This is a genomic window from Spirosoma fluviale (assembly GCF_900230225.1).
Lineage (GTDB): Bacteria > Bacteroidota > Bacteroidia > Cytophagales > Spirosomataceae > Spirosoma > Spirosoma fluviale.
The window spans coordinates 173014-288356 of sequence record NZ_OCNH01000004.1 but is presented as its reverse complement, the minus strand read 5'-3'; the positions used below and the strand labels follow the sequence as shown (position 1 = coordinate 288356).

Below are 115343 nucleotides of genomic sequence, written 5' to 3'. Positions count from 1 at the left end.
CTGACGGGCTGGCGAACCTGGTGGACCAGTACGGCTGAAGAGTATAAGAATGAGCAATTGTACAAGCCCGCTGCCATCAATGCTACTGTTCGTGTAGCCGATGCCCAGCGTCTGCTAGCCATTCAGTTCGATACGACCGGCTCCGGCAAAGATCGTCGGCAACGGCGGATGATGAGCTACTTATTGCCTGATCATGGCAAACTGATGCACGCGTTCATGGTGCGTATGCCCGGTCTGGATGCGTTTGCACACCTGCATCCCAACCGGCGCGATTCGTTGAATTTTGATGTTACGTTACCTAACTTACCAAGCGGTAAGTACCTGCTTTACTCCGATGTCGTTTACCGAAATGGGTTTGCCGAAACGTTGACCGATACCGTCGATGTACCCTCGCTTAAAATCTCGGCGGAGTCGGCTGCTGCTGCCAAATCTACTGATCCTGACGATAGCTGGCTCGTAGCCGAACCGATGGGTGTTAAAGCGGGGGCCGTCAACGTACCGCATTTGGATAACGACATGGTGGTTTGCGGAAAGCCGGGTGCCAGCATGAAGCTGGAGGATGGCTCTGCCATGCTCTGGATGGACAAGCCGGGCGCGGTACTGGAGGCCGGGAAGTTATATACATTAAAGTTTGCCGTTGCCGATGCGCAGGGGAAAGCAACACCGCTGGAACCGTACCTGGGTATGGGCGGACATGCGGCTGTTTTGCGGTCGGATGGCTCGGTTTACATTCACCTTCACCCGGTGGGTACGTATTCCATGGCGGCAGAAGGATCGTTGACCAACCGTATCGCCGACACCGCCCGGACGTTCCGGTATCCAGATCCCGTTCGTTTCCGCGACAGCATCGATGCCTATGTTAACAAGCTCAAGACATTGCCGGAAGCTGAAAAAAATAAAGCCCTTTCGGCATCTATGTCGGGCATGAGTCATGCCATGAAGACCAACAATATGGTTGAGTTTCCGTATGCCTTCCCCAGAGCCGGTCATTACCGCATCTGGGTACAGGTAAAACGTAATGGTCGGGTTTTAACGGGTGTATTCGATACGGAGGTTAAAGAATCCTTACTCTAGAATGTGGCCTTAACTCGCTCAGAATCAGTTTTTGGGCGAGTTGAGGTAAAATTTTATGAGATTTTTTTGTGCGGAGGACTTGACAAGCGTCAAAAAACGCCTACCTTTGCATCCACAATTCGCCGATTGGCAGGCGAAATTGATAATGCGAAAGTAGCTCAGCTGGTAGAGCGCGACCTTGCCAAGGTCGAGGTCGCGGGTTCGAACCCCGTCTTTCGCTCCACAAAAAGGCACCGAAACCGGTGCTTTTTTTGTAAAGGCCGCTTCACTTTGGTGAAGCATGGAATGCCGGGATGGTGGAATTGGTAGACACGCCGGACTTAAAATCCTGTGGGCGTTAGCCCGTGCGGGTTCGACTCCCGCTCCTGGTACAAAACAAAAAAGCCGCTGATCATCAGCGGCTTTTTGTTTTGTACTGCCCAGTTTCTATAAAATAGATGCGTTATCCAGTCCGCCAGTGTCTGCTCCACCTACAAATTCTCCCCGTATTCGCACCTCGGTCAATTTGCTTAAAACCCGCTCGATGTCTGCTTTAGTCGCTTTTTTGTGATTGATCTCCCACCCACTAAACTCATCCAGTGGGATAGTGTAGCTCGTCCAGGTGGTGCCGGGGTTGTAGGACGTATTAAACGTGAGCTTGTCTTTCCCATCCGTCAGGATAACATCATCAGTATCGTATTGATTGGCAACACTCGATTGCATAAGATCAAACCGCAATACCTTTCCGTATCCCTTTTGTACCTTTTGGGTAAAGCCTGGTGATGCAACGAAATACCAGGCTGCTTCGAGTCGATCAATGGCAAAGATGTATCCATTTGGATTGCCTCCGCGAGGGCTATAATTAGGTATTGTACTCTCTGCAACTTCCGAGACATGCCACCCCTGATCATTGACATCAAAATTGTCGACGTCGGACAGAATCAGGCTCTGTTCGCTCAATTGAGCACAATTGACCAGTAAGATTGACAGGATACCAATTGAGACAGCAAGGGTATAAACTGTAGGCCTACCTGTCCTCGATGACATGGTGTAAGTATTGGTTTTGATATAGTCAAATATAGTAACCTTTGGGTTTTAAAAATTCCTTTTTTATTGGTTAGGGTAGGGGCTAGGATAACGTGAACAATGGCCATGTAGCGATGGTAGCCCATCATGTCAAATGTTTAGGGCTGACTAGCCGGCAATTAAATAGAAAAACCAGACTCAACCCGGTCTGGTTTTTATTCTTCTCTGATGGATAGGTTTACTAAGGCTGGTTAGACCATGCGCTGAAAACGTTACCCGGTCAGCCACCAAGAATTGATGCCTGAACCGGGAAGGTAGTTGCGGTTAAAACCCATATCGGGCTCCGAGTTGAAACTGGTAGGGATTGCCGCTTAAACCAGATACACCAGCGTTGGTATTAACGACATATTTGTAGTTGTTCGTGGCAGGGTCGAAGCCCGCTCTGGACAACAGCGTAGTCGCACCCAGTGCGTGGTTAACACCCCATGCTTTGTTGATCAGGTTGGCGGTATTGAACAGGTCGCCCGACAGTTCGAGATATTGGTTTTTGAACGTTTTGACTTTATAGGTCAGACGCAGATCAACCGTTCCGTAAAAAGGGTTCACCCCGCCATTCCGTTCGGCAACTTTTCCGAAGCTACTCCGGATGTAGTCTTTCGCACTTTTTTCGACGTTGGGGTTGTTCAGAATGGCATTGATACCATCTCGCAGATACTGCGGTGTTTCGGGGTTATTGGGGTCGAAAACAAAAGCCAGATCATTTGTTTCCACGAAATCACCGTTGATGTTGCCATTCACAATCATCGAATAGCGGGTACCGCTTAAGCCCGAAAAGCGGAAGCCCAGGTTAAATCCGTAGAAGGTCGGTGTATTTCCATAAACCACAATCTTATTCTGGAAGTGGTTATCGGAGTAGTTTATCCGATTCAGTAGGCGGGGATCGCCAGCCGTGTACTGTACCAGTGTTGCGGTATTGGCTACGTTTCCGTTATAGGACGTATTGTCCTTTGTCTGATTCCAGGTGTACGAAAGGGCGATTTCCCCATCCCTGACATACCGGTAGTTGGCGTCCAAAACAACGGCCGCCTGATTTACCTTACCCAGGCTTTCCAGTTCGAGTACACGGCCCACTTCGGTCGTTTTGCGACCTAGTGTCCAGTTCTGTGAGCCATTGGACGTTAAAATAGACGAAGCAGGAACGTAAACGGGTCGGCTGGCCTCCTGCGATAAGGTGAAATAAGGCTGATCGACCATGTTCTTGTCGATATACGTGTAGTTGTTGCGGGCAAATGACATATAGCCCGCAATACTCATTCTGAAGTTGGGGCTGAAGAAGTGGCTGTACGACCCGTTGATTTTATAAACAGTAGGGACTTTAGCGTCCTTACCATTCATGTTGATGGTGTACAGTTTCGGCACGTCAGGGTTATTCACCAGATCCTGGCCCGGCGCAGTAGCCGGGTTGGCGCGATAGGCAGGGAAGTTTGGCTTGGGCACCAGATTGCCGGTAACATCGATGCTGGCGATGTGGCTACCGTCAAAGAGCATGTTGTTGATCATCGAATACGGGTTCAGGGCCGAGCCCAGAATACCACCCCCTAACCGAACAATATCTTTACCGTCCTGACGAACATCCCAGGTAAGCTGTACCCGAGGCTGTATCTGAAGCGTGGCCAGCTTATTATCGGTGCGTAAGCCCAGCGTGTTGAATACCGTCTGGTTAAAATTGGGTTTGGTCAGGTAATCGGTATAGTCGATCCGGATACCCCCCGTCACGTTCAGGCCCGGTGCCACCGTCGTTTGCGCCTGAGCGTAGACGGTAGGAATAAGCACGTTGAATTTAACGTTTGGCGTATCGCTCAGATACACATCCCGCGTGAACCGATACGGAGCCAGGTTATTGAACGCGTCCAGACCGGTATACCAGAAACGGCCATTGGTTTCACTTCCGTAAATGGAATTCTGGTTGCTGAACGTCAAACCAGCGCCAAAGGTGAAATTGAATTTGTTGGTGTTTACGTACAGGTTATCAACCAGCTGAACCAGGTTATTATTGAAATAGTCTCCGCCGTACCGCTGGCCGCCCAACTGGATACTCGTAAACAGCGTCTTGGTCGAATCCGTTGGGTTTACAGAGGCCACATTGGCTACGGTTGCCCGCGGGATGTTGGCTTCCGGCAATTGCGGATTGGCGTACATTTTATTGTACTCCCAAAAGTGCTGAAGTTTAAGCTCATTGGTCACCTTCGGACTAATGGTTGTACGCAGCGAAGCCAGCAAGCTGTTGTTAGAACTCTTACGGGTGCTGTACACCTCATACATATTGATGGCTGTATTGTCGCCGTCCGACTGGTTATCCAGATCATAGATGTAGTTATCCCGGATCGTCAGGAGGTTCTTAGCGTTGATTTGCCAGTCGATACGGGCAAAAAGGGCCTGGGTATTTTTGAAACGGGTGAACTGACCGAACTGAGGAGCATTACCCACACCATACTTGCTGCGCGCGATACTCAGAAACTTATCTTCGGTGGCCTGGGTCACGTTGTAACGCAGGGCATCGGCGGTCGATTGAATGGGGGCGATCAGCAGCGGTTGGGTGCTGGCCTGACGGTCCCAGGCGACAAAAAAGTGCAGTTTGTCTTTAATGATGGGGCCACCCAGCGAAAAGCCGTACTGAGACGTGTTGAAGGGAAGGTTTCTTTTCTGCTGATTTAAGCCATAGGGGCTCGATAGCCAGTTGGTTCGTAGGAACGTGAAGGCGCTGCCACTCAGCTTGTTGGTTCCCGATTTTGTTACGGTACTGATGGTACCCCCACCAGCGTTTCCGTAGGTAACATCATACTGGTTGGTTACCACCTGAAACTCCCGGACGGCCTCCATCGTAATCGAATAAGCTCCGCTGGGTTGTCCACCGGCAATGGTACTGCGTGCGGCCATCCCATCGATGGTAAAATTGGTGGCCGAGCCCAACTGTCCGCCCAGGCTATTGCCGGTGCTCAGTGGCGACAGGTCGGCCAGGGTCGAGAAGTTTCGTCCGTTTACCGGCAGCCGGTTGATGTCTTTGGCCGTAATTGCTGTTGCCGTGCCAATATTTTCGATCTTGTTGGTCAGCGATGTTGAGGAAATCACGACCGTTTCCAACTGCTGCGAATTCTCGACCATTTTGAAGGACACCTGCAACAGATCTCCCTGATTGAGCGCAAAGCCGGTTTGTGACTGCGTCGCCATCCCGACAAACTGAACCGTTATGGAATAAGGTGCTCCGAGGGGTAATTCCTTCAACCGAAATTCACCCTTCTCATTGGATACCGTGTTGGCTTTAAAGCCGGTAGATTCATTTTTGATCTGGACGGTAGCCATCTCCAGCGGTTTGCCATCCTGATCGATTATTCTCCCGGAAATGCCCGCCAGATTGGTTTGAGCATTTGAAAGATGGGTAGTAAGAAGAAGAGTAAGTATAAAAAAAAGCCTTGAAAAGTTAACCATTGTTTGGGGATTTGAATGCCTGCAAATATCCCCAGCCAATGTTGCGCAGTTATGACGTGTACATTATCATACGTTGAACAAATGGGTGTCTAATGACTCACCGCCGTCACTTACCAATAATTTAACAACCTTTGCCGGTACGCCCGCTACAACGGTATTCGCGGGTACATCCCGACTCACCACGGCACCGGCGGCCACGATGGCGTTCTCACCTACGGTAACGCCGGGCAAAATGGTAGCCCCCGCGCCAAGCCAGGCATTTCGTTTGATCACAATGGGTCGGGGAATCAGCGTTGTTCGGTCGGTCGGGTCCAGCGGGTGGTTTTCGGAGGTTAGGTTGACGCGTGGCCCAATCTGAACGTCATCCTCAATAGTAATGCCCCCAATGTCCAGAAAGGAGCAGGCATGGTTGATGAAAATATTTTTGCCGAGCCGAATGAACCGGCCAAAGTTGGTGTGAAACGGCGGGAAAATCGTTGTCGACCCGTCGATCTCCGTACCGATGATGGCACTTAACTGACTGCGTACCTGATCAACGTCCGTGGCCGTGGCGTTCATCTGGACACATAATCGGATAGTGCGGGAAACGACTTCACCAAATTCCCTGTATTCAGGATCATCCTTGCGCAGGAGTTCGCCAGCCTGTAGCCGCTGGAAAATATCATAAGTGTCTTCGTCTCTATTCATTTGATCTGTTTAATCTTGACGGAACTAGCCCACATTCATACGATAAAACTGTTTAAACTTGTCACAAACCCGGATAATGAGCGATGTAACAAGTTTAAACAGTTTCTGAAAGGCATGTCTACTTTATACTGCACGCAGCAACTTATCCGGCGTAATAGGTAAGTCACGGACGCGCTGGCCGGTGGCGTTGAAAACGGCATTGGCAACAGCTGCGGCAAACCCGATCAGGGCAATTTCGCCCATGCCTTTGGCTCCCATCGGATTGATGATTGGGTCGGGCTTGTCGATCATGATCGTTTCAATAGCGGGTACATCGGCGTAAACCGCCACGTGGTAATCGCCCAGGTTGTTGTTGACAAAGCGGCCGAAGCGGTGGTCGATGACTGCTTCTTCGGTCAGGGCCATGCCAATACCGCCCGCTACTCCGCCAATCATCTGACTGGCTGCCGTTTTGGGACTCACGATACGGCCTGAATCCGCCACACTCACCGCCTTCGAAACACGCACGACGCCCGTCAGCGGATTGACTCGAACCTGCACGAAATGCACCGAAAATGAATACATCGAATACTTCGCGTGTTCGGGTCCGCCTTTCGAGTCCTTCGTTTTGTCAATAACCGTTAGCTTGTTCGCCTGCATCAGGTCGCTGACGGCTACCTTTTTACCCGGCTCTCTTTCGACGGAAAGTGTACCGTCGGCCATCGTTAGTTCATTGGCCTGCCGACCAGCCAATGGGCCACCTGCTTTCAGGGCCAGTTCGATCAGCTCGTTTTTTACACTCGTGCAGGCATCGAACACTGCCGAGCCCACAGCGGAGACAATGGCCGAGCCACCCTGCGTGGGTGCTTTGGGCAATGACGTATCGCCGTACTCGACCTTAATGCGGTTCATGGGGACACCCAGTACGTTGTGCGCAATCATGGTCAGAGCCGTGCCGGTACCCGGCCCAATATCGGTCACGGCGCTTTGAATGGTTAGTGACCCATCGGCTTTTAACAGGGCGCGGGCGCTGGCTTCCCACCGGAACGCATTGAACGTGCCGGTACTCATGCCATAGCCAACGAGCCAATCGCCCTCGCGGGTACTGCCCGGCTGGAGTTTGCGGTTGTTCCAGCCAATGGCCTCGGCTCCGCGCTGATACGCTTCTTTCAGGTATTTGCTTGAATAGGGCCGGTTACGTTCCGGATCGGTTTCGGTGTAATTGCGCAGCCGGAATTCGATGGGGTCGAGGTTCAGTTTGTGGGCCATCTCGTCCATCGCCGATTCCAGTGCAAACGCACCCGTGGCTTCGCCGGGGCCACGCATCCAGATGGGCACGCTCCGATCGAGTCGCACGATGCGGTAGCGGGTGCTTACGTTGGGGCAGGCATACAGAAACTTGGTCATGTTGACGGTTGCTTCGGTAAAGTCTTCGTAGCTGGCCGTTTCGGCGGTAGCCGCGTGCGCAATCCCGATCAGTTTGCCGGTCTGATCGGCACCCATGTTGATCGTTTGTACCGTATACGGCCGATGCCCAACCAGGGTAAACATCTGACTCCGGTTTACCACCAACTTCAGGGGCCTCCCAATTTTTCGGGCAATCGCGACGACCGCCGTTTCCTGCGGCCAGGTTCGTAGTCCCATGCCAAAACCGCCCCCCATGAACTCCGTATGTACGTGAATGTTCTTCGGGTCGATTTTAAACGCTTCGGCCATCGCCTGCTGGGTGGCATTTACGCCCTGTGTTTTGGCATAGATCATCAAGGTACTTGCCCCCGTCCAATGCGCCAGAATGCCGTGCAGTTCCATGGGATTATGGACTTCTATCGGAACCGTGTAATTCGCTTCCAGCGTCACCGGGGCGGTTTTATAGCCATCGGCTTGTCCACGCGAATAGTTGCCGCCATCTTCGCCCCTGGGCGCAACCCCGTCCGATACGTGTTTCCGTAGATCGGTGCGGGCCGTTTGTTTGGTGTAAGTCGCTTTGACGAGTGAGGCCGCGTAAGTAGCCCGTTCGAAACTGTCGGCTACGACGATGGCGATGGGCTGTCCGTCGAAGTGGATTTTAGGACTGCTCAGTATCCGGTATTGCTCGCCTTTGGGGCGGGGCGGTGGTCCGTCGGCTTCACCGCCAACGGGGGCGTCCCAACCGGGAATAGGTGGCATGTTCTGATGCGTAAAGACGCCCAACACACCGGGGGCGCCCTGCGCTTTTTTGGTATCCAGACCGGCGATAGTTCCTTTGGCAATTTCGCTGCCAACGATGACGCAATACGCCGTATTGGGTAGTTCGAAATCAGCGAAGTACTGTGCCCCGCCGGTCACTTTCATTCGCCCGTCGATCCGGTCGATCGGTGGATTTTTTGTGTTAGTCGTCATGATCAGGCGGTTTTAGTGGCGGTTTTCAGCGCGTTAACAATCGTGTTAGGGGCCAGTGTCAGTTTGAAATCATTCTCGCCGTAGCCCTTTGCGCCCTGCATCGCCAGCGCGGCAGCCTGTTTGAAGTTGGCTTCCGTAGCCGGTTTCCCTTTTAGAAATTCCTCAGCCGCCGTCAGTCGCCACGGTTTGTGAGCCACCCCGCCCATCGCCAGCCGAACGTCCTGAATTGTGTTCCGTTTTATATCCAGTCCAACACCTACCGATACCAGCGCGAAGGCGTACGAGGCCCGATCCCGCACTTTCAGGTAGTGCGAATTATCGGCGAACCGGTTCGTCGGCAAATCGACCCACATGATCAGTTCGCCGGGTTGCAGGGTATTGTCTTTTTGGGGCAAATCGCCGGGAAGCCGGTGGAAGTCAATGAACGGAATAGTCCGATCACCCTTTGGCCCCGACACGTTCACCGTCGCGTCCAGTGCTACGAGTGCAATACACATGTCGCTCGGGTGAACGGCAATGCATTTTCCCGAGGCACCGAAAATAGCATGCATCCGGTTATGGCCGCCAATGGCTCCGCAACCGGACGGCCCGTTAGCCTGTCCTTTGTCGACACCCGCCTGCACCGGGCTGCGCTTGTTGCAGGGCATCGATGTATCGTAGAAATACGGGCATCGGGTGCGCTGCATCATGTTGCCACCCACCGTGGCCATGTTTCGAAGCTGTGCCGAAGCACCCGCGTTCAGCGCCTGCGACAACAGCGGAAAATGTTTCTTCACCAATTCGTTATCGGCCACGGTTGAGTTTTTGGCCGTGGCTCCGATTCGTAAGCCGGTGGCCGTTTTTTCAATCGTGGCCAGTGGTAGCTTGTTGATGTCGACCAGCCGTTCGGGAATGATGACCTCACGCTTCATCAGGTCGATGAGGTTCGTGCCACCTGCCAGAAAATAAGTGCCCCTTTCTTTGGTGATCGCCGAAATGGCAGCTTTGGGGGTCGTAACCCGCGTAAATTGAAACGGATTCATACTCTTGCCCCTCCTTTTTTTACGTCCATGATGGCATCGACAATGTTTGCATAGGCTCCGCACCGGCAGATGTTGCCGCTCATGTACTCGCGAACCTCGTCGGGACTATTGGCATGTCCTTCGCGGATGCAGGCCACCGCCGACATGATCTGGCCGGGGGTGCAGTACCCGCACTGAAAACCATCATGCTTGATGAAGGCTTCCTGCATGGGGTGTAATTGGGCGGTTGCCGGATCACCGTTGGTGAGTCCTTCGATGGTCGTTACGGTAGCGCCTTCGGTGGTCATGGCCAGCGTCAGGCAGGCGTTAACGCGTGTGCCGTCGACATGAACCGTGCAGGCTCCGCATTGGCCGTGATCACAGCCTTTTTTGGTGCCGGTCAGGTGAAGTTGTTCGCGCAGAAGGTCGAGCAGGGTGACCCGTGGTTCGATGGATAACTGCCGCATCGTCCCGTTGATATTGACCTGAAGCGGCATTTGCTCAAACGCCGTGGCCACTTTCTCATGCAGACCCTGGTCAACCGCTGCCTTTGCGACCGGTGGTGTCAGCGCCAGCGCAGCCAGCGCCGAAGACCGCTTTAAAAAAGTGCGTCGGGATGAATCAGATGACCCTAATTCATCCCCAAGCTGTTCGTGTTGGTCCATAAAGCAAGTTTTAGTAACGTTGATAAATGAGTAGGGGTAGTGAAATCACGCCACCTCAAAGGTGACTGTTGCGTTTCCGAAACCCACGGCAGCAGCAAGCCCCGCCGGGTTATCGATTCGTCCCATCTTTGTATAACCGTAAGATGTAGAAAAGGATTTATAGAAAAGTACCAGCGTGTTCGATCCATACAGCATCAAATCGCCCGCTTGGATCGTTCCGGGGTTCGATGCGTTGGGTTGTTGAGAAGAGTGGCGTTGAACGTTTAGGAGCCAACCCTGATCTTTATCGTACCACCAATCGGTTTATCGCTCATTGCATTATCAGTTGGTTGTGTGTCAGTAGCCTTAGGGAAAGGGTTTTCGTCCGGCTTACAGGCCATGATGCCAATGACAAACAGGATGAGCGGAAGCGAGGTGCAAGCAGCCATCTTTTTTTCAATGAGGGGCATTGTATTCCTCTTCGGTAACGGCCTGAAGCCAGTTGACAGCTCCTCCTTTGCTCACGTTCGGATTGATGGCGATGTGCGTGAACTGCCCGGTTGGACCAGCGCCGTGCCAGTGTTCCACCCCAGACGCAATGGTAACCGATTCGCCTTCCCGAAAAATCTGAATAGACTGGCCTTTTTCCTGATAATAGCCCGTACCCTTTGTCGCCAGCAGTATCTGGCCGTTGGGATGCGTGTGCCAAACCGTTCTCGCTTTTGGTTCAAACGTGACCTGACTGACAACACAGTCGGTTTGGGCGTTGGGACCGGCTAAAGTCGTTATCCATACGGTACCGGTGAAGTAAGATTCGGGCCCCTGGGTTGGAGCCTGCGGGCTGGTTGGTTTCGCGGATTGTGCCATGACTGGATTAACTGGATTCGTAAGATATAATAGTAACGTACCTAAAAGGCAGGTGACGAATCGCCCCAACGGTCTGCTTTGTGTTTTCATACGTTTGAGTTTTAGAACAAAGCTATCTAAGTCGCCTGGGTGATCTTATAGCGAAATCAGTGCACTTTTTATGAAAATCGCATTTTTTCGACAGAATACGAGTTACTGGTTTTTGGCGTACCAAAGGATTTATACCAGTATTAAAGCCTGTAAGTCCGACAAATAGAGACGCTTGCCTGACACGTGTTTATCGAGAAATAAACCCCTTGCCGTTATGAAAACACGACCGAACCGGAAGCCCGGTGACCCACAGCCCATCACGATGGTATACGATATGCCATCGTTGCTCCCCCCCGGCACCACGCCCGTAAGCAGGCTTTACTACGAAGATTGGAACATTAAGGTTGTTGATCGTGAGAAGAGTGGTTGCGATAACTACCTGTCTCCGAACCGGCGAGATTTCTACAAGATCATGCTCATGACCAGCGGCACGGGGCTGAAAACAATGGGTAAACATCAATACTTCATTGACGAGCGGACCATTCTGTTTCTGCACCCTAACGAAATCGTGTGCTGGCGCAATGCGAGCCCTACGGTGGGCGGGGGGATTTTCTGCATGTTCAAAAAGCGGTACCTGGATCAGCACCCTTCGCTGAAACTGATCATCGATCGGTATCGGTTTTTCACGGAGAAGAAAATACTGCGACTTTCTGAGCAATCGACCCGGATGATTCATGATCTGTTAACCCAGATGAAGGCTGAAGCGGCCACGGGCGATCCACTAGCTGAAGAAGCCATGCAGGCCTATGTGCAGCTTATTATGGTTGAAAGCCTTAAGGGTACAGATTATGCCCCAACCGGCGAAATAACCAGCGACTATAACCATGTCTATGCGTTTTTCGAACTGCTCGAAAAAGAAACGAACCTGGCTAATCTGGACAATCCAATTCGAATGCGCTCCGCCAAAGATTACGCAGAAAAACTGAATCTGAATCCGAGTTACCTGAACGGTCTGGTGAAAAAACATACCGGCCAGCCCATCAGCACGCTAATCAAAAATCGCCTGTTAGAGGAAAGTAAAGCACTACTGGTTCAAACCGACTGGACATTGCAGGCAATCAGTCAAATCATCGGCTTTGCGGATCAGCCTAACTTCAGTCAGTTCTTCAAGAAATACGTGGGCGTTACGCCCAATGAGTTCCGGCGATCCCCTATATCACCCGATTATGAGGGCGTAGCGCAGTCCAACGAGCCCGAATCAATTGTGGTCTGAAGCGTTGATTCGGGATGATTTCTTGAACGCTTTAAGTTAAAAAGTCGAAAATTGTCGGAGCTAAGCAGCCGATTACTACAGACGGTGAAATAGTCTGCATTATGGCGAATAACCTTGGTCGGTCGGTCTGCCGTCTAACAAAAAAACGCCAGTTCCTGGCGTTTTTTGAACTGCTATTAGAGTTGTACAATGCTAAAGGTAAGGGGAGACCGAAGCCGTTATCGATTCGATTAACTCTTCGTCCATGTACTCGTAGTCGTCAGGAATGTCAAGTACTATTATCTGCTTATTCTTGATTATATCTCTGAATCGGTCATTGATACGCTCTTTATGACGTTTCTCCATCACAAACAGTATATCAGCCCAATCAATAAGTCTGGCTGTTAGTTTGACTCGGGCAGATGGTTCTGTCCCCGCTGACTTTACCTGGTGAATAGGATGACGTTTATAAATGGTTTCGGCAGTTGGACTTCGCCATTGATTTCTGCTACAAACGAAAAGCAAGTTCATCCTTGAGGTAATTGGAATAGATTGTTTTTGTCATACTGAGGCACGAAGCATTTCAATGGCGAGTATCGTGATGTCAGTTTCTCAAAACCTATTGTTGTATTTTCAATAGGTTTTAAGAAACCTGGCTTGTTAGGTCTGACCGGGCTGGCGTTCCAGAACCCGACTCCACGAATCAACACACTCGATTAATCAAAACTTCGCCTTTCCCGAATCCAGAAACGCGACGAAATGAGAAATGTCGCGGTCGTAGTTTTTGGGCGATACCAGCAGTTTACCCTCGCTGTTGACCAGGCAATAGTGCGGTTGGGCGTTGTTGTTGAATTTCGTGATTTGCAGATCGGCGTTTTGTGCACCAATCGTCTTCTTCACCTTCTGATCGTAGGTCGAGGTGTACCAGTCGGCTTTGGGCAGTTCGGTCTTGTCATCCACGTACAGGGCCAGAATCACAAAGTCGTTCTGTAAGCGTGACATCACCGCCGGGTCCGACCAGACCCGGGATTCCATCTCGCGGCAGTTGACGCAGCCGTGCCCGGTGAAGTCGATGAATATGGGTTTATTGACCTTCCTGGAATAAGCCAGTGCCTGTTTGTAATCGAAGAAGCCTTCTAATCCGTGGGGCAGGTGAAACAGATTAGCGTATTTGGGTGTCTCGGTCAGGGCATTGGCCGGATTGGCCGCCAGTTGCCGATTGGTCAGATTGAAGTCCTGAGAGGTTTCGGGAGGCAGGTAACCGGACAGAGCTTTCAACGGAGCACCCCAAAGACCGGGAATCATGTATACCACAAACGAGAGCGTGATAATAGCCATTAGCAGTTTCTGAACGCTGATGTACTTGGTCTCACTGTCGTGGGGTAACCGGAGTTTACCGAGGAAATAAAAGCCGATCAGCGCAAAAATGACAATCCAGAGCGACAGGAACACCTCACGGTCGAGCAGGCCCCAGTGATACACCTGATCGGCAATGCTCAGGAACTTCAGCGCCAGTGCCAGCTCCAGAAAGCCAAGCACCACTTTCACCGAGTTGAGCCATCCACCCGAACGCGGCAGGTTTTTCAGCCATTGCGGGAAAGCCGCAAACAAGGTGAACGGAATGGCAAAAGCCGAGGAAAAAGCAGCCATGCCGAGAATAGGCTTAATGACTTCGCCACCCGCCGAAGCGACCAGCAAACTACCGACAATGGGACCGGTGCAGGAAAATGATACCAGCACCAGCGTAAATGCCATGAAGAAAATACCCGCAATACCACCCTGCTCCGATTTGGCATCGGCCTTGTTGATGAGCGAGTTGGGTAAAACGATCTCGAACAAACCGAGGAAGGATAGGCCGAAAATGAAGAAGATGGCAAAAAACAGAATGTTCGGTAACCAGTGTGTACTAACAAAATTGGCAAAAGCCGGGCCGTTGAACCGCGAAACGACCGTGCCGATCAGCACATAGATACCAATGATAAACGCGCCGTACAGCAACGCTTTCCACTGACCGCCCTGCTGGTTCGTAAAGAAACTAACCGTGGCCGGTATGATCGGAAACACGCAGGGTGTAAGCAGCGCCACTAAACCCGACAGGAAAGCCGCCAGCATAAAGCTCCACATCGACCCGCCCGCTGCGGTGGCCGACTCCTCCGTAATTACATCGGGAGCGTTTGTCGTTACGGCATTAGCGGAAGCCGATAACTCCGTTGCCAGTGTGTCTTTTGAAACCGGTGATGGGGTAGTGGCGGCAACGGCTGTTTCGGATACCGGGGCCGTAACCGTTGATGCTGCCGCCGGAGCTGATGCCGTTGTGGTAGACGATGGTGCTGTAGCAGCCGATGATGCGTTGATGGTTACGTAAAAGTCTGCTTCTGCCGGAGGCAGGCAGGTGCCGTCTTTCGACGAGCAGGACATGTATTCGGCTGTGCCAGAGAATGTGGCCGTTGGCTTGAGCAGTTTAACTTTCTGGATGAAAACGGCTTTATTTTCAAACTGGCGCACTTTAGCGCTCCAAACTTCTTCGTAAACTTCCTGAACACCCACGGGGGTTACCTTGCCAACGAGGGTATAGGCATCGGACGCCGGAAACTTGAACGTGGTGGGTAGTGGACCAATATTGGGATCGAGATCATTGGAGTAAACATGCCAGTTTTCGGCAATACTGACTTGAATCCGGATACTAACAACATCGCCAACCTGAGCAGGCTGCTTGTCGACTTTGGCTGACCAACTGGTTGGGTCTTTACGTATTTGCGCTAGTGCCGTTAGGCTAACGAGCAGCCACACAACAAGCGTACTAAATGATTTCATACCGCTTTGGGTAAGTGATGGTTTTGGTGAGTGAACAGCAATTGAACGAAAATATTTCCATTTCGCGTCTAACTACACAAGAAAACCCCGATGGTGACCGGGGTTTTCGGGGAAAAGCAGAAAAATTTATACTCAATAGCTGAATATCACCGGATTTAGTTCGTCCTGCGGCTGGCTGCCAACGGGCACATTGTCGAGCCATTTGGCGTGATCGGCCACCTGGAATTTGTTACGCGGCTGCATAATGACCTGATCTTTATCCATGTAAATCATGGTCATCACTTTTCTCGGCTGCTCAGAAACGTTCGGTCCCGCCCGGTGGAAGGTCCAGCCCGCGTGGTAACTCACCTCGCCGAGGTCGAACGGGGTATCGTGAACGTTGAAGTTCTGGCGGGCGAGTTCATCGGCTAAAATTTTCTCGCTGGCATCGCTAATCTCTACATCGCGGCCAATTTCAACGGTCTGGCTGCCTTCGGCAAAGGCCAGTGGCCCCATTTCCATGGGTGTTGCCTGCAACGGAATCCAGACAGTAACGGTGTTGGGCGATGCCAGCGGCCAGTAAAACTGGTCGGCATGCCAGGGCGTTATGCCGCCCGATGGTTCTTTGTAAAGTGCCTGGTCGTGGTAAATCCGAACGCCCCGAACGCCCATCAGATCGGTAGCAATCCGGGCCAGACGCTTCGAGAAAACAAATTCCTGTGCCTGCTCATCTTCGCGCCACAGATTCATAATCTGAAGGAAGGCCCGCTCGTAGGTCGTGCGTTCTTCCATGGGCTTGATGAGGGTGTTGAGCTTAAAGACCAGATCGGTTATAATGGTGCCATAATAATCGAGTACAGCCGGGCTCAGCACATCTTTCAGCTTCACGTAGCCTTTCTCCCGATAGAACGCAATGGCGTCCTGACTAACAGAATAAGGAGACTCCAGTTCCTTCAGTAATGTCTCTTTGTCAATTATCGCTTCCATATATCGTGGTTTAAGAAATTTAATAGAACAAAAGTAGCTAACCTGACCCTGCCATCAGGACAGTGTTTTTGCGAATTAATGTTTAATTTTGACAATGTTTGCCGTAGTTGATTTTACCTAGGGTTAAAATAGCACGTTTTATGAAAGCCCTTTTTGAAAAGTTAATGTTTAGCGAGCAAAGTTCATTGCTTGTGCGGCACTTTCAAATACCTTATTTCGATGCGCCCTGGCATTACCACCCGGAGTATGAACTGACATATATTGTCAAAAGCCACGGTCGTCGATTTGTGGGCGACCACGTCGAGTCGTTTCAGGCGGGTGATCTGGTGTTGCTCGGACCCGACCTGCCGCACTTCTGGCGGAATGATGATGACTATTACCAGCCTGATTCGGAGCAAAAAGCGGTATCCATCGTTGTGCAGTTTCCGGCTACCTTTCCCGAGCGTGGGCTGTCAACGGTACCCGAAGCGGAACCGGTGCGAAAACTGCTCGAACGGTCTCGGTATGGCCTGTGCTTTAGTCAGGATATGAGCCAATCCGTCAATGTACTGCTGGAACAGTTGACGGAGCAGACGGGGTTGGTCCAGCTATTGAGTTTGCTGACGATACTAAATAAACTCGCCACCGATCAGGAGGCTTACCTGCTGGCCAGTGATGGCTACCAACTGGCTCCTGGTGTGGCCGAAACCGAACGAATGAAGCGGGTGCTGGAGTTTATGCTGCTTCATTTTCGGGAAGAGATTCGCATTGAAACCATTGCATCGATTGCCGGTATGGCCCCGGCGGCTTTCTGCCGGTACTTTAAAAATCGTACCCGAAAGACGTTTGTCGAGTATCTGAATGAGCTGCGCATTGGTCACGCCCGTAAGCTACTCACAACGACTGACCTGAGTGTTAGTCAGGTCAGTCTCGATTGTGGCTATAACAACAGTTCTCATTTTCACCGACAGTTTAAGCTCTACACCAGCATGACGCCTTTTCAATATCAGGCGCTGGCAAAAGGAAAAGGATAATTTACTCGTTGGATTTCCCGCAAATTCTACCATTTTCTACCGTACCTTTGTCCGATAATAAGTTGGTTGTTTGCCGGTTCGCCGGGTCAACCGTCCGGAATCAAAAGAACCGAATACAAAAACGCTCGTAGCATGACGACCGCCACCACCACCCGCGATACGCAGGTATTTGACCTAATTGCTAAAGAACAACACCGGCAGGAGTCGGGAATTGAATTAATAGCTTCCGAAAACTTCGTGTCGCCCGCCGTTATGGAAGCGGCCGGGAGTGTACTGACCAATAAATACGCGGAAGGCCTGCCTGGCAAACGCTATTACGGCGGTTGCGAAGTGGTCGATCAGGTTGAGCAAATTGCCATTGACCGCGCTAAAGAACTCTTTGGTGCTACCTGGGTTAACGTGCAGCCGCACTCGGGTGCCAATGCCAACACGGCCGTATTCCTGGCCTGCCTGCACCCCGGCGATACCATTCTGGGTTTCGACCTCTCGCACGGCGGTCACTTAACGCACGGGTCGTCGGTCAATATATCGGGTAAATATTTCCGCCCGACGTTCTACGGGGTAGAAAGAGAGACCGGCGTTATCAACTACGATGTGGTGGAAGAAACCGCCAAACGCGAGCGTCCTAAATTGCTGATCTGTGGTGCTTCGGCTTACAGCCGTGATTGGGATTACGCCCGTCTGCGCGCCATTGCCGACGAAATTGGTGCGCTGTTGCTGGCCGATGTATCGCACCCGGCCGGTCTGATCGCGAAAGGCTTGCTGAACGATCCGCTGGCCCACGCGCATATCGTCACCACCACGACGCACAAAACACTGCGCGGCACACGAGGTGGTATCATCATGATGCGGAATGACTTTGAGAACCCATTCGGTATTAAAACGATGAAAGGTGAAACCCGCCTGATGTCATCGCTGCTGGATTCGGGCGTATTCCCGGGTACGCAGGGCGGACCGCTGGAACATATTATTGCCGCAAAAGCCGTTGCCTTTGGCGAAGCGCTGAGCGACGATTTTTATGATTATGCCGTTCAGGTGAAAGCCAACGCCCAGGCAATGGCTAATGCGTTCCGGAGCCGGGGTTATGAAATCATTTCGGGTGGTACAGATAACCACCTGATGCTGATCGACCTGCGTTCGAAAGGGCTGACGGGAAAACTGGCGGAGAACACGCTCATCAAAGCGGATATCACCATCAACAAAAACATGGTTCCATTCGACGATAAGTCGCCGATGGTCACCTCGGGGATGCGCGTTGGTACGGCGGCCATGACCACGCGCGGTTTGAAAGAATCGGACATGGAGCAGATTGTCGTATATATCGACAAGGTGTTGATGAACCACGACGACGCAGCAACCCTGTTAACCGTTAAAGAAGAAATCAACGAGTGGATGAAAGCATTTCCGCTCTATGCTTAGTTTAAGGAGTTAGGAGCGAGGAGTAATTCGCGCTAAACTCCTCACTCCTCGCTCCTCGCTCCTAACTACTAAAATACACATGCCTCTCGATCAACTGACTGACGAAGAAATCGATTCCGAAGGTAAGGAAATGTCCTTCCTGGATCACCTGGAAGAATTACGCTGGCACATTATCCGGGCGGTCGGTTCCATTTTTGTGTTTGCCATTATTGCCTTCGTATTTATTGACGATATTTTCAGAGTTGTCATTTTGGGACCTAAAAACCCGGACTTCTGGACGTATCGGATGATGTGTAAACTGGCCGACACAACGGGTTATGCCGACTTGTGCGTGACGAAACTCAACTTTGAGTTGCAGTCGCTGGGCGTATCCGATCAGTTTACAATGGCCATGACCTCATCGGCTATTATTGGTCTTTGTTTTGCCTTTCCCTATGCTTTCTGGGAGGTGTGGCGGTTTATCAAACCCGGTCTTCGTAATGTTGAAAAACAGGCTGCCCGGGGTGCGGTATTTTTCGTTTCCCTGCTGTTTACGATGGGGCTGCTGTTTGGCTATTTCATCGTGTCGCCCCTGGCGATCAACTTCCTGGCGAACTTCCAGATCACCCCGGAGATCAAGAACCAGTTCGATATCACGTCGTACATCGGTATACTGGTAACTCTCTCACTGGGTTGCGCCCTGATCTTCCAGATGCCGATGATCGCCTACGTGTTATCGAAAGTGGGCGTTCTAACACCGAAGTACATGCGCGAGTACCGCAAACATGCCTGGATCGTGATTCTGGTCGTGGCGGGTATCATCACCCCATCGCCGGATATCTACAGCCAGGTGTTGGTAGCGCTACCGTTAACTTTGTTATACGAAGTCAGTATCATCGTATCGGGGCGTATCGAAAAAGCCCGATTGAAAGCGCAGATGGAACTGGATAAATCATAATATTTATCAACGACAAGAGGCCCTTTCGCACCGGAAGGGCCTTTTTGTTTTTAGTCGGTTATCGTATATTTACGAATAAGCGAACGGATTTATGGAAGCTTTAGAAAAAATACAGCTAAGTGAGGAGCGAATAAAATCGCTTGAGTCCGGCAAATTGATCGCTATCCCAGCGACCTGGGAGGAGTTTGAAGACTTCCTGGTCGAGACCGACTATCGTGTCGAATACCATAACGGAAAGATTATTATAATGGGGCTAGCCACACTGATTCATGAGATTTTAGTTACTCGACTGGCTTATTTTCTTACAGGCTATTATCTGGGTAAGCTATTTTATGTAGCAGGTAGCAATGCCGGTATTCGTAAGGATGGACGAAAAGGACATTACAATGGAGATATTCTGGTCATTAAAGGAAAGCCAGACTATCAGGGGAAATCCAAGTCGATAATTACTAATCCTTATCTGATTGTCGAAGTGCTTTCCCCGTCAACGCTCGATCATGATTTGGGTGCTAAACGTCGAAAATATGAGCAGATGGATACGGTACAGGAGATTGTATTCGTTGATCCCGTTGATAAAGAAGTGATAGTTTGCCGACGTACAGAGCAGGCTAACGTCTGGACCGAAACCCTGTACAATGTGCCCACTGAACCAGTAAACATAGACGGATTGAAAGTACCCTTAGCGGAAATTTTTGCTGATCTGCCAGCCTAATACCTAGTAAACGAATGACACAGTACGATTTCAAAAAATACCATTATCGCTCCATCAATGCGGCTACCGATGCCGAACGGGCGGAAATCAATCAGGAACTGAAGGATTTATATAACTCGTTACCTGAAGAAGAAAAAGATGAATTCAATCGCCAGTTGCAGGCGTTCCTGGCTAAAGAAATGGGCCGACTAAAGTCCAACTACGAGTCGGTCAAAGGTAATCTGGGCGATAATTAGTTTGTTGTGGAATGGTAGACTGGTGAAATGGTTTCTCGGCCAACTGTCACCACTCCATCAATCAACTACTTCGCCAATAACTAAATCATCCCCCTCGACTTCAATTCCAGGTATTTATTCACCGTGTTGGCGGTCAGGTTTTGCGGGGCCGTCAGGATGGTTTGAATGCCATATTGGCCCAGTTCCTTCACAATCTGTTTCTTCTCGAAGGTGAATTTTTCGCCAATCGTCTTCAGGTAAATCTGCTCGGTGTCGGCTGCGGGCTGGTCGAGGAGGGTGCGGAGTTCGGTGTTTTCGAAGAAGATGACCAATAATAAATGATCCTTGGCTAACCGGCGCAGGTAGGGCAACTGCCGATGCATGGCACTTATTGTTTCAAAATTTGTGAACAGCAACAACAGGCTACGCTGGCGGATATTGGCCCGGACGCTGGCGTACAGGCTCTCATAATCCGTTTCCAGAAAGCGGGTTTTCTGCCGATACAGCAATTCCAGAATTCGAAGCATGTGGCCCGTCCGACGGTCGGCGGGGAGGAGCTGGCCGACGTGGTTGGAGAAAGTCAGGATACCCGCCCGATCCTGTTTCATTAACGCAATATTGCTCAGCACCAGACTGGCGTTGATGGCGTAATCGAGCAGCGTCAGCCCTTCGAACGGCGACTGCATCACGCGGCCTTTGTCGATCAGGCAGTAAACCGGTTGCGAGCGTTCGTCCTGGTAGGCGTTGATCATCAAGGCCGTCCCCTGCGAATCGCTTCGTCGGGAGGTCGCTTTCCAGTTGATCGTCCGAACATCGTCGCCGGTGGCATAGGGGCGAACCTGCTCAAATTCCATGCTGTGGCCAATCCGCCGGATTCGTTTTACGCCAACCTCGTTCAGCCGGTTGGTAGCCGCCAGCAGTTCGTATTGCCGCATTTGCAGGTAAGACGGGTACACTGCCACCAGCTTTCCCTGCTCAAACTGATACCGTCGTTTCAACAACCCCAACGGCGATAGCGCAAAAACGTTGACAGCCCCGAAACTGTATTCGCCCCGGCGTGTTGGACGCAATTCGTAGCGAATAGCCCGTGTTTCGCGAGGCTTTAGATGGGCGTGAAACAGCACGTCGCGCCGTTGAAACTGGAACGGAATTTCGTCGATAATCTCCAGATGCACCGGAAACGTGTACTGGTTTTCCAGATAGATTGTAATGGGGTTCTCGTCGCCGTTCGACAGCCGGTCGGGTACTTCCCGGCGGGCGAAAATGGGCGTGCGAGCCGTGGGTCGGAACAGCAGCCACGCATCAATGCCAATCAGAATCACAAACACCACAAACGCAACCTGCACCAGCGGAAACAGAATGGGGAAGGCATATGCGGCTACAAAGAGCAGTATATACGCTATAAGAGCGAACCACAGGCGCGTGGCAACAAAGAGGGAGCGGAATAACTTCATTCAGTTTGGTGGTATTTGGGCCGTTTCAGAATTGACGTTTACTGTTGAATCTGTTCAAACTTTTATAAAATATGTTGAACGAATGATGGCTTCGAGGCTGTAGTGCCGACCGTCCCGGTCGGGCGAGAAGCAATTAGATACACGCCCGACCGGGACGGTCGGCACTACAGCCTCGAAGCCACCATTTTTGATAAAAAGATTTAAACAGGTTCATTTTGTACGTTTAAGTTCATTAAGGACTTCGTCAATTTCTTCTTCATAAACAGGATTAGCGTCATCTTCCTGATAATCGCCGGTGCGTTCGGCGCGTAGGGCTTTGTAAAAGAAAGACGCATCCTGAAAGGCCGTTCGGGCTTCGGTGAGCCGATTGAGTTGTTGAAGAGCGCGACCTTTTTGGTAAGCAACCAGCGCACTTTTGGAGTAGTTTTTAGCCGCTTTCTCCAGGTCGACAAGTGCTTTTTCAGCCTGATTAATGGCGATATAGCTGACAGCCCTGCTCACAAAATGCCGATAGTTGACCCATTCCTCGCCATGTTTTGTCGCCAGCGAGTCGATGCCGACGCTGAAGTGATAAAGTGCTTTCGGGTGATCGCCGAGGCTGCGATACGTTAGCCCCAGCAGGTAACTGACCGGATTGTTGCCGATCATATCGTCGAAGCTGGCCGTCAGGGCATCATAAGCTTGCAGGTGGTGCAGGGCGCGGGGATAATCGTGAAGTCGGGAGAGATAGTTCTCGCCAATAAACCCATGTTCTTTCGGGAAACGGCTGGCCATTTTCTCCATCCATGCCGTTGCTTCCTCAAAGTTCTGCTGCGCAAGGTAAGTGAACACCCGACCGCGATAGGTTTGGGCTGAGTTTTCGGACGCGTCGAGTTTGTCCATTACTACGCCCCGCCGTCCGGATATGAAAAAAGGAATGCCCATCGGTTGTCGATTGTTTGCCAGCATAACCGAGGACCACCTTACCTGATAATCCCCACCCTGAGCGAATACCGTGGTCGATAAGAGACAGAAAAACACCAGTTGTTTCATGGCAGTATATCGGTTATCTGTCCGTCCTTGAGCCGGAGCGTGAGTGAAACCGCCGTGTCGTACGTTTGTTCAGCAGAGGCTTTCCCGGGGTGTAGAAATGAATTGACCGCTAGGTGGTTCCGGCATAGGGTAAGTAGCTGAGTGGTTAGTTGGCTATCGAACACTTTTGGACAGTAATCTTCTCCAACCCCCTTCACCTCGAATAAGCCGCTTTGTCCGGCGCAGTTCACCACAAACTTTATTGTTAAAAGCCCGGACTGCTCCTTTTGGCTGACTGGCTGATAATAGGTGGTGAGTAGCTGATTGAGCTCATATTGCCGGGCTGTCTGGCTCAACCGGGTGGTTTGCCATAGGGGTTGAAAACAAGCTGAACACGTCTGGAAACCTATAGCTTGACTGGTTTCGTTGGGCGACAAGTTGCGTACCAGCCGGAACGTTTCCATCGCAACCGCACAGCCGTTCCAGCCAATGGCCTGCATTTGGTTTGGCCTGACATTCGTAATTTGCCACAACGGTTTATAGCCGCCCTCCCGATTATATTGGTTACCGGAAACAACTAGAAAGACGGACTTGCCAAACGTTGCCAACCGCCAAAAATGCGCTGTACGCTGTCTGGTTATGGGATTTTCCAGACTAACCTGCCCATTGGCATACAGATAAACAGTCAGGTTGTCCGATTGCCAGATACGACCGTTCAACTGCCTATAGGTACTGGCAGAATCAAGGGCAACGTCAGAGAACCGGCGGAAAACCATTGGAAACGTCGTGCCGATTCGCAGTAAATTGTCTTGTACGTTCACCAGCCGGGGGGCGAAGTGAATGGTGTCCAGCCGCACCCGATCGCCCTCAATTGCCCAGGTCGATTTCTTTGCATTCGCCGAGCCATCCACCATGCCCAGTTGATACGAACTATCAGCCGATAACCGAATATAGGTCGGGAGTGGGCAGTTAAAATTTGTGTCCAGTTCCGTATGAACGCCAATCCAGGTGCCGGTGAGCTGTTCCCGCGTTTGGCCTTTTGTGAGTGAAGAATGAAGAATGAATAGTGAAAAATAGAGACACCATCGACCCGCTCTCAACCAACGGGCTGACTGGAAAGGGTGGACGGTATGTGGCCTGTTTTTCATGGTTTCTGCCTTGGACTGCGCCTACCCCTGGACTGCGTCTGCCCCCGGATTGCATCCGGGGTTATCAATAGTCAACCCTTTCAGGGTTGGTTTGTAGTAGGAGTGAATGACATGAAGGGTACTTATCGTGGATAGTCATCGGGGAACTTCAATTTTCTGGACGAGTTGGGTGATGACCTCATCGGCGGTACCGCCTTCCATCTCGCGCTCGGGGGTGAGCAATACGCGGTGGCGTAATACGGAGGGGGCCAGTTCCTGAACGTCTTCGGGCGTAATGAAATCGCGGCCCCGGAGCGTAGCCAGAGCTTTCGCGCTGTTGAGCAACGCAACCGACGCACGGGGAGACGCACCCAGATAAAGCGACTTGTTCGTTCGGGTCGACTGCACGATCTGTGCAATGTAATCAAACAACTTATCTTCTATGTGTACCTGATGGACCTGCCCGCGTAGGCTAGCCAGTTGCTCGGCAGTCAACACCGGCTGAACGGCGTCGAGGGCGTCGTTCAGGTTTCGCCGACCGGCGCTCTGCCGCTGGTGATGCCCCCGCAAAATGTCGGTTTCTTCATTCCCGACCGGGTAGCCCACGACGATCTTGAACAGAAACCGGTCGAGTTGTGCTTCGGGCAGCCGGTAGGTGCCTTCCTGTTCAATAGGGTTTTGCGTCGCCAGCACCATAAAGGGCTCATCGAGCGGGTAAGTTGTGCCATCATTCGTCACCTGCCGCTCTTCCATCACCTCAAATAATGCCGCCTGTGTTTTGGCCGGTGCCCGATTGATCTCATCGATCAGCACCAGGTTGGAGAAGATAGGCCCTTGCCGGAATGTAAAATCACCCGTTTTCGGGACAAAGACCGAGTTGCCCAACACATCCGACGGCATTAGGTCGGGCGTGAACTGAATGCGGCTAAAGCCCACCGACATGGTTTTCGCCAGCAATTTTGCCATCAGGGTTTTGGCTACGCCGGGCACGCCTTCAATAAGCACGTGGCCATCGGCGAGCAGGGCGGTTAGCAACAGGTCGATGGTTTGGTGTTGCCCAATAATAACCTTACCGACTTCGGCACGGATGGCGTCGACGGAGGCCGTCAGGGAAGTAAGATCGATACGCGTTTGAAAGGAGTCCATAGGGTGTCAGAACCGGGATTTTTGTGATTTTTTTGACTGACTATGAATTCTGTGAGCAGCTTTCCTGGAAAGCAAAAATCATGGCCAGTCAAAGAAATCACATAAATCCCGGTTCAGAGAGTTTGTTTAAAATTTTCCATTACCTGATTTAACGTAAGCAAATCAAATTCCGAAAGCGTAATGCTCCGTTGGGCGTCTCGCAGGATTCGCACCAGCTCGGACGTTTCATCCAGCGAAGCACCACTTTTCCGGGCCAGCGCTTCCGTGAAGTCTTTATCTAAAACCGTTGTATTTAGTCCATACCGTTCGCGAATATCGGCCAGAAAGTACTGAATTTTCTTGCGAGCCAGGTTTTCATGGTCACCCTGCTGGAAATACATCTGACCGATGGTCTTCACGAAATCCAGCGATGTGTTCTGGGGCGGCTCAACAACCGGAATGATTCGCTGGGTCCGTTTGCCGACGAAAATCGCGTAGAAAATCAGGCCAAATACTACCAGATAATACGCCCAGTTAAGGGCTGGCTGCGACCGGATGTACCGGAAGATAGACTGCTGATCTTCATCGAATCGTCCCTGCTTCTGAAATTCATCCCAGTAAGTTGGCTGAGCGGGTAGATACGATAACGCTTTAAACGCATAATCGGACGTTTTCTGTCCCAGGACGTAATAATTGCTAAAAGCCAACGGTAAGTTATGAATGAAAAACTGCCCTTTCCCGAACTGAATCCTGATGAAAACCGGCTCCTTACGGGCATTTCGGCCCAGTACCGTTACCTGTTGTGGGTTCTTGATTGCGAGAAAGTTGCGTCCGTCATCGTACGCAAAATTATAGCCGACGGACTTTCGTAAGGCTGGATTGACAAAGTTCTGGCGCAGGGTCGAATCCGCTTTAGTCGGATCTTTCACTTCGGCTTTAAACCCCAGTACTTTGCCCAGCGAATCGGGCAGGTCATAGGCCGAAATAAAGACGCTGTTACCCCGCCTGACGTAGTTGAACAACTGTTTCAGATCATTCCGGTCGGCGTTGAACTCCTGGCAGATCAGTATATAATTGCTGGACGCAGGCAACCTGGTTTCAGTCAGGAAGTTATAAACCGGTAAACGAGTCTCGTTTATCGCCGAGGGTTTCATTACATCGGGCAGTAGGTCGAACAACGCCTGTGTGCCAAACGGAATTTTGTCGTCGTTCTCGTAAGTTGGCCGCCAGTCGATGGGCTTCGGACGGTAATACTCGAAGAGTGAGTAAGCCGTTATCGTAGCCAGCAGAATAAGCAGATATTTATTGGGTTTCAGCAAAAGAGCGGGTGCCGGATGGCCGGTCAGTTCTTACGTTATTATTTGTTTATTAGCCCGATTAAACGCTATGAAGCTGGTTTGCAAGGCAGCAAACTGGGTTTCGTCGATGGGAAAATCGCCGTACCAGGTAAATTCAAACTGTCGGGTAAGGCTTTCAAAATCTGGCTGGAGCGATGAATTGGCTAATTCATAAACGTACTGCCGATTAGTTTTGTCGGGCTTGTACTGAATACGGCCCGTATCGCTCAGGTACTTGAGCGTTTGCAGATACAGTAACCGAACGGCCAGCCGGAAATTACGCTGGCTGACAGCCTCATCAACGGCCGCGTCGAAGTTGATCTCATGAATATTCTCAGCCAGGTTTTCGTACGCCAGATCGACCGACTGCGCTTTCTTCGAAAACAGAAAATCGAGTACTTCTGCTTTCATGAGGAGGTAGATGGCCGTACCGGCAATCGCTACCAAAAGCACATACTGCCAAACGTTCTGGTAAGCCTCGCTGGCCAGAAAGCTGCCTATTTTGCGCATGAGCCATACCCAGAAACGGGCCAGCGGGTTTTCGGGCGGAGGGGCATCATTGGTATATTGGTAGTCGTGGTCGGTTTGTTTATCGCGCAGATGCTCCGGGGTCGGGTAACGCACACGCATGGGAGCGCGGTCGTCGCGGGCATTGATCACGACGGGCTTTACGGCAGTTGAGTCGAATGGTTTCGTCTGGGCCAAGGCTACTACCGGCAATGCCAGCAGTATTAGGCAAAGCCAGTACGTAACCTGCCTGAATGGGCCGGAAAACCGTACTGCGACGGCAAACCGTTCGTAAACCGTGCCGCAGTCGCGGCCTGTTCGTAACTCAATACGCTCCTTCATCCGTTGCACGGGGTTGGGTTGGTGACGTGCCAATGGAGTCAATGGCCGAGAATAGCCCCCGGCCTTCCTGCCGTTCTATCAAATTTGTGTACTGAAAACCAATGGCTATGTAGAGTATAACGTTCAAGAGTGTTCGGCCTACGATGTTGATCACATTGCCAAGTATAAGCCATACAACAGACACATCGGGCAGTAGTTTGGCACCCGTAAAAAAGGCGATAATGGCGGTAGGGGCAGCAAAGAGAAAGCCGATGATGCTGACAATGATGCCCATGACCAGAATAAGCCCGAAGGTAGACCACCACTTGTCGCGGATGAGCTTAAAACAACGGTCCCAGGTGGTGCCAAAATCGGCCCCTTCAAACACCGCAACAGCCAGAGACAACGACAGAACGACGGCCACGTAGATGCCCGGTATAAAAAGAAACATAAACCCAACACCGATAATGATGGAGTTCAACAGCGAAATAACCAGTGCCCGCCCGATTACCGGCTGAACTTCTGCCCAAATATCGGGAACGCTTATGTCCGTGCTTTTTGTCCGGTTGTAAAGTTTCATGTGGGTGTAGGTCGTCAGAATAACCGCTACGTTGGCCAGCAGACTAAACAACATGGCTACCCAGAAAGCGGGTGAGAAAACCTGGCCCATTATCCGAAAAGCGGCCATTGGATCGTTTGGATTGGCGTTGTCCGAGTTGCTCATAAGATGCAGCATATTCGATTGCATCACACCGGATGCAATACCCGCCACCAGGGCTACGGGTCCGACAATGTAGAGCAGAGCCAGTCCCAGGCTGCGCATGTTCTGAATAACGTACTGAAACGTGGCATTGATCTTATTGCCGAAATCGCGCTGTTCGAAGAGTTCAATCATGGTTTATTGTACGGTTAAGGGAGATAGGATACAGAACAAAATACCAAATAATGAAAGCGGCCGAAACCAGAATGATACTGCCGCTCACAAGGGGCGGCAGGGTTAGCCGCGTGACAAAACTCTCAAGAAAACCCGCCATGATGAAAACCGGCACCAGCCCAACGGCGATTTTGAGCCCCTGTTTAATACCCCGCTTGAAGGACTCCAGCCTGGAGTAGGTGCCCGGAAACAACAGGCTGTTACCCACCGTCAGACCCGCACAACCGGCAATGATGATGGCCGAGATTTCGAGCGTACCATGAATCCAGATTTTCAGGATGGAGTCGAGCAGTAGCCCCCGTTCGTAGAAAAAGTACTGAAAAGCGCCCAGCATAACCCCGTTGTAAAAGAGCATCGCCATGGTGCCGAACGAAGCGAACAGCCCGAAAATAAACGTTCGGAAGGCCACGTAAATGTTGTTCAGCGTAATCTGGACAAACATCGTCGATTGGTCGCTGCTGTTATAAACGCCCAACGGATCGCCCTTTTGGATGTTTTCGAGCGTCATATTGACGTAGGCATCGCCCAGGATGAGCCGAACAAAGGTATTGTCGTGCGCGGCCGACAGCCAGCCAAGAATACCCGCTGCCAGAAAAATACCCGCCGATACCGCCAGCAATTTGTGCGACTGCCGGAACAGGAGCGGCAGTTCGTATTTCCAAAACGTAATAAATCGACTACGGTCGTCGCGCCGGTTCTGCATCAGACCCCGGTGCATCTGAGCCGCAAGTCCGTTCAGGTAGCGCGTTACGTTCGAATCGGGGTAGAACGTACGGGCGTAGGACAGATCGTCGGTCAGTTCCACGAAGCGTGCCGTCAGTTCATCGGGGTCGCGGGTGGGGTTTTGCTCGATGTCGCGCCATTTGTCCGTGTTGCGTTTAACGAAAAGAGCTTCACGCATGAGAGTCGTACCGGGTTAGTTGTTTGTATGGAGTAGGAAACGGTAAGGTACTGGCGGGTAAGGTAGCTAAGTTAGCCAGTGCAATGTAGCCATAAGCAGGTTTTTCATAAAAAGTTTTTGAGGAAAGGGGCTTACTGACGACTTTTGACCTTTGACTCATGACTCTCACGCATGTCTGTTGCCATCCATACCTCCCAAAACGTTTTACTGGAATACGAACCGGCCAGCATTGGCGAGCGAATTCTGGCCGCCATGCTCGATTATCTGGTTATTTTTGGGTGGGCTCTGCTTGTTTTTGGCATCCCGGCCAGGCTGAGCATAACACCGGGTACGTTTTATTCAATTCTGGCACTGTCGCCGGTTTTATTCTATGATTTATTTTCCGAGTGGCTGCTGAACGGGCGGAGTATTGGCAAGATCGCGCTGGGAATTCGGGTAGTCATGTTGGACGGGTCGCAGCCCGGTATAGGCGCTTACCTGCTCCGGTGGGTACTACGCATTGTTGAATCCGTAGGCTTTCTCGGTGGTGTTGTGCCCATTATTACAGTAGCGGCTAATGGTAAAGGGCAGCGGCTGGGCGATATTGCTGCCGGAACAACCGTTGTCAAACTAAAGCCCGACGTTTCGCTGGACGATGTGCTGATTCAATCGTTACCTGAAACGTACGTGGTTCAGTTTCCGGATGTACGCTTGTTGTCTGACCGGGATATGGGTATTGTCCGTCATATTCTCCGGCAGGGTGATGAACTGGCCATTCAACGGACCGCCGATAAAATTAAAGAGGTAACCGGTATCCGGAGCGATTTGCCAAATTGGACCTTTCTGGAAACGGTTGTCTCCGATTATCAGTTTATAACCATGCAGTAACGCGGCTGGAAAGCCGCCGTATCGAACCGCTCTGGCGGGTTCGTTTAATCATTTATAAAGGGCCAAACAGAGCTTGGCCCAGCCTTTATGCTCGATTCAATCAAATCCCTTGCCCGTCAATACGCGGCCGATATTGTCCAGACCCGCCGACACCTACACGCGCATCCCGAACTCTCTTTCCACGAGCGAAATACGGCCCGCTTTGTGGCCGATCAACTCAAAGCTATTGGCATAACCCCGCAGGAAGGCGTGGCCGACACCGGCTTAGTGGCCATTGTTGAAGGGCGAAACCCCGGTAGTCGCGTGGTTGCGCTTCGGGCCGATATGGATGCCTTGCCCATTCACGAGGCCAACGACGTGCCGTATAAATCGACCGTTGAGGGCGTTATGCACGCTTGCGGGCACGATGCGCACACGGCTAGTTTGCTGGGTGTAGCGCGGATTCTGCACGTACTGCGCGATCAGTTCGACGGCACCATAAAGCTGGTTTTTCAGCCGGGCGAAGAGAAAGCACCGGGTGGCGCATCGCTCATGATTAAAGAAGGAGTACTGGAAAATCCGGCACCTGTGAGCATGATCGGTCAGCACGTAGCACCGAATATTCCGGTCGGTAAAATCGGTTTTCGCGAAGGCATGTACATGGCCAGTACGGATGAGCTATACCTGACCGTTCGCGGAAAGGGAGGTCACGCGGCTATGCCCGATAATCTGGTCGATCCGGTCCTGATTGCTTCGCACATTATTGTAGCCTTACAGCAGATTATCAGCCGCAATCGGCCACCGGCGAGCCCATCGGTACTGTCGTTTGGCCGCTTCATTGCCGATGGTGTTACGAACGTTATCCCCAACGAAGTGACCATTCAGGGCACGTTCCGGTGCATGAACGAAGAGTGGCGCGAAGAGGGTAAAAAACGCATGGTCAAACTGGCCGAAGGCATTGCCGAAGCCATGGGCGGCTCCTGCGAATTCACCATCGTTCACGGTTACCCATTCCTGAAAAACCACCCCGAACTCACCCGGCGCGTGCGTTCGCAGGCAGTCGAGTACATGGGTGCGGATAACGTCGTTGACCTTGACTTATGGATGGCGGGCGAAGATTTCGCGTTTTACTCGCAGGTCGTCGACTCGTGTTTTTACCGGCTCGGTACCCGCAACGAAGCGCGGGGCATTGTGTCAGGTGTTCACACGCCTACCTTCGACATCGACGAATCGTCGTTAGAGACCGGTGCAGGACTCATGAGCTGGCTGGCGGTGCAGGAGCTGCGGGTTGTGTAGGTAAGGCCGATGGCGAAATTCTAACCAACTTTTTCGCCATCCAGTACCAATTCTCCAACTCGGATTAGCTCAAATACTTGTTGGTCCATATCGTTGGCAAATTCAACTCGCCCAACTAATTCAAGGTTTTCGTGGACGAAATCGTTAAAACTTTAAATTGTACTTATTCGAGAAGTAGCCAATAATTTCTTTCCCAGACTCGAAGAGTCAAAAATGGTCTATTTAGAATATGACTTTAGCTGGTTTAACCGCACTAGTCCAACGAAATACCCCCTGAATCGTTGCAGGCATCGTAGAGGCCTTCGTGATCAGATGTGACCTTATCGTTTCATGCCAAACGTGAGAAATAGGCCTACCAACACCACCGCAACACCCACACCAAGAAAGACTTTTCCGGTAACTTCAGACTCTTTTGCCCCCGTAGGAACTGGTGGTTGAGGCTCGTAGCGACCCTCCGTAACGGCCAGTATCAGCGCCACGGTTTCAGCCGGTACATCCAGTTGCGGCACGTGGCCACAATTCGAAAACCAATGAAGCTGTGCGTCAGGAAACAACGCCAAGGCCCGTTTCGCCTGGCTGGGCGGACAAATCCGGTCCTGACGCCCCCAGCCAATGACCAGGTTGGGGATAGAGCCAAGTGGCGCTCCCGCCTGCGGGGGACCATGAGCCAGACTATCCAGGAGTTTGGTAAAGCTGGGAGTGGGCAAAAACTCCCGAAATTCATTCAGGGCAACTTGAGCCGGGATCGTCCAGGGATGGGCCGAAAATTGAGCGAACAATAGCGTTCGGCTCACCGGATTGCTCACCAGGGGTGGTAAAATCGGTTGGATGAGGCTGGATAATTGAGCCGATAACCGAACCGATTGGTAGAAATAGGCCACCTGCCAGCCTTGCCAGAACCCACCCGGATCCAGGGATACGACCGCCCCGACCACATTACCCCGCCGGGCTAATTCAAGCACCAGCCTGGCTCCCATCGAGTTGCCGACGGCATCAATGCCCAGGAGTTGGTGCTGAGTTAAGAAATCGGTTACCGCATCGGCCAGGGTAGGAATGGATACCTCCCCGACCAGGGCAGGTGACTGCCCGAAACCGGGCAAATCCACGGCAATCACCTCCCGCTGGGTGGCCAACTCATCGACAATCAGATCCCAGGCCTTTAAGGAACTCCCCAGGCCATGGAGCAGTAACAGCGGTTTACCGGCACCACGCCGGACATAATTCAGGAACATACGTAGTGGTCAGTAAATCTTAAGTTTGCGCGAATCAACGTACTATGAACAGCCACCGGTGCATATAGTTTAGAGCGGGCGGACTGGCTACCTTTTACGGGCTACTACAGACTTAAACATGTCTTGTCCTGAAAGCCAGAAATAGGTCTTTAGTAGTGACCCCGTTTTTTCAGATTAATTAATCGACGGCTTTACCAGCGGCTTCTTCTCCGATTTATGCCCCGTCTTTTTGGGTCGATCCGTAACCGGCAGGCTGTGCTTGGTCAAAATCCGGGTCTGCTCGGCTTGGCCCACCTCCGTCTGGCGAGGCTGGTGGAGGTGGATGCGGGCCTGACGGGCCATTACGGGGGCATCAATAATGGGAGCGGGATAGTCAACGCCGATTTGAAAGTGCTCCATGGCCTGTTCCAGCGGAGGCATCGTCCACGGCTGGTGAATGTAAGCCTGAGGACAGTTGGCCAATTCGGGCACCCATTGTCGGATGAACACGCCCTGCGGGTCATGATCCTGCGATTGCTTGACGGGGTTATAAATGCGGACTGTATTAGTGCCCGTCATGCCTGACTGCATCTGGAGCTGGGCGTAATGGATACCCGGTTCGAAATCGGTGTAGAGCCGGGCCATATGCCAGCCCCCTTCCTGCCAATGCTGAAACAGATGGTGGGTCAGAAACGACGTTAACATCGCCCGCATCCGGAAGTTGATGTAGCCCGTGGTGGCCAGACAACGCATACACGCGTCGATGAGCGGATACCCAGTGCGACCATCACGCCAGGCGGCATAGTGATCTGGATTCGTGTTTTTTTGAAGCGCATCGAATGCCCGGTTCACATTCTCAAACTCCATGCGCTCTTCGCCCTCGAACTTTTGAATGAAATGGCAGTGCCAGCGTAGCCGGGAGGCAAAAGCTGCGAACTGCCTCCCCACGCCCACCAGTAGCGTATTTTTGGCGGCCTGTTGCTGAGCCTGGTACACCTGCCGGATGCTCAGGCAACCCCAGGCCAGGTAGGGCGACAGGCGGCTACACCCTCGTCGGCTTTCGAGGGGTTTGGAAATGGAAGCTGCGTACAAGGCGATTCGCTCCTGGAGGAAGCTGGCCAGGTACCGATGCCCATTGCGTTCGCCACCGGGCTGAAACGACAAATTTGGCACCTGCCACTTTGCCGGGAGGCTCGGTCCGCGCTCGCTCTCAAACCACCTCAGGGGCACATTGGCCGGGTACCAACGGGTTAGGTCCGGATGTTGTTGGGGGCTCTGCATGATCTGCTGCCACTGAGTCGCCCAGGTATCCCGATTTTTCAGGCGTCGAATCACACCATTATTCTGGAACTCGTGCCAGCCAATTCCCTGCCCGCGGCAAAACTGCGCAACGGCTTTGTCCCGCTCGTAGGTTACGGCCAGACCCGTTTCCTGGTGGGAGAAGAGGGTGCCAATGGTAAACTGGGTCTGCAAAGCGGTCAACACATCTACTACTTCCCGGTGAAATACCCAAACGGCGGGAGGGCCTGTTTCCGGTGGGCTGTCATCGGCCTGATCCTCGAAGTCAAACGGTAACCACTCGTGCACCAGGCGGGGCGTCTCTGACGGAGCCGCTGGAGTCACCGCTGCCAGCTGCTGCTGGAGATCGCTTAAGCATTCGTGCACAAATCGCCAGTGGCGGAGATCATAATTGGGATCGGCCATGAGCGATGGCTCGAAACAATACAGCAGGAGTAAAGGCCGTCTGGGCGCGCGTTGTCCCATGGCAATAGCTGCCTGTAAGGGGGCATGGTCGTGTAGACGCAGGTCCCGCTTGAACCAGAGTACGTTAATGAGTGGTCGGTTGAGCATGGAGCAGGGTAGCGTTACGGTTTTGGCAACGAGTTGACTTTGACACGGTGTGGAACGGGTTTTCCGGGAGGTAATAACGCTATGAGTAAGGGGGGTGTTTTTAAGATGGAGACCATGCTGAGAATTTTAGTAAAATCGCTTATCCGTAGCCTGGGTATGCTGGTTAAGCAGGTTGTAGCTGGTAGCCGACCCGAGTTCAACCGCGCAACCGATTCGGCAGTTCTGAAAAGACACCCACCCCATACCAATAAACAATCGAGGTCGCTCTCAGGTTGTTCACCCACCAACTAGCGAAACAAATACGATGAGCAAAGGAGCAACTCAACCTACTGTGCGGGAAACTGCCGACGAGACGAAGAAGTACGAATTAGACACTAACTTACCCGACGAAGCTCAGGGAAAAACCGCTCGGGGCAAGCATAAGAGCAAGCAGAGCACCGAAGATGAGCACGATGCAACCGGCTCAGTCGAAAACGCCCATCAAGGGGGCCACGGGCATTCAGGGCACAGTAGCAGCCGGAGTGGTAGTGACTCGAACGCAGAAAAAGAGAATTAATGACCAGGTAATTCCCCTGGTCGCTTAGGCTGACTGTCATGAACCGAAAGCCGATCATTTCTTTGTCAGGATCAAGAGAGTAGAAGTCGTTGATGGAGTTGGCTCATAGGGGCAACCTGTCAACGACTTCTACTCGTTGGTAGCCTCTGTACATATCATTGTTCGGGTTATCTATTAATATGTTTTCCGAAAATCATTCGAAGGGTTTTTTTAATACACCTTAGATTTTACTTGCCTTTGATGGGTTCACTTGTTTTTGGGCAAAGAGCCAGTCTAACAAACCAGGCGTCTTTATGACTTCCTCCCAAATGCCGTGAGCGGCATCAGGATACTCCGTATAGCGGGGAGCACCACCTGCTTTTTTTAACGCCGTAACCATCTCGCGAGAGCCGCTGACAGGTACATTCAGGTCTTTAGCCCCGTGAAAAGCCCAAACTGAGATCCCAGCCATACCAGGAGCCTGACTAGGATCGCCTTCTCCACAGACCGGAATGGCGGCCGCAAACAACGCCGGGTGCGCGCCAATCAGATGCCAGGATCCATAACCGCCCCGAGACACGCCCGACACGTAACGCCGTTGGGCATCAATCGAAAACGCCTTGTCCAGCGAACGAATGGCCTCAATAGTCAGGGGGGCTACGGAAGGAGTATTGGCCACTCCGCCCCAGCCAGTATGAGGTGGACAGCGGGGCACAAATACAAAAGCAGCATACTTGCGCCTGTTTTCATCCGTGGCTAACCATTTGGCAATTGGACAAGCATCGATCTGGCGGGTATTGTCTGACCAGCAGGTGTAAGGCAGACCAACCACCAGCGGATAGCGTTTACGGGGATCGTAGTCAAGCGGCTTCATTATTCGGTATAGCAAGGTATCCCCCTGGGGACCGATATAGCGCCCCTCCTCAAACGACTGGGCCAGGGTCGTTTCCCGGGCAGAAACATGCGTGTGGCTATAGTTATCTCCGATCAGCTGGATAGCAAGTATCGTGGTAGAAAGAGCCAGAATCGCAACCATCGCCTGGGCCATCAGTAATCTAGCCGGTAAGTTGATGGGTTCCTTATCGCTTGAAACCCGATTTAACTCATCAATGAAATTAAACAGCAGGAGAACCGGAATGATCCGATCAGCCAGGGCGAGATACTGCTGGATAAAATCGAGTGTGGCGTTTGGAGGGTAGGGGGGTATATCCTTAAACCACATCAGGGCTGCCACCTGTAATCCGGACAGGATAGCCACGACACTACCTGCCCACTTAAGCCAGGGTCTGCTCCCCGCCCGAGAAGTAGCCAGGGTGGCCCCATACACTAGCGAAGCCAAAACGCCCATCAATATAACTACCCTGGGATACTGACCAAGCAGCGGGTAGAGGGTTGCGAGCAGCAGATAGAGAAGCGTCGCCAGCGAAATGATTGTCGTTACCAGCCCCGTCCAGAAAGCCGCTTTGAAGCCTTTGTGGTGATAATAGGTCAGGAGCAGACAAGCTGTGATGAGTGCAATGAAGTCGCCCACCAAAAACCAGCTCCGAAACGAGGCCAGCCTGTAGAGATCAACGCCCCGCTGAACATGGAGCCAGCTTTGAAACAAGCCAGCCGCCAGGGAGAGCCCTAGGCTAGCGCAAATGGTTTTGTAGAAGGATTTTCTCATAAAGCCAGGCGTTAAGCCACAAAGACATTATCCTCACAGCTTTACTAAGCCTGCAATTCTATAAATAGTACAGCATCAACTGGTGTAGTGGTCCTGACGGGTTTGCTGACGGGTAGCCCGTGCTGGTGGACCGGCTGCTGTGCCATTCGGTATAGCTTTATGACTCAACACCTGATCGACTACAGGTAATAGTATAAAGCCCACTGAATCTTGCAGAAAGAGCCTTTTAAGAGATTACATTTTTGTAGGCGATTTTCCATATCCGCACTTGTACAGCAAAAATAGAGGGCCATTTATCGATCGGTAGATCCTGTAAGTAGTGCAGGTAGAGGAAGAGTCGGAAGTAAATAATTCTCTTCCTTCCAGAACGTGGCGCTAGTCTGGTCAAAAGAGGACATCGTCATCTTACTGTAATCAACCAATTGATCAGCCGTGAAGGGCTTTGTATCATCATCCCCTTCCTGACGACGAGTCACCACAAAATCGATTCGGGACTGAAATGCAGATGACGAGGGAATATGCGAAAACGTATTCTCGATACTGCCACTCTGAAAAGACCAAGAATCACCAAATTTGCTGTAGTTAGCCACATAGCTACGCTTGCTTAAATGGGTTGAATACACTTGATTGTTCAGACTTTTGTTCAATAAACTAAGGCCTCGCTCGGCCAACTCATACTCGGCACGCACAATCGCTAAACCTTCTTTTGTCAAGAATAATCTACCGACAAAATAACCACTTGTCTTATAGAAACTGCGAGGTTTGAAGTTGATTACATAAACCCATTGACCGCCTATCATCGTCTGACTAGTCAGTTCAAAAATATAATCTTTATTAAGCTGACCATTCCGAAACAGGAACTCTTGATATTTAACAATGTCCAGCATATTGCTGCCCCAAGGCCCTGGCGTTAGTACCGGAATTTTGAAGGCCGTCAGGGGCTTACGTTGCCCTTTGATAAAGTGAATTTGATCGCTCTTCTTGGTGAACGAGTAGGCTGGCTTATAAATATCAATTAGGCCCTCGGCATAAGAAACACACAAATTAGGACTTTGCTCATTGATCGTCTCTCGATAAAAGCCACGCAACAACGTTGGTTTTCTAGTATAATTTTTACCAATTGCCCCCACGGCCTTTAGTAAAGTATCTCTAGCCTGAAACGATTTTTCCAGACTGAAATACGTGTCAGTTGGAGAAGTTGCTACTTGTAAAGCATTGAGTCGAATAAGCGTATCAGTTAAGGCTAGTCTGAGCAAGGGTACTTGCTTTAACTGGTAGTTGAGAGCTAGAAGGCTCAAGGTATCCTGCTTGAGCGGTTGGGGTATACTGAGTTCAAAATACCCTTGGCTATTGGTTTCATTACTGACTTGCCCATTAGCGACCGAAAGGGTGACAAAGGGGATGGGCTGGCCGGTGATGGCATCCATAACTTGCCCATGAATGGTATACCCTGTTTGAGCATATACACTACTAGAATAGACCAGCAGCATTACTAGCAGAACACTTTTGCCGATAATAGCCCTTAATTTAGATCCGTAGCTCATTCATAGATAACTGTTTATCGGAATAACTGCTTTACACCATGGAAGTTATTGAACAAGGCTAAGAAAATGCTACTAAAACGCTAGCTCAAGCCGGTAGCATTTTTCTTAGTCTCGTATGTGACGGATAGTATTGGACAAATAGTAAAAACCAGCCTTTTGTGCGGATAATAAGTCTGAGATTACAATCCGGAACCGTTGCCAGAACGGTTACTGAGTTTTGGCTGGTCATATTAGGTAGAAGAAGTATCTTTGTAAGCCTTGATTATCAAGGTTGTTGAAAATAAAATGGGACTAGAAAGGCCGCGCTCAAGCGTGGCCTTTCTAGTTATAAAATGTGTTACTAACTAGATCAGTAATTCTAAGCGTGCCGCGAAAAGAGCGTTTTATGTGCATTAAGGCATTTGGTAATCTGACACACTAATTAGGGCTTAGCCACATTGAACATTTTGCCAATTAGCTCGGCTAAATCAGCTTTAGCATTCGGCTTTTGCATTTCCTGCTTAACGAGTTGCTTTTGTTCAGGCGTCAGTACACCAACAATATCCCGCATAGATTGCCCTTTGATGGAGAGCAATTCAATAGTTGCTTTGTTCATCTGGATGGCCAGTTGTTGCCGTAGAGTTTTATCCTCTTGATCAGCTAGCATGTTGGCGTAGATCTGCTTAACGGTCTGAGCCAGTCGAAGTGCGACAGGAGCGGCTTTCTTTTCGCTTTCAGTCTGGATTCTTTTCATCGCTGCTAGCTGGTCTTTGCTTAAGTGATGAGACGTGTCAGATAGGGCCAATGCAGTCGAAGGACTCTGGGCTATTCCACGGCCAACTACTGTACAAATAAGGACGAATTGAACGAAAATAATCAACAGGTTATGTCTCATAGTACTTGTTGGAAGAGAAAAGTTGTGTGGCCTAATCAGGCTTTTGTTGACCTGACATAATATGACGGCTCTATTAGGCGGTCAACAAAAGCTTAATTTGCGAAATAAATAACCATATTTTCTAAAACGACGAAAATCAACCCATACGATTAAACAATTCCTTCCAAGTTTAGTTATGTAGTTATATTTCATTCGAAGTAGTCTTAGATGCACTTAAAACGCAGCCCTAAGCATGCACACAGAATGAAAAGAAAGCCAGGTGACTTCGTGTTGTCTGGCTTTTGTTTTTCTCCGCATGGAATTTTACTCGCCGTTGCCAGAACCAACCTGTAAACGGTCTCATAACGTAATACCAGCGTTTAGGGTTTAACATCTGCCCAATCTAATCAGTCGCTTACGTCTTGAACCGAATAGACGATTATGATCAGGCGCAGCTGATCAATGAGTTCGCCTACTTTACCCGTACTGCACTCTTAGTCCATCCGCAGCGGAGCGAAAGACGGCATGATTTCTTCGATGATTGAGGGAACGGTAAAGCAGTAGCCGATTTTTCCAATACTTTAGCGGGTAAGGTCGGGATCTTTACGCCCGGGACTGTGGGTAGGCTACCCACTGGTTTACATCGCCCGGGTTTGTTTAAGCTAATACCCTATCGAGTGCTACTTACTCAACCCCTAACGTCATGCAAAAGCTCAACTCAGTAGAAGCTATTCAGAGACCGACTCGTCACCCGCTCGTTTACCAGTTTGACCCCAGTCGCCGTTGCTGGCTAACCGATCAGGATACGACTGATCCATGCGTACCGGTTCCTCAACTGGATGGTACGCTGCTGACGAAGCCTGAAGACATCAAGCAGGCTGCCAGTGACTTTGGCCACCTGATTCACCGCGTACCGCTGGCTATACTACGGCCTGCTTCTGTGGACGATGTGATCAACATGGTGCGTTTTGCCAACCAGTTCAACATTCGGATCGCGGGCCGGGGCAATGGACATACGGCCTTTGGCCAGGCCCAGGCAGAGGCTGGCCTAATCATCGACATGCGTAGCCTTTGTCTGATCCATTTAATAGAAGCAGACCAGGTGTTGGTCGATGCGGGCGTGCTCTGGCGTGATTTATTGCAGGCCACTACCGCCGTTGGCCTGACCCCACCGGTAGTACCGGATTACACAAACTTAACCGTAGGCGGTACCCTATCCGTTGGGGGGGTGAGTGGTCGCAGCTTCCGCTACGGCGCTCAGGTCGACCAGGTAATCGAGCTACAGGTCGTTACCGGGCAAGGCGAGCTCCTGACCTGTTCGGCCCAAACCCAGGCCGACCTTTTCTACGGGGTCTTGGCTGGATTGGGCCTATGTGCCCTGATCGTGCGGGCGAGGATAACCCTGATTCCGGCTCGCCAGTATGCACGCACATACCGCTTCTTTTTTCAGGATGTTGTGCCGATGCTGACTGCCTTACGCCAGCTGACGACCAACCAGGCCTATGATTATATCCGGGGAAACGGTATGCCCCTCGCCGGGGATGCGGCAGCGTCATCAAACCCGGCCAGCCCATCAGCAATCGACTCACCAGCCCCGTTTGTTTACTTTCTGGAAGCGACCATCTTCTATGATACGATTCACCAACTACCCACCAAATCGGTGTCACCTTTAGCCTCAAGTGAAAACGAAGTTCAGCAGGAAGATCGTTCTTATTTTGAGTTTACCGATCAGGTTGTGCAGCTGTTAGTCCAACTTGATGCCGCCGGTCTGGGCCAGTTGCCTCATCCCTGGCTGGATTTGTTCATCCCTGACTCAGGCATTGATGCCTTTGTAAGCCAGACGATTGCCCGGCTTGATCCCGCGAATTTTCTACCCGGTTCGTTACTGTTATTTTATCCCTTTGACCGCAAATGGATGACATGCCCCCTGCTGCGTACCCCGGCCGAAAGTCAGTTTTTCCTCTTTGATATTCTGCGTACGCTACCGGCGGATGCGTCGATTATTCAGTCGGTGCTGGCCGAAAACCGACACTTGTACGAACAGAACCGGGCAATGGGTGGCTTTCCGTATACGATTAGCGCAATTCCCATGACCTCTGGTGATTGGATGGACCACTTTGGTGCTTTTTGGCCCCAATTAAATCAGCTAAAGCGGCAGTTTGATCCCAAGAATGTGTTGGGTGCCGGACTTTCTGTGTTTGACCAGGATAGGTCGGTCTGATTAACAGATCACGTAACTGACTTTGTCGACAATGAACCCGTTTTCCATGAAATTTTACTTACTTGTTCTCTCCTTTGCCGTTCTGCCGGGAGCCGGCCAGGCTCAGACGGTTTCGGATTCGGTGTTTACCCGACGAAACATCGTAAAATCCGGGCCGCTGTTTGTCTTTCGAAGCATTTCCCTGTTTTACGAGCGGGCCGTTTCGGAGCGGGTTTCGTGGGTTGGCGGGCTGGGCTATGGCTGGGAGTTCTACCGCTACGACAACAACAGTACCCCTGTACCATCGCCGGGCAACTACCACTTTGAGCGAATAACCGTCGAACGGCGGCACTACTTCGGTAACCGCTCTCGCGCCCCACTGAACACCTTTTGGGGAGTATACAGTCGGTTTGCCCGGCTGACAATGGATAACTATGCCTTTGATGATAAAGGTCAGTTTGTACGGAACCAGACTGGCGAACTACTCAAAGAGAAGCGACAAATCTACGTGCTGACACCGGGCGGCATGGTAGGGGGGCAAGCCAGGCTCGGTCGGCTGACCCTGGAAGCCTTCCTTGGCCTGCAAGTCCAGCTACCCAGCTCCAACCGACCTTTCTCGCCGTCGGTAGCCGAAGCCATGAGCAGTGGCGGCCTTGGGGTTCGTCTTGGACTCACTGCAGGCTACCTGTTCTGATTATTTTCGGGCCATTACACCAATAGCTCAACATGACCTTTCTTGATCACCTCTCGATTTTGTTTTTTTAGTTGCATTGCCGAATCGTACTGCCCGGGTTCTCGAATAAAACCTCACTGAGTTACTATTTCGCGTAGGTAGGAGTACTGAGAGGCAATCAATGACATTTCATTCAAAAGAGCTTTTTTTGGGACAGCGGGTTTTAATATCTGTCCAACCGCACCGGCGGACCGGCTATCTGTAGCATACAGTACACACTTCTCTACCTCATTTAGTTATAAGCAATTATCTATATTAACTACAGACTTACTGATTGGTAAGATTTGCAGGTGAATTAAATAATCTCTATAGATTAAATACATACTTAAACAAACTTCTTAATAAACCAATATAATTGGGGAGCCAACGTCTTTTGCTTGCATTGGATATGAACTTTTTTCCAGTAAACGTTTAATGTTAACTGATTATAGGCGACTGGCTCATCAAGAGCTTTGGCAACGCTTTAAAGCCGGTGATGAACAGGCTTTGGGCGAGTTAGCCCGTGGCCATTACGCCAGCCTGTATAACTATGGACTTCGGTTAACGACTGACTCTGAATTGGTTTGGGACACCATTCAGGATTTATTTCTGGAACTCTGGGATCATCGGGAAACGATTGGCAATGCCATTTTTGTCAAGACGTACTTATTAAAAGCGCTTCGGTATAAGCTATTCAAGACCCGACCGCATCACCAGTCGGTTCATTTAGAGGAATCTGAACCCGTCAATATGCCATTTTCTGTCTCTATAGAAGATGAAATAATTGATGAAGAACTGCACACAGAACAAACCCGCCTTCTGCATCAATTAATGGCTACGCTTACCAAGCGCCAGCAGGAAGTACTTTATCTGCGCTTCTACCAAAATTTAGATAATCACGAAATTGCGCAGATTATGGGGATGGAACGGCAAAGCGTGGCTAATCTCCTATACAGAACGTTTAAAGAGCTTCGTAGCCAATGGTCGCCCGATTTGTTGATGTCACTGCTGGTCGTTTTCCTGTCAAAATTTTGATCTGAGAGAAATTGCACTCTTCCTGAAAATATTTTTCATTTTTTCTGAGTATTGTCCGGTCGATACCGACACTATAGAAGCAAAGGCACACGGTTGCCAGCTGTTCCGACATGGACTATAGAGCGTATCAGGTTGAAGATTTTCTGTTCGATGAGTCATTTCGCCAATGGACGAGTGGCACGTCTGCGCAAGCAACTGCCTTTTGGGAGCAATGGCTGGTTCAGCATCCTGATCGGGTCCATGTGGTTCGGCAGGCTCAGGAAATGATACGTGTTCTTAATAATCACTATCGGGATGATGCAACGGACGACCGGCTGGCCAGCGAACTACAGCGATTGATGAACAATGCTGCCGAACGTCGGGACTCCGAATCAGTTACGCCGATTGTGCCGCTGCTACAACGTACCCCGTTCTGGCGCTGGGTTGCGGCCGCAGTCCTCGTTTTTACAATTGGCATTAGTGGCTGGTTTTACATCAATATCAGTCATAAGGCAGCCGCTACGTCGTATGCCAATCTAACGAAAATTACGCCAGTACAGCTCCAGGAAAAAATCAACAATGGAGCCAAAGCTGTCAATCTCATACTCGGCGATGGTAGTGTGGTAATCCTCCAGCCAAAAAGTCGACTGAGCTACCCCAGGCAGTTTGCCGGTGCCAACCGGACGGTTTATCTGAACGGAGAAGCGTTCTTCGACGTAGTGAAAAATCCAGCCAGCCCCTTTCTGATTTACGCCAACCAAACCGTTACCAAAGTGCTGGGTACCAGTTTTCTGGTACGGGCTTTTGACGGCGAAAAAGACGTGACAGTTGCTGTACGAACCGGACGTGTGTCCGTTTACAAACAACAGGAGTTCGAAAGAGCCCAGCAATTAGGCATACGACGGATTCAGGGCATCGTACTAACGCCGAATCAACAGATGATCTTTAATCTGGAGGCTAATCGCTTAACAAAAGCGCTGGTTGAAAAGCCAGCTGCTCTAATGCCTTCTGTCGGCACTCAGGAACAGGTATTTGAAGACGCTCCCGTTGCCAAAGTACTTACAGCCTTTGAGCGAACCTACGGCATAAAAATTCTTTTCAACGAAGCTGACCTGTCGGCCTGCCTGGTAAACCTCATGTTCACCAATGAGACTTTGCTTGAGCGGCTTGACGTTGTCTGCCAGACCATTGGCGCATCGTATGAGGTGCATGATGGGCAAATTGTCATCAACAGTAAAGGTTGTAAATAAGTACTAAATGAATCCTGTATCAATAACCTGCTACGTACCGCCTATGATGAAATAGATTGATCAGACACAAAAAAAGTCAGTGATGATTCCGGCATCACTGACTTGATTAACACCCTTTTTCGAGACCCTCATCCAGGATGAGGCAGGGGGTTCTTTGCCCATTCCTAAAATTAAATAGACAAAAAACAAGCAAAAGTATGAAAAAACTTCGACAATCGCTTAGCCTGTTGCATAGCTTTATGAAATTTACTGTCTATCAGTTACTTCTGGCGGCCATGATCGCCGGGCTGGCTACGGCTCGCTCGGTTGAAGCACAGCAAGTTATGGATCAGCGCGTTACGCTTCACGCGGAAAACCTAACTGTGAAAGCCGTATTGCACCAACTGGGGCGTCAGGCTGACGTTCGGTTTGCTTATCGGTCGGCGCTTATGCAATTAAATAATCATACATCGCTTGATGCAACGAACCTGCGCCTAAGTGAAGTGCTGGATAAACTCCTGAAGCCACTTTTGATCACATATTACGTAAAAGGGCGACAGATCATCCTGAATCAGGAGTTGCCTGTACCAACGAGTATGGATATTTTAGACCGTCCTGATGCCTTCAACGACCGGGCTTTGTCAGGTGCTGTTACGGATGAAGCGGGAGTTGGTCTGCCAGGGGTAAGTGTTGTTGTAAAAGGAACGCAGCGTGGAACTACTACGGATGCCAATGGCCTCTTCCGAATGACTTTACTAACGGGCGACGACGTACTGGTGTTCAGCTTTGTCGGGTACCTAAGTCAGGAAGTTACGGTAGGGAATCAGGCGAATGTGAGCGTTAGGTTAGTTACCGATACGAAAAACCTCAGCGAAGTAGTGGTTGTCGGGTATGGTACGCAGAAGCGGTCGGACCTGACCGGATCGATCTCGTCTGTGAAAGCAGAAGACGTAAAAAATCTGCCTGTTCGGAGTATCAACGAAGCCCTGCAGGGGCGTGCCGCTGGTGTACAGGTGACACGTAACGACGGATCGCCGGGCGCCAGTTCCGACATTGTTATTCGGGGGGTAGGTTCCATTGGAGGGATGTCGCCCCTATATATTGTGGATGGTATACGGATGTCGGCCGGAAACAACTTCAATCTGCAGGATGTCGAATCGATTGAAATTCTGAAAGATGCCAGTGCGGCTTCTATATACGGAGCCCAGGCGGCTGGTGGCGTCGTACTGGTGACGACCAAACGGGGGAGTGGCACGGATAAGATGAAAATCAATTTCAACGCCTATTACGGTGTTCGTCAACCCCGAAACCTGTATAAGCTCCTCAATACGCCCGACTATATTACCGCTAAGAAAGCTTTTGGGGTTAGCACGAGTGGATGGGGTGATCCGAATACGTTACCCGATAATGACTGGGTAAATGATCTGTATACGAACGGATCGGACCAGAGTTATTCCTTGTCGTTATCCGGCGCTACGGCTAAAACCAATTATTACTTATCGGCCAACTACCAGCGCGAAGGAGGTACGTTGATCGATAACTGGTTTGAGCGCTATGGGATTCGCTCGAATGCTGATTTTAAAATCAACAACAAACTGAAAGTAGGCGAAACGCTCTATGCCTGGAAAACCGGTAATAATCCGGTCGTAACCAGTACGTATCCGTTTCGGTCGGCACCCGTCGTTCCCATCTACGATGCAACAAATCCGCTCGGTGGATGGGCCAAAACCGGCACCTTTTTTACCGGACCAAATCTTGTCGGTCAGGAATACCAGAACCACACCCTGAATGAACAATATGCGCTGGAGGGTAATCTATATGCCGATTGGGAAATTGTAAAAGGCCTCAATCTCCGGTCTACATTCGGAGCGTCGATTTATAACGTAAAGAATTACAGATTCACGGAAGCGTATGACTACGGCACCGTCGCCAACAGGAATGCGTTTCTAAGCCGCGATATCAATAACCAGCGGAACTTCACGGCCAACTTTGTTCTGACGTATGGGCGCACAATTGGCCTGAACGAATTTAAAGTACTGGCAGGTTACGAAGCGTATAAATCAGACCTGAGTTCCTTACACGGCGAGGCTCAGAGTTTTCCCTACGTAACGTATAACCTGGGCTTAACCGCCAACCCCAGCAGTTACGTATCCGGTGGTGGCGAATTCCCACAGGTCCGGTTGCTATCTCAATTTGGACGGGTCAATTACGCCTACGCCAACAAATATCTGATAACAGCAACGGTTCGTCGGGATGGCTCCGATCGCTTCGGCCCCGCTAATAAATTCGGCGTTTTCCCTTCGGCCTCCATTGGTTGGAAACTGAACGAAGAAGCCTTCATTCAGGATAACCTCAGCTACGTATCGAACCTCAAACTCCGGGCTAGCTACGGTAAACTGGGAAGTACCAGCAGCATTCCGCAGTACACTTACCAGAACTCGTATGGTGGCACAAACGCCATTACGAGTATGGGCCTTCCCGACGGTTCCCGTCAGAAAGGATATTCGCTGACTGCTCAGCTAGCCAATCAGGATATTAAATGGGAATCTGTGCTTCAAACCGATATCGGTCTGGATGTTGGTCTGTTGCGTAATGCACTGAACATCACCGTCGATTGGTATAGCCGTCAGACGAACGACATGATTTACCAGGTTCCTGTTCCAATGTCCGGTGGTTTTGGCAGCTCAAATGTATATACGAACATTGGGCAAATGAGCAACAAAGGCCTGGAGATCGCCGTGGATTATCGGGGTAAAGCGGGGGAATTCACCTATGGAATCTCGGGTAATGCCGCCTTTAACGCCAATTTGGTGAAGAAATTAGATGGTACCAATAACAATCCGATCAACGACGGTCCTGCTGGCGATTATCTGGAGAGCGTTGTATCACGCACGCAGGCCGGGCAACCGCTGGGCCAGTTTTATGGCTACAAAACGGATGGAATTTTCCAAAGTGATGCCGACGTAGCTGCCCTAAACAAACGGGCGCAGGAAGCAGCCGCAGCGACCGGCACCACCACCGGGGTTTATTATCAGGCGGCTGCTACAGGAGCGGGTGATCTTCGGTTTCAGGACATAAACGGGGATGGTCGGATTACCTCAGCCGATAAAACCTTTATTGGCAACCCCTGGCCAAAAATGACATACGGCATTACGTTGAATATGGCCTGGAAAGGGCTGGACTTCTCAGCGTTGTTTCAGGGGATTACCGGCGTCGACGTTTTCAACGCAAACCGCTTTTATACATCGACTTTCGTTGGAGATTACAACACAACCCGGGACATTTTCAATACGTCGTTCTTTAATGGCAATGGCCTTACGGATCTGCCTCGGATAGGTTATACAGATGCTTCCGGAAACTACGTTCGAGACCCCAACGCCAACTATACGCGGATTTCGGATTACGCTGTTGAAAGCGGCTCATTCCTCAAATTACGTAATGTTCAGATCGGATACACGCTTCCGGCTTCACTTATGAGACAGTGGAAAATGTCTGGCCTTCGAGTTTACGTGCAGGGGCAAAACCTACTGACGTTCACGAAGTATTCAGGGCTCGATCCGGAAGTACTCGGACGTAGTAGTGGCTCGAACGCAGCCACTACGGGGCGGGGCATCGATACGATCTATTCGTATCCCCGAACCACGCTTCTTTCCGCTGGTATCGACGTAAATTTTTAATATTCCCTCACTCTGGTAAGTGACTCAAAAAGACCGAATCATGAAGATATTCATTCAACTCTCCCTCTTTGCCTTACTCCTGAGTATAGCCGCTTGTAAAGAGGATTTTGTCAATGTCGATAACCCCGGTGCCATTTCAACCAGCGGTTATCCGAGTTCAGTAGCTGATCTGGAGCAACTCCTGGCGGGAGTTTACGCAACCCAGCATGCGCCCAGCATCTTCGGTCATAATATGCTGGCCAAAAACACGTACCTGTGGGATCATACAACGGACTTAAGCTGGCAGGGAACCACAACCTGGATTCAACTGGCGCAAAACAATTCGCAGGTTAATGACGACTTTTTGCGGGGAACCTGGCAGGATTTGTGGCGGGGTGTACAGCGCGCGAATACGTTGCTGGCAACGATTGAAACCTATGGTCCTAAAGCTGCGGCTTCGGACGCAGCCGCAATCAGTCTAATCAAAGGCCAGGCATTGTATCTGCGGGCCTGGTATTATTTCTACCTCACTACGTTATGGGGCGAAAGCTTCCTGATCGATGGACAGGGTGGCGATAAAATGGGCGTGCCCCTGATCACGAAAGCGTCAACCAGTCTACCCGAAACGCAGGTGTCGCGCGCCACGGTTAAACAAAGCTGGGATTTTATCGTCAGTGATTTGAAAGCCGCCGAAACCCTGCTGAAAGGTAAAAGCTGGACCGGTGCAACCGATAAGTATAAAATGGGTGAGTGGGGGGTTAAGGCATTCTTAGGTAAGGTGTACGTGTATACGCAGGACTGGGCGAATGCAAAAACATATCTGAGCGATGTCGTGACGAACAGTGGTAAATCGCTGGTTCCATTTAATACCTATAAAGACATGTTCAACGGGCAGAATGAGTTTAACTCCGAATCCCTGGTTGAACTCAACATGAATGTTGACATGACCTACCGCGGTACGTCCGATCTATCGATGGGATCGAGCATCGGCATGGTGATTGCGCCAACGTATGTTGGTACCAACGGTGCACAGGCGGCTTCGGCTTGGTCGAACGTCTTTCCGCACGCCAAAAATATAGCTCGTTTTGGCTTCAATCTAGGGCACTATTACCCGGCGGGAACAACGACGGCGAACGTGGCGAACGTCGACAAAGCGTACATCACGCGTTCAGTTGCCGCCCGAACTAACAAAACGGTTGATCCGCGTTTGTGGGTAGCCTGCTTGCAACCCTACGTCGATTCGATGATCGTGAGCGGGGTTAAAAAGCCGATCTCGCACTACCTCGACATTTCGGAGATTGATATGGAAGCCTGGAGTTTCCGGAAATACCTCTATCTGGGCGGTGCAGAAGGCGAAGTGAATATGGCAAATGGTAGCAATATATTGTGGCTACGACTAGCCGATGTATACCTGCTCTACGCTGAAACGCTGACGCATAGCGGGGATAATGTAACCGCACTGGAATACGTCAATAAAGTCCGTCGACGAGCGTATGGCTACCCGGTTAATACACCTTCTGCCGTTGACTATAAAACCATGGCCGATCAGACCAGCGCTCCGGATGCGGTCTTAAAAAATGATCCGCTCAAATACGAACGATGGGCGGAGTTGTTCGGCGAGGGGCACTGGTGGTTTGATGTCTGTCGATGGAAAATTGGCGATAAAGAAGCGGCTTATTACCAGCGCGTTCGCGGTGGTGCGATTCAATGGGAACCTACCGACTACGCACAGCCTATTCCGATCAATGAGATTACGTCGAACGTCAATATAAAGCAGAATCCGGGGTATTAGTAACCTATGGTGTCGGTGGTGCAGAGGTGTCAGGTTTGAGAGCCTGACACCTCTGCACCACCCCCGTAACAAGTAGAATCGACACTCATGAAGCAGGCAAGTATTGTTGGGGTTATGCTGGCTGGCATAATCAGTGCCGTTCTGTTGCCCCCGTTTCCGCGAACCGATATTTCGAATGGGGTAATTCACGCAAAAGTCTATCTTCCGGATTCAGCCAAAGGCTATTATCAGGGTGTGCGGTTCGACTGGTCGGGTGTTATGGCAAGTCTTACGTTTAGCGGGCATAGTATTTCCTTATTACACCCTACCACAGTCCGCTTCGAAATAGCCGATTTATCGGGTACGTAAGTGCTGAAATTCTCAACAAAATCTATGAAGAACATTTTAAGAGTCGGATCAATGGCTGGGCTAGGGTTAACGCTCATGGCTATTTATCCAAATCGAAACGACGTAACGATTGATACGCCAGGCAATACCGACTGGGCTAGTTATGGTGGGAATAAAGCCGGAAATCGCTATTCAACTCTTAGCCAGATCAATACCGGAAACGTTAAAAACCTTAAAGTCTCCTGGATGTACGATGCGGCCGCCGTTGACGGTAAAACGGACCGCCAGCCAGAGATTCAATGTCAGCCGATTGTTGTCAATGGAGTTCTTTACGGCAATACGCCCAAACTGAAGCTGTTTGCGTTACGTGCTCACACGGGTGAACAACTCTGGACATTCGACCCGTTTAAAGATAAAACACCCCGGTATAGTCAGAATCGGGGTGTCCTGTACTGGGAAGATGGAGCAGACAAACGCATTCTCTACTCGGCTGGCCCAACGCTTTATGCCATCAATGCCCTGACGGGTAAGCCTGTCGCCCAGTTCGGTAAAAACGGAGAAGTGGATCTGCGGGAGGGCTTACTCGATAATGCTACCGTTGATATTACGAAGCTTTCGGTGTCGGCAACCAGTCCGGGCGTTATTTATAAAGATTTGCTGGTGTTGGGAGCGACCGTATCTGAATATGGCGACGCTGCCCCGGGACACGTACGTGCGTTTGATATACGTACCGGCAAAATTCGCTGGACATTCCATACCGTTCCTCAACCGGGTGAAGCGGGTTACGAAACCTGGCCGAAAGACGCTTATAAGAAAATAGGTGGCGCTAACAATTGGGCCGGCATGGTTCTGGACGAAAAACGGGACATGGTCTATTTGGGCACTGGTTCACCCGCCGTCGATTTTTACGGAGGAAGCCGGGCGGGACAGAACTTGTATTCGGATTGTATTCTCGCCTTGAACGCCGAAACGGGTAAACTGAAGTGGTATTACCAGACGGTTCATCACGATTTGTGGGATCGTGATATACCCTGTCAACCCAATCTGATTACTGTGACCCACAAGGGTCATAAGGTTGATGCGGTGGCTCAGTCCACGAAAGACGGGCTGATTTATGTGCTTGACCGCGATACAGGCGAATCGCTCTTTCCGGTTGAGGAGCGGGCTGTACCAACGTCGGGCTTACCAGGAGAACATCCTTGGCCCAGGCAACGATTTCCAATGAAGCCTGTCCCTTTTGCACGGCAGGTGTTCACGGAAGCAGATATTACTGACCGAACCCCCGAAGCGCATGCGTTTGTGAAGGAGCGATTCCTAAAAACCCGCTCCGGCAGTAAGTTCATGCCCCCAAGTCTGGAAGGTACCCTGTTTTTTGGCATTGGCGGGGGAGCCGAGTGGGGTGGAAACGCAGCTGATCCGGATGGAATCCTCTACCAGAATTCCAATGAAATGGTCTGGGATTTGAAAATGGCAGATCTGGCAGCACGCAACGCTGAAATAGCCTCGAAAGGGAAAACGCTTTATCAAACCAACTGTGCAGCCTGCCACGGAATCGACCGGAAAGGCAGTGGTGATGCCTACCCAAGTCTGGTCAATATCGGGAGTCGGTTATCGGGACAGGATATACAAGCGATTCTAAAAACGGGGCGGGGACGAATGCCGTCTTTCGAGCATATTTCTGAGCAGGACCGTAGCACGCTTGTCCGGTTTTTGCTCAATACCGAGACAAAAGCCAGCGAAACCGACGATCAGCATAGCGCCGGACGCCCAACGGCAGTGGCAGCAAAATCCGAATACCCTTACATACCGCCTTACATTAACAACGGCTGGACGCGTTTCGTCGATCCCGATGGATATCCGGCGGTAAAACCACCCTGGGGAACACTCAATGCCATTGACCTGAACACGGGGGAGTATCTGTGGAAAGTTCCGCTGGGAGAGTTCCCCGAACTAACAAAGCAGGGAATACCAATAACGGGCACTGAGAACTATGGTGGACCAATTGTTACCGCAGGTGGCCTGATCTTTATTGCCGCTACGTATGATGAACGCATTCGTGCTTTTGACCGCAAAACGGGTAAGGTCGTTTGGGAGTATCAGCTTCCTGCCGGAGGATTTGCTACACCCATTACGTATCAGGTGAGCGGGAAGCAATACGTAGTGATTGCGGCTGGTGGCGTCAAAAACGGCCATAAACCGGGCGGCTCCTATATCGCGTTTGCGCTGCCTTAACCGTATTCCCGGTGGAATCAGGTTCTAAAACTTAACACCAGGCAATACGTGAGACGCTTTGTTACATAAACTTATTAACCCTTCAACCCATATTTCCATGAGTACAACGCGTGCATCACACGACAGTAAATCTAATCAAAGCCGCCGTGATACGTTAAAGACGCTTGGTTTCGGCTCATCGGCCGGTCTTCTGGGCCTATTTAGTGGTACGTCGACAGCCGAAGCCCGTGAACAACAAGGTAAACCACAGTATGCTGTCGGTGCGCCACCGATTAAAATCAAATCCGTCAAAGCTATTGCTACGGCTCCCCAAGGCTCCAATCTTATTGTCGTCAAAGTCGAAACCACGGAGCCAGGTCTGTACGGACTCGGCTGTGCTACCTTCACTCAGCGGGCGGCTGTGGTGGTGGTGGCCATCAATACGTATCTAAACGAATTCTGCGTCGGCAAGGATGTCGACAACATCGAAGACATCTGGCAGGGAGCTTACGTAAGCTCGTACTGGCGCAATGGACCCGTACTCAACAACGCTCTCTCTGGACTGGATCAGGCCCTATGGGACATTAAAGGCAAACGCGCTAAAATGCCCGTTTATCAACTTCTGGGCGGTAAAGTGCGCTTCGCCATTCCCTGCTACACCCATGCCGGTGGCAACACCCCGGAAGCTGCCGCTGAGAGTGTCAGGAAGTTCATGGAGCAGGGGTTCAAACACATCCGTATTCAGCAAGGTGGTTACGGTGCCGTTGGCGCTACTTCCGATAAGCCTGACTTCAAAACGGCTGGCTTCGGGGGCGAGACCGACAACTACATGAATGTGCAGTTGTATCTGAAGTCGGTACCAAAAATGTTCGACGTGGTGCGCAAGCAATGTGGTGAGGAGGTCGAGCTGTTACACGACATTCACGAGCGTGTGCAGCCCATTGAGGCCATCAACATGATTAAGAAGCTGGAAGACTACCGACCCTTCTTCATCGAAGACCCTTTCTCGCCCGAAAACATGAAGTGGTTTGCCCAGCTTCGTCAGGTCACCTCAGTGCCGATTGCGATGGGCGAACTGTTCAACAACGTCAACGAGTTCAAGGAGCCTATGGTTAATCAATGGTTCGACTTCATCCGAATCCACGTTTCTCAGATTGGAGGCATCACACCAGCCATGAAGGTAGCCCGGTTAGGCGAGTGGTTCAACGTGCGGACGGCATGGCATGGTCCGGGGGACGTATCACCTGTGGGTCACGCAGCTCATGCCCATATTGATCTGGCGGTGTGGAACTTCGGGATTCAGGAAGCGGTGTCATTTTCGGACAAGATGAAGGAGGTTTTCAGCGGCTGTCCGACGATGGACAAGGGCTATATGTCGGTAAATGAGGTACCGGGCATAGGCGTGGACATCAACGAGAAGGAAGCGGCCAAATACCCCATCAGTACCAAGTCCAACTGGCAAGTTCGCAAGATGGATGGCACACTCATTCGGCCGTAATCACCAGCGAGTAATTCAGCGATAAGAGCCACTTTCAACTGCGATACGCTTTGGAAATCACTCTTATCGCTATTTTCTGTTGAAGGCGGCAAAAACGGTAGATTTTTTTTATGAAAAAGCGGCTGTGGCTGTTTAAGGGAATTGCAATGATCTTGCCTTTACTCATGCTGGCATTGGTAGAGATGTTGCTCAGACTGTTCGGATATGGCCATAACCTAAGCCTATTTGTGGAATATCCCGAACGCAAGGGCTATTGGGTTATGAATCAGTATGCATCGGAGCGGTATTTTACTGAAACAGAAAACGCGACGATTGGTAATTTTGAACCCTTTCCGCAACGCAAAGCAGACGGCACGTTACGAATTTTCGTGTTGGGCGAATCAACCACGATCGGTTATCCGTACATGCACAACGGTTCATTTCACCGGTGGTTGAAATACCGATTGATGCACACCTTTCCCGATAAAGAATTCGAGATTATCAACCTGTCGCTGACGGCCGTTAATACGTATACTGTCTACGGATTTGCTCAGGAATTGGTCGATTACGCCCCCGATGCTGTGTTGATTTACACTGGCCATAACGAATACTACGGTGCTTTAGGAGTTGGTTCTACCAGTTCCATCGCCCATAATCCGTCGCTGATGCGGCTGGTGATCTGGCTCCGCGAGTTTCGACTGATACAACTCATCAATCATGCCGTGAGCGGAATTCGCAAGGCGCTCTCTGGCCAGAAAGTGGATCTGAGAGAAAACCTGATGAAACGTATGGCCGCCGATCAGCAGATTCCGTACGGTTCCCCAATCTATCAGGCAGGTATCAACCAATTCAAAACCAATCTGAACGACCTCTGCCAGCTTCTGAGCACGCAGCAAATTCCGGTTTTTATCAGCAATCTGGTCAGTAACGAAAAAGACCTAAAACCCTTTATCAGCGCTCCGAGCAACGGTGCTTCATCGGCCCAGGCAAAATTTAAGCTCGCCAGCCAGGCCTATGCGAAGGGTAATTTCGTCGAAGCAAAAAAAGTATTCATACAGGCGAAAGAACTGGATCTGCTTCGGTTTCGGGCACCTGAAGCTATGAACCAGATCATTCAGGACGTAGCTGTTAAATACCCAGGCGTTACGCTGGTCGATACGAAACGGTTTTTTGACGAACACTCGCCCTATGGCATTTTAGGTCAGGAAACCTTACTGGAACATGTTCATCCGAATCTGTTTGGGTACGCCTTGCTGTCAGATGCGTTTTACGAAGCGCTGAAACAGCGGCAGTTGATTCCGGCTAATGGTAAAAATGAAATTTCGTTTACTACGTTGAGGCAGCGGATGCCCATTACGTCTGTAGATTCGCTCAAAGGTGCTTACGAGATGATGATTCTGAAAGAAGGCTGGCCGTTCAATATCCCCATGCCACCAGAGGAGAAGCGCCCCAAAACTGTGGAAGAACAGTTGGCTGGGGCGCTGGTTGTTAAACAAATAGCCTGGCGTGATGCCATGAACCAACTCGCCAGTCGCTACGTAGGGCAGAAGAACCTGCCTAAAGCTTTACAAGTGACGGAAGCGCTGTCGCTGGAGTATCCATACGAACCGGCTTTGTACAGTCAGGCGGGTAAACTCTGTTTGAGTCTGAATGAAAATGACCTAGCCATTACGTATCTGAAAAAGGCTTTTCATCTGGAGAATACGTTCGAGACCGCGCAAAAGCTATTTGTTACGTTGCTTAAGCTGGACCGCCCCGAAGAAGCTCTGCTTTATCTCCAATTTGCGGCTGCCAGTAACCAATCGCAGTTTAGTCTGGGTGAACTTCAGGCATTTGTTCAGCAGTTAATTGTTGTGAAGCAGCAGTTTACCAAGGATACTACTAACATAACGTTAAGCAATCAAGTGGCTGCCAGCTATCTCAAATTTGCCAATACAACCGCTGCCACTAAATATGTGGAAAAATCGCTGAGCCTTAATAGTCATAATATAGATGCACTTCGTTTAAAACAACAAATTCAAGCTCTGAAACACTAGGCTGTTTACACCACAGGGGTAAACATATGATTTCAGGCTAGATTAATACGGTCAGACAATTGAATCTTAAAGAATATTACAACATTTAATCAGGAGCACTTTTGCTGATATAAAGGAAACGTATAGAAGGACATCTCGTTCAACCGGATGCTACGGATAGTGTTCAATGCTATCAGAACAGACCCCATGACAAGACCGAGTTAATCGTCATAAATTAAACCCATTCCCAACAGAATCACACAAGCAACCCCAACACTACGCCACGGAGCATCCTGTTGATTCCAGTGTACCTGATCCGCCATGTCGTTTACTCCCCATTAAGTGGGTAGGGGCTATTGGGTTTGGTTGACCCCTTAGCCATTGGCCCCAATAAAGGAGATTTAACCGCTTGCCGGTAGAACAAAAGCAACTTCTCCAGATTCGTCTGGTGGTCGAAGCGCTGATGAGCAAACGTGGACTGGGTGACTGCCAACCCGGCACGGTAGGACGGCTGGAAACAACGTATCACCTCATCCGTCAAGCGGCTGACATCCGCATCCGGCAGCAGGCCTGAGCCGACGGGTACCATTTCCGGAATCCCACCTACGGCCAGGGCCAGCACCGGCGTGCCTACCGCAAATGCCTCCAGTATAGCGAAGGGACAATTATCATTCAGGGCGGTGTGCACATACAGGTCCGACTGAGCCACCAATGCCCAGGGGGCTGCCTGATGGCCATAAAACCGGACCTGTTCCGCCAGACCCAGCGAGTACGCCAAGTGCTCATAGGCCAGCCGCTGTGGGCCTTCCCCGATCAGCCAGATCGTAAAATTGAGATGCCCCCGCTGGCGTAGCTGATGACCAACCCGAAGCAGTAATTGTTGGTTTTTTCGTTGATCGATGTAGCCCACATTGCTGATACGAAATTGATCAGACGGACATCGGCTCAATGGGTCAGTAGTAGCCCGTAAATCGACCGTATTGTAAAGAATGTGTTTGTTAAAGCGAACCGGCAAGAGATGTTTGGATTTGGAGTAGGCATACTCAGAACTGAACACATAATGGTGGATGCTGGAAAATAAATAGCGGTACCAGCTCGCGAGTCGGGCCGTTGCCCGGGGCTTTAACGAAAAACTAAGAGCTAATTCGGTTACGGGATCGTCATTGAAATGACAGCTCAGGATGACGGGCACTTGCTTGCCCAGGGCCAGCCAGGCAGCCACGCCTGAGCGGGCATCCTGGGCGTGGATCAGGTCGAATGTCGAATGGCGCAGGTGGCGAACCGACAAGTAGACGCCCGTAAAATAAGCAAACTCGTCATAGGCCGCCCGGGCACTGCCGCCCAAAGGACGCATGATGCGTTTCAAGAGACCCAGGACTTTGCGCCAGATGGTGGGCGTATGGGAAGAGTCGACGATATGAACCCTATAACCGGCCCTGGCCAGATCAGCCGCTAGTTTTTGGTAGTAGGTCACCACACCGGAGGGTGAAGAAGTGACTAGATAGGAAGCGATTAAAACGTTCATGGTGGTAGAGCTTGGTACCCAACCGAACAAGCTCAGTTGGCAGTGTTACTAGTTAGCGACCTAAACGACTCTTGGCAAGTGTCTTGCATTAAAGGTAAGGTAGTTTGGAAGCATCTGGCGACCCTTTTATTATCCGGCATTTGCCGTGATAGGGTATCCTGCTCAGAAGGCTGGAAGGCTTGAGAGTCGGTAGAAAAAAGGCTTATCAAAATTCCCCAAATCCTGGGAATTTAAGGTATCAGGTTATTTAGGCGACCATTACTGGGGCGTCTGTAAAGCTGTGACTCGGACGCCAGAGTAGTCAAGGCTGCCATAAATATTGGAATCAACTGGCGGGCCACAATACCACTAATCGGATTATACAACAGATATGTTGAGTCCTTCCTCTTTATGAAGCTTACGACTAATATCCGCCTTCTATTAGCCTCGATAACTGCATTCATCGGGCTGGTGATGATTGGGTTAGGTTATGGCACCCCGTTAGGTAGCCGCCTGACGAATATAATTGCATCTTACTCGGGCTTCTTAGCTCTTTTCCTAGGATTGCGCTGGATCATTAGGATAGTCAAGTCAAGGGGTTAACCTATTGCCAGCAGCTTTTACTGACTGCTGGGTATTATTGTCCGTAATCACTGAGTCCTATACAATTGTTCTACATTAATGCTCCAAATTGAGACGTATTTGAGTTTCAGGTTAGAGCATTTTACGAGACAGTTAGTTTTTAACTTTTGTCCAACGCCATCTGTCGCATACGTAAATGGATTAACTAAAAATATTATACTGTTTCCGTTTACATCACTTATTACGACTAACACGTAAAAACATACTTTATCTATAGGTATTGTTCAGTGGTATATGGTTAGAATTTGCAGTCCAGCCATGTATAACTAACTGTTTTACTCACAACTTAATCCTTACATCCATGGCTTTTAACAACTTTCTCACACCAGTTACATTAGCACCTGGTGCAACACACAACTGGTGGTACACCAGAGGAGCTGACTTTGGATTTCAGCATGCAGCCGCTGACATTAAAACCCCAGGTGGTCCGTTGATTGCTTTCGATCAAGGCAAAAAAAAGGAAAATAATGGTTCCACTACTTATTTCGTGAGTATCAGAAATATTGGTCCTGTTCCAGTGTTATATAACCTGCAGGGAGGGGGCGCTGTATGAAAATTACAATTATTGCTGATAGCAACGGTCAGGTCATTGGAACAATCAAAGGACAAATAAAGGACTTTTATGCTGGGGAGTTTCAAGCAGGTCCTATGGCGCCCGAAGGTGGTAAACTACAAGAGGTAGAAGTCCCTGACGAATTCGAACGATATTACACTCTTGATGAAGAGCAACAGGGTGGTCTTATCAATTCAACAGATGTAGGTGAACGTTCGACCGCAGCTTATGAAACTCATATGCAGTCTGACCAAATTGCCAACAGCTTGGAAGAATTTCATAGCGAAGTCGCTAAATACCTCAAAAAGGCTTAGTATCATAGCTGCCTTTTAAATGACTTGCTTGCTATAACGTTTCAGGGCTACTTGACCGAGTAGCCCTGTTTTTTGTCAGCGGCCATAAAGTGGAGTAGTATATTCACCTGCACCCAACACCCAGATGTTGATGGTGAGGGCATAACTTGACTGAATATACGTACTTCCAACTTTTACTCACCTGTAATTCCAAGGAATAATATCATAGCACAAACCTAAAGGCATACGATGTAAGACAGAAAAGCGAGTTCAGTGAGTTGATGCTTTTGTAGACAATCCAAAGAAATAGTGTTTCAAATAAGGCCCAAATTGAAGAGAAGATACAGGCAAGTTCCTTCGTCTCACGCGGGAGCGTTTTTGCGAGACAATTACTTTTTAATATTTGTCAAACTCAGTCATATAGGCACCGCTCAATTGAGGGGGTATCTTGCAGTTAGAAAATGCAGTTGATTTCATAATCACTCAAATTTAGCCTAGCTTACTTTTTGACTACCTGTTGCACAAACGCTTGACGTACCTTTGTAACCGTGAAGTGGCTGACAACCATACTGGCCTTTTATCTGCTGACCCTTTCTCTGTGGCCCTGTGCAGACGAACCCCTACCGGCAATCGGGCAGGCAGGAGTGGCTATGATCCCGTCAGTGAGTACAGCCGAATCAACGGGTTCGCATCACCACGAGCACGATGCCTGTACCCCCTTTTGTACCTGCACCTGTTGTGCCGCTACGATTACGGTTATTCCCCAGCCCAGCCACACGCTGACTTCCCTGGTCGAAATCGTACCGATTGCCGTAGCCGGGTTTAGCTACGCTTCGGCGCACCCCCTCGATCCGATAACGGCCATCTGGCAACCCCCTCAACTTCGGGTCTGAACACCCTTACCGGTCGCACCGGACGGCTTTGCTATGCCCTAACCGGCGTAGTTATGCAGTTTGTATGCGCCCGGCATCTTTCTATTGTCCATTTGTTCAGACTAATTCATGCTGGATTCCATTATCCGATTTTCCATTCGGAACAAACTCATTGTCGGGTTATTCACGTTCGCTTTGGTATTATGGGGCGGCTACTCGCTGACCCGCTTGCCCATTGATGCCCTGCCCGACATCACCAACAATCAGGTACAGGTCATCACCCAAAGCCCGGCCTTATCGGCCGTTGATGTCGAACGGCTGATCAGCTTTCCCATCGAACAAACCATGGCCACCCTGCCGGACCTAGTCGAGGTACGTTCCATTTCCCGCTTTGGCCTGTCGGTGGTTACGGTCGTCTTCACTGATGCGGTGGACGGGAACCTCGCTCGCCAGCAGGTTTTCGAGCGGTTGCAGCAAGCCCGCTCGCAAATACCCGCCAATGCCGGTGACCCCGAACTGGCCCCCGTTACGACGGGGCTTGGCGAAATTTATCAGTACGTGATTCGGGCCAAACCCGGTTTCGAGAAGCGATACCCGGCCATGGAATTGCGCTCCATTCAGGACTGGATTGTCAGGCGACAACTGCTGGGTACGAAGGGCGTTGCCGATGTGAGTAGCTTTGGGGGTTATCTCAAACAATACGAAGTAGCCGTCGATCCGCAGCGGCTCAAAGCGGCAGGTGTGACCATAAACGAGCTGTTCTCGGCCCTCGAACGCAACAACCAGAACGCAGGCGGGGCCTACATCGACCGTCGGCCCAATGCCTATTTTATCCGTTCCGAAGGCTTGATTAGTACGCTCCAAGACATCGGTAAAATCGTCGTGCGTCGAACCGATGAAGGGGTACCGGTATTAGTGCGCGACGTGGCCCAGGTTGGTCTTGGCTCGGCCATCCGCTACGGAGCCATGACCCGGACTGGAGGGTCCCGGAACGATGAAGGCGAAGTCGTCGGAGCCATTGTCATGATGCTAAAGGGGGCCAACTCGTCGCAGGTGATCGGCAATGTCAAGCAGCGCATCGAGCAGATTAAAAAGTCGCTGCCCGAAGGCGTTGACATTCACGCCTTCCTGGACCGTACCAAACTCGTCAACCGCGCTATCGGTACGGTTGAGCGCAACCTGATCGAAGGGGCCTTGATCGTGGTATTTGTGTTGGTCTTGATGCTGGGCAACTGGCGGGCGGGTTTGGTGGTTGCTTCGGTGATCCCGCTGTCGATGCTTTTTGCCGTCATTCTGATGAACCTCTTCGGTGTGTCGGGCAACCTGATGAGCCTGGGTGCCATCGACTTCGGACTGATCGTGGACGGAGCCGTCATTATCGTGGAGGCCACCCTGCACCACATCACCCTGAAAAAATTTCGGCACCACCTCACGCAGGACGAGATGGATGCGGAAGTCTTCGAGTCGGCCAGCCGGATACGTTCGTCGGCCGCTTTCGGCGAAATCATTATTCTCATTGTCTATCTGCCCATTCTGGCTTTAGTCGGTATTGAAGGCAAGATGTTCCGCCCGATGGCGCAGACGGTCGCTTTTGCCATCGCCGGTGCTTTTGTGCTGTCGCTCACCTACGTGCCCATGGTGTCGGCTCTGCTGTTGAGCAAAAAGCCGGTGCGTGAAGGCACCCGCACGATTGCTGACCGCATCATGGTATTCTTCCACCGACTTTATGACCCGGCCATTCGATGCACGCTTGGGCATAAAGGTTTGGTTGTTGGGCTGTCGGTCGCGTTGTTTGCCGGGTCACTGTTTGTGTTTAGTCGGCTGGGTGGTGAGTTCATCCCCCAGTTAGACGAGGGCGATTTCGCCGTGGAAACCCGGCTGATGACGGGCTCATCCCTGGGTCAGACCATAGATGCATCCCTTCAGGCCGGCAAGCTGCTTAAAGAAAACTTCCCCGAAGTGATCGAAGTAATCGGTAAAGTGGGCGCGGGCGAGATACCGACCGACCCCATGCCGGTGGAAGCCATCGACCTGATGATCATCCTCAAAGACCGACCCGAATGGACATCCGCTGACAATCGGGAGGAACTGGCTGAAAAAATGCAGGCTAAGCTGCAGCAGATTCCGGGCGTGAGCTTTGGCTTTCTTCAGCCCATTCAAATGCGCTTCAGCGAATTGATGACGGGGGTCAAACAGGACGTAGCGGTGAAGTTGTACGGTGAAGACTTGGGCGTTCTGGCTGATTATGCCGCCCGGATTGGCCGGGTCGCCACCACGGTGCCGGGCGCGGAGGATCTCTACGTGGAGCAGGTATCGGGGCTGTCTCAGATTGTCGTCAAGTTCGACCGTGACGCGCTGGCCCGCTTTGGCTTGAGTATTGAGGAAGCCAACCGGTGTTTGCAGACTGCGTTTGCCGGGACTTCGGCGGGCGTAGTGTATGAAGGCGAACGACGTTACGATCTGGTAGTGCGGTTGCAGCAGCAAAGCCGCCAACGGCTCGAAGACGTGCAGAATTTGCTGGTGACCACTGATGGGCCGGGCCACGAAGGGTCGGGCCACGAAAGGCAGGCGGTACCGTTAAGCCAGATCGCCACTATATCCTTTCAGAACAGTACCAACCAGATTCAGCGGGAAAATGCCCAACGGCGCATTACGGTGGCCTTTAATGTGCGTGACCGCGACGTGGAAAGCGTCGTGCGCGAGTTGCAGCAGAAATTAGAGAGCCAGGTGAAGCTGCCAGCCGGTTATTATCTTACTTACGGTGGCCAGTTTCAGAACTTACAGGAAGCTAAAGACCGGCTCACGATTGCGGTGCCGGTGGCCCTGATGCTGATTTTTCTGCTCCTCTTCTTTACGTTTGGCTCCGTACGGCAGAGTTTGTTAATCTTTTCGGCGATTCCGCTTTCGGCCATCGGGGGCGTGCTCGCTTTGGCCCTGCGGGGGATGCCGTTCAGTATCTCGGCGGGCGTGGGCTTTATCGCGCTGTTTGGCGTCGCCGTGCTCAACGGCATCGTGCTGATCGGCGAGTTCAACCACCTCAAAGCCGAAGGACAGACCGATCTGCGGACGATCATTCTGCAAGGAACCGCCACCCGGTTGCGCCCCGTGATGATGACGGCCCTGGTAGCATCGCTCGGCTTTTTGCCGATGGCCCTGGCGACGACGGCCGGAGCCGAAGTACAACGGCCTTTGGCTACCGTGGTGATCGGCGGGCTGCTATCGGCCACGCTCCTGACGCTGCTGGTGTTGCCCTGCCTGTACTGGTGGGAGCAAACCCTGCTGGGCGCGAAGAAATCCAGTGTCACCCCCGAAGCAGCCCCCAAGTTAGCCAACTGGTGGCTCATCGCCGGGATAGCGTTTGGGGTGGGCTCCATCGCGCAGGCACAACCATCAGCAAACGCGCCCCTGTCGCTTGAGGCCGCCCTGAATCAGGCGGTGACCAACAACGGGTTGAGCCGGGTCAGTAGCCTGAACATTGCCCTTCAACAGACGGCTCGGCGCACCGCCCGCGACATTGGCCGCACGGATGTTACATGGGTAGGCGGTCAGTATAACTCCCGACGGTGGGACAATAATTTTACCATTTCTCAACCCATTCCGAATGGCAAACTGATTCGGGGTCTGGAACGGCTGGCCGATGCGGGCATCCGGGGAAGCGAGTTGCAGGGGCAGGTAACCCAGGCCGAGCTGCGGACGCGGGTGAAAGGGACGTACCTGGAACTGGCGTACCTGACTGAGCGGCTCAAACTCCTTCAGTCTCAGGATAGCCTGCTGGTGGGGTTCCGGCGGGCAACGGACGTTCGCTTACGCACCGGCGAAGGTACGGGCCTTGAAGTCGCTACCGCTGATAACCTGATTGGGGAAGTTCGTAACCAGATAGCCCTGACGGAGGCCGACTGGCAAATTGCCCTGAGTGGTCTGCAAACCCTGTTGAACACAACGGACCAGTTGACCTTGCCCGATGGTCCGCTGCTCCGCCGATCGCTCCCGATATTGTCCGATTCGGCCCTGGTACAAAACCCGACGCTGGCTCTCTTGCGCCAACAAACCGCCATCGCCCAGGGGCAGATCGCCGTGGAGCAGGCCCGGCTACGCCCCGACTATTCCATCGGCTATTTTAATCAATCGCTTATTGGTGTACAAACAGTCGATGGTCCGGGTGGCGTCCCCCAGGATCAGTTCTTTGGCGGAAGTACTCGTTTTCAGGGTGTTCAGGTGGGCGTTTCCATTCCCTTGTTTCAAAAAGCGCAGCGCGCCCGCATCGAGTCGGCCCGGTTGGGGCAGCAGTTGTCCGAAGCCTCGCTTAGTGTCAATCAGCGCAATCTGCAAGGCGAGCTGTCAGCAGCGGTTGGAGACGTACGAAAACAGCAGGCCAGTTTGACCTATTACGAACAAACGGGCCTGCCCGTTGCCCGTCGGCTGGCCGAGGGAGCGGAGAAGGCGTTCCGGGCTGGCGAAGCCAATTATCTGGAATATGCCCAGGCACTGACGCGGGCCATTCAAACCCGCACGGGCTATCTGGACACCATCAATCAATACAACCAAGCCGTGGTTGCGTTGGAGCAACTCATTGGACTGCCTTAATCGTACCCCAACCATGTCGACACCCATCAAATTATACCGCATTGCCCTGTTGATCTGCCTATTAAGCCTCAACGCCTGCACCGATAAGGATGCGGATACGAGCGAACAGAAAACGGCAGCCGCACAACCCGAGCACCATAAAGACGAAGAAGTACCGACCGACATCGTTGAACTGACTGACGATCAGCTTCGTATTGCATCTGTTCAACTGGGTCAGGTGGAATACCGCAACTTGGGCCAATTGCTGAACCTAAACGGGCGGTTGGCCGTCCCGGCCCAGAGCCAGGTAAACATTACCGCGTTGCAGGGCGGCTTCGTGCGGTCAATTCCGCTGTTGCCCGGCCAGCCGGTACGAAAAGGGCAACTACTGGCCCGCGTCGAAAATCCTGACCTGATCGGGGTGCAACAGGAATACGCCGAAACGCACAGTCGGCTGACCTATTTGGAAGCCGAATTTACCCGGCAACAGGAACTGAGCCGGGAGAACGTGAGTGCCCTGAAGGTGTTGCAACAAACGACCGCCGACCTCAACGCCACCCGCGCCCGCGTAACGGGACTGGCCCAGCGGATACGATTAGTGGGTTTGTCGCCCCAGTCGGCTTTAGCGGGCAGGTTCAGTGCGACTTATGTCATTACGGCCCCGGTAGCTGGCGTTGTTACGGACGTACCGGCCACGGCCGGGCAGTATGTTCAGTCTGCCGACGTGATTGCCCGGCTCACCAGCAGCCAGGGCCTGTACGCCGAACTGACGGTTTTTGAAAAAGACCTGCCCCAACTGCGGGAAGGGCAGCGGGTGAGTATTTTGCTCAACAATGAAGGCGGGAAGGAACGGGCCGGTCGGATTTTATACATCAATCGGGCTATCGACGCGGACCGCTCGGTGCGGGTGGTGGCCAAACTCGACCGCCCCGATGCCCGTTTGTCGCCTAATACGTCGCTCAGAGCCAGTTTAGATTTGGGCGATAGTCGGGTTACGGCCCTGCCCGAAGCAGCCATCGTGTCGGCGGAAGATAAAGACTATATCTTCGTGGAAACGGATGAAAAGGCAGCTGAACACCAGGAGCATGAAGCAAAAGAGAACGAACATCCGGCTGAAAAACCCGACAAGGCCGGTCCATCGGCGCGGTTCAAACAGATTCCTGTGCGCCGGGGCGTAACGGAGGGAGGCTATTCACAGGTAACGCTACCGGCCAGCCTCAATCTGACTAAAGCGAGAGTGGTTGTTAAGGGTGCTTATGCGCTCTTATCGCAGCTCAAAGCAGCCGGTGGCGAAGAAGAACACGCCCATTAACGCCTACAGCTATGAATAGTATACTCTTAGGTAGTTTGACCCTGAGCTTGCTACACGCATTGATTCCCAGCCACTGGCTTCCCTTTGTGACCATTGGCCAGACCGAACGATGGAGCCTGCGACAACCCTTGACGGTAACGGCCATTGCCGGTCTGGCCCACACGATCAGCACCACACTATTGGGTATACTGGTGAGCTTGGCGGGATGGCAATTGGCGGAGCGATGTTTCTTTCCCCCTGTCTGGAAATAGAAGCCTATTTCCTCAGCGCGGGCGCGAATGGGCGGGGGTGGTACGGCATTCCGGCGGTGGTACTGGTAGCCATCATCTATAATGTGATTACTTTGTCAGGCATGTTGCTGATGGTGACGCTCGGAAGACGAGGCCTGAAACGAATAAACCCGCACTGGTTCGAGCATCGCGAAAACCTGATTACCGGTCTGACGCTGGTCGGGCTGGCCGTATTTAACTTTTTCATTGAACTCTAATGCAACACATGGCACACGACCATAACCCAATCCAGGGCGGCCACGATGATCACGATCATGGTGACGATATTGATCTGATCGAAGAAGGCACCACGCCAGCAGCAGCGGCTGCGAAAGAAGGCCCTGACCAGGCTTGGCGCACGTATGCACCGGCCGCTATCAGCCTGGTGCTGTTGCTGGGTGGTATCGGGCTTGACAGCTACGCCGAAAGCTGGTTCAAAGATCCTGTCCGGCTTATCTGGTATATTGTCGCCTACCTGCCGGTTGGCTGGCCGGTGCTCAAACGCGCCTGGAGTGGCATTGTGAACCGCGATGTCTTTACCGAATTTTTCCTGATGGGCGTGGCTACGCTTGGTGCCTTTGGTATCCGGGAGTATCCCGAAGGCGTGGCTGTGATGCTGTTCTATACCATCGGCGAACTGTTTCAGGATGCCGCCGTCTTACGGGCGCGTCGCTCCATCAAAGCCCTGCTGGATGTTCGCCCCGATGAAGTGACGGTGCTTCGAAACGGGCAGGCACAAACCGTCAAAGCCGCCACGGTGGCTGTTGGCGACGTGATCCAGATTAAAGCAGGCGAAAAAGTAGGGTTGGATGGCACCATGCGCTCCGTCTCAGGCACGTTCGACACAGCCGCGCTGACCGGCGAAAGCGTACCCCGCACCATTGAGAAAGGGGAAGCCGTGCTGGCGGGTATGATAAACCGGCAGTCGCTGGTGGAGATGGACGTCACCACGCCTTATCAGGATTCCAAGCTATCGCGTATCCTGAAACTTGTTCAACAGGCAACAGGCCGCAAGGCGCAGACGCAGGAATTCATTGCCCGGTTTGCCAAAGTCTATACCCCGGCCATTTGTGGGCTGGCTTTACTGATCACCATTGTCCCGTATTTCGTTGTGTCCGACTACCAATTCCGTGACTGGCTCTACCGGGGGCTGGTATTTTTAGTCATCGGCTGCCCGTGTGCGCTGGTTATTTCCATACCGTTGGGGTACTTCGGCGGCATTGGTGCCGGGTCAAAGCAGGGTATTCTCTTCAAAGGTTCCGTGTTTCTGGATTTGATGACCCAGGTCAAAACCGTCGTCATGGACAAAACCGGTACCTTGACCAAAGGCGTTTTTAAGGTGCAGGAAGTCAAACCCGTTGGGATCGACGCCACCGAATTCGCCCGGTTAACAGCCGCGCTGGAAAGCAAATCAACTCATCCGGTCGCCACCGCCATCCTTGAATATGCCGGCAAAGGGTACGAAACAGTGACCGTCGATAACGTGGAGGAAATTCCCGGACATGGGCTGAATGGGACCGTCGACGGGAAAGAAATGCTGGCGGGAAATGCCAAACTGCTGCGTAAATTCAATATATCGTTTGATGAAGCCCTGACACAAATTCCGTTTACGATCGTCATGACCGCCATCGACGGAACATTTGCGGGCTATTTCACCATCGCCGACGAAGTAAAAGCTGATGCCGCCGATGCCGTAAAACGCTTGAAAGCGGATGGTATCCGAACGGTGATGCTATCAGGTGATAAAGCCGCTGTGGTCGAAATTGTGGCCAAACAAGTGGGGGTGGATGAGTGGCACGGCGATTTATTACCCGAAGACAAGGTTCGGGAAGTCGAGCGGCTAAAAGGAGAGCAGGGCACCGATCCTAAAGCAAAGTTAGCTTTCGTTGGCGATGGTGTGAATGACGCGCCGGTAGTCGCGCTGGCCGATGTCGGTATAGCGATGGGCGGGCTTGGTTCGGATGCTACCATCGAAACCGCCGACGTGATTATCCAGAACGACGAACCTTCCAAAATTGCCACGGCGGTCGAGATTGGCCGGGCTACCCGCCGGATCGTGTGGCAGAACATCACCCTGTCGATGGTGGTGAAAGCAATTGTGTTGATTCTTGGCGCGGGTGGGCTGGCCACCATGTGGGAAGCGGTTTTTGCGGATGTCGGCGTGGCCATGCTCGCTATTTTAAACGCCGTGCGGGTGCAGAATCTGACATTCAAATAAGCCTGATTGTACGACATGGGCACGGGTAGTGAGACACTGCGACGCCGTCGCGGAACCGTCAGCTACAAAGGTTACCTCAACACAGGAGCAAACAGCGCTTCAGCCGTGATTTATGGACGTATACGGGCCAATAAATCACTTTTAAAACCAAATCACTCCACAAGTAAACTGCTCAAGCTTTATCCGGTTTTACCCGAAAGAAGCTAATCAGGAATGACTACAACCCCACAGATCTGCATCGTTGACGATAATAGCGAGTATCGATTGATTCTTGAAAAAATCTTCAAACTAGATTTCCCGAGTTACTCGGTATCCTTGTTGGCTGATGGCCACGCCCTGTGGCGAACACTTGACCGACTCGAGCAACTACCGGATTTAATTATACTGGATCGGCACATGCCGGATTTAGATGGGCATCAGCTACTACTCGAACTCAAAAAGCATCCAGCCTATAAGAAAATTCCGGTGGTGATGATGAGCGCTGACGCCACGGGTCAGGAAATTAACCGTTGTTATGAAGCGTGCGCCAATTCGTTTTTGAGCAAACCCCTGGACCTGGGTTTGTTACGAGATCAGCTCAGGCTAATTTGCCGATATTGGCTGGAAATGAATCAAAAATCAACCCGGGTGGCATGAGTGGGAAGGAAGTCGGCTGGTAAGAAACAACGACCAGCCAGCTAAAATTAACTTGTTTCGCGCTCAAACCAGCCCACTTTATATTGATTCGAGCTGTCGGCCAGGGTAGCTTGTCGGGAAATCAACCCGACCGATTGGCGAACGCTTTCCAAAACGCTGACGGTCGCCCGACGTTAGGACAAAGGTTCATTTAGCCAAGGGCTTTATGGCCCCCTACGTTTTACGGGTTGTCCAACGCTATCCGTAAAAACCAGGCCGTATGCTACGGATAGTCGTTGAGAGTTAGTAAGAAAAGCCTTCCAACTAAACGCCCGATTTGAGCAGCCTATCCATGAGTGCTCCTTCGTCTCGCCTAGCAGCCTTTTGCTGGCGGTTTGTGAAACGGTCGTAGCCCACGCCACGGCTTGCCTACGACCGTTTTGGTTGAACCAGACCCGTCAAAACATATTGACCACTCGTAAATACTCATTACCAGGTAAACCGTTTAGGATGATGGCACTCCGTCCAGTAGGCGATAATGGCCCCTAACTGAGCTTTCCAGGCAGCGTAGGTAGCCTTCTTTTCGAATAATCCCTGAATGGTTAACTCATAGGCTTCTTCAACCAGTTGTACTTCGACGGGATGGGTCATGAATACGAACGGAATACACTTTTTGCGCAGGCCCGGGTCCTGATCAATTTCTTGGCGTAGCTCCAGGCCACTCATCGCCGGCATACTGATTTCGGAAATAATCAAAAAGGGAATTTCCTTCGTCGCCTTCAGGTAGTTCAGGGCGGTTTGGCCATTGGAAAAAACGAGTACAGGATACGGCAGGGCTAACTCCGACAAGGCCTGTTTAAACATCTCATGATCATCCTCATCAGCGTCAATAAAGATGATGGGATGCTCGTTCATGGCTACTTGAGACATACAGTAAGGGTAAAATAAAAGCCCGGTTCCATACCGAGCTTTGCGAAATTTTCTCTTTTAACGTTGAGTGAAGCGATATCGATCTAGGATATAGCTGCATTCAGAACAGCAAACAACTGAAGATAACGACCCGTCCGTTCTTTGTTGAACTCAAATCATGCCAACTAAAGACATTAGAATTAACTAGTTGGCAATAAGAGGATTAATCAGGCCTGTATTCCCTTATATAGGTAAACATCGATGACTTTTTTGCCCACTTTTGTGGTCGTAAACGCCCACCTTGTCCCAAGTTTACGAGCCATTTGTCATAGCGTCTCACAGGCTACCTCCTTTAACCGGAGAACTACCTTTTATCGTCAACGCCAATAAAGAACCTGATTTGGAGTCAGTCTCAATCCAGGCAGGTTCCTTGCCGGGTGTGTAGGGCATTCACCCAGTTAGTTTGCTAAAAACGTAAGCCCATAGGCTGCCCGCAAATCAATCGAATTGAGTAAGCCATATTTATCAGAGGGTATTGTTCTGCTTTATCCAATCATTATTGGGAGTGGCGCTTTGCTAAAATGGGCCTGTCTGGCGTAGGTCAGTTGGCTTAAAGGGCACCCCCTCTTTAACCGGGTTGACTGGTGAGCAGGCAATCAGGAAGTAAGTACTCAGCCTACCTGTATTGTGGTATATTTGCAGACCCTACCCACCCAGAATTCACAGATGGCCATCGCGACCAGCGGGCCAGGAGCGTACGTTGACTTTGACCTATATCCTATGACCAGCAAAGCACCCATTTTGGTGATTGAAGATGACGAAGATGATCAACTCTTTATTCAAGAAGCCCTTACCAGTTTAGCCATTGTGAATCCGGTCGTCTTTTTTACCAATGGTGTTGCGGCCATTGAGTATTTAATGGCGTCTGTGGAAGCGCCCTTAGTGATTCTATGCGATGTCAACATGCCAGCGATGAACGGCCTGGAGCTTCGCAAGTTGATTGATTTAAATGAGTACCTGAAACCGAAATGTATCCCCTTCGTTTTTTTAACCACGGCAGCCGATCTGGGCCTGGTCAATATGGCGTATAAGATGACCATTCAGGGGTATTTCAAAAAAGAACGCACTTTTTCGGGTTTACAGGAGCAGTTGCGCTCGATCCTGGACTATTGGGATAAATGTTTACATCCTAATAGTCGTTTTAGCTAGTTAATGAATTCGCTCTCACCTGGAGTAGTAGGGGTTAGGGTTTAGTACGACTACTGACGCACTAGCTTAGCGTGTACAAAGGCCGGTTGATGGATCGTAGGCTACGAATAGTAGTTGACAGTTACTAAGACAAGCTGTCCAATTAAATGCCCGTTTTTAGAGCTGGGTGCAGTAGTGTACCGTCCGAAAATCGAATGATTGTGCGGGTAAGCCAAGTGATTGGTTAACGTTTTTTTGCTTGATTCCATAGCTCCAGCAGTTGTAGCCTGTCCGAGTGGGAATAAGCCTGAAAAGCGAACCCATTCCATTCTGCTATTTTTCGATTCGATTTATTCAGGGTTGCCGCTAATCTCTCCGAGTTATCGCTCTCTTTTTATAAAATGGATTGGGGATGATAAATGCGACAAACGTTCACGGGGATCGTACAAGGTCGATCAGCTATTCGAATTCTCTAGTCCTTCGCTCATCCGGGGAAATAAATCATTCCTTATTGAACCCGGATGAGCTGTACGCCCAGCACCGGACGACCGTCGGCTGTAACGCCTTGTATCACTACGCGCACCGTTCGCACGACGTCCGACAGTGGAAACCGTAACTGACTGCGCCCCTGACTGTCAGTTTGCATCGTTGGTTTCCAGTACAAAACATCCCGGCGATCGATGGGGCCGGAAATGGCGCCGGGGTTTGCCTCCGCATCGTAGCGCGGGACGTAGAACTCGCGCTGCACCGACGGATAGCCAATAAACTGAATCGGGGTCATTCCCTCCCTGGGTTTCGTGCTTCCCTGCATAGACCGGTGGCTTTTAGAGTAAAAAGCAATGACTCCGTTTCCTCCCCGAGCTCCGTATGTACCCGTCGTAATGGCACTTTTCAGCAATTCGATCCGTTCAATATCACTTGCACTGAACAACAGCAAAGCGGTCCCGTCAGGGTCTTCTATGGGCATGCCATCCAACAAATACAAGGGCTGCATACCACTTTTGAAACTGTTCACGCCCCGTATAAACACCTTGTAGCTACGCGCAACAGCGGCCCCTTCCCGGGTAACCGTCACGCCCGTCAATCGTCCCTGAATCATTTCGTATAGGTTTTGGTAAACAGGCGATTTCTCGTCGATCACCAGAACCGCATCTGCCTCATTGTGCAAACTGCGCTGTTGAATATCCTCGGGCCGTTTATCGAATTTTTGCGCTCGAACCGTCACTTCGTTCAGCACTTTCGCCGTTTTGTCACGGTAAAAGTCGGCGTTGGCCTCCTGTCGAGTGCGAGCCGCTTCCAACTGAGCCCGCAACGTCGACCCGTTTGTCGCAACCGGTGGTAGTTTACCCGATTCCCATAGCTTACCCTGCCCTTCCTGAATCAGAAAGGCTTCTTTGGCAGAAATGTTCTTTAACTGTCGATCAGTAATTTGCGTCAGTAGCCGTACTGTATCGGCAATGGCCAGCCCCGCCAGTCGAAAACGGCCCTGTTCGTCGGTACCCGCCGATTTTATGGCCGATTGCCCCCCTGTTGGTGCCACGATCAACTGCGCGCCGGGTATAGGTTGACGTTTCGCATTTACAATTCGGCCCCTGAGCGATACACCACCGAGCCGCTCCGTTTCGGGCGTGCCACTTATCCTTCTCCAGCCTTGGGTTAATAGCAGGTCGTCCAGCGCTCGACGGGTTTCGGCCGTGTGATTCACGACGTATTGATTAGGACTTTCGATACGCCCCCGAAGTTCTCCCGTTAGCAACAGGTGCGCAGGCAAGAGAGCATCGGCGGTGTCATTCGGCACCTGGTCGGCATCGGTAATCGACGCCGATAAAGCGGCCAGTGCCGGAGATCCGTTATCGCTCAGATTGATACTCAGGCTAACCTGCTCGCGGGGCTGATACCGGGTTTTGTTAACTCCCATCTGCACACGTACCGGGGCCACGAATTCGGGTACAAACACCAATCGCTCGGCTTGCGGTTTGGCGATGGCATTATAAAGGGTAATTTGCGCCAGCCCCGGCAACCAGCTCATCATGGGCAGACTTAGCTTCGCCACTCCATTTTGCAGGATAATTTTCCGCTGATCGACCACCCGGCCGTGCTGCTGAATCAGGATATACACGGAGTCGCTAACGGCCCGGTTAGCGCTAGTAATGGTCAAGGCCAGACGGGTCGTATCGCTGGTTGCATCGGCCGAGATTACCAGCCCTTCCGTTTCGCGTTTGGGCAAAGCAATGTGTTGCGGCTGGTTCTTATAGATGAGGTCGGTGTAATATGTCCGCTGCGGCTTTGGCTCCATTGATACGCTGGTCATCCCTTGCGGATTGGTCTGGAAACGAGCGACTTCAGTGCCTAGGTCGTCGACAATACGTCCCGCGATGAACAAGCCATGACCATTGGGCTGGACAACTTTCACGCCCAGACGCGCGGGTAATCCCACCAGCCAGCGACCCCCTTCCGGCAAAATCTGGACGTCTAGTTGCTGAGGTAAAGAATCAGTACGTAGTGATATTTCGTTTCGAAACAGATTATAGATCGTCACCGACCGCTCGAAAGCCGGGCCTCGCTGGGCATCATCTTCATCGGTATAGGCGCGCAGCCGATAGGTTCCCGTCACGAGCGTATCCGACAGGCGAAAATTGCCTTCGCCCCGTCCGTCAACGATACGTACCCACTGGTGCTGCACGAGTTTGCCGGTTGACGAAAGTAGGTCGACATGCAGGGCCGTTTCGCCACTGGTTCGCTGGTAACTGGCCGCGTCAAGTACGTATGTACTCATCCAGAGTCGATCGCCCGTAGCGTAAACCGGTTTGTCGATGTGGACAAATAAGGTGGGAGCCAGAAACTTGAATCGCTCCTTGAAGCTCGTTGTGATACGTTCCATTCGGGCGTCGGGTGGTGCGAGTTTTCCCTGGGTAGCCAGCGGACCGTTTGTCAGTGGCTCCTTCTCAGTTCCTTCGGGTTTCCAGTCGGCGGGCAACATGGTCGATAGCCGGTCATTGCCCATCGAGCCTTTCGCTTCCATGCCTTCCGGCATTGTGATAACGCCATCGACGGTCATTTGCAGCTGACCAGCAGGTAGTTTCATTTCCGTGTAAGCATAACGGGCATCGGGATAGGGCGAGAAACCCGAAACTGCATTCGTGTAGAATACGATCAGTTTCATGGGCGACACCAATCGGCGCTCGGTCGCTAACCGACCGGGTTGAATTAAAGTAGATACTTTAATTGGAATCAGACGCTTGTAGTCGTTAACCGCAGCCGCGAGGGTAACTGACCGCTGCTCCAGGGAGATCATTTTGGTCGCATCTTCCTGATAGACCATAAAACCGGCCTCTTTAAACGTATTATCAGCTAAACTAGCCATTAAATGCCGGATTGAGCCTTTGTAAGCCATCAGCCGGTTGCGCCGAAACCGATTGGTCTGCCGTTCGTTCTCCGGATTTAGTTCTTCGAAACGGGCCGTACCCGCCGAATAAATCTCTCCTGAGGCCGTCGCATCGAAATGCTGCAACGCATAGATCAGCCGATAACCGAGTGCCTGGTTCTCAATAATTAACGGCTCATTAGCCGTGGCGTATAGATGATCTTTATCTTCTTTAAAATTGAGGACTTCGCCGTTGACCAGCAGACACTGGCCGCCAAACGGTTCGCCGAAGAGCTGCTTTTTAAACTGACGCAGGTGCCGCTCCCAGCTCTTCGGATTGCCCCGAACGGTTACCGCATCCAGGGTTTGTTCGCTTGGTTTCAGTCGGAAATTCGCCTTCTGGGGCGCTGTATTGTCAAATCGGACGGTTTGGGTAGCAGGCTGGTAACCAACAAACGAAGCGGCTATCTCGACTGTACCCAGTGGTACACCGGCCAATGCGTAAAAGCCCTTTTCGTCGGTGACTGCCCCCCGCGTTGATCCATTCACGTAGACGTTGGCAAACGGCATCGGCTTTCCCGTCGCGGCATCCGTTACGGAGCCGGTCAGTACGGCTGTCGTTTGTCCCTGAGCCAGCCGGGACGATCCCATCAATAGAACGATAGTTATCCAGCCGATGATGAACGAGCAGCGCATAGTTAGTAAATTACCCGCTCTAAAAAGATTCCGTTACGGAATTATACCTATGGCTTCACCATCACTTCTTACATCCGTTTACGCCGAAAGTCCGGAGGCCTGGCGGCAGTGGCTTGCGGAGAATTACGCGACCGAAACGAGCGTCTGGCTGGCCATCTACAAAAAGGCGAGTGGCAGGCCCAGCGTCACCTACGACGAAGCGGTCGATGAAGCTTTGTGCTTTGGCTGGATTGACAGCTCAGCCCGAAAAGGAGATGCCGATCATTACTTTCAGTTTTTTGCCCGGCGAAATCCGAAGAGCAATTGGAGCGGAGTTAACAAAGCCAAAGTCGCTAAATTGATACAGGCCGGAAAAATGACCGAAGCCGGTAGGGCAATGGTGAATCTGGCCAAACAAACCGGTACCTGGACGGCGTTGGATGAAGTCGAAAACCTGATTTGTCCGCCTGATTTGACAGAAGAATTTGATAAAAACCCAACCGCGAAGGGGTGTTTCGACGCGTTTCCAAAATCCGTGAAGCGGGGTATTCTGGAGTGGCTGCTCAATGCGAAAACGGCTGCAACGCGTGCCAAACGTATTCGGGAAATTGTAACACGGGCCGAGCGAAACGAACGGGCCAATCAGTATGTGCCCAAGCCGAAATAGGTTAACTGGTCGAAAAACTAAAATACATCGAAAAGGGTAGGCACTTATCCTGACATGCGGTCTGTACCCTACGGTTCAGGCCGCGTATTGTTCAGAGCTGTATTGCAACATTCTAAATTACGGCGATCGGCAAAAGAGGGTCCCCAAATTTCACAAACGATTCCTTGATTGTTATACATTTGTACTTCCTTATATCGTTCTATTTGAAAGTTTAATTCGCTCTACGCACATGAACAGAAGAGACGCCCTTATGCGGGTGGCCGCGCTGGCTGGCGCAACAATGTCGCTGCCCGCTATGGCCGATACGCTCGAAGCTTCGGCTGCCCGACGCGCCCTGACAGGCAAACCGCTTTTCTTTACGGCCGACCAGGATGCGACCGTTGCTGAACTCGCTGATACTATAATTCCAACGACGAAAACACCGGGTGCCAAAGCGGCCAAGGTGAATGAAGTAATCGATATTATCCTGAAAGACTGCTACAAGGCAGACGATCAGCAGCGCTTCCTGGAAGGGCTGGCCCGGACTAACAAATTAAGTCAGGATGCATATGGTAAGGCGTTTGCTCAGCTCGACCCAACCCAACGAATCGCGATTGTAACAAAACTACAAACGGAAGCTAAAGATCAACTGGCGCAGATGAATTCGGGCAAGGCCACTGCCAAAGTCGAAAACTCCCAGGCCGATCTGCAAATGCCGGATGCGAAGAAACGGTATACACCGTTCTTCACCATGCTAAAAGACCTGACCTTAACCGGCTACTTTACATCGGAAATCGGGGCTACCCAAGCGCTCGAATACGTGGCCGTTCCCGGTCGTTACGATGGTTGCATTACACTCAAACCCGGGCAGAAAGCGTGGGCGATCTAATTTAGTATGTAGTAGATAGGAGCGAGGAGTGAGGAGTTGCTGACGCGAAAGTAACACGTGCCGGTGCGGTCAGCCCTCCTAACTCCTCGCTCCTAACTCCTTAAAAAAACACCAGTATGCAGGATCGAGTTTTATGACGCGTCAGCCCTCCTAACTCCTCGCTCCTCACTACTAACTCCTTAAAAAAACACATGAATCTTAATATAGACGCAAAAAAAGATATGACCTACGACGCTATTGTCGTTGGGTCGGGTATTTCGGGTGGATGGGCCGCCAAGGAACTTACCCAAAAAGGACTGAAAGTGTTGATGCTGGAGCGTGGGCGCGATGTGAAGCACATCGAAGGCTACCCAACGGCTACCAACAACCCATGGGATTTCCCGCACCGGGGCCGCATCACTACCATGGCCGCAGAAGAGTATTGGGCCAACATGCGTACCGGCTACACGGCCAATGAAGAGTGGCGTCATTTCTTCGAGAACGATAAGGAAAACCCATATCTGGAGAAGGAGAATGGTAAAGTAGACTGGATTCGCGGGTATCACGTGGGCGGACGGTCGCTGATGTGGGGGCGGCAGAGCTATCGCTGGAACAAGGAAGACTTCATGGCCAATGCCAAGGAAGGCATCGGTGTCGACTGGCCTATCCGGTATGAAGACGTGGCACCCTGGTATACATACGTAGAAACCTTCGCAGGTATCTCGGGGAATAAAGATGGTCTTGACGTTCTGCCCGATGGTAACTTTCTGCCACCTATGCAGATGAACTGCCTGGAGAAGGAAGCAAAAAAACGGATTGAAAAGGCATTCCCGGCCCGGAAGGTTACGATGGGTCGCGCGGCTCACCTGACAGCTCCCAAACAGCAGCATTACGACCTCGGACGGGCAGCCTGCCAGTTCCGGAACCAGTGTATGCGCGGCTGCCCATACGGCGCTTATTTCAGTACGCAATCGGCCACGCTGCCAGCGGCCATGAAAACCGGCAAACTAACACTGCGCCCCGATTCCATTGTATCGGAAGTACTGTACGATGAGAAGAAAGGCAAAGCAACCGGCGTTCGGGTAATCGACCAGAATACCAAAGAAGTTCGGGAGTATTACGCCCGGGTCATCTTCCTGAACGCATCGGCGTTTGCCAGTACGTCTATTCTGATGAACTCGAAGTCGCACCGTTTCCCGAACGGAATGGGCAACGAATCCGATCAGCTTGGCCGCAACATTATGGATCACCACCTGGCGGTGGGTGCTGCCGGAACATTTGACGGCATGGAAGATCAATATTACTACGGTCGGCGTGCTAACGGTGTTTATGTGCCACGTTATCGGAACTGGGGTGGCGACAAGCGCGATTACGTTCGCGGGTTTGGCTATCAGGGTGGTGCTGGTCGTGGTGGCTGGAACCGGGGTAATGGCGTGGATGGATTTGGTGCCGACTTCAAAGAAAGCCTGACAACCCCCGGCCCCTGGACCATGAGCCTCGGCGGATTTGGTGAGATGATTGCCAACCCCAACAACCGGATGACACTCTCTCCCGATCAGAAAGACAAGTGGGGTCTGCCCTTGATTGTGTTCGACGCAGCTTATGGCGAGAACGAAAAGAAAATGCGTATCGACATGATGAACGATGCGGCCGAAATGCTCGAAGCCGCCGGTCTGAAAAACGTAACGCCTTATAACGACGAGTCGAAACACCCCGGTATCGGTATTCACGAAATGGGTACGGCCCGCATGGGTCGCGACCCTAAAACATCGGTGCTGAACGCACATAACCAATTGCACGCCGTTAAGAACGTGTTCAATACGGATGGCGCCTGTATGACGTCGGCATCGTGCGTAAACCCATCGCTAACTTACATGGCACTGACGGCCCGCGCAGCCGACTTCGCTGTTAAGGAAATGAAAAAGGGTACGCTATAAGTCATTGTAAATAAAGTAAAAGCGGTTAACTGGCCTTAAAGGGCGGTTACCCGCTTTTTTTTGATATAGGGGGGAGCCATTCCTTAACGGTGACTCTGCTCACGCACCAGCAGGTCATGCAGAGTTTAGCTAAATTCTGAATAACCTGCCGGTCATAAAATGAATGAGAAATTAAAATCCGGTAAAAAAAATACAGGAAAATATAAACACTCTTTCCATTAGACTAGTTATGCTATAGATTAAACAGTTAGATCTTGTTTAAACTTAACTCAGCGATGAAAAAAATAATGATAATGGGTTGGATGCTGGTAGCTGGCTTAGCCCTGAATGCAACTGCACAAACAACGAACTCAGGTTCGACAGGTACGGGCACTACAGGAACCACGGGCACCGGAACAACGGGCACGGGTACAACCGGAACGATGGGCACCGGCACTACCGGTACCGGAACAATGGGAACGGGTACGACTGGAACAGGTACATATAATAACGGAACCAACACAGGTACCAATTCGGGCACTTACCAGACGCAACCCCCAACCAATTCGAATCAGGGTACATCGACCGGTACTTATTCGAATGGAACGGGTGTAAATACGGGAACTAACGTACCACCAACGGGTACAGGAACGACGGGCACAGGCACCACCGGTACCGGAACAATGGGAACGGGTACGACTGGAACGACAGGTACCACAGGAACATATGGTACGGGAACGGGCACAATGAACTCGGGTTCAACAACCGGCACGAATTCATCGACCGGCACCAGTGACCGGATGAATAACGGATCAACGGGTAATGGCAGTCGCCGGACACGTAGCGGTAGCTCGACTACGACGACGCCTACAACCCCGCCAACAACAACTACGACGCCCCCTGAAAAGTAAGCGTGTAGATGGTTAAAACGTAGATGGGATCATACCTTTGTAAAGGTATGATCCCATTTTTTATGTCTGAGCAGCCTTCCTTACTTTCCGTAACTGAGTTAACCGTCCGGCGCGGTGGTCAGCTCATTCTCCATAATCTGAATTTCGACCTCAAGCCGGGAGAATACTGGAGCATCATCGGACCAATGGGTAGCGGCAAAAGTACATTCCTGCAGGCATTGGCGGGCCAGTTTCATGCGCCACCGGGTAGTCTGGAACGCCGTGTACCCGTCGAGTTTGTGTCTTTCAAAGAGGAGTCCAGCCGCTTTTCGTACAGTAGTTATTTTTACCAGCAGCGGTACCAGGCCACCATGAGCGACAGGGCCGATGACGGATATACCGCTATTCCGTCGCTGCGTGATTTTTTACAGGCGACAGACTCGCCGGAAAACAGCGCGCTGCTTGATCGGCTCGGCCTTACCCCGCTGCTCGATCGCTCGTTTATCAAACTATCCAATGGGCAGACCCGCAAGGCCCGAATTGGTAAAGCCCTGCTGAAACACCCGGCCGTTTTGCTGCTGGATAATCCCTTCGTTGGCCTGGATAGTACCTTTCGAAAAGACCTGACTAACTGGCTGGGCGAGCTAGCCAATCACGGATTAACCCTTGTGCTGGTCAATGATTCCGCCGATCTGCCTGCTTTTAGTACCCATGTGGCCGTACTGAATAAAGGAAAGCTTAGCTGGTCGGGGCCAAAAGAGGACTATAAACCAGAACTGTACGCCAAAGCTGTAATGTCGGCTCCCCCTATACTGCAAACAAAAGCACAGCCAACGGATTTTTCAGAAGCCTTCCGTTTACAGGCGGTATCTGTTCGCTATGGCGATACGGTTATTCTGGACCGTCTCGATTGGGTGGTGAAGGCGGGTGAACGCTGGGCCTTGTTTGGCCCAAACGGAGCGGGAAAAAGCGTTTTACTGAGCTTACTGTACGGCGATCATCCACAGGCGTATTCAAACTATGTAAGCGTTTTTGGCTACAGGCGGGGTAAATCGGGTGAGAGCATCTGGGATGTAAAACGCCGGATCGGGTTCGTATCGCCGGAACTGCATCTCTATTTTCCTCCGCATCTGACGGTTCGGCAGGTAGCGTTGTCGGGCCTGACGGATACGCTGACCCCACCCAACCGCGTATCGCCCGAAACAGAAAATGATCTGGCTAATTTGCTTGACTACTTTAGCATGCCTGGTGTCGATAATCGCTCGTTTGGTACGTTATCGGCGGGAGAGCAGCGGGTTGTGCTGTTAATCAGGGCTTTCCTGAAAAACCCGGCTGTTCTGCTGCTCGATGAACCTTTTCAGGCCATCGATAGCCGCCATGTCGATCTGGCTCGTCAGCTAATTGACAATTTCAGCGATAAAACGATCCTGTTCGTTACACATAACCGTAACGAACTGCCGGAAAGCATCAATCAACTATATACTCTCGATGCGAATATGAACAGGGTTGAAGAAGATAAGTAACTGATGGTCCTGATCGATAGAGGTCAGCACAGGCAGGAACGCATTTTTGATCCGTTGAAAAACAGTCGATGGCTAGAAAAAGGTTAATTATTGGCATGGTTTATGATGAATTGCCCTGTTTTTGTCGGCCCCCTTGTCGATGAGATACTAAGCAGATAAATAGTGTGCCAAAGTCAGTAAATTATACGAAAAAGTAGCCTGTGTCGAAGCTGGGTACGTAAAAAGCAGGTTGGCATGATATTCGTCTTTATATGGCGTAATCGATATGCCGGATGAATAAACAAGTACTAAATAAATTTAACGGTTACTTCAGATGGGTGATAGCGTTGTTATTGGTTACACATCACGTTCTGGCTATTTCGCAGCCGGTAGCCGATACCTGCCAACATCCGGAACCACCCGTAATTACGGGCTCGGCAAAGTTTATCTGTCGCAATGAGCCTGTTATTCTAACAGCTACCGGCTGTGCAGGTACCGTTGTGTGGTCGAATGGAGAAGCGGGATTCAGCATTCAGGTAAAGCCTCAACAAACAACAAACTATACGGCTATTTGCCGAGCCAGGCCGGGTTGCATCAGTTGCTTCGCCGATGTGTGGAAGGTTACGGTCAATACCCCTGATGCACCTCCTGTAGCAAGCTCCGCTAACGTGGTTTGCCCCGGTTCGTCAGTAACATTGACAGCAACTAATTGCGCGGGTACCGTTCGCTGGGCCGACCAGACCACCGGACCTGTCTGGATAGGTAAGCTAGTCGAAACGGCCACCTTTCAGGCAACTTGTGAGCAGAATAATTGCTTAAGTAACCCATCACGGCCTGTTTCCGTACAGGTGGCTACTCCCACTGTACCCGTGCTTTCGGCCAGTAATCGTGAGATATGTAGGGGGCAGGTCGTTCAACTCTCGGCATCCGGCTGCGTAGGTACTGTTCGCTGGACAGACGGCGGAAAGGGAGCGCTCAGGACGGTCACACCCGAACAAACGGGCAGCTACCGGGCGGTTTGTGAGCTGGGTTCATGCCGGAGTGATAGTTCCGAGCCGGTGTCTATACGGGTACGGACAATGGGTACCCAACTAACATTGAAAACCAGTCTTAGTAATGGCTGCCCGTTTCAAACAGTTGATTTATCAAAGGCCCTGACGGAAACAACGTTAGTCGAATACACATCGTATCACTTTCGAACAGGACCAGCGCTTACCTCGCCGACGGTACAATCTCCTGGGGCAGTGGGTTCCGGAACCTATTTTATTTTTGGTCGTACTGCCGATGGCTGTTACACGACTCCCGTGGCCGTAACGGTTAACATAAGTAATTGCCCCAATGCAATTCCGGCCTGTTTGAGCAATCCGCCCACACTGGCCCTTCGGGTCGATTCGCTCGACTGGACGAAAGGAGTTGTACGGATGACGGCCTTACCCGGCGGTTCAACGCAGGTGATTAACTGGCAAAGTGATGGGGGCGGGTTATTTACGAATACCGGTTTGATCGCTCGCTACCTGTTATCGGAAACCGACCTGCAGCGTGGCAAGGCGCAGTTTACCCTTTCTGCCCCTGATCCCGATGGTGATGGGCCCTGTAGAGGAGCGTCGGTACAGCAAACGGTCATGGCTCCTCCCCTTGAGTTAATCGGCTTGACTAAAAAGTCAAAGGAACCAACCTCACTGACTGGTAAAGAACCGACACAGTTTACTCTCCACTCGCTGGAGTCTGAACAGGAGCGAAGTTTATTCATTCCTGAAGGTTTTTCACCCAACGGTGACGGAATCAATGATCGCTTCGTCATTACGCTATTGCCAGCGTCAATAACGATTCAACTGGAGGTTTTTAATCGCTGGGGGCATCTTGTTTATCAGAATACGAACTATCAGAATGACTGGGATGGTACGGCCAATCAGGGTATTGGTGTAGCGGCTACAAAAAATGAGCTGCCCGACGGAACGTATTATTATCAAATTCGCCTGAGCGATGGGCGCGAATATGTTCGTTTTTTAACGTTGGCGCGGTAAGTCCAGCAACAAAGAAAGGGTCAGTTCATTGACTCATAAATAGGAGGTTAAAGGCCGTAAGGCATGACGCTGCGTCGCAAATGGGTACGAATTGGAAACTATTGATATGGGGAGCGCTACTGTGGCTAAGCTGTTTAACCGCTTGGGCACAGTATGACTCATTGATTCAACAAGCTGATCGTTTGTTGAATTATAAAGCCTATGGACGTGCGATAGAAGCTTATGCTGAACTGTTAACCGATCATGACAAACAACTGAGTGCCGCCCAAAAATCGGCCATCCAGGGCCATTTGGCTTTTGCCTATCAGCAGGTGGGCGACAGTCAGAAAGCAGAGCGCTATTACCTTGAGGCCATAGCGTCAAGTCCGAATGAAGATGCACAGCAGGTGCTGGAATACGCCAAGACCCTGGCTGGTAATGGGAAGTTTCAGGAATCTCAGAAACAGTATGAACGCTATTTACAACTGAAAGACAAACAACCGGCACGGTCGCCGGCAATGGCTCCGGTAACGGGTCCTCGGAAAGAAGCAATCCGGTATCGGCTGGAGTATCTGGACTTAAATTCGAAAGGGGAGGAGTTTAGTCCGGCCTTTTACCGGGACGGCCTCGTGTATGTTGCCGGTCAAAAAGGCGGAGCAACCATTGAAACGATGGGTGGTGGCGGCTCCGGTTATCTCGACCTGTTTTATGTACCTAACCGCAACAACCTGAAAGTTGCCAGTCTCATCAATGCCGATGGCAGCAGCACTAAAGTAACGGATAACCGCCCGAAAAGCCGTCAGACGGTTGGTGAGGATAGCTACTCCCGGCCAACGGCCAACGACTCGCGAACGGTGCCGAATTTCAAGGATGGAATTTCCATTTCGGAGGGCTTGGGCTACGACGGCCCCAAAGACGACCCGGTACGACGCTTCAGCCGAACCATCAATACCAAATACCACGAAGGTCCGGCTACGTTCTCAAGGGATGGTTTACGCATCATATTTACCCGCAACAACCATAACAATGGCCGGACCAGCAAGAGTGCCGAAGGGGTTACAAAACTGAAACTCTATACGGCTGTTCAGCAAAACGGTGCCTGGTCAGCCATCGAAGAGTTGCCGTTTAACAGTGATGAATATTCCGTGGGGCATCCGACACTGAGTCAGGATGAACAGTGGCTGTACTTCGCTTCCGATATGCCGGGTGGTCTTGGCGGTACAGATCTGTACGTCAGCCGATACACAAACGGGCAGTGGGGCCGTCCCGTCAATATGGGTGCTACGATCAATACGAAGGGGAATGAACTGTTTCCGTTTATCGACGAAGCCGGAAATCTCTATTTTGCATCCGATGGCCGTAAAGGGCTGGGCGGACTGGATATTTTTGTGGCCGGTCTGACCAACGGCCAATCTGTTAGGTACGTTGAGCATCTTAATGCCCCCATTAACTCCGCTCAGGATGATTTCGGTCTGATCACGGATGGTAACCGCGGGGGCGGGTATTTCAGCAGTAACCGGCGCGATGGCAATGACGATATCTACCGATTTGTTCGGGAAAGCTCCCTATTCGGATGCCGTGACCTAACCATTCGGGTGTATGATACGAATACGGAGCAGCCGCTGGACAGCGTTAATGTCCTCATAAAAGCCAAGGGCGAAGGCAAGCCCGATCGTACATTGATGAGCGACGCCAATGGGTTTCTGCGCATCTGTCTGGAAGGGAGTAATTCATTCACGTTTCAGGCGAGCCGCGATGGCTATATTACCAGTACGGTGGGCTTTACCACGCGCTCCCTCACCGATGACCAGCCCAGCCGACTGGAAATCGGTTTGATAAAACCAACGGTTGCTGTCGATACCATTGCGGTATCCGGTAACAACCTCGTTCTAACCGCTACTCCTTTGACCCACTCACGTATTCATGGCGTGATTATGGGTGCCCGAGACCGTAAACCTATAGAGGGCGTTACCGTCAGGATTCGAAACGAATGCGACCGCAGCCAGCGCGAGTACGTTACCGGGCCGGATGGCAAGTATATGTTCGATGTAATTGAGGGGTGCGACTATACGCTGGTAGCATCGAAGCCCGCCTTTGGTACGAACACCAACCGAATCAAGCGCCTGCCCAAAAAGACGAAACCGAAGGAGGTTTCGGCCGATTTACGCATGCTGAGCGTTGGCGATGTTGTCACGATCGACAATATCTACTACGATATGGACCACTCCAGTCTTCGGGAGGATGCCGCCCGTGAACTGGACAAAGTAGTGGCCACCATGCGTAAATACCCCTCGCTTATTATAGAGATTCGCTCGCATACCGACAGCCGGGGCGATGCCGACCGAAACAAAGTACTATCGTTACAACGAGCCAAAGCCGTAGCAGCTTACCTGGCTTCCAAAGGCATCAGCCGCAAGCGAATGGCAACACTGGGGATGGGAGAGTCGCAGTTAGTGAACAACTGCACCGACGACGTTATCTGTACGGAGGCCGAACACCAGCGTAACCGCCGGACAGAATTCAGAGTTGTTGAGATAAAGTGATTGATGAATGATATTTTTGTCTCAGCTATGCATCACCTTTAATTCATCACTCCGTTAGTGCTTACGTTTCCAACCAGTAAAATCAACCTGGGCCTCCGTATTACCGAAAAGCGGCCTGACGGGTTTCATAACTTACAATCGTGCTTTTATCCCGTAGGCTGGGGGGATATTCTGGAAGTTATTCCCGTGCCCGACGGGGAGGTTGGCTTTACCAGCAGTGGACTGCCCATTCCGGGTAGCCCGGAGCAAAATCTCTGTATCCGTGCGTATAACCTGCTAAAAGCTGATTTTGACCTGCCCCCGGTTCAGATGCACCTGCATAAACTAGTACCCATTGGGGCCGGATTAGGCGGGGGATCGGCCGATGCGGCTTTTGCCCTGAAGTTGTTGAACACGCAATTTTCGCTCGGGCTAACAAATCCGCAACTGGAAGATTATGCCCGGCTGCTGGGTAGCGACTGTGCATTTTTTATTCAGAACCGGCCTTTGTACTGCACTCAGAAAGGGGATGTGTTTTCGGATATTGCTGTTGATCTAAGCGGCTACTTCATTGTGCTGGTATACCCTAATCTGGCCATTTCTACCGCCGAAGCCTACGCCGGAATCAAGCCCCGCCAGCCCGAAGCCAACCTCTACGAACAGTTGCTGGAACCGGTTGCCAACTGGCGGCATACAATACACAATGACTTCGAAGATAGCCTGTTTCCCCACTATCCTATACTACCTCAGTTGAAAGCTCAACTCTACGAATCCGGGGCTGTTTATGCCAGCATGAGTGGCTCTGGGTCAACCGTCTATGGCATTTTTAATGCACCCGTCGATATGCCAAACCAATTTTTGGATTACCGCGTTTGGAAAGGAAAGTTGTAACACGGAGTTGCTGTCAACTAAACCGTAAACCGACCCTTGTACCCTGAGTAAATGAGCAATTTGATAACGAAACGGCGGGAGCCGTTCCGCTTTATGGTTTGGATGGGTATTGCCAGTAGTATCATACTATTCACGATGCTGCTCGTTGCCTATGTAGTTCGCAGTACAGCACCGGGCTGGGCCAATATAAAGCTGCCGAACGTATTTTTAGTGAGTACGGTCGTTATCTTATTGAGCAGCCTGACACTGAAAAACGCCATTCAAGCCTTCAAACATGAACGGTTCAGCAGTTATCGAACCAACATTGCCACTACATTTGGCTTAGGCGTTTTATTTATAATCTTACAAGCCTGGGGTTGGCGCCAGATGGTGCGGACAGGGGTAGGCCTGGCGGGAAATCCGGCGGGAGGCTTTATCTACATCATATCCGGCGTTCATTTACTTCATATTTTAGTCGGGCTCATATTTCTGGCTATTCTCCTGGCCGAAGCTCTGCGCAGACGGCTCTACATCGACTCATTCGTTTACAGCGTAAATCCGCCAAACTCGCTGAAAATCAAGCTGATTTCTCTGTACTGGCATTTCGTTGATATTCTCTGGATTGGCCTGTTTATCTTTTTAGCCATTCATCACGGCCTCGATTTACGGCTCTCGCTTTACTAGCTAAGGGCTTTATGTCGTTATTTGTTTAGTACTACGTTCGTATCTCTATTTTTCATGAAAAAAATCGCTCTCTGGGCAGGACTATGGGTATTGAGCCTGGCATCCTTTGCCCAAACTGCACCTTCGTCAACGCCGGGTTCGAAATATGATCCGCTGGCGCTCTTTCACCCGCTCTTCAACATGCAGCCCGGCAATGATTACCGCACCGGGAGTGGAGCACCGGGACCGCGTTACTGGCAAAATCGCTCAGATTATCAGATCAACGTCACGCTCGATGATCAGCAGAATACGATCACCGGCGAAGTGACGATTACCTACAAGAACAATTCTCCCGAAACGCTGCCTTACCTGTGGTTGCAACTGGATCAGAACGCGTTTAGCGATACGTCGCGGGCTTCTAAAACGACCCCCATTTCGGGCGGGCGCTTTGGCAACCTCGGCTTTTCGGGTGGACTCACCATCACAAGCGTGACGGTTGAGGAAGGCAAAGGTAAATTCACGACCATACCCTACACCATTACCGACACCCGGATGCAGGTGCGGCTAACCGAACCCGTAAAGGCAAATGGCGATGTGGTGAAAGTGAAAGTGGCCTATTCGTTTAAAATTCCTGAATATGGCTCCGACCGCATGGGTCAACTCAAGCGTAAAGACGGAATCATTTACGAAGTTGCCCAATGGTATCCCCGCATGTGCGTCTATGATGATATTGAAGGCTGGAATGTGCTGCCCTATCTGGGGGCCGGTGAGTTTTACCTCGATTACGGCGATTATGAGTACACCGTTACGGCTCCCTGGAACCATATCGTAGTGGGTTCGGGCGAGTTGCTCAACCCGAATGACGTACTCACCGCCGAGCAACTGAAACGGCTCGATCAGGCGCGTAAAAGCGATAAGACGGTTATTATTCGGGGAAAGGACGAAGTGAACAATCCGGATACCCGACCTAAGCGGACCGGCACCTTGACTTGGAAATTCCGCTGCCTCAACACGCGCGATGTGGCCTGGGCTTCGTCCAAAGCGTTTGTTTGGGATGCGGCTAAAATGAACCTGCCGAGCGGTAAACCCGCCCTGGCACAGTCGGTCTACCCCGCCGAAAGCGCCACGAACGACTCCTGGAATCGCTCAACCGAATACGTAAAAGGCTGCGTTGAGTTCTACTCAAACTACCTGTATGAGTTCAGCTACCCGGTAGCTACCAACGTAGCGGGTATCGTTGGAGGAATGGAATACCCCGGCATTATTTTCTGTGACCACAAAGACAAGAAAGATGCGCTCTGGGGCGTAACCGATCACGAGTTTGGCCACAACTGGTTCCCGATGATCGTGGGTAACAACGAGCGAAAGTTCCCATGGATGGACGAAGGGTTCAACACCTTTATCAACACCCTTTCCACCGCTAATTTCAACAAAGGGGAATACGACCGCGAGCGGGGCACCATGCACGATATTGCCCCTGCGCTGTTCTACCCGGCCGAACCCATCATGACCATTCCGGATGTTCAGCAATCGAGGGCGCTGGGTATTCTGGCGTATTACAAGCCGGGCATGGGCCTGAAGCTCCTTCGCGATGTAATTCTAGGAGCCGACCGATTCGATTATGCCTTCAAAAACTACGTGAGTCGCTGGGCCTTCAAACACCCAACCCCCTATGATTTCTTCCGTACAATGGAAGATGGTGCCGGTGAAGACCTGGGCTGGTTCTGGCGCGGGTATTTCTACGAAACGTGGAAACTGGACCAGAGCGTAAAAGAAGTGAAATACGTGGATGGTGCTGCCGATAAAGGCTCGCTCATTTCCATCGAAAACCTCGATAAACTGGCGATGCCGGTAACCATCGAAGTGACCGAATCGAACGGCAAAAAAGGCCGCGTAAACCTGCCTATCGAAGTATGGCAGCGGGGCGGTACCTGGACGTTCAAGTATAATTCGACCTCGCCCTTAAAGACGGTCGTTGTTGATCCCGACCAGAAACTGCCGGACATCAATAGCAAAAACAACATCTGGCGCGCAGAAGCGCAATAGTTAAAACGATACGTGGCGAACCGTACGGTTCGCCACGTATCGTTTTAAACCTCTACCAGCATCGCGCCGAAGGAGTAGCCCCCGCCAAAAACGGTAATGACAATGCGCTGGCCTTTCTGGAACGTATCCCACTGTTCGGACAGGGCGATGGCGCAACCGGCGCAACCCGTATTGCCGTAGCGTTGTATGTTGGAGATAAGTTTTTCTTCCGGCAGCCCCAGCGTTTTCATGACGTTTCGGGAGATACGCAGATTCGCCTGGTGGGGCAGAATATAATCGATGTCGCCAAGGGTCAGGCCACACTGTTCAATAACCTGTAAACTGGCTTTGGGCATGTATAGGCAGGCATTGATGAATACATCCCGGCCATGTGGCATAGTCACGCCCCCATCGGCCGGTTTCATCATCACCCCCGTCGTGGCTTTGGGCGTATGAGCCGCTCCGCCCGTAAGCAGGGCTTTTATCGCAAAATCCCCGTCACTCTGGCGTTCCTTCGTAATGAGCAGCGCTGCTGCTCCATCACCCCATAAGTGCCCTGAGATCGTATCTGTTTCGTTGTAGTAAAGCGTGTTGTGTTCCGATACAATGACCAGCGCACGTGTCGCTTTGTTTAGGGCGAAATAGCCCTCGACCACTTCAATGGCGTTCAGCAAAGACGAACAGGCTGTCGAGATCGAGATAACCGGAATATCCGCAATGCCCAGATGGTGCTGGGCTTCGTGGGCCAGGGAAACGATGGTGTCGTAAGGCGTGTACGTGCCCCCAACAATTAAGTCGACGTTGGTCAGGTCAACTTTTTCGCTGAGTCGCTGAACAACCTCAATGGTCATGGTATTCGTATTCTCGCCAGGTGCGGCTTTGCGTCGCTCTGCAATACCCGTCCGTTCGATAATCCACTCGCTGGACAGGCCGTTGAGCTTGGTAAAATGTTCATTGCCAACTACCTGCGAAGGCAGATAATGGCTTACTGCATGTATGTACATCAGGCCAAAGAAATAGGGCTAATTCGTGTATAACCCAAATTAGTACTTAAAGTTAAATCCTTCCGGGAAAACGTGGTATTGCGCATTAGAACAATACCATAATGTATTGAAAATATCTTGTTTTGTGTGGTGTTTTCCGCCATTATGCCGAAGCAAGAACAAGGGAGTAAAAGTGGAGTAATTTATCCGCTTCCGTCGACCAGTTGTAAAACTGCTCAACAGCCTGCCGTCCGCGCCGACCCATATAACGGGCTTCGGTCGGATGCTCAATCAAATAGGCAAGTGAATCGGCTACCTGTACCGGATTGTAGGGAGAGACGCAAAAACCGCAACGATGCCGGTCAATAATATCGCGGTAAAGTGGAAAGTCGGACGTAACAACGGGTAGGCCAAGGGCCATATAGTCAAACAATTTTGTGGTATAAGATTCCGGATAATCACCAACGGGTTTTAGCAGAGCCAGTCCGGCCGTTGCGCCACGGGCATACGGAAACGCAAGGCGCTGGTCTGTATAGCCGTAGAAGCGAAGGTGATCCCGTACCAGGGCATAGCCAGTCAGGTTCTCCAGATTTTTATCCGTAAAGGTACGCCGACCAAACAGATGCACAATGAACCGGGGATAGGTTATTCCTAACTTGGCGAAGCTGTCAACCAATGTATCAATGGCCCGTTCAAAGCTGAGCCAGCCAACGTAGAAGAAGGCGGGGTTTTCTGTGCTTGGGTTGTAGGGTGTGTAAAACGGCTCTACAAATGAGAGAAGCGGGTAATTGTAAATAACGACATGCGGCTTCACCAGCTGCGTGTAAGTACTCAGATAGCCGTGTTCCGTAAAAATGAGGAAAAAATCCCGCCGGGCCAGCCGATCAAACAGCCGGAATGCTTTCTGGAGCAGCGCCCCGTTGTTGACGGTCTTTAGCGGCATTTTCTTGTGCAGGTTCTCCTGTACTTCATAAATGACGTTGGCTCCCAACAGCCGGAACACATACGCGAAGGGCAAAAATTCCGGCACGTAGACATGCACAAGCCGGGGGCGCAGCCAAACGCAGCGCAGCAAAATGAAGGGACAAGTGATGAGTGCCCGCCAGATCACCCGCCGAAAATAGGGTAGACGAATAAAGTGAATACCTGGTGCAACGGCCGGATCAGCATGGGGAAGGGCGCAGAAGACCTCATAAACCGAAGCCAGTGTCTGACATTGTTTGAACACCACGCGCGGGTCCTGTGGCTGGTGCGCGGTGCTGATGTGTAAGACGCGGATTCGTTTCATGCAGGCGTTTGCTACTTAATTACGCCAAACGTACGCAGTTCTGCGTCGATCTTTTCATTCCACCGTTCCTGAGCCGCCTGATTGAGACTATGATTTGTTTCGTCATCGTACTGCGTTTGCATCCGGCTCATCTCCCGAAAGGATTCCAGAAACTGGTACTGCGCAATGCTGTTGTAATCTTCCAGGGTCAGGTTTTCGGGCTGGATTTTCCGCTTGAAGCGCTCCACAATGATTTTCACAATGTCGAAGTGGCGCTGTTCGTGGTTGAGCGCGTACGCGTTGCGGGCGTCGGCGCGGCCCCAGGAGGATTGTTTCAGCATGTACGCCTTAGCCGACAGGTTGAGGGTAATAACGCCATCTTTCACACTGCTTTTGCCCTCGTAGGCGAAGCTTGTGAACACCTCGGCGGCATAATGGCTTCCCTGACGCGGAGGAGCCTTAAAATCGGCCCAGGTAAGCTTACGGCCCGGGTTGTAATGAACAGTGTCGTCGTCGGTTATCCGGGTATCGTCGGTGAAGATCACCTTAAGGCTGTGGGCTAGTTTTTCGTTATTGCCGCTTTCCCGTTTCATGTATTCGTTCAGGCTACGCAAAGACGATACCACGGCCTGCCGAATGGTAGGCTCAATGACCGACGGATCGCTCAACGGCCGGGTATAGGTGGCACTACCCTGGTAATCGGTCAGGCGGGTGCTGGTAGCGTTGCCGTCATCATCTTTCCCCAGTAGTTCGAAGGTAACGGCAAAGGTGAATTTGCCCGATACGCGGTTGCCCGAAGCCGTTTCGCTGACCCGGCACTGGCGAATACGCATGGCAATGGGTCGTAGCGATTTATTCTGCTTAAGCCCCTGGTTGATGAACTGCATAAAGCTACTGGCTACGCCTTTATCCAGATCAACGGGCTGGGGAGCCTGGTTAAGCACCAGGGCCAGATGCGCAACCGGCCCCCGGTCCGAACGTTGGTCGGTAACCGCAGCAATATAGAATTCCTTTGGGGTAAACGGCAGCGACTCGGGGCGGAGCCGAATGGGGTCCTGGGCTGAAAAAAGCGCGAAAGACCCGACAAAAAACAGCGCGAAAAAAGCTTTATTCATCCTGCTTTATTAACGGCTTATTCAGCTAAAAAGTGCTGTCTGAATACATACAAAAACGCCCTTCGAATGTAGTATCCGAAGGGCGTTTCAGCAAGCGTTATCGTCTGTTAATCAATGAGCATCGCTTTGCCGCTCACGACGTCGTTTTCAACCGTTTTGAACTTCACATCACGTTTCACGGAGCCGTCGACATACTGGACATTAACGCGGGCGTTGCGGTCCAGTTTAGCGACCCGTACTGGAGCCTGACGGGGCGGCATGGGAGGAGCCCCCGCACCCATGGCGTTATTTTCAGCCATACGCCGGGCGTATTCTTCAGGGCCAGTAGCGAGGTGGTCGTCGTCAAAGTCTTCCATGTTTGTATGGAGCTGTGGCTGCGGCTGTGGACGTTGCTGCGCCGGAGCCTGACGAATTTCCTGCTGAACTTCTTCCGCATCCTGCGCCGGAATGTCGGCTTTGGTCAGGAAGTTGATGGTGTCGAAATTAACCTTGTTCAGGAAGCGTTTGAACAACTCGACAGATTCGAACTTGTAGACCAGCAAGGGATCTTTCTGCTCAAATACCGCATTCTGAACCGACTGCTTAAGGTCGTCCATTTCGCGGAGGTGTTCTTTCCACTCCTGGTCGATCACCGACAGCGTTACGGCTTTTTCCATCTCCGTAACGATATCGCGCGCACCCGATTCAACCGCTTTGCGCAGGTCGGTCACTACCGTCAGTTCGTGCATACCGTCGGAGAAGGGCACAACGATGTTTTTGATCTGATGCCCCTGCTCGTTCAGAACCTGCGTCAGCACTGGCAACGCTTTCTCGGCAATGGCCTGGTTCTTGGCCTGGTAGTTTGCTTCGGCTTCGTCGTACAATCGGCGCGTCTGTTCCGGCTTCTTCAGGCGGTTGAACTCGTCTGCCGTTAGGGCGGGCGAAAGGCCAAGGGTTGTCAGCAACTGAAGTTTGATCTCTTCGTAGTTGCCTTCGGCGTTGTTCACCGTTTCTTCAACCACGTCGTACATGGTATTGGCAATGTCCAATGGCAGACGATCGCCGAACAGCGCATTGCGACGGCGTTTGTAAATGGCCTCGCGCTGGTAGTTCATCACGTCGTCGTACTCAAGCAACCGCTTCCGAATACCGAAGTTGTTCTCTTCTACTTTCTTCTGCGCCCGCTCGATGGACTTGGTGATCATCGAGTGCTGAATCACTTCGCCTTCTTCCAGTCCCATGCGGTCCATTACTTTGGCAATCCGCTCCGAACCGAACAAACGCATCAGGCTGTCTTCCAGGGAAACGAAGAACTGCGACGTACCGGGATCGCCCTGACGACCGGCCCGACCCCGTAACTGGCGGTCTACCCGGCGGGATTCGTGACGCTCCGTACCAATAATGGCCAGACCGCCCGCTGACCGCGACTCGGGGGTTAGTTTAATATCTGTTCCCCGACCGGCCATGTTGGTGGCAATGGTAACGGTTCCGGGCAAACCGGCGGTCGCCACAATTTCGGCTTCGCGCTGGTGGTATTTGGCGTTCAATACCTGGTGCTGAATCTTGCGGAGGGTCAGCAAACGGCTCAGTAACTCGGAGTTTTCGACCGAGGTCGTACCAACCAGTACCGGCCGTCCTTTCTCAACGAGGCTGGTGATCTCGTCAACAACGGCATTATATTTCTCGCGCACCGACCGGTATACCTTGTCCTCTTCATCGGCCCGGCTAATGGCCCGGTTCGTTGGAATAACGACCACGTCCATTTTGTAGATCTGCCAGAATTCGGAGGCTTCTGTTTCGGCCGTACCGGTCATACCCGCCCGCTTGTGGTACATCCGGAAGTAATTCTGGAGCGTAACCGTAGCGTAGGTCTGGGTGGCGTCTTCAACTTTTACATTCTCTTTTGCTTCAACCGCCTGGTGCAGCCCATCCGACCACCGGCGACCTTCCATGATTCGACCTGTCTGCTCATCAACAATCTTCACCTTCCCGTCCATAATGACGTACTCGGTGTCTTTTTCGAATAAGCAGTAGGCTTTCAGCAATTGATTGACCGTGTTGATCCGCTGGGTTTTCACCGCGTAGTCCCGAACAACAGCTTCTTTGTGCAGAATTTTCTCCTGTTCCGAGAAGTCGCTGTCTTTATCGATATTATTCAGGTCGATGGACAGGTCGGGCAGGATGAAGAAGTTCGGATCTTCGCCCGAGCCGGTGATGTAATCAATACCTTTTTCGGTCAGGTCGATGCCGTTGTGCCGCTCGTCGATGGTGAAATACAGCGGGGCGTCGGCTTCGGGCATCAGTTTCTGGTTTTCGGCCAGATAGATCGACTCCGTTTTCTGAAGCAGAGCTTTGTTGCCGGTTTCGCTCAAAAACTTAATCAGCGGCTTGTGTTTAGGCAAACCACGGTAGGCTCGGAATAAAGACAGGCCCCCTTCTTTTTCGTCGCCAGCGGCAATTTTCCGTTTGGCGTCGTTCAGGTAATCGTAAACCAGTTTGCGCTGTGCCTCAACCAGCCGCGATACGCGGGGCTTCAGCTCAATATAATCCTGTTCGTCGCCACGCGGAACGGGACCGCTGATAATGAGCGGTGTCCGGGCATCGTCGATCAGTACGGAGTCGACCTCATCGACCATGGCGTAATGGTGCTTCCGCTGAACGAGTTCGCTCGGTTCGCGGGCCATATTATCGCGCAGGTAGTCGAAACCAAATTCGTTGTTGGTGCCGTAGGTGATATCGGCCAGATAAGCCATCTTCCGCTGCTCCGAGTTAGGCTGGTGCTTATCGATGCAATCGACCCGCATGCTGTGAAACTCAAAGAGCGGAGCCATCCATTCGGAGTCACGCTTGGCCAGGTAATCGTTGACCGTAACGATGTGTACACCCCGACCGGCCAGGCCGTTGAGGAAAGCCGGGAAGGTAGCTACGAGGGTTTTACCTTCGCCCGTTGCCATCTCGGCGATTTTACCCTGGTGAAGCACAACACCACCAATGATCTGGACATTGTAATGCACCATGTCCCATTTGATGGGCGTTCCGGCAGCATCCCAGGTATTGGACCAGTGGGCCAGATCGCCGTCAATCTGAACGTTACGTTTGCGGGTAGCAATCTCGCGGTCGAAATCAGTGGCCGTAACGGTCAACTGCTCATTCTCCGTAAATCGGCGGGCTGTTTCTTTAACAACGGCAAACGCACGGGGGAGAATATCGAGCAGAACGCGCTCCAGTTCGGTGTTACGATCGGCCTCGAGTTTGTCAATTCGATTAAAAAGCCGCTCTTTCTCGTTAACATCTACATCAGGATGACTGACATGCTCGTTAATTTCACTGATCTGGTTGTCGATGTCGGCCAGTTCGGCAGCAATTTGAGCTTTAAGGTCAGCGGTTACCCGACGCAGTTCGTCGTTTGAAAGGTCTTTTAACTGAGCAAATTCGGCATTGACCTTTTCAACGTAGGGAAGCAATTCTTTGATATCCCGTTGCGATTTGGTCCCGAAAAATTTAGCTATCAGGTTAATCATGTTATCTTTATTAAATAGTCGTTATCGGTCTATTGTAGCGGTCAATAGGTGTTAATCATTAGTTATCAATGACTAATGGCAGCAAAAGCAGTCCGTATTGACTGACCAACCGACTTTTAGCTACAAATTTAGTGCATTAGAGCGGGACTACAATCGAAGAGCCCGTTGGATAGGTACTCAATGATTATATGGAACGTTGTTTAAAAGGAATCCATTACTTTTGCAGTTCAAATTTTGGCCCAACAGCCAAGGGTTATGTTTATTAAAGACAAATTGTCACATTTTCTTCATCATTCACGCTCGCTTCACGCTCTTTTACTGGTTTTTCTACTGGCAGGATCTTTCCATGCCGTAGCGCAACGCCCCCGTTCGCGGGTTGACCAGTTGAGTGACGAAGATGTCCAGAACTTTTATAGAAAGGCACAGGCGAGTGGCTTGAGCGAAGTTCAGATCGAACAGGCGGCTATGTCGCAGGGGTATACGCTCGATGACATTGCTAAAATGCGGAAGCGCATGGCGCAAATTCGTACGTTAACTTCTCTGCCGCAAAACCAACTCCCCAAAGAGAGCTTCAAGGGCAGCAGGGGGCTTCCGTCCGATCTCTCCATGCGATCGGATACGCTGGAGGTAGATAGCATTCGTAGAGACACCACCAAAAGACTTCGGGTATTTGGGGCCTCTTTATTCGAAAATGCCAAAATGTCATTTGAGCCTAACCTGCGGATCGCGACGCCCCGTAACTACATTGTAGGGCCTGATGACGAAATACGGGTGGATATTTCGGGAGCCTCAACCGGCGATTTTCAGTTGAAAGTAAGCCCCGATGGCACAGTGAAAGTGCCCGATCTGGCGCCCATCTTTGTGAGTGGCTTAACCATTGAACAGGCCGAGCAGCGCATTATTGCCCGCTTACGCCAGGGGGGCTACCAGGGGCTGGGTCGGCCGGGGAGTGGCACCAGCGCCAACGTTACCTTAACGAACATCCGCAGCATTCGGGTTATTCTGGTCGGGGAGGTCGTTCGGCCGGGAACCTACACCATCTCGTCGCTGGGCTCCGTCATGAATGCGCTTTACCTGGCCGGTGGGCCAAACCCCGAAACCGGGTCATTCCGGAAGATCAACGTTGTTCGGGGCAACCGCGTTGTGCGGACACTTGACTTATACGATTTCATTTTACGGGCGGATCAGCGTGACAACATCCGGCTACAGGATCAGGATGTAATTCGCGTAGCCGATTACGAAGCACACGTTGAACTTACCGGACAGGTGCGCCGACCCGCTATTTTCGAAATACTACCCGGCGAAACGCTAAAAACACTGCTGGCCTTTGCTGGGGGCTTTGGCGATGACGCTTATCGGGCTTCCATTACGCTCCGGCGAAATACCGCCCGCGAACGCCGGATAGTGACGATAACGGAAGAGCAGATCGCTACCTTCGTCCCGAAAGCCGGTGATAAGTACAACGTCGGAAAGATTCTGGAACGCTATGAAAACCGGGTACAGGTGGCAGGTGCCGTCATGCGCCCCGGCGACTACTCCCTCGAACCGGGCCTGGAGACCGTTCGCCAGCTAATTACCCGGGCCGACGGTCTTCGCAAAGATGCTTTCACCAACCGCGCCACCATTGTTCGCGAGCGGGCTGACATGGACCGTGAGAACCTGTCTTTCGATTTAGGAAAACTCATGCGTGGCGAAATCAATGATATACCGCTACGAAGTCAGGACAGCCTGACGGTCTTATCCATCCGTGAGCTTCGGGAACAGTACTACGTGACCATTGAAGGGGCCGTGAACGTACCTGATACCATCGACTTCATCGCTAACATGAGCGTTGCCGACCTGATCGCCCACGCGGGCGGCTTTCAGGAAGGGGCCAAACCCAATTTAATTGAAGTGGCCCGGCGCATCCGCCAGGACTCGGCGGGGGTACGGAAAACGATGATGGAGATTTATCGCTTTTCTATTGATCGTAACCTCCAAATTACGCCCATGGAAGCTAATCCCGGTAACTCACCGGAGTTTCAGTTGCAACCATTCGATATAGTGTATGTTCGAACCTCACCTAACTATGAATCGCAACGGCAGGTTATGGTCTACGGGGAAGTGATGCAACCTGGCAACTACGCTATAGCTAACCGACAAGAGCGCATTGGGGATGTGATCAAGCGGGCCGGTGGATTGAAACCCGAGGCCTACATGGCCGGAGCGCAGTTTCGCCGGAATGGGCAGCTGATTGGGAATGACCTGAGGGATTTAATCAGTAATCCGAATGTTGAAGAGAACTTGTTGCTTCAGGACAGGGATACGCTATTTATACCCCGCCGGTCAGAGATTATCACCATGCAGGGAGCGGTGTTGAATCCCTCCTCAGTAAGCTTTAAAGAAGACTTCAAGTTTGATGACTATATAAGTGAAGCGGGTGGTTTTACGGAAAATGCCCGGCAAAGAAAAGCCTACATCGTTTATCCAAACGGGCGTAAGGATCGCTCACATAATTTTTTGTTTTTTGTATCCCGACCCCGCGTTGACCCAGGTTCAACTATCAATGTTCCATTCAAGCCAATTGATTCGAATCGATTAACGGCAGGAGAACGAATTGGCATCTTTTCCTTACTGGCAACAGTATCCATTGCGCTTATCAATGTTCTGCTTCGTTAACTAAATTGTTTGTGTTGATTATGTCAGTTACGGAGGCTAAAAGAGAAGAAAATACTGAGGGCGACGAAATTGAAATTCGGCTAAGCGATATCGTGCAGTTTTTGAAGAGTAGCCGTAAGAGCGCTTTTATTGGAGGGGGTATACTGCTAATAATAGGCGTATTATATGCTTTCTCAAAATCAAACCAATACAGTGCTGCCGTGACAGTTATGCCCGAAATTCAGTCAAAAACTGGAGGGCTGGGGGGGTTAAGTTCATTAGCAGGTTTAGCTGGAATTGATATTGGTAGTGGTTCCATGGGGGGAAGTGTAGATGCTATCCGACCAGATGTATACCCCAACGTGTTACAGAGCGTTCCATTTGCTTTACACCTTTTAAGACAGCCTGTTTATTCGCAGCTTTTGAAGAAAGAAACATCATTACAGACTTTCTTTGAAGAGCAAGAAAAGCAGTCCTGGCTTGGTAGATCTTCTGAAGAGGGTGATGAGAAGAACATAATACTTGACCCAAACAATCGGAGCAACACATTACAGATTACAAAAAAACAAGAGGAGCTAACTCAATATATACACGAAGCCGTATCCGCTACTTTTGATAAAAAAACCGCTATCATCACTGTATCGGCTACACTACCTGATCCGGTTGTAGCAGCCACGGTTGCTCGTTTATCATTGGAATATCTGAAAAATTATATTGTTAGTTATCGGACAGAAAAGGCGAGAAACCAAGTTCAATTCTTAACTAATCAGGTTAATGAGGCAAAAAGCCGTTACCAACGAGCAGAGTATGCATTATCCAGTTATAGAGATCGGAACCGAAATATATTTTTGGAGACGGCTAAGATCGAGGAACAGCGTATTCAAGCGGAGTTTTTGCTAACACAGAGTGTATATACAGACCTTTCGAAACAACTGGAGCAGGCAAAAATTAAAGTTGCGGAAGAATCCCCTGTTTTTAAGGTCTTGGAGCCAGCAAGAATACCTTTAAAAAAAAGCGGTCCCAAACGCACTGTTATTATTCTGGGCTTTGCCATAATAGGATTCTTACTAGGAATTTTTGTATATGGAATAAACAGATTTCGTAACTCGAAAAACTAATCTTGTGAAAACAGCCTTAATATGCGGTGTGTCGGGTCAGGACGGTGCGTATCTGGCAAAGCTTCTACTAGAGAAAGGTTACAAAGTTTTTGGAGGATCGCGAGACGCCCAGATGGCTTCGTTTGGCAATTTGAGTCGTCTTGGGATTCGTCAGAAAATTAACTTTGTTTCGCTTAGTATCAATGATTTTCGAAGTGTACTACAAACTATACTGAAAGTTAAACCAGACGAAATTTATAATCTGGCCGGGCAAAGTTCAGTAGGTTTATCTTTTGAGCAGCCAGTAGAGACGCTCGAAAGTATAAGTATTGGTACCTTAAACCTTCTCGAAGCAATTCGATTTAGCGACCTACCAATAAGGTTTTATAATGCTGGTTCGAGTGAGTGTTTTGGCGATACAGGTAGTTTAGCTGCCGACGAGATGACCCCTTTTCGGCCTCGTAGTCCTTATGGTGTAGCAAAGGCGGCCGCATTCTGGCAGGTTGCTAACTACCGGGAAGCGTATCAATTACACGCCAGTACAGGTATTCTCTTTAACCACGAATCCCCTCTACGTCCAGAGAGGTTTGTGACACAAAAAATAGTGGCTGCGGCTTGCAGAATAGCAAATGGTAGTAGAGAAATCTTAACACTAGGTAATATAGATATTGCGCGTGACTGGGGTTGGGCACCCGATTATGTAGAAGCTATGTGGTTGATGCTTCAACAAGCGAACGCTGACGATTATGTAATTGCTACTGGGCAAACAAATAAATTAAGAGATTTTATCAATATAGTCTTTGAAACAGTCGGATTAAACTGGCAGGATCATGTACAGATTGATTTATCACTGTTTCGGCCGACTGATATTAGTGAAGGTCATGCTAATCCTAGAAAGGCTGAAGATAAATTGGGTTGGATTGCCCGTTATAAGATGGAAGAGGTAGGGCGCTTCATGATAAACGACGCAAATTGAACAACTGGGAGATCAATATAAGTGAATGTTATTTTGAAAAACGCATCAATAGTAGCCTTCCGTGAGCGTATAAGGGCCACGCACCCACGTACACGTAAAGCTCATCTGAATACATTATTTGGATTAGCTGTTAAAGGGGGAGGTATCGTTATTTCGTTGGTGCTGGTACCGTTGACGATTGACTATTTATCAAAAGAAACATATGGCACTTGGTTAACAATTAGTTCAATTGTTACAATGATAGCCCTTTTCGACATTGGAGTAGGGAATGGGTTGCGTAACAAATTATCTGAAGCTGTAACCAAACAGGATATGGCACTTGCTCGTGTATATGTAAGTACAGCTTATGCTATTTTTGGATTGCTACAGGTTGGTTTCAGCTTGCTGTTTATAGCCTTGTTCAATTATGTACCTTGGCAAAAACTGCTGAACACAAGTATTAATAACGATCATCTCCAACTGGTAATTTTAATGACTGCTGTGGCTATGGCGGTTAAAATGCTGCTAGATATTTTATCGTATGTTCTCTTTGCCATTCAGGAGTCAGGTTTAGCAGGTTTTATTAATCTGCTTTCAAACATTGTAATTCTAGTAGGCACATATCTACTTACAAAATTCAGTCACGGAAACTTATTGTACTTAGGTGCAGTAACTGTACTTAGCCCGGTAATTATTTTACTGACTAGCGGGTTTATTCTCTACGAAGGCAAATTGAAAATGTACCGGCCATCTCTTAAACTAGCCGATTTTCAGTACGCAAAAAGTTTACTATCGCTTGGCTATAAATTTTTCTTTATCCAAATGGCGGTTATCGTATTGTTTTATACAGATAATCTGATCATTACGCAACTATTTGGGCCTGCTGAAGTAACAACGTACAATGTAGCCTTTCGCTACTTCAACTCAATTAACACTGTATTTGCTATTGTCCTTACACCTTACTGGTCTGCTTTTACGGAAGCTTACGCCAAAAGTGATTGGAATTGGATGAAGCAGACATACAAATATTTACAGAAGTTATGGGTAGGCTTGGTTATTGTTGTTATACTAATGATAGCATTATCAAAGCCAATTTATTCAATCTGGATAGGTGACAGGGTAGACATATCCTTTACATTAAGTGCATGTATGGGAATTTTTGTGATAATCAGTTGCTGGAATAGTGTGACTGTCACAATAATAAACGGTCTTGGAAAGGTTAAGCTTCAGCTTTACCTTTCAGTCATCGCTGCGTTAGTGAATATACCTTTATCCATCTTTTTTGGTAAAACGCTTGGATTAGGGAGCTCTGGTGTGATAATAGCGACCAGTTTTTCTTTGTTAATAGGCTCAGTTATTGGAGGAATACAGGCGTGGAAGTTATCTACGGGTAATGCCAATGGAATTTGGGATAAGTAAACGATGAGCTAAGCGGTATAATCAATTATCAATAACTATGGAAAACTCTGTTCAAGTTTTAAAGCAATTGCCAGTCTACCAGCCGTCATTAATTGGTAATGAAAAAAAATATGTAATAGACTGTCTTGATTCATCCTGGATATCCTCAAAAGGCAAATACATTGATCTGTTTGAGGAAGGTGTTGCCAAGTATTTGGGCGTGAATCATGCCGCAGCAGTTTGCAACGGAACAGTAGCTATACATCTAGCCTTATTAGCCTTGGGTATTGGTGAAGGCGACGAAGTTATTGTGCCAACACTAACCTATATCGCTTCGGTTAATGCTATTACCTATACAGGAGCTACACCAATATTTATTGATTCGCAGGCTGATAGCTGGCAAATGGATCCTGCTGATTTAGAACGTAAAATCACTAAAAGAACAAAAGCTGTTTTATGCGTTCATTTATACGGACATCCATGCGATATGGATGCTATTATGCCAATTGCAAGAGAGCATGATCTATTCGTCGTAGAAGACTGTGCCGAGTCATTCGGAAGTTTATACAAGGGGCAGCACACTGGCAGTTTTGGAGATATTGCTACATTTAGTTTCTATGGTAACAAAACCATTACAACGGGTGAAGGTGGGATGGTTGTAATGAACGACGAAACGTTATATGATCGTTGTGTTCACTTTAAAGGCCAAGGATTAGCAAAGCATCGTCAGTACTGGCATGATGTTGTCGGCTACAATTATCGAATGACAAATATATGCGCGGCTATAGGGCTTGCCCAACTGGAAAATATTGATGTCTTTTTAAATCAGAAGAAACAGGTAGCTGGCTGGTATAGAGAAGGGTTTGCAGATACTAGTGTAACATTTCACGAGCCTATTGGCGATGTTTATCATTCCTATTGGATGTGCTCTATATTGGTCGCTTCAGCAAAAGATCGCGATCCATTACGCAATCATCTGGCAAAGAAAGGAATTGAGACGCGTCCTCTTTTCTATCCCGTACATACCATGCCTATGTACTCGCAAAAATTTGCTCGATTCAAAACGGCAGAGGACTTAGGATGGCGTGGTATGAATCTGCCAAGTTACCCTGGATTAACTAAAGAGGATGTTGAATATGTTGTTAATAGTATAAAATCATTTTTTGGAAATGTATAAGTACCAGCACATTCAGACAGAAAATATTGATCTAGTTAAGGATTTTCTGCTTGAACTGGGAAGTGGCGCTGAATCATTCCGATATTTCGATAAGAGACCCGTTGAAACAGTCCTAAAACATGTGTTGGCGGTTGTACTAACGGATGAGACGAATAAGCCCATTGCTTATGGGCACTTGGACCGTGAAGGCGAAAATTTGTGGCTAGGTATTGCTGTGGCCGAGAAGGCTCAAGGGCTTGGACTAGGGAAAAAAGTGATGGAGTATCTTATAAAATATGCCCAAAATAAAAAAGAAAAGTCTATTGCGTTAACTGTTGATAAAAATAACTTGAGAGCGATAAAGCTTTACGAACACTATAACTTCGTCCGTGTCTTAGAAAAAGAAACCCATTACCAATATCAATACCAAGTGCCATGAAAATTCTCTATTATGTACCAGATATAACCCAAAAAAATGGAGGTGTCCTGCAATATGCATGTGCGTTATTAAAGATTTTGGCAAAAGACGAGAATAATCAGTACTTTATATTACACAATTTATATGAGCCTGTTATTCTTTCAATCATAGAAGATCACTCAAACCTTACGTTAATACCTGTTAAAGTTGGTCGAGAGAGAAAGGTTGAAAAACTCCTGTGGTATACGTTAAGTTTGATAAATAAACTTTTAATAAAAGTTGGTGTATTGACTAATATAAAAGTGTTCAGTCATACAGAACAGTTGTGTAAGCGGTATAATATAGATATCCTTTGTTGCCCATACCAGCATTTACCCTCGACTTCTCGTAAAACAATAGTCACACTGCATGATGTTCAGGAGTTACATTTTCCGGAGTTTTTCTCGCCGAAAGAACGCCTGGCACGAACCTTGCAACATAATATAATAGCCGAGGGAAGCTCATTAATAGTAGTTAGTTATGAACATGTAAAGGAAGATTTGATTAAATACTTCCAACGACCCGCTGACAGTATATTAGTTTGCTTACTTGATATGCAAAATTTATGGTTTGATAAATTTTTGCCGGAACACAGAATGAGTCTGGCAAGTTATAAACTACCAGATAAATTTGTCTTCTATCCAGCTGTTACTTGGCCTCACAAAAATCATATAAGTTTAATTCAGGCTATTGCTTATTTGCGAGATACACATAATATTAATATAAATGTTGTATTCTCAGGTCATACTACAGAATACTATGAAAAGATCAAAGATGAAGTTTCGAAGATAGACATATCAGATCAAGTTCATTTCTTAGGTGTGGTCAATGAGCAAGTACTTTACTCTCTGTACCACGCAGCGCAGGCTGTAGTAGTACCAACTACATATGAAGCCGGTAGCTTCCCATTAATGGAAAGTATTTTAATGGGTATTCCGGTTATTTGTTCCAATGTGACTTCGTTACCAGAAACGATCGGCGATAAAAATTATATTTTCCCTCCAAATAATATTCCTGAAATTGCTGATAAGATTAGAAAGATTTTTTTTGATCAGCAGTATAGAGAAAATAATTTAGAGAATAGCCAAAAGCAGGCTCGGAAGTTGAGGAACACTAATGCATTAACCAAGTTTACTCAGGCGATAGCTGATTTGAGTAGTAGCTCATAAAAATTCCGTTGTATACTTAATTCAACGGGTAAACCAAAAACAAATACTGCTTAACCAGATGAAAAGTAGATTCTCTATTCCATTCATCTATGCAGTTAGTTTAGACTGGTTAAGATCTCTTAAATTTAAATCAACAATTTAACTCTCAACCTTCATAAATTAAATAAATTATAAATAGTACAACTAACTATTTATAAAATAGATTTCAAGTATTAATGCTCTTCAACTCTCTTCACTTTATAGTTTTTTTTATTTGCATTACATGCACATATTATTTATTGCCCTATCGCTATAGATGGATTCTTTTGTTAACAGGAAGCTGTTATTTTTATATGGCTTTCGTGCCCATTTATATTCTAATATTAGGCTTTACTATAATTGTAGATTATTTAGCTGGTATCCATATTGCGAGAGCCGAGGGTAAAAAGAGAAAATTATTCTTAATAATTAGTTTATTGGCTAATATTTTTGTCTTATGTGTATTTAAATATTATAATTTCCTAAATAGTAACATTAGCTCAGTTCTGAATCAATTTAACTATAACACTCCTTTTCCTATTTTAAGAATACTACTTCCTATTGGTCTGTCTTTTCATACGTTCCAGGCCATGAGCTACACAATAGAAGTATATCGAGGTAAGCAGCCAGCAGAAAGAAATTTTGGTATTTACGCTCTTTATGTAATGTTTTATCCTCAATTAGTAGCTGGTCCCATTGAGCGGCCTCAGAATATTTTACATCAATTTTATGAAAAACATACATTCAAAGCTGAGAATATATCTGAAGGATTAAAATTAATAGCTTGGGGATTATTTAAGAAAGTTGTTATCGCTGATAGGTTTGCAGTAGTTGTCAATAAAGTTTATAATAACCCATCAGAGTTTGAAGGATGGCCACTGATTTTTGCTACATTTTTGTTCGCATTTCAAATTTACTGTGATTTTTCGGGGTACTCAGATATTGCTTTAGGTACAGCTAGAGTAATTGGATATAAATTAATGAAAAATTTTAATTCTCCATATTTTTCGTCATCTATATCAGAATTTTGGAAAAGATGGCATATTTCTTTATCAACATGGTTCCGCGATTATCTGTATATTCCTTTAGGTGGGAATCGTGTTACTACTTATAGATGGTATTTTAACCTATTTATTACTTTTCTTGTCAGCGGATTATGGCACGGAGCAAACTGGACATATGTAATCTGGGGAAGCTTAAATGGAATTTACTTGATTACAGAAAGCTTAACAAAAGGTATTGTTAATAAGTTATATCTTTCTTCAGATTTCTTGGCTAAGAGAAAAAAAGCAGTAGGATTATTCAGTACGTTTGTTTTGACATGTTTTTCATGGATATTCTTTAGAGCGAAAACGGTTCAGGATGCCATTTATATTGTGGAACATTTGTTCTCAAATCTTCAGTCAAGCATTAAACTATTAAAGCCTAGTTTGTTAGGCTCTACTCAATATGATTATATAATAGGCACATTAGCTTTGATAATTCTGCTGGGTACAGAATATTTAAATAGTCGTATTTCAATTAGCTTGTGGCTTAAGCAACAGAAAATTGCTACAAGATTACTAATTTACTATTTACTTGTTATGTTTATTTTACTGTTCGGATCGTTCGACGTACAGGAGCAATTTATCTACTTTCAATTTTGATGAAACAGCTTGTGGCATTAATAAAACCAACAATTCTTCTATCAACTCTGATTATAGTGACCGTCTATGTCATTCTTGCTTTAACAGCTCCTTTCATTCGTAACAAGTCGAGCTATGTTGCCGCTTCATTGGATAAAGAGAATAGATTAGAAGTGGCTATGTCTCCAAGAATTGTTTTAGTGGGCGGTTCAAATTTAGCTTTAGGGGTTGATTGTCAAGCCTTGAGTAAACATACTCATGTTAATGTAGTAAATATGGGTTTACATGCAGGGTTAGGCTTAAATTTTATTCTAAATGAAGCCTTATCAGGAGTAAAATATGGAGATACAGTCATACTATCAATTGAGTATTTTCTAGAAGATGGCAATAAAAAGCTAATGGCCCAGTTAGCAGATGTTAATCCGTCCGCTATATCAAAGATGAAACTTTCTTTATCAGATAGACTCAGAATATTAGTATCTCAATTACAATTGTGTTTAAGTAGTACTTTTTATAAAATTATTAACAAGCAAGATGATCCAATTTATTACAGAGAAGGTTTTAATAAGTATGGCGATTTAAAGACACATTTTAATCAAAAAAAACCAACTGCTCCCAGTGGTAGTGTTGTATTTACAAATACTGACTATGTTAATGGAATTAAAGAAATAAATAAATTTATAGAGAGTGTTAAAATAAAAGGAGCTAAGGTTTATTTTACTTATCCTGCTTTTCAACGATCTACATATAATTTAAATAAGGAAAAGTTGAATAGTTTAGCTAATCAATATGATAAAGAATTAGTTTGCCCAATACTGGGTAGTATGGAAACTTTTGTCTTTGATGATAAATATTTTTTTGATACTGTTTACCATCTTGATAGCATTGGAATTCAGAAACGAACGGAGATAATGTTACAGTTGATTAGAAAGGCTAATATCAACAATGTTCCTTAAACTATATAATGTGGTTTAAATACAATTAGTATAATTTATTTTTTTATTTAGAAGGTTGTTTCGATTAAGTAGATTCATATAATTGCATAGTATTTTTAGATTTATAGCTTTCGATTCATAAGGTAGGTTAAGTTTAATAGGACTATGTCTTATATCTTTTAATCGTTTTTCTGAAACACTTATTTTAGCAAATCTTTAAATAAAGAAAAAGTAACTTTTTTTGTTATGAAGAATTTTTTTAAAGTAATTTTCTTGATGATTTCATATTTTGAGCTGTTTACTAGTTTTATTGTGTTCATGAAAATTTTAAACACGATACCGTCTAGCGATTGAAATCGAGCTTCAGTATTACATTATATCAAATGACGTTGTCAAACATATTTAACTTGTTTAGGGCTTAATAATTATGAAAATAATCCTCTATAATTCAAACGAAGTATATCGATGATACTCAACAATTGACTTTTTGTCTTTGATAAAATACCATTTTTAACTTTAGCCCTATACGTTTCTTTACTTGCTTTCAATAATAAAAGGCTACTTATACCACCAGTTCGCATTTTTGCGGTAGGTTGGTTAACAAATGAAGCCATAAGTTTATCTTTGGGGCGTAATAAGAGTTCATAATCTCCTGAAACTTTAAATGTACTGTCGAACATTCCATACTTTAGAAATAAATTTTTTGAGTGAAACATACCGACATGCCAAGTAGACATATTTTTTTTAAAGTGGTTCCATGACCATGCCTCACCCACAATACGAAGAGGTGTTAGTCTTTCATCAACTAACTCTATAAGTGATGAAACGAATTCTAATTCCTGACGTTTTGGATGTTGTGTTATGTGTTCTATATAAATTTGTAAACTATTTGGATATAGTAAATCATCTGCACCAATAAAAGCGATCCAATCTCCTTTGCACTTTTCTAAGCCTTTATTCCATGCATCATAGATACCATTGTCGGGTTCGCTAATCCAATAGGTAATTTTATCTTGATATTTGTTGATAATATTCAAAGTATTGTCAGTTGAACCGCCGTCAATAATTATATACTCGAAATTCTTGTAGCTTTGTGCAGTTATGCTTAGTATAGACTCTTCGAGATATTTTTCTGCATTATAAACGGCGCTTATAATACTAACCAGTGGTTGTTTCTCTGATTCGTAACCATTTAACTGATCTTGGATGCCTGGCATTTTTGTAAATCATTTTTTGAATATTACCAATACAAATATATAGCATATATTTAAAATGCAACAAAGGCAGAAGAAAACTAAAATGAAGCCTACTATATCGGTGATAGTACCTGTATATAATGCTGAGAAATGGTTAAGAATGGCTCTTGAAAGTATTGTTTCGCAGAGCTTTACTGATTATGAACTAATTATAGTTGACGGTTATAGTAAGGATAAGTCTTTAGATATAGTCAAAGAATTTATTCCTAGTATAGATGTGTTAATCAGTGAAAGAGACATGGGTATATATGACGCAATGAATAAAGGGATAGATAGAGCTAAAGGAGAGTGGCTATTCTTCTTAGGCGCTGATGATAGATTATGTCCTAACGTGTTTGAAAAGCTGTATCCATTTTTGGATAATAAGTATAAAGTCGTTTTTGGTGACGTGGAATTTGACAATAATTATCGTATGCCTTGCTTTTTAGGGTCTAGGACAATGTTACAAAATACTTTACATCACCAAAGTGCTTTTTATCATAATTCTAATTTTTTAGAGTTTCGCTATGATACTAACTTAAAAATACTGGCAGATTATGAGCTTAATCTTCGGATATATTTAGGAAATATGCCGTTTTGTCGTGTTCCTTTAGTGATTGCGAGCTGTGCTACAGGAGGAGCTAGCAGCGATCTTTATTTGTCTTGGACAGAAACAAATAAAGTTAGAAGGCGTTATATAATGAGTAAAATAACTAATATATTCCTGTCTTTTACCTTGGCATTGTACTATTTACAGAAGAGGCTTCGATATGTACTATATGGTCATCGTGTTTAATATACTAAAATCTGTAAAGAGATTTCCATAAATGAAAATTCGATTCAACAAATTGCATAACAATTGTATTTTAATAGCTGGGGTTGTAGTATTATACAACAGTAAAAGGAGTGTCATAGATAATATCCTTAGCTATGTAAATCAAGTAGATTTGTTATATATAATCGATAATTCAGACATAGTAGATATTGGGTTGGTTGAGGAAATTAGTTCTATTCATTCGATTAAATACATATCGATTGGTAGTAATAAAGGTATTGCTTATGCACTTAATGTTGCGGCTAATCATGCTATCAAAGACGGTTTTACACACTTGCTAACAATGGATGATGATAGTAAGGCTCCTAAAGATTTGGTTAAGTTGATGAGGGATTTTCTATTGCAATATTTTGCACCCGAGAAGATTGGTATTATTTCAGTAGCCCACAGCAAGCCTTTAAGTAATTACTCATACAAAAAAGTATGTTTTACTATGACGTCCGGTAACTTATTGAGCCTTGATGCATATAAAGATGTGGGGCCATTTGATGATATCTTATTCATAGACCACGTTGACCATGAGTATAATTTAAGACTCAATCTTGGTGATTATGAAATAATTGAATTATCTTATGTTAAATTAAATCACAAATTGGGAGTAAATAAAGTATCTACATTATTTGGTAATAAATTTTATTTTATATCTCATAGTCCTATAAGACTCTACTACTTGGTTAGAAATGGAATCTATATAGCTAAGAAGTATTTTTTAGTAAGGCCATCATTCTGTATGAAACTACTTTATTTGAATTTAGTAGAGACATCAAAATCTCTATTATTGGAAGATAATAAAAGAAAGCGTATAGTTCTGACAGTCAGGGCCTTTATAGATGGATCACGTGGTAAAATGGGTAGAGTAGATTATTGAGCCCTTTATTTTATTAAGACATGATAAATGTTAAATTTATTAGTAATCCATTTTATTGTTATGCAATGGGCTTTAGCCTGGTTTTGTTTGTATATACATGGAGTTGGTCTACTTTGTACCCAAAGATTGAAATAAATGTATTTTTATTTATAGTAAGCACTATTGTAGTTTCTTTAATTTTAGGAATTATTTTTCAAAAAAAGTACCTTTATAAAGATGTGAAAGTAAATAATTACAATTTTGCATTTACTGCTCTTATTGTTTTGGGCTACATTGTGGAGTTTATATATAATAAAGGAATACCACTTTTTCTGATTTTTCAAGGTGACGCTTATTCTCATTACGATTTTGGTATTCCCACTTTTCATGTGTTTTTACAAACAATAGCTCCGTTTTATACGATCTATTTATATCACCAGTATATTAGTAGTAAGAATAAAAATCTTATTTTTTACTTAGTGATTTTATTTTTCCTCAGTGTATTAGTTGTAAACAGAGGCTCTACCTTAATGACGTTAATGTCATGCTTAGTTATTTACTGTCAAAAGAAGCAATTTATAAGTTATAAGGCCTTTTCTGCTCTTATTATAGCATTATTGTTTGTATTTTATATGTTTGGATTCATTGGGTTTGCTAGATCTTTTAAAGATCATGAAGATTATTTATTTGAAATAGCAGAAGCCAAAGATAGCTTTAGAGAAAGTTTGATACCAGGAGAATTTTTTTGGTTTTATCTGTATGCTTCTTCTCCTATTGCCAACTTTCAAAATGCTGTGAATGAAGCTAGTCAAATAAGGTACAATTTGCTTGTTTTTACTGGTAGTGAATTAATACCTGATTTTGTTACAAAACGTATAATAGACCCTGCCATTGATCCAGATAAAGTTGAAGGTGATAAATATTTAATTGCTAAGTTCTTGACAGTTGGTAGTATATACTATGATCCGTTTAGAAGGATGGGATGGTTTGGAGTAATAATAATTTTTGTGTGGTTGATGGTAATAATGGCATTTGTACCGATTTTAATTAAAGCTGATAAGCCATATTTTTCAACAACTATTGCCATTCTGTGCACAATGGCATTGTTTAGTACATTCGATAATATGATTCGTTTTACTGGCTTAAGTTTTCAGCTGGTATATCCATTCTTATTAGGGTATATTGGAAGATATTATTTTAAGACAAAAAAAATAAAGTTAATTATACCTCGAATCACTATAAAAATTTAATATTTAAATTTATGAGTATTAGTGTGTGTATAGCTACTTATAATGGAGCTTTGTTTATTGAACGTCAGTTAAGTTCTATACTTATACAATTAAGTGTTGACGACGAAGTTATAATATCAGATGATAATTCAGTCGACTCTACATGCCAAATAATTAATAGTTTACAAGATCCTCGTATACGGCTTCTAAAGAATACCCATAAAAGCGGGCCAGTGGGAAACTTCGAAAATGCACTTCGTACAGCATTAGGAAATATCATCTTTTTGGCTGATCAGGATGATGAATGGCTACCTGGTAAAGTCAATGAAACTATAGCTCTATTAGAAGATTATGATTTAGTACTATCTGATTGCCAAGTTGTCGATAAGAAAGGGAAGTTAATTTATGAATCGTTCTTTCACTACCGAAACAGTAAACCTGGATTTTGGAGAAACCTGTATAAAAACTCATATAATGGCTGTTGTATGGCCTTTAGACGTGATGTATTGGACTATGCATTACCTTTCCCATCCGCTATTCACATGCACGACTGGTGGATTGGGCTATTGGTAGAAGCAAAAGGGCGAACATATTTTTATAATAAACCATTAATCAACTACACCCGTCATGGGAGCAATGCCTCGCCTACAAGTGAAGAAGGTTACAGCTTTCAAGTAAAGATTGTTAACCGTCTTCTATTGTTTGTAAGCGTTGCTAAACGCTTGTGGGGGTAATTTTGCCAACTTATAGCTTAAATTAATGATATCTGTTATCGTCCCAACCCATAATGCGGAATCTTACCTACCTCAACTACTTAAACAGCTGAAGGAGCAGACTCTATCACATGAGTTAATCATAATTGATTCTGAGTCAACAGATCGGACTAAAGAATTAGCTAGTCTTGAAGACCTTAAACTCATCAATATACAAAAGTCACAATTCAACCATGGCTCTACGCGTAATCTCGGTGTGCAGATAGCTAGTTATGAGGTTGTGGTATTTCTAACACAGGATGCGTTACCAGCTTCTCCATATACTTTAGAGCGCTTAATTGCTATGCTACATAGTAGGGAGGATATTGCCATGGCGTATGGTAGGCAGCTACCTTATCCCGAAACGGGTGTTTTTGGCCATTTTGCCAGACTAACAAATTACCCGGCTGGTAGCTTAATCAAGACGAAAGCTTTAATTCCAAAAATGGGCATCAAGACGTGTTCATGCTCAAATTCTTTTGCTGCCTATCGAAAAGTAGATCTTACTACAGTTGGTGGATTTCCGTCCGACACAATTTTGGGTGAGGATGTTTCTGTTGCTGCTCGCTTTATATTACGTGGACAAGCAGTGGCTTACTGTGCAGAGGCTGAAGTCTTTCATTCACATGATTATACTTTGTTAGAAGAGTTTAAACGCTATTTTGATATTGGGGTATTCCATAATGAACAGAAGGAGGTACTTAAAGAGTTTTCGCAAGCTGAGTCGGAAGGTATTAAGTATGTGATGGACGAATGGAGTTATCTTAGACGACATGGATATACTACACTAATACCTTCACAACTGGTCCGTACGGTAGCTAAATACGTTGGGTACAAACTTGGTAGTTTAGAGAACTTTTTCCCAAATTTTTTAAAACGTCAATTAAGTATGCATCGTTCGTTCTGGCAGTAATAGAATAACAGAGAAGTTACACAGACTGTTTAGTAGTTAAATTTTACGGAGTATATCAATTGTATTTACTTCTAATATTGGAATTTGACATATTATTATGAAAAAGTTCTTAGGGGTTTTACTATGTACATACTTTTTAAATGGGACATGGTGCACAAGGCTGCTTTTAAGATTGCTTGTTATTGATATGCCTATGAAGGTATCAGTATCGGTTGAAACTCTACGAAGATTAGATATAAAAACAAGAAATGAATATCATAAATCACCTGATAGTAAGTTAAAAAATGTATCATTAATTGAGGAATTCAAATCTTTAGAGCAATTCGGTGCAAAGGGGGATGGTAAAACAGATGATACCCAGGCAATTATTAAAGCATTAAATTCACCTGTTCCTGTTGTATATGCTCAAAAAAGTAAGTCTTATTATAAAGTATCTGATAAAATAGTTGTTAGTAATATAAATAAGAAAAAGCTCATAGCTACAGGAGCAGTTTTTTTAAATAGTGATTTAACCAAAGCTACATTTTTCTTTCAACGATGTAATAATATTAAGATTTATGGGGGGAAGTACGGCTATGTTAATACACCGAATACCAACGGTAATGGTAGTCAACACGTTTTTCAATTTGATGATTGTCAGGATGTTCTGCTAAATAACATACATGTTAAAAATTCTCCCGAAATGGGAATTGCTATTACAAATAGTAACAGGGTTACTGTGAAAAACTCAAGGATTGAGCATACGTTCCGTGATGGCACCTATTCTCATTACTCAGCTAATGTTAATTACTTGTATAATACCTATAGTAATATTAAAGATGATGCCATGTCTTTTCATGATTATGGGCTCGATGAGCAGAAAAAACCACTCCTTAAGTATGGATACAAACAGGCTACTAATTTACTAGCGCAAGGGAACATAGTGAAAAATTGCTATCAGGGATTTGGCTCAATAGGATCTTCTAACGTTTCCGTTCTTAATAACAAATTTACTAATACTGTAATAGCTGCTATCTCCATTTTTAATGCACAAGAAATGTATCCAGGAGGTAATGCTTCAGCTAAAAAATGCCTCATTCAAAATAATGTTATCACTAATGCTTGTACAACAGCTTCCATCAATGAGATGTCGTATTCAAATTATGGACAAGCCTCGACAGGAAGAGCCGCTATCTGTATTCTTTCATTGGGGGCTAGAAATCAATTAAATCAAGGTGAAACTAAGCGATTATCTACTATTAAGGTAATTGGTAATACAATTAATGGTTCAGGTGCTAACGGTTTTTTCGCGAATCTGGTGGATAATCTTCATATCACAAATAATAAGTTTATGAACTGTTCAGGTGCTGTTCCACAGCAGAGTCTTAATGGGGACGTTGTGGAAGTCTGGAATTGTACAGCCCTCTGGGCTAATGCAAATACAGTTATAGATACTCGTAAAAATGTTTTACATCAGCATGGCTATGCTTTCAACAATGTTTCCGGCCGGATGAGTGGTTGGAATGTAAAAGGCGTGTTGAGAGGAGAGAGCATGTTAGATAGAACACAGTCGTTGCAAATCATCCATAATCGTAAGTGATACTAGGTTAGTAAACTTCTGCCGCTACTATCAAACTAGTAAATTTCTTTCTATTAAGCTTATCTTTGGCCGATTGATTAGTTGATAAAATCAAAAATTTGAGTTCTATGTTTAGAAAATCTGTCCCCCCTGTTTTGTATAAAACGCTCAAACCGACATTAAAGACTTTACAAAAAGGATACTATAGTATACTAGACTTTAAGGATAGTATACTGAATCTTAGAGATCCGTTGGTTCCCCCTCGTACAAAAATTTTCATTGGTGGCGGTGACTTCAGACAAACAGGGTTGGATTTCTTGAAGTTGTTTGTTGACTTAGCAAAATTGAAGCCAGAAGAACAAGTATTGGATATTGGCTGTGGTATTGGAAGAATGGCAGCACCATTAACCAGTTATCTTAAAAATGGGGGTTCGTACGAAGGGTTCGACATAGTCGAAGACGGCATTTTGTGGTGTCAGTCAAATATTACGACTCGGTTTCCTAATTTTAAATTTCAACTAGCCGATATTCATAATGATCATTACAATCCGAAGGGCCGTTATGAAGCATCGAAATACGCCTTTCCATTTAGCAATGGAAGTTTCGATTTTGCCTTTTTAACGTCTGTTTTTACACATATGCCGAAGCCAGAGGTAGATCATTACGTGGCTGAGATTGGCAGGGTACTCAAACCGGGAGGACGATGTTTAGTAACATTCTTCCTATTAAATGAAGAGTCACGTGAATTAATGAAGTCCTCTAAAAGTGCTCATAATATTCAGTATTTTACGGAAGGACGTTATATTGCCTACCCAGATGATCCTGAAGTATGTGTTGGATTTGATGAATCATACATAATTGACCTATTTAAGCAGAATGGTATGACGGCTACTATATATCCTGGTTCTTGGTGTAGCCGAGAACGGTTCACCTCTTTTCAGGATATTGTCCTTGCTTACAAAGATTAATACCTGCGGATCTAATATAGTTGTATTAAGTATGCATGATATTTACTTTCTGAGTTCGTAGGACCGTCGCTACAAGTTTGTCTGACGGTGGGTTTCTAAATGATCAAACATATAGGAATTGGCTCGCTTAAGAATAATGGACGTGATTTGTGACAGTATATCTTATGTCAAACGAAGTAA

At 48.9% G+C, this 115343-nt stretch carries 87 protein-coding genes, 2 tRNA genes and 2 pseudogenes (1 of these 91 running past the window's edge); 58 read left to right on the top strand and 33 right to left on the bottom strand.

What is annotated here, in order from left to right; all coding sequences use genetic code 11:
• From CRO74_RS22445 to CRO74_RS22435, 3 genes are all read left to right on the top strand, one after another.
• Positions 1-1074, top strand: the 3' portion of a protein-coding gene (locus tag CRO74_RS22445) for a DUF8832 domain-containing protein (RefSeq protein ID WP_097129136.1). Its footprint begins 624 nt before the window's first position; only the last 1074 of its 1698 coding nucleotides appear in the window; the start codon falls outside the window, past its left edge; the stop codon is at positions 1072-1074.
• Between the two features lie 147 nt (positions 1075-1221).
• A tRNA-Gly gene (locus tag CRO74_RS22440) sits at positions 1222-1297 on the top strand.
• A gap of 64 nt (positions 1298-1361) precedes the next feature.
• Positions 1362-1445, top strand: a tRNA-Leu gene (locus tag CRO74_RS22435).
• Positions 1446-1500: 55 nt separating this feature from the next.
• Here the strand turns inward: CRO74_RS22435 and CRO74_RS22430 are convergent.
• The 9 genes and pseudogenes from CRO74_RS22430 to CRO74_RS22395 form a co-directional block, all read right to left on the bottom strand.
• On the bottom strand, positions 1501-2100 hold the full coding sequence (locus tag CRO74_RS22430; RefSeq protein WP_097129134.1) for a laminin B domain-containing protein: 600 nt from the start codon (positions 2098-2100) through the stop codon (positions 1501-1503).
• A 303-nt stretch (positions 2101-2403) separates the two neighbouring features.
• On the bottom strand, positions 2404-5565 hold the full coding sequence (locus tag CRO74_RS22425) for a TonB-dependent receptor (RefSeq protein ID WP_097129132.1): 3162 nt from the start codon (positions 5563-5565) through the stop codon (positions 2404-2406).
• 66 nt (positions 5566-5631) lie between these two features.
• Positions 5632-6252, bottom strand: coding sequence for a sugar O-acetyltransferase (locus tag CRO74_RS22420; protein WP_097129130.1), 621 nt, complete (start codon positions 6250-6252; stop codon positions 5632-5634).
• Between the two features lie 123 nt (positions 6253-6375).
• Positions 6376-8610 carry a xanthine dehydrogenase family protein molybdopterin-binding subunit gene (locus tag CRO74_RS22415; RefSeq protein ID WP_097129129.1) on the bottom strand — a complete coding sequence of 745 codons (2235 nt, stop codon included), beginning with the start codon at positions 8608-8610 and terminating at the stop codon, positions 6376-6378.
• 2 nt (positions 8611-8612) lie between these two features.
• Positions 8613-9632 (bottom strand): FAD binding domain-containing protein, encoded by a 1020-nt coding sequence (locus CRO74_RS22410; protein WP_097129127.1) that lies wholly within the window; start codon positions 9630-9632, stop codon positions 8613-8615.
• The gene (locus CRO74_RS22405; protein WP_097129125.1) at positions 9629-10276 is read right to left on the bottom strand and encodes a (2Fe-2S)-binding protein; all 648 of its coding nucleotides are present in this window, start codon (positions 10274-10276) and stop codon (positions 9629-9631) included. The genes CRO74_RS22410 and CRO74_RS22405 overlap by 4 nt, the downstream gene beginning before the upstream one ends.
• Before the next feature lie 45 nt (positions 10277-10321).
• Positions 10322-10498, bottom strand: a pseudogene (locus tag CRO74_RS31845) (cyclophilin-like fold protein); the annotation flags it as partial.
• Positions 10499-10539: 41 nt separating this feature from the next.
• Positions 10540-10725 (bottom strand): hypothetical protein, encoded by a 186-nt coding sequence (locus CRO74_RS31840; RefSeq protein ID WP_218840236.1) that lies wholly within the window; start codon positions 10723-10725, stop codon positions 10540-10542.
• The gene (locus CRO74_RS22395) at positions 10712-11122 is read right to left on the bottom strand and encodes a (R)-mandelonitrile lyase (protein ID WP_097129123.1); all 411 of its coding nucleotides are present in this window, start codon (positions 11120-11122) and stop codon (positions 10712-10714) included. Before CRO74_RS22395 ends, CRO74_RS31840 begins: the two co-directional genes overlap by 14 nt.
• Before the next feature lie 304 nt (positions 11123-11426).
• On the opposite strand from CRO74_RS22395, the gene CRO74_RS22390 reads away from it, so the two are divergent.
• On the top strand, positions 11427-12425 hold the full coding sequence (locus tag CRO74_RS22390) for a helix-turn-helix domain-containing protein (protein WP_097129121.1): 999 nt from the start codon (positions 11427-11429) through the stop codon (positions 12423-12425).
• A 192-nt stretch (positions 12426-12617) separates the two neighbouring features.
• Here the strand turns inward: CRO74_RS22390 and CRO74_RS32085 are convergent, their stop codons facing one another.
• The 3 genes from CRO74_RS32085 to CRO74_RS22375 form a co-directional block, all read right to left on the bottom strand.
• Positions 12618-12770 (bottom strand): hypothetical protein, encoded by a 153-nt coding sequence (locus CRO74_RS32085; RefSeq protein WP_245877952.1) that lies wholly within the window; start codon positions 12768-12770, stop codon positions 12618-12620.
• Between the two features lie 354 nt (positions 12771-13124).
• Positions 13125-15218, bottom strand: a complete 2094-nt coding sequence (locus CRO74_RS22380) for a protein-disulfide reductase DsbD family protein (RefSeq protein ID WP_097129117.1) — start codon at positions 15216-15218, stop codon at positions 13125-13127.
• Between the two features lie 132 nt (positions 15219-15350).
• On the bottom strand, positions 15351-16184 hold the full coding sequence (locus CRO74_RS22375) for a phytanoyl-CoA dioxygenase family protein (protein WP_097129116.1): 834 nt from the start codon (positions 16182-16184) through the stop codon (positions 15351-15353).
• 140 nt (positions 16185-16324) lie between these two features.
• Here CRO74_RS22375 and CRO74_RS22370 point away from each other — a divergent pair, with 140 nt between their 5' ends.
• The 5 genes from CRO74_RS22370 (at position 16325) to CRO74_RS22350 (ending at position 20501) form a co-directional block, all read left to right on the top strand.
• Positions 16325-17197: a helix-turn-helix domain-containing protein gene (locus CRO74_RS22370; protein ID WP_097129113.1), complete on the top strand. Its 873-nt coding sequence runs from the start codon at positions 16325-16327 to the stop codon at positions 17195-17197.
• Between the two features lie 132 nt (positions 17198-17329).
• Positions 17330-18616: a serine hydroxymethyltransferase gene (locus CRO74_RS22365; RefSeq protein ID WP_097129111.1), complete on the top strand. Its 1287-nt coding sequence runs from the start codon at positions 17330-17332 to the stop codon at positions 18614-18616.
• Between the two features lie 79 nt (positions 18617-18695).
• Positions 18696-19553, top strand: a complete 858-nt coding sequence (gene tatC / locus CRO74_RS22360) for a twin-arginine translocase subunit TatC (protein ID WP_097129109.1) — start codon at positions 18696-18698, stop codon at positions 19551-19553.
• A gap of 91 nt (positions 19554-19644) precedes the next feature.
• Entirely contained in the window at positions 19645-20265 is a 621-nt protein-coding gene (locus CRO74_RS22355) for a Uma2 family endonuclease (RefSeq protein ID WP_097129107.1), read from the top strand.
• Positions 20266-20279: 14 nt separating this feature from the next.
• On the top strand, positions 20280-20501 hold the full coding sequence (locus CRO74_RS22350) for a hypothetical protein (RefSeq protein ID WP_179830270.1): 222 nt from the start codon (positions 20280-20282) through the stop codon (positions 20499-20501).
• Between the two features lie 80 nt (positions 20502-20581).
• Here the strand turns inward: CRO74_RS22350 and CRO74_RS22345 are convergent, their stop codons facing one another.
• The 8 genes from CRO74_RS22345 to CRO74_RS22310 all read right to left on the bottom strand — a co-directional run bounded on the left by CRO74_RS22345 (position 20582) and on the right by CRO74_RS22310 (position 29197).
• Positions 20582-21934 carry a DUF58 domain-containing protein gene (locus tag CRO74_RS22345; protein ID WP_097129105.1) on the bottom strand — a complete coding sequence of 451 codons (1353 nt, stop codon included), beginning with the start codon at positions 21932-21934 and terminating at the stop codon, positions 20582-20584.
• A gap of 210 nt (positions 21935-22144) precedes the next feature.
• Positions 22145-22966: a tetratricopeptide repeat protein gene (locus tag CRO74_RS22340; protein WP_097129104.1), complete on the bottom strand. Its 822-nt coding sequence runs from the start codon at positions 22964-22966 to the stop codon at positions 22145-22147.
• Positions 22963-24093, bottom strand: coding sequence for a hypothetical protein (locus CRO74_RS22335; protein WP_097129102.1), 1131 nt, complete (start codon positions 24091-24093; stop codon positions 22963-22965). Before CRO74_RS22335 ends, CRO74_RS22340 begins: the two co-directional genes overlap by 4 nt.
• A 135-nt stretch (positions 24094-24228) precedes the next feature.
• Positions 24229-25218, bottom strand: a complete 990-nt coding sequence (locus CRO74_RS22330; protein ID WP_097129101.1) for an AAA family ATPase — start codon at positions 25216-25218, stop codon at positions 24229-24231.
• A 113-nt stretch (positions 25219-25331) separates the two neighbouring features.
• On the bottom strand, positions 25332-26516 hold the full coding sequence (locus CRO74_RS22325) for a DUF4350 domain-containing protein (protein WP_097129099.1): 1185 nt from the start codon (positions 26514-26516) through the stop codon (positions 25332-25334).
• 30 nt (positions 26517-26546) lie between these two features.
• Positions 26547-27383: a DUF4129 domain-containing protein gene (locus tag CRO74_RS22320; RefSeq protein WP_097129097.1), complete on the bottom strand. Its 837-nt coding sequence runs from the start codon at positions 27381-27383 to the stop codon at positions 26547-26549.
• Positions 27367-28257 carry a DUF7847 domain-containing protein gene (locus CRO74_RS22315; protein ID WP_097129095.1) on the bottom strand — a complete coding sequence of 297 codons (891 nt, stop codon included), beginning with the start codon at positions 28255-28257 and terminating at the stop codon, positions 27367-27369. The genes CRO74_RS22320 and CRO74_RS22315 overlap by 17 nt, the downstream gene beginning before the upstream one ends.
• A complete protein-coding gene (locus CRO74_RS22310) occupies positions 28250-29197 on the bottom strand; it encodes a stage II sporulation protein M (protein ID WP_097129093.1) in 948 nt (315 codons plus the stop codon). The genes CRO74_RS22315 and CRO74_RS22310 overlap by 8 nt, the downstream gene beginning before the upstream one ends.
• A gap of 171 nt (positions 29198-29368) precedes the next feature.
• On the opposite strand from CRO74_RS22310, the gene CRO74_RS22305 reads away from it, so the two are divergent.
• Both CRO74_RS22305 and CRO74_RS22300 read left to right on the top strand, forming a co-directional pair.
• Positions 29369-30064, top strand: a complete 696-nt coding sequence (locus tag CRO74_RS22305; protein ID WP_097129092.1) for an RDD family protein — start codon at positions 29369-29371, stop codon at positions 30062-30064.
• 87 nt (positions 30065-30151) lie between these two features.
• Complete coding sequence (locus CRO74_RS22300; protein ID WP_097129090.1) at positions 30152-31339, top strand: M20 metallopeptidase family protein; 1188 nt, start codon at positions 30152-30154, stop codon at positions 31337-31339.
• Positions 31340-31659: 320 nt separating this feature from the next.
• Here the strand turns inward: CRO74_RS22300 and CRO74_RS22295 are convergent, their stop codons facing one another.
• Together CRO74_RS22295 and CRO74_RS22290 are read right to left on the bottom strand one after the other, a co-directional pair.
• Positions 31660-32571: an alpha/beta fold hydrolase gene (locus CRO74_RS22295; RefSeq protein ID WP_097129088.1), complete on the bottom strand. Its 912-nt coding sequence runs from the start codon at positions 32569-32571 to the stop codon at positions 31660-31662.
• Positions 32572-32745: 174 nt separating this feature from the next.
• Positions 32746-34401 carry a cryptochrome/deoxyribodipyrimidine photo-lyase family protein gene (locus CRO74_RS22290; RefSeq protein WP_097129086.1) on the bottom strand — a complete coding sequence of 552 codons (1656 nt, stop codon included), beginning with the start codon at positions 34399-34401 and terminating at the stop codon, positions 32746-32748.
• A 304-nt stretch (positions 34402-34705) separates the two neighbouring features.
• Here CRO74_RS22290 and CRO74_RS22285 point away from each other — a divergent pair, with 304 nt between their 5' ends.
• Positions 34706-34957, top strand: coding sequence for a hypothetical protein (locus CRO74_RS22285; protein ID WP_245877951.1), 252 nt, complete (start codon positions 34706-34708; stop codon positions 34955-34957).
• Between the two features lie 220 nt (positions 34958-35177).
• On the opposite strand, the gene CRO74_RS22280 is transcribed toward CRO74_RS22285, so the two are convergent.
• The 3 genes from CRO74_RS22280 to CRO74_RS22270 all read right to left on the bottom strand — a co-directional run bounded on the left by CRO74_RS22280 (position 35178) and on the right by CRO74_RS22270 (position 39020).
• Complete coding sequence (locus CRO74_RS22280; RefSeq protein ID WP_097129084.1) at positions 35178-36602, bottom strand: carboxylesterase family protein; 1425 nt, start codon at positions 36600-36602, stop codon at positions 35178-35180.
• Between the two features lie 293 nt (positions 36603-36895).
• Entirely contained in the window at positions 36896-38146 is a 1251-nt protein-coding gene (locus CRO74_RS22275) for a peptidase associated/transthyretin-like domain-containing protein (RefSeq protein WP_097129082.1), read from the bottom strand.
• A 421-nt stretch (positions 38147-38567) separates the two neighbouring features.
• Positions 38568-39020, bottom strand: a complete 453-nt coding sequence (locus tag CRO74_RS22270) for a Spy/CpxP family protein refolding chaperone (RefSeq protein WP_097129080.1) — start codon at positions 39018-39020, stop codon at positions 38568-38570.
• A 401-nt stretch (positions 39021-39421) separates the two neighbouring features.
• Here CRO74_RS22270 and CRO74_RS32245 point away from each other — a divergent pair, with 401 nt between their 5' ends.
• The 11 genes from CRO74_RS32245 (at position 39422) to CRO74_RS22220 (ending at position 55653) form a co-directional block, all read left to right on the top strand.
• On the top strand, positions 39422-39544 hold the full coding sequence (locus tag CRO74_RS32245) for a hypothetical protein (protein ID WP_262508241.1): 123 nt from the start codon (positions 39422-39424) through the stop codon (positions 39542-39544).
• Positions 39545-39702: 158 nt separating this feature from the next.
• Entirely contained in the window at positions 39703-41220 is a 1518-nt protein-coding gene (locus CRO74_RS22265) for an FAD-binding protein (protein ID WP_097129078.1), read from the top strand.
• A gap of 46 nt (positions 41221-41266) precedes the next feature.
• Positions 41267-41893, top strand: coding sequence for a hypothetical protein (locus tag CRO74_RS22260; RefSeq protein ID WP_144035965.1), 627 nt, complete (start codon positions 41267-41269; stop codon positions 41891-41893).
• Between the two features lie 453 nt (positions 41894-42346).
• Positions 42347-42946, top strand: a complete 600-nt coding sequence (locus CRO74_RS22255) for an RNA polymerase sigma factor (RefSeq protein WP_097129075.1) — start codon at positions 42347-42349, stop codon at positions 42944-42946.
• 110 nt (positions 42947-43056) lie between these two features.
• On the top strand, positions 43057-44175 hold the full coding sequence (locus CRO74_RS22250) for a FecR family protein (RefSeq protein WP_097129073.1): 1119 nt from the start codon (positions 43057-43059) through the stop codon (positions 44173-44175).
• Positions 44176-44372: 197 nt separating this feature from the next.
• Entirely contained in the window at positions 44373-47831 is a 3459-nt protein-coding gene (locus CRO74_RS22245) for a SusC/RagA family TonB-linked outer membrane protein (RefSeq protein ID WP_245877950.1), read from the top strand.
• A 40-nt stretch (positions 47832-47871) separates the two neighbouring features.
• Entirely contained in the window at positions 47872-49602 is a 1731-nt protein-coding gene (locus CRO74_RS22240; RefSeq protein ID WP_097129069.1) for a RagB/SusD family nutrient uptake outer membrane protein, read from the top strand.
• 87 nt (positions 49603-49689) lie between these two features.
• Entirely contained in the window at positions 49690-49950 is a 261-nt protein-coding gene (locus CRO74_RS22235) for a hypothetical protein (RefSeq protein ID WP_097129067.1), read from the top strand.
• A 24-nt stretch (positions 49951-49974) separates the two neighbouring features.
• Positions 49975-52161: a pyrroloquinoline quinone-dependent dehydrogenase gene (locus CRO74_RS22230; RefSeq protein WP_097129065.1), complete on the top strand. Its 2187-nt coding sequence runs from the start codon at positions 49975-49977 to the stop codon at positions 52159-52161.
• A gap of 97 nt (positions 52162-52258) precedes the next feature.
• Positions 52259-53638 (top strand): enolase C-terminal domain-like protein, encoded by a 1380-nt coding sequence (locus tag CRO74_RS22225; RefSeq protein WP_097129063.1) that lies wholly within the window; start codon positions 52259-52261, stop codon positions 53636-53638.
• Between the two features lie 110 nt (positions 53639-53748).
• A complete protein-coding gene (locus CRO74_RS22220; RefSeq protein WP_179830269.1) occupies positions 53749-55653 on the top strand; it encodes an SGNH/GDSL hydrolase family protein in 1905 nt (634 codons plus the stop codon).
• Between the two features lie 307 nt (positions 55654-55960).
• On the opposite strand, the gene CRO74_RS22215 is transcribed toward CRO74_RS22220, so the two are convergent.
• Positions 55961-57157, bottom strand: coding sequence for a glycosyltransferase family 4 protein (locus CRO74_RS22215; protein WP_097129061.1), 1197 nt, complete (start codon positions 57155-57157; stop codon positions 55961-55963).
• 922 nt (positions 57158-58079) lie between these two features.
• Here CRO74_RS22215 and CRO74_RS22210 point away from each other — a divergent pair.
• From CRO74_RS22210 to CRO74_RS22175, 8 genes and pseudogenes are all read left to right on the top strand, one after another.
• Positions 58080-58331, top strand: a complete 252-nt coding sequence (locus tag CRO74_RS22210; RefSeq protein WP_097129059.1) for a hypothetical protein — start codon at positions 58080-58082, stop codon at positions 58329-58331.
• Positions 58328-58645, top strand: coding sequence for a hypothetical protein (locus CRO74_RS22205; protein ID WP_097129057.1), 318 nt, complete (start codon positions 58328-58330; stop codon positions 58643-58645). The genes CRO74_RS22210 and CRO74_RS22205 overlap by 4 nt, the downstream gene beginning before the upstream one ends.
• Before the next feature lie 527 nt (positions 58646-59172).
• Positions 59173-59517, top strand: a complete 345-nt coding sequence (locus tag CRO74_RS22200; RefSeq protein ID WP_097129055.1) for a DUF6660 family protein — start codon at positions 59173-59175, stop codon at positions 59515-59517.
• A gap of 108 nt (positions 59518-59625) precedes the next feature.
• A complete protein-coding gene (locus CRO74_RS22195; RefSeq protein ID WP_097129053.1) occupies positions 59626-64080 on the top strand; it encodes a CusA/CzcA family heavy metal efflux RND transporter in 4455 nt (1484 codons plus the stop codon).
• 13 nt (positions 64081-64093) lie between these two features.
• Entirely contained in the window at positions 64094-65371 is a 1278-nt protein-coding gene (locus CRO74_RS22190) for an efflux RND transporter periplasmic adaptor subunit (RefSeq protein WP_097129051.1), read from the top strand.
• Between the two features lie 11 nt (positions 65372-65382).
• Positions 65383-65858: pseudogene (locus CRO74_RS22185) on the top strand (hypothetical protein).
• An 8-nt stretch (positions 65859-65866) separates the two neighbouring features.
• Positions 65867-67858 carry a heavy metal translocating P-type ATPase gene (locus CRO74_RS22180; RefSeq protein WP_097129340.1) on the top strand — a complete coding sequence of 664 codons (1992 nt, stop codon included), beginning with the start codon at positions 65867-65869 and terminating at the stop codon, positions 67856-67858.
• A gap of 213 nt (positions 67859-68071) precedes the next feature.
• Positions 68072-68494, top strand: coding sequence for a response regulator (locus CRO74_RS22175; protein ID WP_097129049.1), 423 nt, complete (start codon positions 68072-68074; stop codon positions 68492-68494).
• Positions 68495-68962: 468 nt separating this feature from the next.
• Here the strand turns inward: CRO74_RS22175 and CRO74_RS22170 are convergent, their stop codons facing one another.
• Positions 68963-69403: a response regulator gene (locus CRO74_RS22170; RefSeq protein WP_245877949.1), complete on the bottom strand. Its 441-nt coding sequence runs from the start codon at positions 69401-69403 to the stop codon at positions 68963-68965.
• Positions 69404-70162: 759 nt separating this feature from the next.
• Between CRO74_RS22170 and CRO74_RS22165 the strand changes: the two genes are divergently transcribed.
• Positions 70163-70591, top strand: a complete 429-nt coding sequence (locus CRO74_RS22165) for a response regulator (RefSeq protein ID WP_097129336.1) — start codon at positions 70163-70165, stop codon at positions 70589-70591.
• A gap of 487 nt (positions 70592-71078) precedes the next feature.
• Here CRO74_RS22165 and CRO74_RS22160 read toward each other — a convergent pair whose 3' ends face one another.
• Positions 71079-74630 (bottom strand): carboxypeptidase regulatory-like domain-containing protein, encoded by a 3552-nt coding sequence (locus CRO74_RS22160; protein WP_097129047.1) that lies wholly within the window; start codon positions 74628-74630, stop codon positions 71079-71081.
• 49 nt (positions 74631-74679) lie between these two features.
• On the opposite strand from CRO74_RS22160, the gene CRO74_RS22155 reads away from it, so the two are divergent.
• The 10 genes from CRO74_RS22155 to CRO74_RS22110 all read left to right on the top strand — a co-directional run bounded on the left by CRO74_RS22155 (position 74680) and on the right by CRO74_RS22110 (position 88535).
• The gene (locus CRO74_RS22155; RefSeq protein ID WP_097129045.1) at positions 74680-75276 is read left to right on the top strand and encodes a YdeI/OmpD-associated family protein; all 597 of its coding nucleotides are present in this window, start codon (positions 74680-74682) and stop codon (positions 75274-75276) included.
• A 229-nt stretch (positions 75277-75505) separates the two neighbouring features.
• Entirely contained in the window at positions 75506-76144 is a 639-nt protein-coding gene (locus CRO74_RS22150; RefSeq protein WP_245877948.1) for a gluconate 2-dehydrogenase subunit 3 family protein, read from the top strand.
• A 191-nt stretch (positions 76145-76335) separates the two neighbouring features.
• Entirely contained in the window at positions 76336-78060 is a 1725-nt protein-coding gene (locus CRO74_RS22145) for a GMC oxidoreductase (protein WP_097129041.1), read from the top strand.
• A 275-nt stretch (positions 78061-78335) separates the two neighbouring features.
• On the top strand, positions 78336-78950 hold the full coding sequence (locus CRO74_RS31690) for a hypothetical protein (RefSeq protein WP_179830268.1): 615 nt from the start codon (positions 78336-78338) through the stop codon (positions 78948-78950).
• Positions 78951-78997: 47 nt separating this feature from the next.
• A complete protein-coding gene (locus CRO74_RS22135) occupies positions 78998-80452 on the top strand; it encodes an ATP-binding cassette domain-containing protein (RefSeq protein ID WP_097129039.1) in 1455 nt (484 codons plus the stop codon).
• 332 nt (positions 80453-80784) lie between these two features.
• Positions 80785-82455, top strand: a complete 1671-nt coding sequence (locus tag CRO74_RS22130; RefSeq protein ID WP_245877947.1) for a gliding motility-associated C-terminal domain-containing protein — start codon at positions 80785-80787, stop codon at positions 82453-82455.
• Between the two features lie 182 nt (positions 82456-82637).
• Entirely contained in the window at positions 82638-84977 is a 2340-nt protein-coding gene (locus CRO74_RS22125; protein ID WP_317042404.1) for an OmpA family protein, read from the top strand.
• Positions 84978-85034: 57 nt separating this feature from the next.
• Positions 85035-85847, top strand: a complete 813-nt coding sequence (gene ispE / locus CRO74_RS22120; RefSeq protein WP_097129033.1) for a 4-(cytidine 5'-diphospho)-2-C-methyl-D-erythritol kinase — start codon at positions 85035-85037, stop codon at positions 85845-85847.
• A 51-nt stretch (positions 85848-85898) separates the two neighbouring features.
• Complete coding sequence (locus CRO74_RS22115; RefSeq protein WP_097129031.1) at positions 85899-86510, top strand: cytochrome c oxidase subunit 3; 612 nt, start codon at positions 85899-85901, stop codon at positions 86508-86510.
• Positions 86511-86564: 54 nt separating this feature from the next.
• Positions 86565-88535: a M1 family metallopeptidase gene (locus tag CRO74_RS22110; protein WP_097129029.1), complete on the top strand. Its 1971-nt coding sequence runs from the start codon at positions 86565-86567 to the stop codon at positions 88533-88535.
• 44 nt (positions 88536-88579) lie between these two features.
• Here CRO74_RS22110 and CRO74_RS22105 read toward each other — a convergent pair whose 3' ends face one another.
• The 4 genes from CRO74_RS22105 to secA form a co-directional block, all read right to left on the bottom strand.
• Positions 88580-89518, bottom strand: coding sequence for a 3-oxoacyl-ACP synthase III family protein (locus CRO74_RS22105; RefSeq protein WP_097129027.1), 939 nt, complete (start codon positions 89516-89518; stop codon positions 88580-88582).
• A gap of 142 nt (positions 89519-89660) precedes the next feature.
• Positions 89661-90785, bottom strand: a complete 1125-nt coding sequence (locus CRO74_RS22100) for a glycosyltransferase (RefSeq protein WP_097129025.1) — start codon at positions 90783-90785, stop codon at positions 89661-89663.
• Between the two features lie 11 nt (positions 90786-90796).
• Positions 90797-91879 carry a hypothetical protein gene (locus CRO74_RS22095; protein ID WP_097129023.1) on the bottom strand — a complete coding sequence of 361 codons (1083 nt, stop codon included), beginning with the start codon at positions 91877-91879 and terminating at the stop codon, positions 90797-90799.
• A gap of 107 nt (positions 91880-91986) precedes the next feature.
• Positions 91987-95379 carry a preprotein translocase subunit SecA gene (gene secA / locus CRO74_RS22090; protein WP_097129022.1) on the bottom strand — a complete coding sequence of 1131 codons (3393 nt, stop codon included), beginning with the start codon at positions 95377-95379 and terminating at the stop codon, positions 91987-91989.
• A gap of 255 nt (positions 95380-95634) precedes the next feature.
• On the opposite strand from secA, the gene CRO74_RS22085 reads away from it, so the two are divergent.
• From CRO74_RS22085 to CRO74_RS22045, 9 genes are all read left to right on the top strand, one after another.
• Complete coding sequence (locus tag CRO74_RS22085; protein WP_097129020.1) at positions 95635-98037, top strand: SLBB domain-containing protein; 2403 nt, start codon at positions 95635-95637, stop codon at positions 98035-98037.
• A 20-nt stretch (positions 98038-98057) separates the two neighbouring features.
• On the top strand, positions 98058-99134 hold the full coding sequence (locus CRO74_RS22080) for a GumC domain-containing protein (RefSeq protein WP_097129018.1): 1077 nt from the start codon (positions 98058-98060) through the stop codon (positions 99132-99134).
• A gap of 4 nt (positions 99135-99138) precedes the next feature.
• The gene (locus CRO74_RS22075; RefSeq protein WP_097129016.1) at positions 99139-100089 is read left to right on the top strand and encodes a GDP-mannose 4,6-dehydratase; all 951 of its coding nucleotides are present in this window, start codon (positions 99139-99141) and stop codon (positions 100087-100089) included.
• Positions 100090-100122: 33 nt separating this feature from the next.
• Positions 100123-101487, top strand: a complete 1365-nt coding sequence (locus CRO74_RS22070; RefSeq protein WP_179830267.1) for a lipopolysaccharide biosynthesis protein — start codon at positions 100123-100125, stop codon at positions 101485-101487.
• A 37-nt stretch (positions 101488-101524) separates the two neighbouring features.
• The gene (locus tag CRO74_RS22065) at positions 101525-102643 is read left to right on the top strand and encodes a DegT/DnrJ/EryC1/StrS family aminotransferase (protein WP_097129012.1); all 1119 of its coding nucleotides are present in this window, start codon (positions 101525-101527) and stop codon (positions 102641-102643) included.
• The gene (locus CRO74_RS22060; protein ID WP_097129011.1) at positions 102636-103061 is read left to right on the top strand and encodes a GNAT family N-acetyltransferase; all 426 of its coding nucleotides are present in this window, start codon (positions 102636-102638) and stop codon (positions 103059-103061) included. Before CRO74_RS22065 ends, CRO74_RS22060 begins: the two co-directional genes overlap by 8 nt.
• Positions 103058-104248, top strand: coding sequence for a glycosyltransferase family 4 protein (locus CRO74_RS22055; protein WP_097129009.1), 1191 nt, complete (start codon positions 103058-103060; stop codon positions 104246-104248). Before CRO74_RS22060 ends, CRO74_RS22055 begins: the two co-directional genes overlap by 4 nt.
• Before the next feature lie 608 nt (positions 104249-104856).
• Positions 104857-105912 (top strand): MBOAT family O-acyltransferase, encoded by a 1056-nt coding sequence (locus tag CRO74_RS22050; protein ID WP_245877946.1) that lies wholly within the window; start codon positions 104857-104859, stop codon positions 105910-105912.
• Positions 105912-106847: a hypothetical protein gene (locus tag CRO74_RS22045; protein ID WP_097129006.1), complete on the top strand. Its 936-nt coding sequence runs from the start codon at positions 105912-105914 to the stop codon at positions 106845-106847. The genes CRO74_RS22050 and CRO74_RS22045 overlap by 1 nt, the downstream gene beginning before the upstream one ends.
• 404 nt (positions 106848-107251) lie before the next feature.
• On the opposite strand, the gene CRO74_RS22040 is transcribed toward CRO74_RS22045, so the two are convergent.
• Positions 107252-108043: a glycosyltransferase family 2 protein gene (locus CRO74_RS22040; RefSeq protein WP_097129004.1), complete on the bottom strand. Its 792-nt coding sequence runs from the start codon at positions 108041-108043 to the stop codon at positions 107252-107254.
• A gap of 55 nt (positions 108044-108098) precedes the next feature.
• On the opposite strand from CRO74_RS22040, the gene CRO74_RS22035 reads away from it, so the two are divergent.
• The 7 genes from CRO74_RS22035 to CRO74_RS22005 all read left to right on the top strand — a co-directional run bounded on the left by CRO74_RS22035 (position 108099) and on the right by CRO74_RS22005 (position 115163).
• Positions 108099-108857 (top strand): glycosyltransferase family 2 protein, encoded by a 759-nt coding sequence (locus CRO74_RS22035; protein ID WP_245877945.1) that lies wholly within the window; start codon positions 108099-108101, stop codon positions 108855-108857.
• Between the two features lie 31 nt (positions 108858-108888).
• Complete coding sequence (locus tag CRO74_RS22030; protein ID WP_097129002.1) at positions 108889-109764, top strand: glycosyltransferase; 876 nt, start codon at positions 108889-108891, stop codon at positions 109762-109764.
• 20 nt (positions 109765-109784) lie between these two features.
• On the top strand, positions 109785-110993 hold the full coding sequence (locus tag CRO74_RS22025) for an O-antigen polymerase (RefSeq protein WP_144035963.1): 1209 nt from the start codon (positions 109785-109787) through the stop codon (positions 110991-110993).
• Positions 110994-111004: 11 nt separating this feature from the next.
• Positions 111005-111706, top strand: coding sequence for a glycosyltransferase family 2 protein (locus tag CRO74_RS22020; RefSeq protein ID WP_097128998.1), 702 nt, complete (start codon positions 111005-111007; stop codon positions 111704-111706).
• 25 nt (positions 111707-111731) lie between these two features.
• Positions 111732-112637 carry a glycosyltransferase family 2 protein gene (locus CRO74_RS22015; protein WP_097128996.1) on the top strand — a complete coding sequence of 302 codons (906 nt, stop codon included), beginning with the start codon at positions 111732-111734 and terminating at the stop codon, positions 112635-112637.
• Positions 112638-112734: 97 nt separating this feature from the next.
• The gene (locus tag CRO74_RS22010; protein ID WP_097128995.1) at positions 112735-114216 is read left to right on the top strand and encodes a glycoside hydrolase family protein; all 1482 of its coding nucleotides are present in this window, start codon (positions 112735-112737) and stop codon (positions 114214-114216) included.
• A gap of 107 nt (positions 114217-114323) precedes the next feature.
• On the top strand, positions 114324-115163 hold the full coding sequence (locus CRO74_RS22005; RefSeq protein ID WP_097128993.1) for a class I SAM-dependent methyltransferase: 840 nt from the start codon (positions 114324-114326) through the stop codon (positions 115161-115163).
• The last annotated feature ends 180 nt before the right edge of the window (positions 115164-115343 follow it).

Coding starts and splice junctions, on each gene's coding strand:
- CRO74_RS22430 (WP_097129134.1), bottom strand. CDS start 2,100: ATGTCATCGAGGACAGGTAGGCCTACAGTTTATACCCTTGCTGTCTCA.
- CRO74_RS22425 (WP_097129132.1), bottom strand. CDS start 5,565: ATGGTTAACTTTTCAAGGCTTTTTTTTATACTTACTCTTCTTCTTACT.
- CRO74_RS22420 (WP_097129130.1), bottom strand. CDS start 6,252: ATGAATAGAGACGAAGACACTTATGATATTTTCCAGCGGCTACAGGCT.
- CRO74_RS22415 (WP_097129129.1), bottom strand. CDS start 8,610: ATGACGACTAACACAAAAAATCCACCGATCGACCGGATCGACGGGCGA.
- CRO74_RS22410 (WP_097129127.1), bottom strand. CDS start 9,632: ATGAATCCGTTTCAATTTACGCGGGTTACGACCCCCAAAGCTGCCATT.
- CRO74_RS22405 (WP_097129125.1), bottom strand. CDS start 10,276: ATGGACCAACACGAACAGCTTGGGGATGAATTAGGGTCATCTGATTCA.
- CRO74_RS31840 (WP_218840236.1), bottom strand. CDS start 10,725: ATGCCCCTCATTGAAAAAAAGATGGCTGCTTGCACCTCGCTTCCGCTC.
- CRO74_RS22395 (WP_097129123.1), bottom strand. CDS start 11,122: ATGGCACAATCCGCGAAACCAACCAGCCCGCAGGCTCCAACCCAGGGG.
- CRO74_RS22390 (WP_097129121.1), top strand. CDS start 11,427: ATGAAAACACGACCGAACCGGAAGCCCGGTGACCCACAGCCCATCACG.
- CRO74_RS32085 (WP_245877952.1), bottom strand. CDS start 12,770: ATGGAGAAACGTCATAAAGAGCGTATCAATGACCGATTCAGAGATATA.
- CRO74_RS22380 (WP_097129117.1), bottom strand. CDS start 15,218: ATGAAATCATTTAGTACGCTTGTTGTGTGGCTGCTCGTTAGCCTAACG.
- CRO74_RS22375 (WP_097129116.1), bottom strand. CDS start 16,184: ATGGAAGCGATAATTGACAAAGAGACATTACTGAAGGAACTGGAGTCT.
- CRO74_RS22370 (WP_097129113.1), top strand. CDS start 16,325: ATGAAAGCCCTTTTTGAAAAGTTAATGTTTAGCGAGCAAAGTTCATTG.
- CRO74_RS22365 (WP_097129111.1), top strand. CDS start 17,330: ATGACGACCGCCACCACCACCCGCGATACGCAGGTATTTGACCTAATT.
- tatC (WP_097129109.1), top strand. CDS start 18,696: ATGCCTCTCGATCAACTGACTGACGAAGAAATCGATTCCGAAGGTAAG.
- CRO74_RS22355 (WP_097129107.1), top strand. CDS start 19,645: ATGGAAGCTTTAGAAAAAATACAGCTAAGTGAGGAGCGAATAAAATCG.
- CRO74_RS22350 (WP_179830270.1), top strand. CDS start 20,280: ATGACACAGTACGATTTCAAAAAATACCATTATCGCTCCATCAATGCG.
- CRO74_RS22345 (WP_097129105.1), bottom strand. CDS start 21,934: ATGAAGTTATTCCGCTCCCTCTTTGTTGCCACGCGCCTGTGGTTCGCT.
- CRO74_RS22340 (WP_097129104.1), bottom strand. CDS start 22,966: ATGAAACAACTGGTGTTTTTCTGTCTCTTATCGACCACGGTATTCGCT.
- CRO74_RS22335 (WP_097129102.1), bottom strand. CDS start 24,093: ATGAAAAACAGGCCACATACCGTCCACCCTTTCCAGTCAGCCCGTTGG.
- CRO74_RS22330 (WP_097129101.1), bottom strand. CDS start 25,218: ATGGACTCCTTTCAAACGCGTATCGATCTTACTTCCCTGACGGCCTCC.
- CRO74_RS22320 (WP_097129097.1), bottom strand. CDS start 27,383: ATGAAGGAGCGTATTGAGTTACGAACAGGCCGCGACTGCGGCACGGTT.
- CRO74_RS22315 (WP_097129095.1), bottom strand. CDS start 28,257: ATGATTGAACTCTTCGAACAGCGCGATTTCGGCAATAAGATCAATGCC.
- CRO74_RS22310 (WP_097129093.1), bottom strand. CDS start 29,197: ATGCGTGAAGCTCTTTTCGTTAAACGCAACACGGACAAATGGCGCGAC.
- CRO74_RS22305 (WP_097129092.1), top strand. CDS start 29,369: ATGTCTGTTGCCATCCATACCTCCCAAAACGTTTTACTGGAATACGAA.
- CRO74_RS22300 (WP_097129090.1), top strand. CDS start 30,152: ATGCTCGATTCAATCAAATCCCTTGCCCGTCAATACGCGGCCGATATT.
- CRO74_RS22295 (WP_097129088.1), bottom strand. CDS start 32,571: ATGTTCCTGAATTATGTCCGGCGTGGTGCCGGTAAACCGCTGTTACTG.
- CRO74_RS22290 (WP_097129086.1), bottom strand. CDS start 34,401: ATGCTCAACCGACCACTCATTAACGTACTCTGGTTCAAGCGGGACCTG.
- CRO74_RS22285 (WP_245877951.1), top strand. CDS start 34,706: ATGAGCAAAGGAGCAACTCAACCTACTGTGCGGGAAACTGCCGACGAG.
- CRO74_RS22280 (WP_097129084.1), bottom strand. CDS start 36,602: ATGAGAAAATCCTTCTACAAAACCATTTGCGCTAGCCTAGGGCTCTCC.
- CRO74_RS22275 (WP_097129082.1), bottom strand. CDS start 38,146: ATGAGCTACGGATCTAAATTAAGGGCTATTATCGGCAAAAGTGTTCTG.
- CRO74_RS22270 (WP_097129080.1), bottom strand. CDS start 39,020: ATGAGACATAACCTGTTGATTATTTTCGTTCAATTCGTCCTTATTTGT.
- CRO74_RS22265 (WP_097129078.1), top strand. CDS start 39,703: ATGCAAAAGCTCAACTCAGTAGAAGCTATTCAGAGACCGACTCGTCAC.
- CRO74_RS22260 (WP_144035965.1), top strand. CDS start 41,267: ATGAAATTTTACTTACTTGTTCTCTCCTTTGCCGTTCTGCCGGGAGCC.
- CRO74_RS22255 (WP_097129075.1), top strand. CDS start 42,347: ATGTTAACTGATTATAGGCGACTGGCTCATCAAGAGCTTTGGCAACGC.
- CRO74_RS22250 (WP_097129073.1), top strand. CDS start 43,057: ATGGACTATAGAGCGTATCAGGTTGAAGATTTTCTGTTCGATGAGTCA.
- CRO74_RS22245 (WP_245877950.1), top strand. CDS start 44,373: ATGAAAAAACTTCGACAATCGCTTAGCCTGTTGCATAGCTTTATGAAA.
- CRO74_RS22240 (WP_097129069.1), top strand. CDS start 47,872: ATGAAGATATTCATTCAACTCTCCCTCTTTGCCTTACTCCTGAGTATA.
- CRO74_RS22235 (WP_097129067.1), top strand. CDS start 49,690: ATGAAGCAGGCAAGTATTGTTGGGGTTATGCTGGCTGGCATAATCAGT.
- CRO74_RS22230 (WP_097129065.1), top strand. CDS start 49,975: ATGAAGAACATTTTAAGAGTCGGATCAATGGCTGGGCTAGGGTTAACG.
- CRO74_RS22225 (WP_097129063.1), top strand. CDS start 52,259: ATGAGTACAACGCGTGCATCACACGACAGTAAATCTAATCAAAGCCGC.
- CRO74_RS22220 (WP_179830269.1), top strand. CDS start 53,749: ATGAAAAAGCGGCTGTGGCTGTTTAAGGGAATTGCAATGATCTTGCCT.
- CRO74_RS22215 (WP_097129061.1), bottom strand. CDS start 57,157: ATGAACGTTTTAATCGCTTCCTATCTAGTCACTTCTTCACCCTCCGGT.
- CRO74_RS22210 (WP_097129059.1), top strand. CDS start 58,080: ATGGCTTTTAACAACTTTCTCACACCAGTTACATTAGCACCTGGTGCA.
- CRO74_RS22205 (WP_097129057.1), top strand. CDS start 58,328: ATGAAAATTACAATTATTGCTGATAGCAACGGTCAGGTCATTGGAACA.
- CRO74_RS22195 (WP_097129053.1), top strand. CDS start 59,626: ATGCTGGATTCCATTATCCGATTTTCCATTCGGAACAAACTCATTGTC.
- CRO74_RS22190 (WP_097129051.1), top strand. CDS start 64,094: ATGTCGACACCCATCAAATTATACCGCATTGCCCTGTTGATCTGCCTA.
- CRO74_RS22180 (WP_097129340.1), top strand. CDS start 65,867: ATGGCACACGACCATAACCCAATCCAGGGCGGCCACGATGATCACGAT.
- CRO74_RS22175 (WP_097129049.1), top strand. CDS start 68,072: ATGACTACAACCCCACAGATCTGCATCGTTGACGATAATAGCGAGTAT.
- CRO74_RS22170 (WP_245877949.1), bottom strand. CDS start 69,403: ATGTCTCAAGTAGCCATGAACGAGCATCCCATCATCTTTATTGACGCT.
- CRO74_RS22165 (WP_097129336.1), top strand. CDS start 70,163: ATGACCAGCAAAGCACCCATTTTGGTGATTGAAGATGACGAAGATGAT.
- CRO74_RS22160 (WP_097129047.1), bottom strand. CDS start 74,630: ATGCGCTGCTCGTTCATCATCGGCTGGATAACTATCGTTCTATTGATG.
- CRO74_RS22155 (WP_097129045.1), top strand. CDS start 74,680: ATGGCTTCACCATCACTTCTTACATCCGTTTACGCCGAAAGTCCGGAG.
- CRO74_RS22150 (WP_245877948.1), top strand. CDS start 75,506: ATGAACAGAAGAGACGCCCTTATGCGGGTGGCCGCGCTGGCTGGCGCA.
- CRO74_RS22145 (WP_097129041.1), top strand. CDS start 76,336: ATGAATCTTAATATAGACGCAAAAAAAGATATGACCTACGACGCTATT.
- CRO74_RS31690 (WP_179830268.1), top strand. CDS start 78,336: ATGAAAAAAATAATGATAATGGGTTGGATGCTGGTAGCTGGCTTAGCC.
- CRO74_RS22135 (WP_097129039.1), top strand. CDS start 78,998: ATGATCCCATTTTTTATGTCTGAGCAGCCTTCCTTACTTTCCGTAACT.
- CRO74_RS22115 (WP_097129031.1), top strand. CDS start 85,899: ATGAGCAATTTGATAACGAAACGGCGGGAGCCGTTCCGCTTTATGGTT.
- CRO74_RS22110 (WP_097129029.1), top strand. CDS start 86,565: ATGAAAAAAATCGCTCTCTGGGCAGGACTATGGGTATTGAGCCTGGCA.
- CRO74_RS22105 (WP_097129027.1), bottom strand. CDS start 89,518: ATGTACATACATGCAGTAAGCCATTATCTGCCTTCGCAGGTAGTTGGC.
- CRO74_RS22100 (WP_097129025.1), bottom strand. CDS start 90,785: ATGAAACGAATCCGCGTCTTACACATCAGCACCGCGCACCAGCCACAG.
- CRO74_RS22095 (WP_097129023.1), bottom strand. CDS start 91,879: ATGAATAAAGCTTTTTTCGCGCTGTTTTTTGTCGGGTCTTTCGCGCTT.
- secA (WP_097129022.1), bottom strand. CDS start 95,379: ATGATTAACCTGATAGCTAAATTTTTCGGGACCAAATCGCAACGGGAT.
- CRO74_RS22085 (WP_097129020.1), top strand. CDS start 95,635: ATGTTTATTAAAGACAAATTGTCACATTTTCTTCATCATTCACGCTCG.
- CRO74_RS22080 (WP_097129018.1), top strand. CDS start 98,058: ATGTCAGTTACGGAGGCTAAAAGAGAAGAAAATACTGAGGGCGACGAA.
- CRO74_RS22065 (WP_097129012.1), top strand. CDS start 101,525: ATGGAAAACTCTGTTCAAGTTTTAAAGCAATTGCCAGTCTACCAGCCG.
- CRO74_RS22060 (WP_097129011.1), top strand. CDS start 102,636: ATGTATAAGTACCAGCACATTCAGACAGAAAATATTGATCTAGTTAAG.
- CRO74_RS22055 (WP_097129009.1), top strand. CDS start 103,058: ATGAAAATTCTCTATTATGTACCAGATATAACCCAAAAAAATGGAGGT.
- CRO74_RS22050 (WP_245877946.1), top strand. CDS start 104,857: ATGAGCTACACAATAGAAGTATATCGAGGTAAGCAGCCAGCAGAAAGA.
- CRO74_RS22045 (WP_097129006.1), top strand. CDS start 105,912: ATGAAACAGCTTGTGGCATTAATAAAACCAACAATTCTTCTATCAACT.
- CRO74_RS22040 (WP_097129004.1), bottom strand. CDS start 108,043: ATGCCAGGCATCCAAGATCAGTTAAATGGTTACGAATCAGAGAAACAA.
- CRO74_RS22035 (WP_245877945.1), top strand. CDS start 108,099: ATGCAACAAAGGCAGAAGAAAACTAAAATGAAGCCTACTATATCGGTG.
- CRO74_RS22030 (WP_097129002.1), top strand. CDS start 108,889: ATGAAAATTCGATTCAACAAATTGCATAACAATTGTATTTTAATAGCT.
- CRO74_RS22025 (WP_144035963.1), top strand. CDS start 109,785: ATGATAAATGTTAAATTTATTAGTAATCCATTTTATTGTTATGCAATG.
- CRO74_RS22020 (WP_097128998.1), top strand. CDS start 111,005: ATGAGTATTAGTGTGTGTATAGCTACTTATAATGGAGCTTTGTTTATT.
- CRO74_RS22015 (WP_097128996.1), top strand. CDS start 111,732: ATGATATCTGTTATCGTCCCAACCCATAATGCGGAATCTTACCTACCT.
- CRO74_RS22010 (WP_097128995.1), top strand. CDS start 112,735: ATGAAAAAGTTCTTAGGGGTTTTACTATGTACATACTTTTTAAATGGG.
- CRO74_RS22005 (WP_097128993.1), top strand. CDS start 114,324: ATGTTTAGAAAATCTGTCCCCCCTGTTTTGTATAAAACGCTCAAACCG.